115 protein-coding genes (2 of these 115 only partly in view) are annotated in these 109,146 nt (G+C 63.7%); 65 read left to right on the top strand and 50 right to left on the bottom strand.

What is annotated here, in order from left to right; translation table 11 throughout:
- The 9 genes from cysG to AC1Z3V_RS18815 form a co-directional block, all read right to left on the bottom strand.
- On the bottom strand, positions 1–1,243 hold the 5' portion of the coding sequence (cysG, locus tag AC1Z3V_RS18855) for a siroheme synthase CysG (protein ID WP_483501032.1). 257 nt of this gene lie to the left of the window's left edge; the window shows 1,243 of its 1,500 coding nt (coding positions 1–1,243); the start codon lies at positions 1,241–1,243; its stop codon lies beyond the left edge, outside the window.
- Positions 1,215–3,872 (bottom strand): nitrate reductase, encoded by a 2,658-nt coding sequence (locus AC1Z3V_RS18850; RefSeq protein ID WP_483501031.1) that lies wholly within the window; start codon positions 3,870–3,872, stop codon positions 1,215–1,217. The genes cysG and AC1Z3V_RS18850 overlap by 29 nt, the downstream gene beginning before the upstream one ends.
- Before the next feature lie 2 nt (positions 3,873–3,874).
- Positions 3,875–4,210, bottom strand: coding sequence for a nitrite reductase small subunit NirD (gene nirD, locus AC1Z3V_RS18845; protein WP_483501029.1), 336 nt, complete (start codon positions 4,208–4,210; stop codon positions 3,875–3,877).
- A 4-nt stretch (positions 4,211–4,214) separates the two neighbouring features.
- The gene (nirB, locus tag AC1Z3V_RS18840; protein ID WP_483501028.1) at positions 4,215–6,677 is read right to left on the bottom strand and encodes a nitrite reductase large subunit NirB; all 2,463 of its coding nucleotides are present in this window, start codon (positions 6,675–6,677) and stop codon (positions 4,215–4,217) included.
- Positions 6,678–6,681: 4 nt separating this feature from the next.
- Positions 6,682–7,482, bottom strand: a complete 801-nt coding sequence (locus tag AC1Z3V_RS18835; RefSeq protein ID WP_483501026.1) for an ABC transporter ATP-binding protein — start codon at positions 7,480–7,482, stop codon at positions 6,682–6,684.
- 14 nt (positions 7,483–7,496) lie between these two features.
- On the bottom strand, positions 7,497–8,390 hold the full coding sequence (gene ntrB / locus AC1Z3V_RS18830) for a nitrate ABC transporter permease (RefSeq protein ID WP_483501024.1): 894 nt from the start codon (positions 8,388–8,390) through the stop codon (positions 7,497–7,499).
- Between the two features lie 62 nt (positions 8,391–8,452).
- A complete protein-coding gene (locus AC1Z3V_RS18825; RefSeq protein WP_483501022.1) occupies positions 8,453–9,745 on the bottom strand; it encodes a CmpA/NrtA family ABC transporter substrate-binding protein in 1,293 nt (430 codons plus the stop codon).
- A 346-nt stretch (positions 9,746–10,091) separates the two neighbouring features.
- Complete coding sequence (locus AC1Z3V_RS18820; RefSeq protein WP_483501020.1) at positions 10,092–11,393, bottom strand: CmpA/NrtA family ABC transporter substrate-binding protein; 1,302 nt, start codon at positions 11,391–11,393, stop codon at positions 10,092–10,094.
- Between the two features lie 38 nt (positions 11,394–11,431).
- Positions 11,432–12,019, bottom strand: a complete 588-nt coding sequence (locus AC1Z3V_RS18815) for an ANTAR domain-containing response regulator (protein WP_429810912.1) — start codon at positions 12,017–12,019, stop codon at positions 11,432–11,434.
- A gap of 175 nt (positions 12,020–12,194) precedes the next feature.
- Here AC1Z3V_RS18815 and AC1Z3V_RS18810 point away from each other — a divergent pair, with 175 nt between their 5' ends.
- The 3 genes from AC1Z3V_RS18810 (at position 12,195) to AC1Z3V_RS18800 (ending at position 14,744) form a co-directional block, all read left to right on the top strand.
- Positions 12,195–13,001 (top strand): AraC family transcriptional regulator, encoded by an 807-nt coding sequence (locus AC1Z3V_RS18810; protein WP_483501019.1) that lies wholly within the window; start codon positions 12,195–12,197, stop codon positions 12,999–13,001.
- Between the two features lie 93 nt (positions 13,002–13,094).
- On the top strand, positions 13,095–14,012 hold the full coding sequence (locus AC1Z3V_RS18805; RefSeq protein WP_483501017.1) for a DMT family transporter: 918 nt from the start codon (positions 13,095–13,097) through the stop codon (positions 14,010–14,012).
- A gap of 33 nt (positions 14,013–14,045) precedes the next feature.
- On the top strand, positions 14,046–14,744 hold the full coding sequence (locus tag AC1Z3V_RS18800) for a B3/B4 domain-containing protein (RefSeq protein ID WP_483504112.1): 699 nt from the start codon (positions 14,046–14,048) through the stop codon (positions 14,742–14,744).
- A 71-nt stretch (positions 14,745–14,815) separates the two neighbouring features.
- Here AC1Z3V_RS18800 and AC1Z3V_RS18795 read toward each other — a convergent pair whose 3' ends face one another.
- Entirely contained in the window at positions 14,816–16,399 is a 1,584-nt protein-coding gene (locus AC1Z3V_RS18795; protein ID WP_483501015.1) for a peptide chain release factor 3, read from the bottom strand.
- A 91-nt stretch (positions 16,400–16,490) separates the two neighbouring features.
- Between AC1Z3V_RS18795 and dut the strand changes: the two genes are divergently transcribed.
- Positions 16,491–16,964 carry a dUTP diphosphatase gene (gene dut / locus AC1Z3V_RS18790; protein ID WP_483501013.1) on the top strand — a complete coding sequence of 158 codons (474 nt, stop codon included), beginning with the start codon at positions 16,491–16,493 and terminating at the stop codon, positions 16,962–16,964.
- Positions 16,965–16,976: 12 nt separating this feature from the next.
- Here dut and AC1Z3V_RS18785 read toward each other — a convergent pair whose 3' ends face one another.
- The gene (locus AC1Z3V_RS18785; RefSeq protein WP_483501011.1) at positions 16,977–17,414 is read right to left on the bottom strand and encodes an Lrp/AsnC family transcriptional regulator; all 438 of its coding nucleotides are present in this window, start codon (positions 17,412–17,414) and stop codon (positions 16,977–16,979) included.
- Between the two features lie 131 nt (positions 17,415–17,545).
- Here AC1Z3V_RS18785 and AC1Z3V_RS18780 point away from each other — a divergent pair, with 131 nt between their 5' ends.
- Together AC1Z3V_RS18780 and AC1Z3V_RS18775 are read left to right on the top strand one after the other, a co-directional pair.
- Positions 17,546–18,460, top strand: coding sequence for a DMT family transporter (locus AC1Z3V_RS18780; RefSeq protein WP_483501009.1), 915 nt, complete (start codon positions 17,546–17,548; stop codon positions 18,458–18,460).
- Positions 18,457–18,762: an NIPSNAP family protein gene (locus tag AC1Z3V_RS18775; protein ID WP_483501007.1), complete on the top strand. Its 306-nt coding sequence runs from the start codon at positions 18,457–18,459 to the stop codon at positions 18,760–18,762. The genes AC1Z3V_RS18780 and AC1Z3V_RS18775 overlap by 4 nt, the downstream gene beginning before the upstream one ends.
- A gap of 27 nt (positions 18,763–18,789) precedes the next feature.
- Here AC1Z3V_RS18775 and AC1Z3V_RS18770 read toward each other — a convergent pair whose 3' ends face one another.
- Positions 18,790–19,422 carry a LysE family translocator gene (locus AC1Z3V_RS18770; RefSeq protein ID WP_483501005.1) on the bottom strand — a complete coding sequence of 211 codons (633 nt, stop codon included), beginning with the start codon at positions 19,420–19,422 and terminating at the stop codon, positions 18,790–18,792.
- 177 nt (positions 19,423–19,599) lie between these two features.
- Here AC1Z3V_RS18770 and AC1Z3V_RS18765 point away from each other — a divergent pair, with 177 nt between their 5' ends.
- A complete protein-coding gene (locus tag AC1Z3V_RS18765; RefSeq protein ID WP_483501003.1) occupies positions 19,600–20,217 on the top strand; it encodes a LysE family translocator in 618 nt (205 codons plus the stop codon).
- A 137-nt stretch (positions 20,218–20,354) separates the two neighbouring features.
- Positions 20,355–21,323 (top strand): cysteine synthase A, encoded by a 969-nt coding sequence (cysK, locus tag AC1Z3V_RS18760; RefSeq protein WP_429810889.1) that lies wholly within the window; start codon positions 20,355–20,357, stop codon positions 21,321–21,323.
- Positions 21,324–21,497: 174 nt separating this feature from the next.
- Here the strand turns inward: cysK and AC1Z3V_RS18755 are convergent, their stop codons facing one another.
- The 5 genes from AC1Z3V_RS18755 to rsmI all read right to left on the bottom strand — a co-directional run bounded on the left by AC1Z3V_RS18755 (position 21,498) and on the right by rsmI (position 26,015).
- Positions 21,498–23,030, bottom strand: a complete 1,533-nt coding sequence (locus AC1Z3V_RS18755; RefSeq protein WP_483501001.1) for a YifB family Mg chelatase-like AAA ATPase — start codon at positions 23,028–23,030, stop codon at positions 21,498–21,500.
- A 284-nt stretch (positions 23,031–23,314) separates the two neighbouring features.
- Positions 23,315–24,262, bottom strand: a complete 948-nt coding sequence (gshB, locus tag AC1Z3V_RS18750; RefSeq protein ID WP_483500999.1) for a glutathione synthase — start codon at positions 24,260–24,262, stop codon at positions 23,315–23,317.
- A gap of 145 nt (positions 24,263–24,407) precedes the next feature.
- Positions 24,408–24,536, bottom strand: coding sequence for a hypothetical protein (locus AC1Z3V_RS18745; protein ID WP_483500997.1), 129 nt, complete (start codon positions 24,534–24,536; stop codon positions 24,408–24,410).
- A gap of 185 nt (positions 24,537–24,721) precedes the next feature.
- Complete coding sequence (locus AC1Z3V_RS18740; protein WP_429810881.1) at positions 24,722–25,090, bottom strand: YraN family protein; 369 nt, start codon at positions 25,088–25,090, stop codon at positions 24,722–24,724.
- Positions 25,080–26,015 carry a 16S rRNA (cytidine(1402)-2'-O)-methyltransferase gene (rsmI, locus tag AC1Z3V_RS18735; RefSeq protein ID WP_483500995.1) on the bottom strand — a complete coding sequence of 312 codons (936 nt, stop codon included), beginning with the start codon at positions 26,013–26,015 and terminating at the stop codon, positions 25,080–25,082. Before rsmI ends, AC1Z3V_RS18740 begins: the two co-directional genes overlap by 11 nt.
- 363 nt (positions 26,016–26,378) lie before the next feature.
- On the opposite strand from rsmI, the gene dnaN reads away from it, so the two are divergent.
- The 7 genes from dnaN to AC1Z3V_RS18700 all read left to right on the top strand — a co-directional run bounded on the left by dnaN (position 26,379) and on the right by AC1Z3V_RS18700 (position 31,536).
- Positions 26,379–27,497 (top strand): DNA polymerase III subunit beta, encoded by a 1,119-nt coding sequence (gene dnaN / locus AC1Z3V_RS18730; RefSeq protein WP_173515276.1) that lies wholly within the window; start codon positions 26,379–26,381, stop codon positions 27,495–27,497.
- A gap of 235 nt (positions 27,498–27,732) precedes the next feature.
- Positions 27,733–28,335, top strand: a complete 603-nt coding sequence (gene pmtA, locus AC1Z3V_RS18725) for a phospholipid N-methyltransferase PmtA (RefSeq protein WP_429810876.1) — start codon at positions 27,733–27,735, stop codon at positions 28,333–28,335.
- A gap of 4 nt (positions 28,336–28,339) precedes the next feature.
- Positions 28,340–28,927, top strand: a complete 588-nt coding sequence (locus AC1Z3V_RS18720; RefSeq protein WP_483500992.1) for a histidine phosphatase family protein — start codon at positions 28,340–28,342, stop codon at positions 28,925–28,927.
- 3 nt (positions 28,928–28,930) lie between these two features.
- Positions 28,931–29,653 carry an orotidine-5'-phosphate decarboxylase gene (gene pyrF / locus AC1Z3V_RS18715; protein ID WP_483500990.1) on the top strand — a complete coding sequence of 241 codons (723 nt, stop codon included), beginning with the start codon at positions 28,931–28,933 and terminating at the stop codon, positions 29,651–29,653.
- 96 nt (positions 29,654–29,749) lie between these two features.
- On the top strand, positions 29,750–30,037 hold the full coding sequence (locus AC1Z3V_RS18710; RefSeq protein WP_247960856.1) for a DUF1330 domain-containing protein: 288 nt from the start codon (positions 29,750–29,752) through the stop codon (positions 30,035–30,037).
- 121 nt (positions 30,038–30,158) lie between these two features.
- Complete coding sequence (locus AC1Z3V_RS18705; protein ID WP_483500988.1) at positions 30,159–31,139, top strand: complex I NDUFA9 subunit family protein; 981 nt, start codon at positions 30,159–30,161, stop codon at positions 31,137–31,139.
- Between the two features lie 235 nt (positions 31,140–31,374).
- Entirely contained in the window at positions 31,375–31,536 is a 162-nt protein-coding gene (locus tag AC1Z3V_RS18700) for a hypothetical protein (RefSeq protein ID WP_173515271.1), read from the top strand.
- Between the two features lie 235 nt (positions 31,537–31,771).
- Here AC1Z3V_RS18700 and AC1Z3V_RS18695 read toward each other — a convergent pair whose 3' ends face one another.
- Positions 31,772–32,578, bottom strand: a complete 807-nt coding sequence (locus tag AC1Z3V_RS18695) for an undecaprenyl-diphosphate phosphatase (RefSeq protein ID WP_429810867.1) — start codon at positions 32,576–32,578, stop codon at positions 31,772–31,774.
- A gap of 182 nt (positions 32,579–32,760) precedes the next feature.
- Here AC1Z3V_RS18695 and AC1Z3V_RS18690 point away from each other — a divergent pair, with 182 nt between their 5' ends.
- From AC1Z3V_RS18690 to AC1Z3V_RS18645, 10 genes are all read left to right on the top strand, one after another.
- Entirely contained in the window at positions 32,761–33,453 is a 693-nt protein-coding gene (locus AC1Z3V_RS18690; RefSeq protein WP_173515269.1) for a glutathione S-transferase family protein, read from the top strand.
- Positions 33,434–34,636, top strand: coding sequence for a tRNA epoxyqueuosine(34) reductase QueG (queG, locus tag AC1Z3V_RS18685; protein WP_483500985.1), 1,203 nt, complete (start codon positions 33,434–33,436; stop codon positions 34,634–34,636). The genes AC1Z3V_RS18690 and queG overlap by 20 nt, the downstream gene beginning before the upstream one ends.
- Positions 34,624–35,499, top strand: coding sequence for an SDR family oxidoreductase (locus AC1Z3V_RS18680; RefSeq protein WP_483500983.1), 876 nt, complete (start codon positions 34,624–34,626; stop codon positions 35,497–35,499). The genes queG and AC1Z3V_RS18680 overlap by 13 nt, the downstream gene beginning before the upstream one ends.
- Before the next feature lie 460 nt (positions 35,500–35,959).
- Positions 35,960–36,334, top strand: coding sequence for a septal ring lytic transglycosylase RlpA family protein (locus tag AC1Z3V_RS18675; RefSeq protein ID WP_429810861.1), 375 nt, complete (start codon positions 35,960–35,962; stop codon positions 36,332–36,334).
- Positions 36,335–36,470: 136 nt separating this feature from the next.
- Positions 36,471–37,760, top strand: coding sequence for an RsmB/NOP family class I SAM-dependent RNA methyltransferase (locus AC1Z3V_RS18670; protein ID WP_483500982.1), 1,290 nt, complete (start codon positions 36,471–36,473; stop codon positions 37,758–37,760).
- A gap of 189 nt (positions 37,761–37,949) precedes the next feature.
- The gene (locus tag AC1Z3V_RS18665) at positions 37,950–39,230 is read left to right on the top strand and encodes an imelysin family protein (protein ID WP_483500980.1); all 1,281 of its coding nucleotides are present in this window, start codon (positions 37,950–37,952) and stop codon (positions 39,228–39,230) included.
- 48 nt (positions 39,231–39,278) lie between these two features.
- Positions 39,279–40,808 carry a di-heme oxidoreductase family protein gene (locus AC1Z3V_RS18660; protein WP_483500978.1) on the top strand — a complete coding sequence of 510 codons (1,530 nt, stop codon included), beginning with the start codon at positions 39,279–39,281 and terminating at the stop codon, positions 40,806–40,808.
- Positions 40,805–41,923 (top strand): imelysin family protein, encoded by a 1,119-nt coding sequence (locus tag AC1Z3V_RS18655; RefSeq protein ID WP_483504111.1) that lies wholly within the window; start codon positions 40,805–40,807, stop codon positions 41,921–41,923. Before AC1Z3V_RS18660 ends, AC1Z3V_RS18655 begins: the two co-directional genes overlap by 4 nt.
- Positions 41,924–42,131: 208 nt before the next feature.
- Positions 42,132–43,121 (top strand): magnesium transporter CorA family protein, encoded by a 990-nt coding sequence (locus AC1Z3V_RS18650; protein ID WP_429810853.1) that lies wholly within the window; start codon positions 42,132–42,134, stop codon positions 43,119–43,121.
- A gap of 78 nt (positions 43,122–43,199) precedes the next feature.
- Complete coding sequence (locus tag AC1Z3V_RS18645; RefSeq protein WP_483500976.1) at positions 43,200–44,285, top strand: DUF1513 domain-containing protein; 1,086 nt, start codon at positions 43,200–43,202, stop codon at positions 44,283–44,285.
- A gap of 106 nt (positions 44,286–44,391) precedes the next feature.
- Here the strand turns inward: AC1Z3V_RS18645 and AC1Z3V_RS18640 are convergent, their stop codons facing one another.
- The gene (locus AC1Z3V_RS18640; RefSeq protein WP_483500974.1) at positions 44,392–44,946 is read right to left on the bottom strand and encodes an N-acetyltransferase family protein; all 555 of its coding nucleotides are present in this window, start codon (positions 44,944–44,946) and stop codon (positions 44,392–44,394) included.
- Positions 44,947–45,143: 197 nt separating this feature from the next.
- Here AC1Z3V_RS18640 and AC1Z3V_RS18635 point away from each other — a divergent pair, with 197 nt between their 5' ends.
- From AC1Z3V_RS18635 to guaA, 3 genes are all read left to right on the top strand, one after another.
- Entirely contained in the window at positions 45,144–45,596 is a 453-nt protein-coding gene (locus AC1Z3V_RS18635) for a PaaI family thioesterase (RefSeq protein ID WP_247960846.1), read from the top strand.
- Positions 45,593–46,231: a 5'-methylthioadenosine/S-adenosylhomocysteine nucleosidase gene (locus tag AC1Z3V_RS18630; RefSeq protein ID WP_483500972.1), complete on the top strand. Its 639-nt coding sequence runs from the start codon at positions 45,593–45,595 to the stop codon at positions 46,229–46,231. The genes AC1Z3V_RS18635 and AC1Z3V_RS18630 overlap by 4 nt, the downstream gene beginning before the upstream one ends.
- A 112-nt stretch (positions 46,232–46,343) precedes the next feature.
- Positions 46,344–47,906 (top strand): glutamine-hydrolyzing GMP synthase, encoded by a 1,563-nt coding sequence (gene guaA, locus AC1Z3V_RS18625; RefSeq protein ID WP_483500971.1) that lies wholly within the window; start codon positions 46,344–46,346, stop codon positions 47,904–47,906.
- Positions 47,907–47,993: 87 nt separating this feature from the next.
- Here the strand turns inward: guaA and AC1Z3V_RS18620 are convergent, their stop codons facing one another.
- Positions 47,994–48,980 carry an alpha/beta hydrolase fold domain-containing protein gene (locus tag AC1Z3V_RS18620; protein WP_483500969.1) on the bottom strand — a complete coding sequence of 329 codons (987 nt, stop codon included), beginning with the start codon at positions 48,978–48,980 and terminating at the stop codon, positions 47,994–47,996.
- Between AC1Z3V_RS18620 and AC1Z3V_RS18615 the strand changes: the two genes are divergently transcribed.
- From AC1Z3V_RS18615 to AC1Z3V_RS18595, 5 genes are all read left to right on the top strand, one after another.
- Complete coding sequence (locus AC1Z3V_RS18615; protein ID WP_483500967.1) at positions 48,979–49,734, top strand: TetR/AcrR family transcriptional regulator; 756 nt, start codon at positions 48,979–48,981, stop codon at positions 49,732–49,734. The two genes, AC1Z3V_RS18620 and AC1Z3V_RS18615, sit on opposite strands and share 2 nt — an antisense overlap.
- A gap of 250 nt (positions 49,735–49,984) precedes the next feature.
- Positions 49,985–50,314 (top strand): ArsR/SmtB family transcription factor, encoded by a 330-nt coding sequence (locus AC1Z3V_RS18610; protein ID WP_483504110.1) that lies wholly within the window; start codon positions 49,985–49,987, stop codon positions 50,312–50,314.
- A complete protein-coding gene (locus AC1Z3V_RS18605; RefSeq protein WP_483500965.1) occupies positions 50,311–50,778 on the top strand; it encodes an SRPBCC family protein in 468 nt (155 codons plus the stop codon). The genes AC1Z3V_RS18610 and AC1Z3V_RS18605 overlap by 4 nt, the downstream gene beginning before the upstream one ends.
- A gap of 127 nt (positions 50,779–50,905) precedes the next feature.
- Positions 50,906–51,316, top strand: a complete 411-nt coding sequence (locus tag AC1Z3V_RS18600; protein WP_483500963.1) for a GFA family protein — start codon at positions 50,906–50,908, stop codon at positions 51,314–51,316.
- A gap of 320 nt (positions 51,317–51,636) precedes the next feature.
- The gene (locus AC1Z3V_RS18595; protein ID WP_483500961.1) at positions 51,637–52,548 is read left to right on the top strand and encodes an alpha/beta fold hydrolase; all 912 of its coding nucleotides are present in this window, start codon (positions 51,637–51,639) and stop codon (positions 52,546–52,548) included.
- A 110-nt stretch (positions 52,549–52,658) separates the two neighbouring features.
- Here AC1Z3V_RS18595 and AC1Z3V_RS18590 read toward each other — a convergent pair whose 3' ends face one another.
- On the bottom strand, positions 52,659–53,123 hold the full coding sequence (locus AC1Z3V_RS18590; protein ID WP_483500959.1) for a hypothetical protein: 465 nt from the start codon (positions 53,121–53,123) through the stop codon (positions 52,659–52,661).
- A 346-nt stretch (positions 53,124–53,469) separates the two neighbouring features.
- Here AC1Z3V_RS18590 and AC1Z3V_RS18585 point away from each other — a divergent pair, with 346 nt between their 5' ends.
- Positions 53,470–54,528, top strand: a complete 1,059-nt coding sequence (locus AC1Z3V_RS18585) for a succinylglutamate desuccinylase/aspartoacylase family protein (protein WP_483500957.1) — start codon at positions 53,470–53,472, stop codon at positions 54,526–54,528.
- Positions 54,529–54,571: 43 nt separating this feature from the next.
- On the opposite strand, the gene AC1Z3V_RS18580 is transcribed toward AC1Z3V_RS18585, so the two are convergent.
- The gene (locus AC1Z3V_RS18580) at positions 54,572–55,069 is read right to left on the bottom strand and encodes an Lrp/AsnC family transcriptional regulator (protein ID WP_429810834.1); all 498 of its coding nucleotides are present in this window, start codon (positions 55,067–55,069) and stop codon (positions 54,572–54,574) included.
- 195 nt (positions 55,070–55,264) lie between these two features.
- On the opposite strand from AC1Z3V_RS18580, the gene tatA reads away from it, so the two are divergent.
- From tatA to AC1Z3V_RS18555, 5 genes are all read left to right on the top strand, one after another.
- Positions 55,265–56,434 carry a tyrosine aminotransferase gene (gene tatA, locus AC1Z3V_RS18575; RefSeq protein ID WP_483500956.1) on the top strand — a complete coding sequence of 390 codons (1,170 nt, stop codon included), beginning with the start codon at positions 55,265–55,267 and terminating at the stop codon, positions 56,432–56,434.
- Between the two features lie 7 nt (positions 56,435–56,441).
- Positions 56,442–57,074, top strand: a complete 633-nt coding sequence (locus tag AC1Z3V_RS18570; RefSeq protein WP_483500954.1) for a YitT family protein — start codon at positions 56,442–56,444, stop codon at positions 57,072–57,074.
- Positions 57,075–57,190: 116 nt separating this feature from the next.
- Entirely contained in the window at positions 57,191–57,535 is a 345-nt protein-coding gene (locus tag AC1Z3V_RS18565) for an ArsC family reductase (protein ID WP_483500952.1), read from the top strand.
- Between the two features lie 21 nt (positions 57,536–57,556).
- Positions 57,557–58,030: a Cys-tRNA(Pro) deacylase gene (ybaK, locus tag AC1Z3V_RS18560; protein ID WP_429810826.1), complete on the top strand. Its 474-nt coding sequence runs from the start codon at positions 57,557–57,559 to the stop codon at positions 58,028–58,030.
- A gap of 124 nt (positions 58,031–58,154) precedes the next feature.
- Positions 58,155–58,742 carry a dual specificity protein phosphatase family protein gene (locus AC1Z3V_RS18555; protein WP_483500950.1) on the top strand — a complete coding sequence of 196 codons (588 nt, stop codon included), beginning with the start codon at positions 58,155–58,157 and terminating at the stop codon, positions 58,740–58,742.
- Between the two features lie 247 nt (positions 58,743–58,989).
- On the opposite strand, the gene AC1Z3V_RS18550 is transcribed toward AC1Z3V_RS18555, so the two are convergent.
- Complete coding sequence (locus tag AC1Z3V_RS18550; RefSeq protein ID WP_483500948.1) at positions 58,990–59,445, bottom strand: MarR family winged helix-turn-helix transcriptional regulator; 456 nt, start codon at positions 59,443–59,445, stop codon at positions 58,990–58,992.
- 84 nt (positions 59,446–59,529) lie between these two features.
- Here AC1Z3V_RS18550 and AC1Z3V_RS18545 point away from each other — a divergent pair, with 84 nt between their 5' ends.
- The 3 genes from AC1Z3V_RS18545 to AC1Z3V_RS18535 all read left to right on the top strand — a co-directional run bounded on the left by AC1Z3V_RS18545 (position 59,530) and on the right by AC1Z3V_RS18535 (position 62,518).
- Positions 59,530–60,201 (top strand): glutathione S-transferase family protein, encoded by a 672-nt coding sequence (locus tag AC1Z3V_RS18545; RefSeq protein WP_483500947.1) that lies wholly within the window; start codon positions 59,530–59,532, stop codon positions 60,199–60,201.
- Between the two features lie 88 nt (positions 60,202–60,289).
- On the top strand, positions 60,290–61,177 hold the full coding sequence (locus AC1Z3V_RS18540) for an MBL fold metallo-hydrolase (RefSeq protein ID WP_483500945.1): 888 nt from the start codon (positions 60,290–60,292) through the stop codon (positions 61,175–61,177).
- Positions 61,178–61,264: 87 nt separating this feature from the next.
- Complete coding sequence (locus AC1Z3V_RS18535) at positions 61,265–62,518, top strand: aminopeptidase (RefSeq protein ID WP_483500943.1); 1,254 nt, start codon at positions 61,265–61,267, stop codon at positions 62,516–62,518.
- Positions 62,519–62,646: 128 nt separating this feature from the next.
- On the opposite strand, the gene AC1Z3V_RS18530 is transcribed toward AC1Z3V_RS18535, so the two are convergent.
- Positions 62,647–63,525 (bottom strand): EamA family transporter, encoded by an 879-nt coding sequence (locus tag AC1Z3V_RS18530; RefSeq protein ID WP_483500941.1) that lies wholly within the window; start codon positions 63,523–63,525, stop codon positions 62,647–62,649.
- A gap of 101 nt (positions 63,526–63,626) precedes the next feature.
- Here AC1Z3V_RS18530 and AC1Z3V_RS18525 point away from each other — a divergent pair, with 101 nt between their 5' ends.
- A complete protein-coding gene (locus AC1Z3V_RS18525; protein WP_483500940.1) occupies positions 63,627–64,109 on the top strand; it encodes a MarR family winged helix-turn-helix transcriptional regulator in 483 nt (160 codons plus the stop codon).
- 101 nt (positions 64,110–64,210) lie between these two features.
- On the opposite strand, the gene AC1Z3V_RS18520 is transcribed toward AC1Z3V_RS18525, so the two are convergent.
- The 3 genes from AC1Z3V_RS18520 to AC1Z3V_RS18510 form a co-directional block, all read right to left on the bottom strand.
- Complete coding sequence (locus AC1Z3V_RS18520) at positions 64,211–64,801, bottom strand: NAD(P)H-dependent oxidoreductase (RefSeq protein WP_483500938.1); 591 nt, start codon at positions 64,799–64,801, stop codon at positions 64,211–64,213.
- A gap of 70 nt (positions 64,802–64,871) precedes the next feature.
- Positions 64,872–66,476 (bottom strand): exodeoxyribonuclease VII large subunit, encoded by a 1,605-nt coding sequence (gene xseA / locus AC1Z3V_RS18515; protein WP_483500936.1) that lies wholly within the window; start codon positions 66,474–66,476, stop codon positions 64,872–64,874.
- Between the two features lie 74 nt (positions 66,477–66,550).
- Positions 66,551–68,374 carry a hypothetical protein gene (locus tag AC1Z3V_RS18510; RefSeq protein ID WP_483500935.1) on the bottom strand — a complete coding sequence of 608 codons (1,824 nt, stop codon included), beginning with the start codon at positions 68,372–68,374 and terminating at the stop codon, positions 66,551–66,553.
- A gap of 172 nt (positions 68,375–68,546) precedes the next feature.
- Between AC1Z3V_RS18510 and AC1Z3V_RS18505 the strand changes: the two genes are divergently transcribed.
- From AC1Z3V_RS18505 to AC1Z3V_RS18490, 4 genes are read left to right on the top strand one after another with little or no spacing between them, the layout of a single operon-like run.
- Positions 68,547–69,575: a glycosyltransferase family 2 protein gene (locus AC1Z3V_RS18505; protein WP_483500934.1), complete on the top strand. Its 1,029-nt coding sequence runs from the start codon at positions 68,547–68,549 to the stop codon at positions 69,573–69,575.
- Positions 69,572–70,276 (top strand): class I SAM-dependent methyltransferase, encoded by a 705-nt coding sequence (locus tag AC1Z3V_RS18500; RefSeq protein WP_483500932.1) that lies wholly within the window; start codon positions 69,572–69,574, stop codon positions 70,274–70,276. Before AC1Z3V_RS18505 ends, AC1Z3V_RS18500 begins: the two co-directional genes overlap by 4 nt.
- A gap of 9 nt (positions 70,277–70,285) precedes the next feature.
- Entirely contained in the window at positions 70,286–70,648 is a 363-nt protein-coding gene (locus AC1Z3V_RS18495; RefSeq protein ID WP_483500931.1) for a DMT family transporter, read from the top strand.
- A gap of 14 nt (positions 70,649–70,662) precedes the next feature.
- Positions 70,663–70,875, top strand: coding sequence for a hypothetical protein (locus AC1Z3V_RS18490; RefSeq protein ID WP_483500929.1), 213 nt, complete (start codon positions 70,663–70,665; stop codon positions 70,873–70,875).
- Positions 70,876–70,878: 3 nt separating this feature from the next.
- On the opposite strand, the gene AC1Z3V_RS18485 is transcribed toward AC1Z3V_RS18490, so the two are convergent.
- Entirely contained in the window at positions 70,879–71,658 is a 780-nt protein-coding gene (locus AC1Z3V_RS18485; RefSeq protein WP_429810803.1) for a helix-turn-helix domain-containing protein, read from the bottom strand.
- 129 nt (positions 71,659–71,787) lie between these two features.
- On the opposite strand from AC1Z3V_RS18485, the gene AC1Z3V_RS18480 reads away from it, so the two are divergent.
- A complete protein-coding gene (locus tag AC1Z3V_RS18480) occupies positions 71,788–72,192 on the top strand; it encodes a hypothetical protein (protein ID WP_483500927.1) in 405 nt (134 codons plus the stop codon).
- A gap of 71 nt (positions 72,193–72,263) precedes the next feature.
- Here the strand turns inward: AC1Z3V_RS18480 and AC1Z3V_RS18475 are convergent, their stop codons facing one another.
- Positions 72,264–73,250 (bottom strand): Gfo/Idh/MocA family protein, encoded by a 987-nt coding sequence (locus AC1Z3V_RS18475; RefSeq protein WP_483500925.1) that lies wholly within the window; start codon positions 73,248–73,250, stop codon positions 72,264–72,266.
- A gap of 302 nt (positions 73,251–73,552) precedes the next feature.
- Here AC1Z3V_RS18475 and AC1Z3V_RS18470 point away from each other — a divergent pair, with 302 nt between their 5' ends.
- Positions 73,553–74,503, top strand: a complete 951-nt coding sequence (locus AC1Z3V_RS18470; RefSeq protein WP_483500923.1) for an aldo/keto reductase — start codon at positions 73,553–73,555, stop codon at positions 74,501–74,503.
- Positions 74,504–74,605: 102 nt separating this feature from the next.
- On the opposite strand, the gene AC1Z3V_RS18465 is transcribed toward AC1Z3V_RS18470, so the two are convergent.
- Both AC1Z3V_RS18465 and AC1Z3V_RS18460 read right to left on the bottom strand, forming a co-directional pair.
- Positions 74,606–75,241, bottom strand: coding sequence for a hypothetical protein (locus tag AC1Z3V_RS18465; protein WP_483500921.1), 636 nt, complete (start codon positions 75,239–75,241; stop codon positions 74,606–74,608).
- A gap of 91 nt (positions 75,242–75,332) precedes the next feature.
- Positions 75,333–76,223 (bottom strand): LysR family transcriptional regulator, encoded by an 891-nt coding sequence (locus AC1Z3V_RS18460; protein ID WP_483500919.1) that lies wholly within the window; start codon positions 76,221–76,223, stop codon positions 75,333–75,335.
- Positions 76,224–76,467: 244 nt separating this feature from the next.
- Between AC1Z3V_RS18460 and AC1Z3V_RS18455 the strand changes: the two genes are divergently transcribed.
- From AC1Z3V_RS18455 to AC1Z3V_RS18445, 3 genes are all read left to right on the top strand, one after another.
- A complete protein-coding gene (locus AC1Z3V_RS18455) occupies positions 76,468–77,463 on the top strand; it encodes an aldo/keto reductase (protein WP_483500917.1) in 996 nt (331 codons plus the stop codon).
- A 206-nt stretch (positions 77,464–77,669) separates the two neighbouring features.
- A complete protein-coding gene (locus AC1Z3V_RS18450) occupies positions 77,670–78,032 on the top strand; it encodes a nuclear transport factor 2 family protein (protein ID WP_483500915.1) in 363 nt (120 codons plus the stop codon).
- Positions 78,032–78,427: a VOC family protein gene (locus AC1Z3V_RS18445; RefSeq protein ID WP_483500913.1), complete on the top strand. Its 396-nt coding sequence runs from the start codon at positions 78,032–78,034 to the stop codon at positions 78,425–78,427. Before AC1Z3V_RS18450 ends, AC1Z3V_RS18445 begins: the two co-directional genes overlap by 1 nt.
- Before the next feature lie 62 nt (positions 78,428–78,489).
- Here the strand turns inward: AC1Z3V_RS18445 and pheT are convergent, their stop codons facing one another.
- From pheT to AC1Z3V_RS18410, 7 genes are all read right to left on the bottom strand, one after another.
- A complete protein-coding gene (gene pheT, locus AC1Z3V_RS18440; protein ID WP_483500911.1) occupies positions 78,490–80,916 on the bottom strand; it encodes a phenylalanine--tRNA ligase subunit beta in 2,427 nt (808 codons plus the stop codon).
- A 129-nt stretch (positions 80,917–81,045) separates the two neighbouring features.
- The gene (pheS, locus tag AC1Z3V_RS18435) at positions 81,046–82,128 is read right to left on the bottom strand and encodes a phenylalanine--tRNA ligase subunit alpha (protein ID WP_429810792.1); all 1,083 of its coding nucleotides are present in this window, start codon (positions 82,126–82,128) and stop codon (positions 81,046–81,048) included.
- Between the two features lie 374 nt (positions 82,129–82,502).
- On the bottom strand, positions 82,503–82,907 hold the full coding sequence (gene rplT, locus AC1Z3V_RS18430; protein WP_012710091.1) for a 50S ribosomal protein L20: 405 nt from the start codon (positions 82,905–82,907) through the stop codon (positions 82,503–82,505).
- 39 nt (positions 82,908–82,946) lie between these two features.
- Entirely contained in the window at positions 82,947–83,150 is a 204-nt protein-coding gene (gene rpmI / locus AC1Z3V_RS18425) for a 50S ribosomal protein L35 (RefSeq protein WP_077962740.1), read from the bottom strand.
- A gap of 210 nt (positions 83,151–83,360) precedes the next feature.
- Positions 83,361–84,728: a sensor histidine kinase gene (locus AC1Z3V_RS18420; protein WP_483500908.1), complete on the bottom strand. Its 1,368-nt coding sequence runs from the start codon at positions 84,726–84,728 to the stop codon at positions 83,361–83,363.
- Positions 84,725–85,390, bottom strand: a complete 666-nt coding sequence (locus AC1Z3V_RS18415; RefSeq protein ID WP_429810790.1) for a response regulator transcription factor — start codon at positions 85,388–85,390, stop codon at positions 84,725–84,727. The genes AC1Z3V_RS18420 and AC1Z3V_RS18415 overlap by 4 nt, the downstream gene beginning before the upstream one ends.
- Positions 85,391–85,397: 7 nt before the next feature.
- Positions 85,398–85,907, bottom strand: coding sequence for a PepSY domain-containing protein (locus AC1Z3V_RS18410; RefSeq protein ID WP_483500906.1), 510 nt, complete (start codon positions 85,905–85,907; stop codon positions 85,398–85,400).
- Between the two features lie 358 nt (positions 85,908–86,265).
- Here AC1Z3V_RS18410 and AC1Z3V_RS18405 point away from each other — a divergent pair, with 358 nt between their 5' ends.
- Positions 86,266–86,625 (top strand): hypothetical protein, encoded by a 360-nt coding sequence (locus AC1Z3V_RS18405; RefSeq protein ID WP_483500904.1) that lies wholly within the window; start codon positions 86,266–86,268, stop codon positions 86,623–86,625.
- Positions 86,626–86,862: 237 nt separating this feature from the next.
- On the opposite strand, the gene infC is transcribed toward AC1Z3V_RS18405, so the two are convergent.
- On the bottom strand, positions 86,863–87,399 hold the full coding sequence (infC, locus tag AC1Z3V_RS18400) for a translation initiation factor IF-3 (RefSeq protein ID WP_173518054.1): 537 nt from the start codon (positions 87,397–87,399) through the stop codon (positions 86,863–86,865).
- Positions 87,400–87,616: 217 nt separating this feature from the next.
- Between infC and AC1Z3V_RS18395 the strand changes: the two genes are divergently transcribed.
- A complete protein-coding gene (locus tag AC1Z3V_RS18395) occupies positions 87,617–88,417 on the top strand; it encodes an alpha/beta hydrolase (protein ID WP_483500903.1) in 801 nt (266 codons plus the stop codon).
- 290 nt (positions 88,418–88,707) lie between these two features.
- On the top strand, positions 88,708–89,328 hold the full coding sequence (locus AC1Z3V_RS18390) for a transglutaminase-like cysteine peptidase (protein ID WP_429810786.1): 621 nt from the start codon (positions 88,708–88,710) through the stop codon (positions 89,326–89,328).
- 72 nt (positions 89,329–89,400) lie between these two features.
- On the opposite strand, the gene mbfA is transcribed toward AC1Z3V_RS18390, so the two are convergent.
- Positions 89,401–90,384, bottom strand: coding sequence for an iron exporter MbfA (mbfA, locus tag AC1Z3V_RS18385; RefSeq protein WP_429810785.1), 984 nt, complete (start codon positions 90,382–90,384; stop codon positions 89,401–89,403).
- A 166-nt stretch (positions 90,385–90,550) separates the two neighbouring features.
- On the opposite strand from mbfA, the gene AC1Z3V_RS18380 reads away from it, so the two are divergent.
- Positions 90,551–91,381 carry a C40 family peptidase gene (locus tag AC1Z3V_RS18380; protein WP_483500901.1) on the top strand — a complete coding sequence of 277 codons (831 nt, stop codon included), beginning with the start codon at positions 90,551–90,553 and terminating at the stop codon, positions 91,379–91,381.
- Here the strand turns inward: AC1Z3V_RS18380 and AC1Z3V_RS18375 are convergent.
- Both AC1Z3V_RS18375 and efp read right to left on the bottom strand, forming a co-directional pair.
- Entirely contained in the window at positions 91,371–92,612 is a 1,242-nt protein-coding gene (locus AC1Z3V_RS18375) for a class I SAM-dependent methyltransferase (protein ID WP_429810783.1), read from the bottom strand. The genes AC1Z3V_RS18380 and AC1Z3V_RS18375 overlap by 11 nt on opposite strands.
- A 165-nt stretch (positions 92,613–92,777) precedes the next feature.
- Positions 92,778–93,347: an elongation factor P gene (efp, locus tag AC1Z3V_RS18370; RefSeq protein ID WP_429810782.1), complete on the bottom strand. Its 570-nt coding sequence runs from the start codon at positions 93,345–93,347 to the stop codon at positions 92,778–92,780.
- Positions 93,348–93,507: 160 nt separating this feature from the next.
- Between efp and epmA the strand changes: the two genes are divergently transcribed.
- From epmA to AC1Z3V_RS18340, 6 genes are all read left to right on the top strand, one after another.
- Positions 93,508–94,560: an EF-P lysine aminoacylase EpmA gene (epmA, locus tag AC1Z3V_RS18365; protein ID WP_483500899.1), complete on the top strand. Its 1,053-nt coding sequence runs from the start codon at positions 93,508–93,510 to the stop codon at positions 94,558–94,560.
- Positions 94,557–95,609, top strand: a complete 1,053-nt coding sequence (locus AC1Z3V_RS18360) for a lysine-2,3-aminomutase-like protein (protein WP_483500897.1) — start codon at positions 94,557–94,559, stop codon at positions 95,607–95,609. Before epmA ends, AC1Z3V_RS18360 begins: the two co-directional genes overlap by 4 nt.
- 166 nt (positions 95,610–95,775) lie before the next feature.
- Positions 95,776–96,207: a carboxymuconolactone decarboxylase family protein gene (locus AC1Z3V_RS18355; protein ID WP_483500895.1), complete on the top strand. Its 432-nt coding sequence runs from the start codon at positions 95,776–95,778 to the stop codon at positions 96,205–96,207.
- Position 96,208: 1 nt separating this feature from the next.
- On the top strand, positions 96,209–97,102 hold the full coding sequence (gene sigJ / locus AC1Z3V_RS18350; protein ID WP_483500893.1) for an RNA polymerase sigma factor SigJ: 894 nt from the start codon (positions 96,209–96,211) through the stop codon (positions 97,100–97,102).
- Positions 97,103–97,189: 87 nt separating this feature from the next.
- Positions 97,190–98,617: an MFS transporter gene (locus AC1Z3V_RS18345; protein ID WP_483500891.1), complete on the top strand. Its 1,428-nt coding sequence runs from the start codon at positions 97,190–97,192 to the stop codon at positions 98,615–98,617.
- A gap of 98 nt (positions 98,618–98,715) precedes the next feature.
- The gene (locus AC1Z3V_RS18340; protein ID WP_483500890.1) at positions 98,716–99,540 is read left to right on the top strand and encodes a class I SAM-dependent methyltransferase; all 825 of its coding nucleotides are present in this window, start codon (positions 98,716–98,718) and stop codon (positions 99,538–99,540) included.
- Positions 99,541–99,596: 56 nt separating this feature from the next.
- Here the strand turns inward: AC1Z3V_RS18340 and AC1Z3V_RS18335 are convergent, their stop codons facing one another.
- Complete coding sequence (locus AC1Z3V_RS18335; protein WP_429810775.1) at positions 99,597–100,259, bottom strand: YiaD family glycine zipper/OmpA-like lipoprotein; 663 nt, start codon at positions 100,257–100,259, stop codon at positions 99,597–99,599.
- A gap of 248 nt (positions 100,260–100,507) precedes the next feature.
- Between AC1Z3V_RS18335 and AC1Z3V_RS18330 the strand changes: the two genes are divergently transcribed.
- Positions 100,508–101,146, top strand: coding sequence for an exopolysaccharide biosynthesis protein (locus AC1Z3V_RS18330; protein ID WP_483500888.1), 639 nt, complete (start codon positions 100,508–100,510; stop codon positions 101,144–101,146).
- A 57-nt stretch (positions 101,147–101,203) separates the two neighbouring features.
- On the opposite strand, the gene AC1Z3V_RS18325 is transcribed toward AC1Z3V_RS18330, so the two are convergent.
- The 4 genes from AC1Z3V_RS18325 to AC1Z3V_RS18310 all read right to left on the bottom strand — a co-directional run bounded on the left by AC1Z3V_RS18325 (position 101,204) and on the right by AC1Z3V_RS18310 (position 104,053).
- Positions 101,204–101,557 carry an antibiotic biosynthesis monooxygenase gene (locus tag AC1Z3V_RS18325; protein ID WP_483500886.1) on the bottom strand — a complete coding sequence of 118 codons (354 nt, stop codon included), beginning with the start codon at positions 101,555–101,557 and terminating at the stop codon, positions 101,204–101,206.
- Between the two features lie 99 nt (positions 101,558–101,656).
- Positions 101,657–102,682 (bottom strand): histone deacetylase family protein, encoded by a 1,026-nt coding sequence (locus tag AC1Z3V_RS18320; protein ID WP_483500885.1) that lies wholly within the window; start codon positions 102,680–102,682, stop codon positions 101,657–101,659.
- Between the two features lie 262 nt (positions 102,683–102,944).
- Entirely contained in the window at positions 102,945–103,472 is a 528-nt protein-coding gene (locus tag AC1Z3V_RS18315) for an N-acetyltransferase family protein (RefSeq protein ID WP_483500883.1), read from the bottom strand.
- A gap of 2 nt (positions 103,473–103,474) precedes the next feature.
- Positions 103,475–104,053 (bottom strand): helix-turn-helix domain-containing protein, encoded by a 579-nt coding sequence (locus AC1Z3V_RS18310; RefSeq protein WP_483500881.1) that lies wholly within the window; start codon positions 104,051–104,053, stop codon positions 103,475–103,477.
- 218 nt (positions 104,054–104,271) lie between these two features.
- Between AC1Z3V_RS18310 and AC1Z3V_RS18305 the strand changes: the two genes are divergently transcribed.
- Both AC1Z3V_RS18305 and lepA read left to right on the top strand, forming a co-directional pair.
- Positions 104,272–105,513: an MFS transporter gene (locus AC1Z3V_RS18305; protein ID WP_483500879.1), complete on the top strand. Its 1,242-nt coding sequence runs from the start codon at positions 104,272–104,274 to the stop codon at positions 105,511–105,513.
- 70 nt (positions 105,514–105,583) lie between these two features.
- Positions 105,584–107,410: a translation elongation factor 4 gene (gene lepA / locus AC1Z3V_RS18300; protein WP_483500877.1), complete on the top strand. Its 1,827-nt coding sequence runs from the start codon at positions 105,584–105,586 to the stop codon at positions 107,408–107,410.
- 228 nt (positions 107,411–107,638) lie between these two features.
- On the opposite strand, the gene AC1Z3V_RS18295 is transcribed toward lepA, so the two are convergent.
- The 3 genes from AC1Z3V_RS18295 to AC1Z3V_RS18285 form a co-directional block, all read right to left on the bottom strand.
- Positions 107,639–108,142: an N-acetyltransferase family protein gene (locus tag AC1Z3V_RS18295; RefSeq protein ID WP_483500875.1), complete on the bottom strand. Its 504-nt coding sequence runs from the start codon at positions 108,140–108,142 to the stop codon at positions 107,639–107,641.
- A 102-nt stretch (positions 108,143–108,244) separates the two neighbouring features.
- Entirely contained in the window at positions 108,245–108,820 is a 576-nt protein-coding gene (locus AC1Z3V_RS18290; RefSeq protein ID WP_483500873.1) for a sugar O-acetyltransferase, read from the bottom strand.
- On the bottom strand, positions 108,817–109,146 hold the 3' portion of the coding sequence (locus AC1Z3V_RS18285) for a GFA family protein (protein ID WP_483500871.1). The gene runs 150 nt beyond the window's last position; 330 of the gene's 480 nt are visible here — the last part of the coding sequence; its start codon lies off the right edge, out of view; its stop codon occupies positions 108,817–108,819. The genes AC1Z3V_RS18290 and AC1Z3V_RS18285 overlap by 4 nt, the downstream gene beginning before the upstream one ends.

The raw sequence follows: 109,146 nt of genomic DNA, 5'->3' as shown, positions 1-109,146 counted from the left end.
GTCCGCCCATGTAGAAGACCGTCGTGGTCCTCGGGTCGGCAATGGCGCGCCAATCCATATCGGCGGGCAGGCCGCCATGGCGGGAGTGGCCGGTGACGAAGCGCACCGCCTGGGCATGGTCGCGATGGGTGAGCGAAAGACCGAGACGCGCGGCCATGGCGCTCGCGGCGGTGATGCCGGGCACGACATCGACCGGGATGCCTTCCTCTTCCAGCCGCGCGATCTCCTCGCCGGCCCGGCCGAAGATCATGGGATCGCCAGCCTTCAGGCGAACGACGCGTTTGCCGGCGCGCGCCAGCGCCACCATCATGTCGTTGATGTCCTCCTGCCGGCAGCTTTCGCGCCCGCCGCGCTTGCCGACCAGCATACGCTTGGCCTCGCGGCGGGCGAGTTCCAGAACCTCGTTCGAAACGAGATCGTCGAACAGGATGACGTCGGCCGCCTGCAGCGCCCGCACGGCTTTCAACGTCAAATACTCGCTGTCGCCGGGGCCGGCGCCGACAAGCGTCACGCGGCCGGTGGCGGCATGGTTCGCCGACAGGCGCTCCATCTCCGCCACCAGCCGCGTATCGACACCCTCCTCCGGTGTCGCCTGAAAAGCGAGATCGACGAAGCGTTCCCAGAAGGCGCGGCGCGGCGCACCGGGCTTCAGCCGTGCGTTGACCTTGTCTCTCAGCGTCTGCGCCAGCGCTGCCCAATCCTTCAGCACCGGCGGCAGCAGCGTCTCGATACGGCGGCGGATCGCCTGGGCGAGGATGGGTGCTGCGCCATCGGTCGAAATCGACACGACGACCGGCGAGCGATTGACGATCGAGCCGAACTGAAACTGGCAGAAGGCGGGTTTGTCGATGACGTTGACCGGCACACCGGCCTGCTGGGCAGCCGCGAAGAAGGTCCGTGCCTCCTCGTCGCTCCCACAATCGGCGATCGCGAGCGCGGCACCGGCCAACGCATCCGCCTGCCAAGGCTCGCGGTGATGAATGAGGCGACCGGAGGGATGAGCAGCACCTTTCTCGATCAATGCGGTGCAGACCTCGCCGAGCTCTTCCGCCGGCGCATAGATATGTACTTCGGCACCACAGGCGGCCAGCAGCTCCGCCTTCCAGGCGGCGGCGCTGCCGCCTGACACCACGGCGCGCTTGCCTTCGAGCGACCAGAAGACCGGCAGCTTGGCGAGCGCGGCCATGCGCGCCGGTTCGGCGCGCGATCGCTCTTCATTCCGCCGCGGCAGCAAGGCATCCATCGATGATCCCCCTGATCTCGGCGCGGCAAGAGCCGCAGTTGGTTCCGGCACTCACGGCCTGTCCGACCGCTTCGACCGAGCGGCAGCCGCCGCGGACGGCGGCGACGATCTGGTTGACGCCGACGTTGAAGCAGGAGCAGACAGCCGCTCCCGGATCCGGCGTGTCGGCACCGGGCCGGCCAGCCACGAGCGCAAAGCGCATGCGCAAATCCGCGTGCGAGACGCTGAGCTGCTCGACCGCCCAATTGCGGGCAACCGCCACGGGCTCGGGCGCGAGAAAGAGCGCCAGCAGCAGACGATCGCCGTCAAAAAAGGCAAGGCGGCGCTGACCGGAGGGGCCGTCGGCGTAGCCGATCGGCTCGATATCCTGAGGCAAACCGAAGGTCCCGCGACACCAGCCGATCCAATCCTCCGGCGCCTCTGCCGTGGCGAACTCCAGGCGCCAACCGCCCTTCGCCTTGGCGACCGCCCAGTAGCCGAGATCAAGACCCGAGGGTTTCGCCGCGCTGACCGCGAAGCCATAGGTCGAGGCGGAAAAGCGGCTGATCGCGACGGCGACGTTCTTGGAGGCCGGCTGGCCGGAGACCGGATCGGTGACCGGCGGGACCAGGGCATCGACGCGCGCCTTCGCGGTGAACTGGTCGTTCCAGTGCATGGGCACGAAGAGATTGCCGCGCGCCTGCCGCTCGGTGATGAGCGCGCGGACGATCGCCGAACCGTGGGGGCTTTCGAGCGCGACGAGATCGGCCGGCGCAATTCCGAGGTCCATCGCGTCGCGCGGGTGGATCTCGGCGAAAGGTTCGGCGAGATGAGCCGAGAGCCGCGCGCTCTTTCCGGTGCGGGTCATCGTATGCCAGTGGTCACGCACGCGGCCGGTATTCAAGGTGAAGGGAAAGGCGTCGCTGACGCGGACCGGAACGCTGCTTGCGACCGCCACGAAGCGGGCGCGCGCATCCGCGTGGAAGAAACCGCCATCGGCAAAGAAGCGGGTCTCAGCCTTCGGTTTTCCCTGTGGCTGTGGCCATTGGAATGGCGCGAGCGCGTCATAGTCGGCAGCGTCGATCTCAGCATGGGCGCCGATATCGAAATCCCGCCGCCCGTCATTCTCAAAGCCCGAAAGGCCGGCATTCTCGGCAAAAATCTCGGCCGGCGAGGCAAAGGCAAAGGCGCCCTGGAAGCCCGTGCGGCGGGCTACCTCGGCAAGCTGCCACCAGTCGGCGCGGGCTTCGCCGGGAGCCGCAAGGAAACCGCGCTGGCGGGAGATGCGGCGCTCGGAGTTGGTGACGGTGCCGTCCTTCTCGCCCCACCCGAGCGAGGGCAGCAGTACGTGGGCGTGGCGGGTGGTGTCGGTCTCTCGGAGCACATCGGAGACGACCACGAAGGGACAGGCCCTGAGGGCGGCCTCGACGGCATCGGCATCCGGCATGGAGACCACAGGATTGGTCGCCATGATCCAGATCGCCTTGATGCGGCCGTCGGCGACGGCGCTGAACATGTCGACGGCCTTCAGCCCCGGCTTTGCGGCGATCGACGGCGCGCCCCAGAAACGGCGCACCCGATCGCGATGCTCGGCCTTCTCGATATCCATGTGGGCGGCGAGCATGTTGGCAAGGCCGCCGACCTCGCGACCGCCCATGGCATTGGGCTGGCCGGTGAGCGAAAACGGCCCCATGCCCGGCCGGCCGATGCGGCCGGTGGCGAGGTGACAGTTGATGATCGCGTTGACTTTGTCCGTGCCGGAGGAAGACTGGTTGACGCCCTGGCTATAGCAGGTGACGACCTTTTCCGTCGTTTCGAACAGGCGGAAGAAGGCGGCGATTTCCGAGACTTCCAGCCCTGTTGTCTGCATCAAAGCGGCCTGGTCGAGCGCATCTGCGGCGGCGAGGGCTTCAGCGAAACCGCTGGTGTGGGCGGCGACGTAGGACTGATCGACAGCAGGGCTTGCCGCCAGATGGGCGAAGAGCGCGTTGAACAGCGCCACGTCGCCATCGGGACGGATTGCCAGATGCAGGTCGGCGATATCGGCAGTCATCGTGCGGCGCGGATCGATCACCACCACCCGCATCTCGGGCCGTGCCGCCTTGGCGGCGGCGAGGCGCTGATAGAGCACCGGGTGGCACCAGGCGAGATTGGAGCCGGTGAGCACCACGAGATCGGCGAGTTCCAGGTCCTCATAGCAGCCAGGAACCGTGTCCGAGCCGAAGGCGCGGCGGTGGCCGGCAACGGACGAGGACATGCAGAGCCGCGAATTGGTGTCGATATTGGCCGAGCCGATGAAGCCCTTCATCAGCTTGTTGGCGACGTAATAATCTTCGGTCAGCAACTGCCCGGAGACATAGAAGGCGACCGAGTCCGGCCCATGCTCGGCGATCGTCTGGGCAATGCGCGCGGCGACGAGATCGAGCGCCTCGTCCCAGCCGGCCTGCTTGCCGCCGATCTCCGGATGCAGCAGCCGGCCGTCGAGGTCGAGGGTCTCGGCCAGCGCCGAGCCCTTGGAGCAGAGCCTGCCAAAGTTGGCGGGATGATCGGTGTCACCGCGAACAGAGACGGCGCCATCCTCGGTGACCGTTGCGATCACGCCGCAGCCGACGCCGCAATAGGGACAGGTGGTCTTGACCTCCCGCTCCATGGTTATTCCGCCGCAATCAGCAGGCTTTCGAGCGCGATGTAGAGCGCGCCGCCGTCGATGCGCACCGGGATGGTGCGCACTGCGCCCTCGTCCGCCCCAAGCGCCTTGCCGGTTTCGAGCGAGATCACCCAGTTATGCAGGGGGCAGGTCACGGCCGCGCCGTGGACGATGCCCTCCGACAGCGGCCCGCCCTTGTGCGGGCAATGGTCCTCGATGGCGAAGACCTCGTTTTCGGCGGTGCGGAACACGGCGATCTTGCCCTGGGGCGTCTTCACGCAGCGCGCGCCCCTCAGCGGAATGTCGGAGATGTCGCCGATTGGATGCCAGTTCATATCCATCACCTCACTCTGCAGCTTCAGAAAAACCGACCGTCGCCATCGGCCGGAACTCGTGCTTGTCCTTGCCGGAGACGCGCTCCGACCAGGGGTCGACCTGGGCGAATTTCTGACTGAAGACGAAGCGGTCGAAATAGGCCTTGCGCTTGTCGGCATCACCGATGATCTGGCGGCGGATTTCGTCGAGGCCGACGCGCTTCGCCCATTTGTAGATGCGCTCGAGGTAGCGCGCCTGCTCGCGATACATCTGCGTCAGCGCCACGATATGCTCCAGCGCCTCGTCCTCGGTCTTCACCAGGCCAAGAACTTCCGTGCCCTTGATGTCGAGCCCGGCCGCCCCGGCGAAATGGATCTCGAAACCACTGTCGACGCAGATGACGCCGATGTCCTTGCAGGTGGCTTCCGCGCAGTTGCGTGGACAGCCGGAGACCGCCATCTTCAGCTTGGCCGGCGTCCAGGAACCCCACATGAACTTCTCGATGCGGATGCCGAGGCCGGTCGAATCCTGGGTGCCGAAGCGGCACCAGTCGGAGCCGACGCAGGTCTTCACCGTGCGCAGCCCCTTGGCATAGGCCTGACCAGAAACGAAGCCCGCCTTGCCGAGATCGGCCCAAACCGCCGGCAGGTTTTCCTTCTCGATGCCGAGCAGGTCGATGCGCTGGCCGCCGGTCACCTTGACCAGCGGGATCTCGAACTTGTCGACGACGTCGGCAATGGCGCGCAATTCCTGCGCATTGGTGACGCCGCCCCACATGCGCGGCACGACCGAATAGGTGCCATCCTTCTGGATATTGGCGTGGACGCGCTCATTGATGAAACGCGACTGGTAGTCGTCGGCATATTCGTCCGGCCAGTCGCAGACGAGGTAGTAGTTGAGCGCCGGACGGCACTTGGCGCAGCCGCAGGAAGTCTTCCACTCCAGCTCCTGCATGACGGCGGGAATGGTCTTCAGGCCCTTGGCCTTGATTAGCCGGCGCACGTCGTCATGGCCGAGTTCGGTGCAGGTGCACATCGGCTGGACGGCGGCGGGATTGTAGCTGTCGCCGAGTGTCAGCGACATCAGTTGCTCGACAAGGCCGGTGCAGGAGCCGCAGGAGGCGGACGCCTTGGTATGAGCCCGCACGTCGTCGAGCGAGCTCAGGCCCTTGGTGCCAATGGTCTCGACGATCTTGCCCTTGCAGACGCCGTTGCAGCCGCAGATCTCCGCATCATCCGGCAAGGCTGCAACGGCCGCCATAGGGTCCAGGGGCGACCCTCCCTGATAGGCCTGGCCGAAGATCAGCGTGTCGCGCATTTCCGAGATGTCAGTGCCACGCTTCATCAGATCGTTGAACCAGGCGCCGTCGGCCGTCTCCCCGTAGAGTACCGTGCCGATGATGCGGTTCTCCTTGAGCACGAGGCGCTTGTAGACGCCGGCGGTCGCGTCGCGCAACACGATCTCCTCGCGCCCCTCGCCATCGGCGAAGTCGCCGACCGAATAGAGGTTGATGCCGGTCACCTTCAGTTTTGTCGGTGTATCGGAATGAACAAAAGCACCACTGCGATCGCCGGCCAGGTGGCGGGCGGCAACCCGCGCCATCTCATAGAGCGGCGCCACAAGGCCGTAGACCATGCCGCCGACCTCGGCACATTCGCCAAGCGCCATGATGTGCCCGTCGGAGGTCTGCATGCCGGCGTCGACGACGATGCCGCGGTTGGTGGCAAGTCCTGCCTCCCTGCCAAGGCCGACATTCGGTCGGATGCCGACAGCCATCACGACCAGTGTCGCCGGGATGATGCGGCCGTCATCGAGCTCGATGCCCTCGACTTTTTCTTCGCCGATGATCCGCTTGGTGTTCGCCTTGGTGATGACCTTGATGCCACGCTCTTCGACCGCCTTCTGCAGCAGGTAACCGGCGGCGGGGTCGAGCTGCCGCTCCATCAAGGTCGGCATGACGTGCAGCACGGTAACGTCCATGCCGCGTGCATTGAGGCCGGCCGCCGCTTCGAGGCCGAGAAGGCCGCCACCGATGACGACAGCCTTTTCGCGCGACTGGGCCGCAAGCAACATCGCCTGCACGTCGTCGAGGTCGCGATAGGTGATGACGCCGCGCAGATCCTTGCCCGGCACAGGAATGATGAAGGGCACCGAACCGGTCGCGATCACCAGCTTGTCGTAGCTCTCGGTGACGCCATGGTCGGATGTGACGGTCTTGGCGTCACGGTCGATGGCGATGATCTTGTGGCCCTTGTAGAGCGTGATGCCGTGCTTGATGTACCAACCATCGCCATGGATGATGATCTGCTCGTAATCCTTTTCCCCCGATAGCACCGGCGACAGCATGATGCGGTCGTAGTTGACGCGCGGCTCGGCGTTGAAGATTGTCACCGCATAGCGGCCCGGTGCCTTCTCGAAGAGTTCTTCCAGCATGCGGCCCGGCGCCATGCCGTTGCCGATGATCACGAGCTTTTCAGTGGTGTGTTCGGCCATGGGATCACTCCGCAGCTTCGACGAAGCGGTGGCGCTCATAGAGAAACTTGAGCACGGCTTCGCGGCATTTGAGGTAGGTTCGGTCGCCGGCAAGCTCGATGCGCCGGCGCGGACGGGCGAGCGGCACGTCGAGGATCTCGCCGATGCGGGCCGATGGTCCGTTGGTCATCATCACGATGCGATCGGAGAGCAGCACCGCCTCGTCGACATCGTGGGTGATCATCAGCACGGTATTGCCGAGTTCGGCATGGATCTGCATCACCTGGTCCTGCAGATGTGCCCGCGTCAGCGCATCGAGAGCGCCGAAGGGCTCGTCGAGCAGCAGCACCTTCGGCTCCATCGCAAGCGCGCGGGCGATGCCGACGCGCTGCTTCATGCCGCCGGAGATTTCGGAGGGTCGCTTGTCGGCCGCATGCGCCATCTGCACGAGTTCCAGGTTACGCATCGCCCAGTCGTGGCGCTCGGCCTTGCTCTTGCTGCCCGCGAAGACCTTGTCGACGCCGAGGCGGACGTTTTCGTAGACCGTCAGCCAGGGCAGCAGAGAATGGTTCTGGAAGACGACGGCGCGATCCGGTCCCGGCTCGTCGGCAACCCGGCCGTCGAGCAGGACGACGCCGGTCGTCGCCTGTGTCAGGCCGGCAACGATGTTGAGCAGGGTCGACTTGCCGCAGCCGGAATGGCCGATGATCGAGATGAACTCGCCCTTGTCGACCGACAGCGACACCTGCTTCAGCACCTCGGTGCGGGTACCGCCGCGCTCGAAGCTTTTGTCGATCAGTTCCAGCGAAAGATAACTCTTGGTCATGGCTTTCCCCTCTCTCACGCGGTTGCAGTGCCGCGAGTGACGACGCGGCCGACGAGGGCGATGAGGCGATCGAGCAGAAAGCCGACGATGCCGACATAGATGAGCGCAACGATGATGTCGCTGATCAGCGAGGAGTTCCAGGCATCCCAGATGAAGAAGCCGATACCGACGCCGCCGATCAGCATTTCGGCCGCGACGATCGCGAGCCAGGAAAGGCCGATGCCGATGCGGAGGCCGGTGAAGATGTAGGGGGCTGCGGCCGGCAGCATGATCTTGGCGAAATACTCAAGGGCGTTGAGGCGCAGCACCTTGGCGACGTTCTGGTAGTCCTGCGGAATATTGCGAATGCCGACAGCGGTGTTGATGATGATCGGCCAGATGGCGGTGATGAAGATCACGAAGATTGCCGACGGGTTGCCGTCCTGGAAAGCAGCCAGCGACAGCGGCAGCCAGGCCAACGGCGGCACGGTGCGCAGCACCTGGAAGATCGGATCGAGGCCGCGCATGGCAAGCTGGCTCTGGCCGACCAGCGCGCCGAGCGCGATGCCGACGACGGCGGCGAGCGCATAGCCGATTGCGACGCGCTGCAGGCTCGCCGCTATGTGCCAGAAGAGCCCCTGGTCGACGCCCTGGCCGGTATAGAAGGGATGGGCGATCAGGTCCCAGCTTTCCGCCAGCACCCGCGTTGGCGACGGCAGGCTGGAATCAGGCGCCGAACAGGCGACCTGCCAGGCGACGAGGATCAGCGCCAGCGTGACGAGAAGCGGCAAGACGTTCGTGGCCGCGGCAACGAGTCTCGCGGTAAGCGGCCGGCCGCTGCCGACGCTCGCCGAGCGGTTGAACGCGATGACGCGCGCGGCTGGTCGAGGCATAGCGTCCTGCTTGAGTTTGAGATTGGTGACGGTCATGCCGTTCTCCTTGGAATTCGGAACGGATGGTCGCGAAGCACTTGCCGCGACCATCGCAATGGTCAGGCGACGCGCGAGATCGAAAGGCTTTTGAGGTAGGCGGCAGGATCCGCGGGATCGAAGATCTTGCCGTCGAAGAAGTTTTCGACGCCGCGCGAGGTGGATGCCGGCATGTCGGTCACCCCCAGATCCTTGGCGGCCTCGCGCCAGATATCCTCACGGTTGACCTTGGCGACGAGTGCCTTGATGTCGGTATCGGGCGCGAACTTGCCCCAGCGGATATTCTCGGTGAGGAACCAGGCGTCGTGGCTCTGGAACGGATAGGAGGCGTGATCGCGCCAGAACTTCATGAAGTGCGGGCTCTGCTCGACGACCTTGCCGTTGCCGTAGTCGTATTCGCCCTTGAGGCGATCGACGATGTCCTTTGGCGGCACGTTGAACCAGCTGCGCTTGCCGACGATCTTCGCCAGCTCGTCCTTGTTGGCCATGTCGTCGCACCATTGCGCCGCTTCCTGGATCGCCATGGTGAGCGCCTTGGCCGCGCGCGGGTTTTTCTCCACCCAATCGGCGCGCATGGCGAAGGACTTTTCCGGATGCTCGTTCCAGATCTCGGCGGTGTTGGCGGCGGTGTAACCGATCTTCTGATTGACGAGCTGCTCGTTCCAGGGCTCGCCGACGCAGAAACAGTCCATGGTGCCGACTTTCATGTTGGCGACCATCTGCGGCGGCGGCACGACGATGGTTTCGACATCCGTGTCCGGATCGATGCCGCCGGCAGCGAGCCAATAGCGGATCCAGAGATCATGGGTGCCGCCGGGGAAGGTCATCGCCACCTTGGCGGCGGCACCTTCGGCCTTCTTTTTGGCGAACGCTTCCTTGAGCGCGGATGCATCGAGGCCGACCTTGAGATCGGCATAGGCCTGGCCGACCGAGATCGCCTGCGCATCGAGATTGAGGCGGGCAAGAATTGCCATCGGCAGCGGCTGGTTGTTCTGGGTAACCTTGCCGGTGGAGATCAGATAGGGCATCGGCGTCAGGATATGGGCGCCATCGATGCCGGAACCGGCGGAACCCAGCACCAGGTTGTCGCGTGTCGTACCCCAGGAGGCCTGCTTGACGACCTCGACTTCGGTCATCCCGTATTTGTCGAAGAGACCCTTTTCCTTGGCGATGATCAGCGGTGCCGAGTCTGTGAGCGCGATGAAGCCGAGCACGGCCTTGGTGGTTTCCGGACCGGAGCTTTGCGCGAAGGCACCGGATGGGAAGGCCGACTTGACCGCGCCAAACAGGGCGGCGGTTGCCGTGGTCTTCAGCAGGCTGCGGCGGGTCAGGCCGCCGGTCGAAAACTTGGTCATGCGCAGGTTCCTCTGCTGGCCGGATAACCGGACATAAAAAAACGCCGCTCGGTGATTGCGTCCGGGATCGGGAGGAATCCTCGGGAACAAAAACCTTGCGACGTCGGTGTCTTCGGCAAACGCGATCTGGCGTTTGATCTCGCTTCGATCGCCATTGACCGAAGCATTTCTAGAAAAGCAAAGGCCGTGCCAGTTCGCTGACTTGACCTTTAGATACTTGAATTCAAAACGTAATTTTCGGACTCAGGTGCAGCGCACATAAATTCGCCTATTGTAGAGTCTGCTGAATTATTGTGCGGCGCACATATTTCGCATCCGGACTCTGCACAAACATGGTGCGTCATCCTCAGCTCTCCTGCTCAACCGAAACGATCGCCATGGAAGCGCGAACGGGAAAAGAGTGGACATAAGCCTCGATATCCGCGGGATCGAAAACATGTCCGTCCATGAAGCGGTCGCCCGGCCTGTCACCCTCGATACGAATAGCGGCATCGGCGGGAATGGCGGCCTCGCCGAGCGCCTGGCGATAGAGGTCGGGGCGATAGGCGGCAGCGGCCAGCGCCTGCATCTCGGGCGACAATCGCGCCTGGCCCCAGCGCACCATCTGGCTGTAGAGCCAGAGCGCCTGGCCGGGACGGGGATAGTTGGCGTGCTCGCGATGGAAGGCGAAGTAGTCGTCAATCACGCGCCTGTTGCCCGCCGCATCGATGGTGAACTCGCCGGCGAGAACCCGGCGGATGATTTCGACCGGGGCGCCCACGTAGCGGGGGGCGGCGAGCAGTTCGGCAAGCGTGCCGCGATTGTCGGGCTCGTCGCACCAGCGCGCCGCCCGGTCGAGTGCCACGATCAGACGCGATACGGTCTCGGCGTTGGTCTCCGCCCATTCCGGCCGCATGCCGATCACCTTTTCCGGTGCCGAAGGCCAGATGTCCTGCTTGGCGGCGACGATGCGCCCGAGGCCGCGCTCGGAGGCCACCATGTTCCAGGGCGCGCCGACGCAGAAACCGTCGATGGCGCCGGCGGCGAGCGCATCGGAGGTCAAGGGTGGCGGCACGACCACGAGCTTCACATCGCGATCCGGATCGATACCGCCTGCAGCCAGCCAGTAGCGGACCTCGTAGTTGTGCGAGGAGAACGGATAGGTGACGCCGAGCCTTGGCGCCGGCTCGCCGCCGTTGCGCATCCGGCCGAGCACCGCAGCGAGTGCACGCGCATGGGCGAGCGCATCCTCCACCTCGCCAAGATCACCCACTTCCTGCATGCGGGCGAAGAGCCGGTTGGAAAGCGTGATCGCATTGCCGCCGCGCCCGAGGGAGAAAGGCGCGATCGTCGGCGAGGGATTGGAACCGAGGCCGAGCATGGCCGCGACCGGCATCGGCGAGAGCATGTGGGCGATATCAAACTGACGAAAAGCGAGCCGGTCGCGCACATTGGCCCAGGAGACATCCTTGACGAGATCGAGCGTCAGCCCCTCCTTGCGAGCGAAGCCGAGTTCCGCCGCTGCGATCAGCACAGCGGCATCGACCAGCGGAATGAAGCCGGCGCGGATCGTTCGTGCCCCCTCGCCACCCAGTCTCACCGGCGCGGGCAGACCCTCGCCCATCGCCGCGCCGGGTCGCGAATTGTCGATGGTCGTCATGATGTTCACTCCGGTATCTCCTTCCGACAGCATCGGAAACCGCGCCCTCACATCAGCAGGCCTGCGGCCGTCACCACGCTTTGCGCGATCTCCGACATCTTCTTCTTTTCGTTCATCGCCGTCTGGCGCAGCAGCGCGAAGGCCTCGTCCTCGGAGAGACCCCGCATCTTCATCAGGATGCCCTTGGCGCGCTCGATCACCTTGCGCTCTTCCAGCGCCGATTTCGCATCTGCAAGCTCACGCTGCAGCCGGCTGAAGGCGTTGAAGCGGCTGACGGCCATGTCGAGGATCGGCTTGACGCGCTCCTTCTTCAGTCCGTCAACCACATAGGCGGAGACGCCCGCCTCCACCGCGGCCTCGATCGAGGCCGTATCGGAGCGGTCGACGAACATGGCGATCGGCCGCCCGACGGTGCGGGTCAGCTGGAACAGATGCTCCATCATGTCGCGGTTGGGGTTTTCGATATCGATGACGATGACATCGGGCCTCAGCGTCTCGATGGTGCGGACCATGCCCTGGACTTCATGGATGACAGTGACCTTGCGATGGCCGGCCTCATGCAGCCCCTCCTCGATGATCGAGGCGCGGATGGCGTTCTCGTCGATCACGAGAATGGTGAGGTCCCGATGCGTCATGCGCCGATCATGATGCCGCGCAGCATTTTTCGCAACAGGATTTGCCTAATGTTTTGACAATCTTTCATTATGCATAAATTTTACTCAACTCGCCGATTGAATTGGCAAGGCCAGGACGATAGCGGGATGCACCTGGACGATGTAGAAGACTGGAAGCAAGGGGATCGGCGCGCAGATGGCAAAGGGTCAGTTCAGGATGCTGCATAGCGTGACCGCGGGCATAGACGCGGTCGAGGCGCAAACGCGCCATTCCTTCGCCCGCCACACCCATGAGCAGTTCGGCATCGGGCTGATCTACCAGGGCGCCCAGAAATCGCTCAGCGGCCGCGGCATGGTCGAGGCCGGCGCCGGCGATATGATCACCGTCAATCCCGGCGAGGTGCATGACGGCGTGCCGATTGGCGACGCCGGGCGCTCCTGGCGCATGCTTTACTTCGATCCTGCCGTCATCTCCGCCGCCGCCGAGGATATCGGCCAGGGCCGCTCGGATGCCGACGAGTTCGCCTCACCCGCTTTCAGGGACGCGGACACGGCAAACGAGTTCTGCGCCCTGTTTGCGGCAATCACAGACCCCACGGCACAGGACGAGGCGATCCGGCGCGAGGAACGGCTTCTTCTGCTGCTGGCGAGCGTTCTTGCCACCGGCAGGGCACGGCACCACGAAAGACCGGCAATGATCACCGCCGCCAAGACGATGATCGACGACGATCCGACGGCGGCGATCACCCTTGCCGACCTCGCCGCGGAGGCAGGGCTCAGCCGCTTTCAACTGATACGCAACTTCGCCAAATCGGTCGGCCTGACGCCGCATGCCTATATCGTACAGCGCCGCATCGATCTCGCCCGCCGCCTGATCGGCGAAGGCATGCCGTTGGCAGAGGCTGCATTCGCCGCCGGTTTCGCCGACCAGAGCCACATGACTCGCGTCTTCGTCAGCAAATACGGGCTGTCGCCGGGTGCTTACGCCGAGGCAAGGAAGTAGCACCCGCAATTCCGTTCAAGACCCGAAATCCTCTCCGGCGCATTGCTGCACCCGCCGCGCGTCGAAAGCGCGGCACTGCAACGGAGGACGGACATGTCGGAAAAATTTCGGGGCTATTTCTATCTGTCAGTGGCGATGATCCTCGTCGGCAGCACGGTGATCGCCAGCAAGATCATTGCTGCTGGTCTGGCCCCTTTCACCGCGACGGCTCTGCGCTTCGCCGTCGCCTTCCCGCTCTTCCTGCTGCTGATGAAGTTCACCGGGACGTCGTGGCCGAAACTCAGGTCGCGAGACTGGCTGATTCTCATCACCCAGGCCGGCGCCGGCAGCGTCGGCTACACCACCCTGCTGATCACCGGCCTGAGCCTGACGGCAGCAACCGACGCCGGCGTGGTGATTGGCACCCTTCCGGTCGTTTCCGCCGCCATCGCCGTCCTCATACTCGGCGAGCACCCCGACCGGCGGATGCTTGCAGCGATCGCGCTCGCCGCCGTCGGCGTGCTCACGATCGTCTTCAAGCCCGGCGAAGGCGCCGGCCATTCTCCGCTCGGTATCGCCCTCATCTTCGGCGCCGTCGTCTGCGAGGGCCTGTTCATCCTTCTCAACAAACGCGTCAGGGCCGAGATCTCGCCGCTGGCGCTTTCGACGCTGATGGCCGGCCTCGGCTTCGCCGTCGCTCTCATCCCCGCCCTCTTCGAACCACATGCGACAGTAGGGATCGACAAGAGCGCGATCTTTGCGGTTCTCTACTATGCGCTCGTTCCGACGGTGGCGGGCTTCGTGCTCTGGTACGCCGGCTCCGCACGGGTGAGCGGCACCGAGGCCTCCGTCTTTACGGCATTGGCGCCGGTTTCGGCTGTCCTCTTCGCCTTCCTGCTGCTCGGTGAACCGGTCGGCGTCCACCAGCTTCTCGGCATCGGCTGCGTGCTCGGCGCCGTTCTTGGACTGACCGTGCCTCAGATCCGCTCCAGCCGAAGGACAGCGGGCGCCTTTCCCGCAAAGGAGGCTTGAGCCAGAATGAACCCACAGGCTTCGAGGATCTCCATGCATTTCCAACACGCAGATGATATCTGGCGCGATTTCCCGGAGCTCAGCGCCGGCGCCGTCTTCATCAACGGCGTATGCAGCGATGTCTCGGTCGAGGACGATATTCGCCGCCTCCACGCGATCGCAAACGACCGCCTCGGCACCGAGGCCGAAAGCGACCTGCCGGAAATCCAGGCCTGGCGCCGGACCTTTGCGAAGATGGGGCTGAAGCCGACGCAATATCGTTCGGCCTCCGAGGCGCTGCTCAGGCGCTTCCGGAAGGAAGGCGGCCTGCCGGTGATCCACCCGCTGATCGATCTCTGCAACGCCGCCTCGCTCGCCTTCGCGATCCCGATTGCGGTCTTCGACCTGTCACACATCGCCGATTTTCTGCAGGTCCGCCGGGCGTTCGGTAATGAAACCTATCTGACCTTCTCGGGAGAAGTGGAAAGCCCGGAACCCGGCGAGGTGATCTTTGCCGATGGCGAAGGGCGGGCGCACGCCCGACGCTGGACCAACCGTCAGAGCGGCCATTCGGCGATCCGGCCGCAGACCACACGTGCACTGATCGTTGCCGAAGCCCTGCACGAGACGGCGCGCGACGATGTCGAGCGTTTGATGATCGCGCTTTCGGGGGTGATCGCGGCAGCGTGGGATGTTCGCCCGAGCATGGCCGTGCTCGATCGCTCGTCACCGCGTTTCGATTTTTCGATTTAGGGGATCAGCTACGGCGCATCAGCGCCGAATTGCCGGCCGGTGCCGTTGGGCACCGGCCGGACGGAAAACAATCAGGCCGCCTTGGCGACGTGATATTCCTTGATCGCGACCATTTTGATCGCCGGGTAGCGCTCCGCCTCGTAGCGCAGCGAGAAGCTGTCCTGCGCCAGGAAGACCGGGTCGCCGTCGAGATCGCGGGCGATGTCGCCGCGGCGCGCCGTGATGAACTTGTCGAGATCGGCGGCTTGATCGGCCGAAATCCAGCGGCAGACGGAGAAGCGTGACATTTCGAAGGAAACCGGCAGGCCGTATTCGGCGCTGAGGCGCTCCTTCAACACGTCGAGCTGCAGCGCGCCGACGACGCCGACGATCGCCGGCGAGCCGTCTTCGGGCGAGAAGAGCTGGACGACGCCCTCTTCCGCCATCTGCTGCAGCGCTTCCTTCAGCTTCTTCGCCTTCATCGCATCCTCCAGCCGCACGCGGCGCAGGATTTCCGGCGAGAAGTTCGGCACGCCCTGGAACACCAGCGGCTCACCCTCGGTCAGCGTATCGCCGATACGAAGCGTTCCGTGGTTCGGGATGCCGACGACATCGCCCGCATAGGCGGTGTCGGCAAGCTGGCGCTGCGAAGCGAAGAAGAACTGCGGGGCGCTGAGGCCCAGTTGCTTGCCGGTGCGCGACAGGCGCGCCTTCATGCCGCGCTCGAGCTTGCCGGAGCAGACGCGGGCAAAGGCGATGCGGTCTCGATGGTTCGGATCCATGTTGGCCTGGATCTTGAAGACGAAGGCCGTCATCTTGTCGTCGGTCGCATGCACGGTGCGGATATCGGCCACCTGGTCACGCGGCGGCGGCGCCATGTCGCCGAGTGCGTTGATGAGATCGCGCACACCGAAGTTGCGCAGCGCCGAGCCGAAGAAGACCGGCGTCAGGTGACCTTCGAGAAAGGCCTTCTTGTCGAAGGGCTTGCAGGCCTCGATCGCCAGCGTCAGCTCGTCGGTGAAGGCGTCGCGCTCGTTTTCCGGCAGGCGATGGGAGGCCATTTCCGGACCATTGACCTTGGTCGGAATTTCCTGCGTATCGGAACCGCGCACGGTGTTGTCGGCCAGATGATAGGAACCGCAGAAGGTCTTGGACCGGCCGATCGGCCAGGTCACCGGCGCGCAATCGAGCGCCAGCTTTTCCTCGACTTCATCCAGGATCTCGAACGGATCGCGGCTCTCGCGGTCCATCTTGTTGACGAAGGTGATGATCGGGATATCGCGCATGCGGCAGACTTCGAAGAGCTTCAGCGTGCGCGGCTCGATACCCTTGGCGGCGTCGATGACCATGACCGCGGCATCCACCGCCGTCAGCGTGCGATAGGTGTCGTCGGCGAAGTCTTCGTGGCCGGGCGTATCGAGAATGTTGAAGACGTTGCCGCCATATTCGAAGGTCATCACCGAGGTGACGACCGAGATGCCGCGTTCGCGCTCGATCTTCATCCAGTCCGAACGGGTCTGGATGCGATCCTTCTTCGCCTTGACCTCGCCGGCGAGCTGGATGGCGCCGCCGAACAGCAGCAGCTTTTCGGTGAGCGTGGTCTTACCGGCGTCCGGGTGCGCAATGATCGCAAATGTGCGGCGGCGGGAGACCGCCTCGGCGAGAGTTTCAGCCATGTCGTAGAATCCTGTGAGTTGCCGCGTCCTTTACAGGCTCGGCCCCGATTATGCAATTGACCGAGGCACCCACGCGCCGGCTTATGCGACCATGAGCACACATCCGTCCGAATCCCGCCCGACCCTCAACCTCGTTCGCCTGCCGCACGGCGAGGGCCTTGAGCTGCCCGCCTACGAGACATCCGGCGCCGCCGGCATGGATTTGCGCGCGGCCGTTCCCGCCGATCGCCCGCTGATGCTCACTCCGGGCAAGCGCGCGCTGGTGCCGACGGGCTTCGTCTTCGAGGTTCCGGCGGGCTATGAGGCACAGATCCGGCCGCGCTCGGGGCTCGCCTTCAAGCACGGCATCACCTGCCTCAACACGCCCGGCACGATCGACAGCGACTATCGCGGCGAGGTGAAGGTGCTGCTCGTCAATCTCGGCGACGAGGATTTCCTCATCGAGCGCGGCATGCGCATTGCCCAGATGGTGATCGCGCCGGTCACGCAGGTCACGGTCCGCGAGGCTGACGGTGCGAGCGAGACGGCCCGCGGCGCCGGCGGCTTCGGCTCCACCGGCGTTTAAACGAGATTTTTCCTAAATCAACGGCGGCAGGCGGCGCTTGACCGGCGACGACTTGACGATCGAGGTGTTGGTCTGCGCCTTCTCGGCGATCCGGTCGAGGATCGTGTCCAGTTGCGCCATGTCGCGCACGAAGAGCTTGGCGATGAAACAATCGTCGCCGGTGACCTTGTCGCATTCGACGATTTCGGGCGTGTCCTGGATCAGCCGCTCGACGATGTGGAGCATGCCCGGCATCGGCCGCACGCGTATGACCGCCTGCAGCGGATAGCCGACCTTCATCGGGTTCAGCGCGATGGTGAAACCATCGAGGATACCGCGTTCTTCCAACTTGCGGAGACGATCCGCAGCACTCGGAGAGGATAATCCCGCCTCCTGCGCCAGTTCCTTCAGCGAGACCCGGGCATTGGCTGCCAGAATGTCGAGGATTCGTCGGTCAATCTCGTCCAGCATCACGACACCATAAGCCACAGCAACAAACATAACTTCGATAATTAGGCAATCTAGCACGATTGCCTTTGTTCATCCATGGGAATGGCCGCAAGCACCGGCTATTCTCCGATCACCAAGATGGAGCAGTGATCATGAACATCGAACTCAAACGCGGCAGTATCGAGATGACGGCGGCCATGCTGATCTCCGGAACCATCGGCTGGTTCGTGCTGATGTCGGGGCAGCCGGTGACGAGCGTGGTGTTCTGGCGCTGCGTCTTTGGGGCCTTCACTCTCGTGGCCATCGCCTGGGCGCTCGGGCTTCTCGAGCGTCGTCACTTCAGCCGCCGGATGCTGTTGCTCTCGGTTGCCGGCGGCATCGCGATCGTCGTCAACTGGCTGTTGCTCTTCGCCGCCTATTCCCATGCGTCGATCTCGATCGCCACCATGGTCTACAACACGCAACCCTTCATGCTGCTGGGCCTCGGCGCGCTGTTCCTCGGCGAGAAGATCACCGCCACCAAGATCTTCTGGCTTACCGTCTCCTTCGCCGGCATGCTGGCGATCGTCGCGGCCAAGCCCGGCCATGGCTTCGCCCCGGAAAGCTATCTGACCGGCATTGCGCTCGCGGTCGGTGCCGCCTTCTTCTATGCGATCGCAGCGATCACAACAAAGCTGCTCAAGGGCACGCCGCCGCATCTGATCGCACTGGTGCAGGTGATCACCGGCACCGTGATGCTCGCGCCGATGGCGCTCGCCGCCCCCGCACCGTCAGGGGCCGCACAGTGGTCGATCCTCCTCACCCTCGGTGTCATCCACACCGGGCTGATGTATGTGCTGCTCTATGGCGCGATCCAGCGGCTGCCAACGCATATGACCGGCGCGCTCTCCTTCATCTACCCGATCGCCGCCATCCTGGTGGACCGCGTCGCCTTCGGCCATCAATTGCAGCCGGTCCAGATCCTCGGCTCCGTGGCGATCCTCGTTGCCGCCGCCGGCATGAATCTCGGCTGGAAACTTCGCCTTCCCTCTTCTATCAAGCGGCAACGCGAAGGGAGAGCCGCATGATCACCTGTTACCTGAAATACGTCATCGATCCCTACAAGGCCGCCGAGTTCGAGCACTACTCCAAGCTCTGGATTCCGCTCGTCAATCGGCTGGGCGGCACGCATCACGGCTATTTCATGCCGCACGAGGGCGCAAACAACATCGCACTGGCTCTCTTCAGCTTTCCGAGCCTTGCGGCCTATGAAAGCTACCGCAAGGAAATGGCCGCGGATGCGGAGTGTCGGGAAGCCTTCGCCTATGCCGAGAAGACGCGCTGCATCGTCAGCTATGAGCGCAGCTTCATGCGGCCGGTTTTCGAATAATCTTCTGCGGAGAGAGCAAGCGCTGGCTCAACGCCGCGCCTCCGACGCCATGCTGAGCGCAAAGCCGAAGAGCGCCGTGCCCATGGCCCAGCGCTGCGCCGCCATGAACAGCGGCCGCCCCGCGAGGAAGGCGGCGATGCCGCTGGCGGCAAGTGCGATCATCGCGTTGACGGAGACGCTGGTCACAATCTGGATCGAGCCGAACACCAGCGACTGGCCGAGCACGTTGCCAAGCTCCGGCCGGATGAACTGGGGCAGCAGCGAAAGATAGAGCACCGCCACCTTTGGATTGAGCAGGCTCGTCAGAAACCCCATGACGAAGAGCTTCTTCGGACCGTCCTCCGGCAGTTGGCGGACCTGAAAAGGCGACCGACCGCCCGGCCTGACCGCCTGCCAGGCGAGGTAAAGAAGGTAGCCGGCGCCTGCGAGGCGCAGCGCATCATAGGCGAAGGGCACGGCCAGAAGCAGCGCGGTGATGCCGAGCGCGGCAGAGACCATGTAGACGACGAAACCGAGTGCGACGCCGCCAAGCGAGATCAAGCCGGCGCCCGGCCCCTGGCTGATCGAGCGCGAGATCAGGTAGATCATGTTCGGCCCCGGCGTCAGCACCATGCCGAGTGCCAGCAGGGCAAAGCCGATGAGATCCTTCACTTCGGGCATGGAAGCGCGCCTTTCGCTCGTTTTTCAGCAAGCTCTACCGATCCGGCGTCGAGGGGCAATGGCGGACTTGTCACCCGGTCAATTTTGCCGACCGGCGGGCACATTGGCCGCCGTTCCGTGATTTCCTTTTTTAGCGGTTTGCGTTAAAAGCCCGCACCACCATTGGAAGGAACGTCCATGACGCTCGCGGCCCTCATCGCCTATAGCGGTGCCCTTTTCATCGCGGCGGCCATCCCCGGTCCTGGCGTGACCGCGCTGGTCGCGCGGGCGCTCGGCTCCGGCTTTCGCGAAACCTTCTTCATGGGCCTCGGCGTGATCCTCGGCGACATGATCTATCTCACGGCTGTCGTCCTCGGGCTGGCGCTGATCGCGCAGACCTTCACCGCCATCTTCCTCGTGGTGAAGTTCGCCGGCGTGCTCTATCTCGGCTATATCGCCTGGAAGCTCTGGACCGCGGGGCTGCTGCCGGAGGACATCAAGGCAAAGCCATCGACGAATGCGGCAATGTCGTTCCTCTCCGGCCTGCTCGTCACCCTCGGCAACCCGAAGACGATGCTGTTCTATGTGGCGCTGGTGCCGACACTGATCGACATTGCCGTGATCGGCCCACGCGACTATGGCCTGCTGCTGACGGCAACCTTCCTGGTGCTCTTGACGGTGCTGGTTCCCTACATGCTGCTCGCAGCACGGGCGCGCTTGCTGCTCAAGCAACCCAAGGCGCTGAAGGCGCTGAACCGTGTTGCAGCCAGCGTGCTTGCGGGAACGGCCGCCTATATCGCGGTTCGCGCGGGCTGAAAGAACTTTTCCCGAACAACGACTTCGCCGGTGATTTTTCCTTCGGCAGGTCATCCTGTCGCGTTCGCCGTTCTGGAATTGGACGGCCGTTGTTCCTATGCTCAGAGACGAACAATCTACGCCCAAGGGAGAGCCTCATGTCCGACACACGCAAGCCCGGCCGCGGCCGCGTCTATTCCTCGATCACGGAAACGATCGGCGATACGCCCATCGTACGGCTGGACAAGCTTGCCAAGGAGAAGGGCGTGAAGGCGAACCTGCTCGCCAAGCTCGAATTCTTCAATCCGATCGCCTCGGTCAAGGACCGCATCGGCGTGGCGATGATCGAGAGCCTGGAAGCCCAGGGCAAGATCGTTCCCGGCCGCACGACCCTGATCGAACCGACCTCGGGCAACACCGGCATCGCGCTCGCCTTCGTCGCCGCTGCCAAGGGCTACAAGCTGATCCTCACCATGCCGGAGACGATGTCGGTCGAGCGACGCAAGATGCTGGCGCTGCTCGGCGCCGAACTGGTGCTGACGGAAGGCGCAAAGGGCATGAAGGGCGCGATCGCCAAGGCACAGGAACTGGTCGAGACCCTGCCCGACGCGATCATCCCGCAGCAGTTCGAAAATCCGGCCAACCCGGAAATCCACCGCAAGACCACGGCCGAGGAGATCTGGAACGATACCGACGGCGCGGTCGACATCTTCGTGTCCGGTATCGGCACCGGCGGCACGATCACCGGCGCCGGCCAGGTGCTGAAGGCGCGCAAGCCGTCGATCAAGGTGATCGCCGTCGAGCCGGAGGAATCGCCGGTCCTGTCGGGAGGCAACCCCGGGCCGCACAAGATCCAGGGCATCGGCGCAGGCTTCGCCCCGGCAATCCTCGACACCACGGTTTATGACGAGATCGTCACGGTCAACAGCGCGGAGGCGATCGAGGCCGCTCGCCTCGTCGCCAGGCTCGAAGGCGTGCCGGTCGGCATCTCCGCCGGCGCGGCGCTCACCGCCGCGATCGAGGTTGGCCAGCGCGAGGAAAACGCCGGCAAGACCATCGTCGTCATCATCCCTTCCTTTGCCGAACGCTACCTCTCGACGGCACTGTTCGAGGGCCTCGGCGGCTGATCGGCCTGCCTCTCCGGTCAAAGGGCGCCGCGGGGCGCCCTTTCCTTTTTCCCCGATCGAACAGCGACGTCGCGTCAGGCTCCCTGCTCCGTAAAGCCCGCAAGGTTGGCGAGTGTCGAGCGCAGGCCAGCGTCGTGAAACACATGGATCGGGTACCGCAGAGCCGACCGTCCGCTATGCTGCCGCCTGCAGCCTTTCGCCGGCGATGCGATAGGAAATCGCTTCGGCGAGGTGAATGCGACCGACCGTTACCGCGCCGTCGAGATCAGCGAGCGTGCGCGCAACCTTCAGCACACGGTGGTAGCCGCGGGCGGAAAATTTCATCTTTTCGGCGGCGTCCCTGAGGAGCTGCAGGCCGGCCGCGTCGGGCTCGGCGATTTTCTCGATCATCGACGTCGATGAGCGGGCATTGCTCGTCAGTTCCGCATGGCCAAGGGCGGCGAAGCGGTCGATCTGCAGAGCACGAGCGCGGGCAACCCGACGGGCCACGACCTCGCTGCTTTCGGCGGCCGCCGGCCTCAGAAGATCGGCGGCGCTGACGGCCGGCACGTCGATGCGGATATCGATGCGATCCATCAGCGGACCGGAGATGCGCGCCTGGTAGTCGGCCATGCAGCGGGGGCCACGGGCGCAGGTGCGGCCGGGCTCACCGGCCATGCCACAGCGGCAGGGGTTCATGGCCGCAACGAGCTGGATCGCGGCGGGATAGCTGACGCGATGATTGGCGCGGGCGATGATGCATTCGGCCGTTTCGAGCGGCTGGCGGAGCGCATCCAACACCTGCGGCGAGAACTCCGGAAACTCGTCGAGGAACAGCACGCCATGGTGGGCGAGCGACGCCTCGCCGGGTTTGGCACGCAAGCCGCCGCCAACCATGGCGGCCATGGTGGCGGAGTGATGCGGCGTGCGGAACGGCCGCCGGTCCGAAAGTTTGCCGCCCGGCAATTGCCCGGCGATCGAATGGATCATCGATACTTCGAGAAGCTCCGCCGGATTGAGTGGCGGCAGGATCGAGGGCAGTCGTGCCGCGAGCATCGACTTGCCCGATCCGGGTGGGCCGACCATCAGCAGATTGTGGTTTCCGGCGGCCGCCACCTCGAGCGCCCGCTTGGCGCTTTCCTGGCCCTTGATGTCGGCGAGATCGGGCAGGTCGGCAGCACCGGAGCGGATCGCCGCTTGAGGCCGCGAAAGCACCTGCGTGCCGCGGAAATGGTTGGCGATCGCGATCAGACTGCGCGGCGCGAGAATATCGATGTCGGCCCCGGCCCAGGCGGCCTCCGCCCCGCTTTCGGCCGGACATATCAGCCCCTTGCCGAGCGCATTGGCGCCGATCGCTGCCGGCAACGCGCCGGCAACCGCGGCGATGGTGCCATCGAGATTGAGCTCACCGATCACGACATAAGGTGCCAGAGCATCGCCGGGAATGGCGCCGAGCGCCGCCATCAAGCCAAGCGCGATCGCCAGATCGAAGTGGCTGCCTTCCTTGGGTAGATCGGCAGGCGCGAGATTGACGGTGACGCGCTTGGCCGGCAGTGCCAGACCGGAAGCATGAAGCGCCGCCTGCACCCGCTCACGGCTTTCGGCGACCGCCTTGTCCGGCAGCCCGACGATCTGCATGCCGACCTTGCCCGGCGCTACCATCACCTGAACGTCGACCGGCAGACCCTCGATACCCTGAAATGCGACCGTGCTGACACGCGCGACCATGATTATCCCCTCGCCCGGGCAGCCCATACTCATGGGCGCCGCAACCGCCTTGGGTTGCAAGACGGAGCCTTGCACGGTTCACGCACAAAAACAAGAACAATTACGGAACATCTGACGACAGGAGGCCGCTCACTGTAGTCGACAAGGACGCACGAGCGAGCGGCCGCGGGCAGAGCCGCGGCAATCGCTATTGGCCGGAAATACCTCTACAGCGCCGCGCGTCTTAGCAGACGCGCAAAGATCGAGGTCGATTCAAGGAGACATGCAGTCGGAAGAGCGTCGGATCAGGCGCGCTTGCGCTCGATCGCGTCCCAGAGCAGGCTCGCTATGTCTGCACCGCCGAATTTCTTCACTTCGCGGATGCCGGTCGGCGAGGTCACGTTGATCTCGGTCATATAGTCGCCGATGACGTCGATGCCGACGAAAAGGAAGCCGCGGGCTTTGAGCGCAGGCGCGATGCGGGCGCAGATTTCCTTTTCGCGGGCCGTCAGTTCGGTCGGCTCGGGGCGGCCGCCGGCATGCATGTTGGAGCGGGCGTCGTGCTCGGCCGGAACGCGGTTGATGGCGCCGACCGGCTCGCCGTCGACGAGCAGGATGCGCTTGTCGCCCTTGCGCACCGCCGGCAGGTATTCCTGGGCAATGAAAGGCTCGCGGAACATCTGGCCGAACATTTCGAGCAGAGACGACAGGTTGCGGTCGTCACGGGTCGAGTGGAAAACGCCAGCACCGCCATTGCCGTAGAGCGGCTTCAGGATGATGTCGCCCATCTCCTGGCGGAAGGTTGCGATCTCGGCGGGGTCGCGGGTGATCAGCGTCTTCGGCATCAGGTCGGCGAATTCGGTGACGAAGATCTTCTCCGGCGAGTTGCGCACCCAGGCCGGATCGTTGACGACCAGCGTCTTCGGATGCAGGCGCTCCAGAAGGTGGGTCGAGGTGATGTAGGCCATGTCGAAGGGCGGGTCCTGACGGAGCAGGATGACGTCCATGGTCGAAAGGTCGACGCGTTCGGCTTCGCCAAGCGTGAAGTGATCGCCTTTGACGTCGCGCAGCGTCATCTGCTGCACGCTTGCATAGACCTTGCCATCACGCAGCGACAGCTTCTCGGGCGTGTAGTGGAAGAGGCGATAGCCGCGCGACTGTGCCTCGAGGCTCATCGCAAAGGTGGAATCACCGGCAATGTTGATGCCCGACACATGGTCCATCTGGACCCCGACATTGACGATTTTCGCCATCTTCCCGTCCCCATTGAATCACGGAAACCCGCGATCGATTTCAAACAGCCAGAACGGAGTGGCCGCGGAAATCGCGCACCATTCTACTCTGGAAAAGCCCGCAACATGTAGAATGCGGGCGGGCCTTAGGCAAGGCGAGGTGAGGTTATTCGAAGCCTTCGACGAGGTAGGTGATGCGATCGTGATCCGAGAGCGCCCGGCCGGACTGATCGAGCAAGGGAATGATCCCGGTTTCGCCGGTCTTCAGCCCCGCGAAGAACCAATCGAGCTTCATCGCGCACTCCGGCCAGCGGGTAATCAGGCTTCCTGTCCACCGGATTACGGATGGCTGTGGACCAGTGACCTTTCAACGACCGGCTGGTTACGCTCTTGTGTCGGAACGATTACAAATTCGAGAATATGTTCCAAGGCGGGGTTCGGGCGGAGCACCGCGATCATTTTCCCTGATCCCGCCCCGGTTCAGAAGGCATCCGGCAGATGCCGCGGCCAGCCCCACGGCGTCACCGTGACGATGTCGTAACGCACTGAAAGCCTGTTGTAATCCGGTTGTTTGGCCAGCCAGAGGTCGCTCGCTGCGCGAATGCGCCTTTGCGCCGTGGCCGTCACCGCGAAGACACCGGCTTCGGCCGAGCGGCGCGCCTTGACCTCGACGCAGGCAATCAGGTCGCCGCGCCGGGCGATGATGTCGATCTCGCCGAGTTTGGTGCGATGGCGCATGGCGACGATGCGGTAACCCTTGAGCAACAGGCAGAGCGCCGCGCGATACTCGGCGAGGTATCCGCGCCTCAGCGCCTTCAGTCTCCGCCGATCGCCCGCATCAGTCGCCATGGCGCTCCTTCAGTTGCAGCAGGCGGTCATAGAGTTCCCTGCGCGGCAGGCCTGTCTGGCGGGCAGCTTCGGTCGCCACCTTGCCGGCCGGCATGTCGGCGACGAGGCTTAGCAGCAGCGCGTCGACATCGGCCGGTTCCGGCTCGGGTGCCGTATCCGGCGGACCGATGACGAGAACGATCTCGCCTTTGACGGCACCTGCCTCCTGATAATGGGCGGCAAGCTCGCCGAGCGTACCGCGGCGAAACTCCTCGAAGGTCTTGGTGAGCTCGCGGCAGACGGCAGCCCGTCTCCCCTCGCCGAGCACCTCGGCCGCGGCCGCTACCGTCGCGGCAATCCGGTGCGGCGATTCAAAAAACATGATCGTCGCCGGCACCGTCGCGAATTCCTTGAGGCGATCGCGCTTCGCCTTGTCCTTGGTCGGCAGGAAACCGGCAAAGAGGAAGGCGTCGTTCGGCAGTCCGGAGCCGACGAGGGCGGCGAGCGGCGCCGAGGCACCGGGGATCGGCACGACGCGGTGTCCCGCCTCGATCGCAAGCTGGGCCAGGCGGTAGCCGGGATCGGAGACCAACGGCGTACCGGCATCGGAGACGAGTGCGACCGATCGCCCTTCGGCGAGCGCTGCCAGCAACCGTGGCCCGACCTCGTCGGCATTGTGTTCATGGTACGCGTAAGGCCGGCTCACGATGCCGTAGCGGTCGAGCAGCACGCGCGTGACCCGCGTGTCCTCGCAGGCGAGCACATCGGCGCCGGCGAGCGTTTCCAGCGCCCGCAGCGTGATGTCGCCGAGATTGCCGATCGGGGTCGCCACGAGGTAGAGCGCAGCATCGAGCGGACGGGCCGGGACGCTGACATTGTGCAGGCGATAGCTGCGCTCTCTCTGCCCGCCCGATGGTTCCGATGTCTTCTGTTTATCCACCTGCAACGTCCTGATCGTGCCCGCCGAAGCGCTGTACCCAAGTTTATGATTTCAGGCCGGGTCGGCCTGAAATCATAAACGTGATCGTTTCTCGTAAGTTAGAGCGGGATGCGGGCGGAAAGCCGCAAACACCGTTCCGCATCTCGCTCTGGTCTCGCCTTTATGAGCGAGCCGGCATGGCGGAGCAAGGGCAAGAGGGCGGGCCAGCGCGCCGCACCTGGGGACAGAAGCCCTCAAACCCCTTGCTTTCCGGGCGCTGTTTCTGCCATTTTGCCGGTCCACATCTTTCCGGTCGGTCGGCCGGGACACTCGCAGTTGACGCTCAGGCGGGCGCCTCGTCCGCCGAGCAATGGTTGAAAGCGGCATCCCATGCGCATTACTCTCGAGCGGTCCAACCTCCTGAAATCGCTGAACCACGTACACCGCGTGGTCGAGCGGCGAAACACGATCCCGATCCTCTCGAACGTGCTCCTGCGTTCCGACGGCGCGAGCCTGGAAATGAAGGCGACCGACCTCGACCTCGAAATCACCGAGGCGACGCCGGCGCAGGTGGAACAGTCGGGCGCGACCACGGTGCCGGCGCATCTGCTCTACGACATCGTGCGCAAGCTGCCCGACGGTTCGGAAGTGCTGCTCGCCACCAATGCCGAGGGCACGGCAATGACCGTTGCCTCGGGCCGTTCGAAATTCTCGCTGCAGTGCCTGCCGCAGTCCGATTTCCCGGACCTCACCGCCGGCAGCTTCTCGCACTCCTTCCGCCTCAAGGCGACCGACCTCAAGATGTTGATCGATCGCACCCAGTTTGCGATCTCGACCGAGGAAACCCGCTACTATCTCAACGGTATCTTCATGCACACCGTCGAGAGCAAGGGCGAACTGAAGCTGCGCGCGGTCGCCACCGACGGCCACCGTCTGGCCCGTGCCGACGTCGAAGCGCCGTCCGGCTCCGAGGGCATGCCGGGCATCATCATCCCGCGCAAGACCGTCAGCGAATTGCAGAAGCTGCTCGACAATCCGGACCTCGTCGTCACGGTCGAAGTGTCCGATGCCAAGATCCGCCTGACCATCGGCTCGATCGTCATGACCTCGAAGCTGATCGACGGCACCTTCCCGGACTACCAGCGCGTGATCCCGGCCAACAACGACAAGGAACTGCGCGTCGATTGCCAGTCCTTCGCCCAGGCCGTCGACCGCGTCTCGACGATCTCGTCCGAACGCGGCCGCGCCGTCAAGCTGGCGCTGAGCGAGGGCCAGATGACGCTGACGGTCAACAATCCGGATTCCGGCAGTGCTACCGAAGAACTGCCCGTCGGTTACGAACACGACCCACTCGAAATCGGCTTCAACGCCAAATACCTGCTCGACATCACCTCGCAACTGACCGGCACCGATGCGATCTTCATGCTGGCCGATCCAGGCTCGCCGACGCTCGTTCGCGATCTTGCTGCCGAAGACGCGCTTTACGTGCTCATGCCGATGCGCGTGTAACCGGGCCTGACGTGGTGCGAATGCCAACCCGTCACGCCTGCGCGTGACGGGTTTTTTATTGGTCGATCCATCCGGCGGCTGTTGATAAGCGGACGCTTTCAGGCGCAGATAGACTTGTTTTTGCCGCAGATGGGGACACATTATTGTTGCCGCCGCCGCGACCGGCTCGAATCAGCGAGCGAGGATCCATAGCGGGCGGCCGTATGAGGAGAGGACGACGGTTTTGAGGGGTTCAATGAATTTGCGCGTGAAGGTGAAGGAACGGCTCGGACGGAAGTTCGACGAGGAAATTCGCTTTTTCAAGGGATGGATGAGCAATGCCAAGGCTGTCGGCGCAATCCTGCCGACCTCTTCCGTTACCGCGCGCCGCATGGCGAGCGTCATCAATCCCGCTTCGGGCCTGCCGGTTCTGGAGCTGGGCCCGGGCACCGGCGTCATTACCAAGGCAATTCTGGAACGCGGCCTGCCCGCATCGAGCCTGGTCTCGGTCGAATATTCCACCGACTTCTATAACCAGCTCAAGGCCAACTTCGCCGGCGTCAACTTTGTCAATGGCGACGCCTTCGATCTGGAACATACGCTCGGCGAACTGAAGGGGCAGACGTTCGACAGCGTCGTCTCGGCGGTGCCGCTTCTGAACTTTCCGATGCACCGGCGCGTCGAACTGATCGAGGATCTGCTGTCACGCATCCCGGCCGGCCGGCCGGTCGTGCAGATTTCCTACGGGCCGCTGTCGCCCGTCGTCGCCATGCCGGACCGCTACAGCATCCAGCACCTCGACTTCGTCGTGCGCAACATCCCGCCGGCTCAGCTTTGGGTCTATCGTCGGGCACACTGACGGAATGTTCGGCGTCTACGTCACCCATCCGCAGGTCCAGATCGATCCAGACGTGCCCGTTCCGCAATGGGGACTTTCCTCGGTTGGCCGCGAGCGCGCGGCCAGGACCGCGACCTTGCCCTGGGTGCGTTCGCTCGGCAGGATCGTCTCGAGTGACGAGACCAAGGCGATCGAGACGGCGCAACGGCTTGCCGATGCGGCTGGGCTGACGGTCGAAATCCACCACGAGATGGGCGAGAACGACCGCTCCGCCACCGGCTTCCTGCCGCCGCCGGAATTCGAGGCGGCGGCCGACTGGTTCTTCGCCCATCCGACGGAAAGCTTTAAGGGCTGGGAGCGCGCGATCGACGCCCAGGCCCGCATATCGGATGCAGTCTTCCGTGTTCTCGACAATCACGATCCCAAGATTCCGATCGCCTTCGTCGGCCACGGCGGCGTCGGCACCCTCTTGAAGTGCCGGCTGCTCGGCGCACCGATTGCCCGCAGTTCCGACCAGAAGGGCGGTGGCGGCGGCAACGTCTTCGCTTTCCGCCTTGCGGATCGCGCCGTCGCATGCGACTGGACCGCCATGGAAAACTGGCAGGGGATCTAGACGATGACCGAAACCGCGCGCGACAGACTGATCGTAGGCCTCGACCTTCCGACGATCGCCGATGCCGAGAGGATCGTGTCGACGCTCGGGGACGAGGTCTCCTTCTACAAGATCGGTTATCAGTTGGTCTTTGCCGGCGGGCTCGAATTCGCGCGCGACCTTGCCAAGAGCGGCAAGAAGGTCTTCCTCGACATGAAGCTGCTCGACATCGACAACACGGTTGCCAAGGGCGTCGAGAACATCGTCAAGATGGGCATGTCGATGCTGACCCTGCACGCCTATCCGAAGGCGATGAAGGCGGCCGTCGAGGCTGCCAGGGGTTCCGACCTCTGCCTGCTCGGCGTCACCGTGCTCACCTCGATGGACGAGCAGGACGTGATCGATGCCGGTTATGAGTACGATCCGCATACGCTGGTGCTGCGCCGGGCCGAACAGGCGCGCGCGGCCGGCATGGGCGGCATCGTCTGCTCGGCCGAGGAATCCGCCGCGGTCCGCAAGATCATCGGGCCGGACATGGCGCTGGTCACCCCGGGGATCCGCCCGGCCGGCGCCGACAAGGGCGACCAGAAGCGGGTGATGACGCCCGCCGAAGCGCTGAAGGCCGGATCCAGCCATCTCGTCGTCGCGCGCCCAATCGTCGCAGCCGCCGAACCCCTTGCCGCCGCCCGCGCCATTCTGGCGGAGATGGACGGGGCTCTCCCGCGCTCAGACGCGCAGTCTTCCTGACGCCGAGGCGATCCCATGTGGAGCCGCTTGACCTCGACCAAAATTTGCCGGAAGTAACTGCCGTCGGCCCCGGCGCCGAAAGACGAGGAGCTCAACATGGCCAAGGGATACTGGATCGCACGGGTCGATGTCCGCGACCCCGAGCGCTACAAGGATTATGTGGCGGCAGCAAAGCCAGCCTTCGAGAAATACGGCGCGAATTTTCTCGCGCGCGGCGGCGAACATCATCGCCTCGAGGGCGGCGTTCGTGCGCGCAACGTCGTCATCGAATTTCCGTCGCTGCAGGCAGCGGTCGATTGTTACAACTCGCCCGAATATCAGATTGCCGCTGCGATCCGCCAGGAAGTCGCCGACGCGGAGATGGTCGTCGTCGAAGGCATCTGACGGCCTGGCATCCCCATCTTCCTATAGGTCCTGCAAGCCGCGTGGATTGGCCTTCACCTCGCGCGGCTGTTGGGCTATGTAGCAATCAATTCTTTCCTCTGCGATCAGGAGTGCGTTTCCCATGACCTTGTCCAACCTTCCGCCGCTGGTGACGATTTTCGGCGGATCCGGGTTCGTCGGCCGTCATGTCGTGCGCGCGCTTGCCAAGCGCGGCTACCGCATTCGTGTTGCCGTTCGCCGGCCGGACCTTGCCGGCCACCTGCAGCCGCTCGGCAATGTCGGCCAGATCTCCTTCGTCCAGGCGAACCTGCGTTATCGCAAATCCGTCGACCGCGCCGTCGAAGGCGCCGACCACGTCATCAACTGCGTCGGCGTGCTGTTTGAAAGCGGCCGCAACACCTTTGACGCCGTCCAGGATTTCGGCGCGCGCGCCGTGGCGGAAGCAGCGCGCAGCGTCGGCGCCACGCTGACACACATCTCGGCAATCGGCGCGGACGCTTCCTCGCCGTCGCAATATGCCCGCAGCAAGGGTCGTGCCGAGGCGGCGATCCTGGAAACGAAGCCTGACGCGATCATCCTGCGTCCTTCGATCATCTTCGGACCCGAGGACGGCTTCTTCAACAAGTTCGCCAGCATGGCCCGTACTTCGCCGATCCTGCCGCTGATCGGCGGTGGTCACACCAAATTCCAGCCAGTCTACGTGACCGACGTGGCCGAGGCCGTCGCTCGCGCCGTCGACGGCAAGATCGCCAAGGGCAAGATCTATGAGCTCGGCGGCCCGGATGTCTTAAGCTTCCGCGACTGTCTTGAGATCATGCTGAACACGATCGACCGCAAGCGTACGCTGGTGTCGCTGCCCTTCGGCGTTGCGTCCCTTGTCGGCAGCATCGCATCGATGGTCCCCTTCGTCACGCCGCCGCTCACGGCGGACCAGGTGGTGTTGCTGAAATCCGACAATGTCGTCTCGGCAAAGGCGGTTTCGGAGGGACGCACGCTCGCCGGCATCGGCATCGAGCCGACCATGCTGGAATCGATCCTGCCGACCTATCTGGTGCGCTATCGCCCGCAGGGCCAGTACACCCGCAGCGGCCGCGCCGCCTGAGCGCTGCGAAGCCATCTTCTTTTGAACGGCCGCCGGCACCCGCCGGCGGCCGTTTTCTGTGGTATCCGGGCAACAGCGTTGCAGTTCTGCCGCAGTTAATAAAGCGATTGGCATTTACCGCAAATTCAACATGTCCTGATATTGATCATGTCATATCCAGCGACTAAACACCGCCTCGCGCCCCGATCGCAAGGCACGGCGGGCGGCAGCAGCAATCTCGAAAGGCATAGCGTCCATGGGCAAGTCGATCGCAATCTTTTTTGCGTCTGCGGCACTGATCATTCTGGCTGGCTCATTCATCGCGCCGAACACGGTCGCGAGCAGCGGCAAGGATTGCGCGCCGGCCTATGGCGTCGATCCGTGCACAACGGCATCGATCGATCTTTCCGGCCACTAAGGCCGGCGCCCTTCAGATCAACCCAATTCCGGACGGAAGGCCGCTTCGCGCTTTTTCCCGGAATTGCTGCGAGGGGCATATTTAGAGTTATTGGCGGGGGCCAGCAGCCGCGTGCGTTTCACCTTGAGACGCACGCGGCTTTGTTTTTGAGGCCCGGTCAGAGATCAAGGAAAACTGAGCCAAAGAAAAAGGCGCGTCCGAGAACGCGCCTTCGTTTGGGAACAGCGATCCCGGTTCAGCCGAGCAGCCAGAGGCCGATCAGGCCGGCCGTGCCGACGAGGATGCGCCAGATGGCGAACGGTGTGAAGCCGCGCCGCGAGACGAAGTCCAAGAGCGAACGCACGACGAAGATACCGGCAACGAAAGCCGCGATGAAGCCGACGGCGATCAGCGTGAAATCATCGAAGGAAAGCGCGTCGCGGTTCTTGTAAAGATCCAGCGTGAAAGCGCCGACCATGGTCGGCATCGCCAGGAAGAACGAGAACTCCGCGGCCGAGCGCTTGTCCGTCCCCATCAGCAGGGCGCCGGCGATCGTGGCACCGGAGCGCGAAGTACCGGGGATCATCGCCAGGCACTGAAACAGGCCGATCTTCAGCGCCAGCGACGGCGGATAGTCCATCACGTCGGTATAGCGCGGCTTCAGCGGCAGATGGTCGATCGCATAGAGGATGACACCGCCGACGATCAGCACGACGCAGATCAGGGCAGGTGTCTCGAACAGCACCGCCTTGATGAAATCATGGGCGATTGCACCGATGACGGCCGCCGGCAGGAAGGCGATCAGAACCGACAGGACGAAGCGGCGCGCCTTGATGCTCGTCGGCAGCGCCAGCGCGATCGACAGAAGCTTCTGGAAATAGACGAGCAGGATCGCCAGAATGGCGCCGAGCTGGATGAGGACGGCGAAGGTGTTGCCCGGCGACTTGAAGCCGAGAAAGTGGCCGGCGAGAAGGACGTGCGCCGTCGACGAGACAGGGATGAACTCCGTCAAGCCCTCGATGAGCCCGAGGACGAGCGCGCTGATGATCGATTGATCCGCCATATATGAGATTTTCCTGACAAGTTTTGGAGTGGGAGGAAAAGGCTGATTCGCTTGTGTTTACCACCACAAATTTCTATAGCTCTATCACAGGAGCCGTGGCCAGACGCTTGCGCCGCCACGCTGACGCCCCCTGCAAAAAGCCGACGCCCCCTGCAAAAAGACTCTGAGAAGCAAGATCATCGATGCCGACACTGTATCATCACCCCATGTCCGCCGCTTCACGGTTCGTACGCCTTATCCTCTCGGAATATGGCTATCAGACGGAATTGTCCGAGGAGCAGCCCTGGGAGAACAGGCGCGACTTCCTGGCCTTGAATCCGGCCGGGACGTTACCGGTGTATGTTGACGACAGTATGAGAGCACTTTGTGGCGCCACGATCATCTCGGAATATCTCGACGAGACGAACGGCATCATGAAGCGGGATCGTCGGCTTCTCGCGGAAGACCCGTTCCAGCGCGCGGAAATCCGCCGGCTGGTCGAGTGGTTCCTGCAGAAGATGGAAGCGGACGTCACCCGGCCGCTGGTGCGCGAGCGGATCTTCAAGCTGCAGATGACGCCGGACCAGGGTGGCGGTGCGCCCGACAGCAAGATCCTGCGCACCTCGCGCGCGAATATCCGCCAGCATATGAAGTATCTCTCCTGGCTCGCGGGTTCGCGCACCTGGCTTGCCGGCGACCGCATCTCCTATGCAGACCTCGCGGCGGCTGCGACGGTGTCCGTGCTCGACTATCTCGGCGAGATCGACTGGTCGGATGCCCCGACCGCCAAGGAGTGGTACCAGCGGCTGAAGTCCCGCCCCTCCTTCCGCCCGCTGCTTTCCGAGCGCGTGCGCGGCGTAACCCCGGTTCCGCATTATGCGGACCTCGACTTCTGAGGCTGAAACCGTGCCCGGCATCGCTGCCAAGGCTGACAGTGGGGATAGACGGCGGCTGAAGCTGACCGAATTCCTGAAGGCCGAGGCGGCAGACAAGGGCTTCGATCTCTGTCGCATCACCCGGCCGGACGCCATTCCCGAGGCGCCGGCACGGCTGCAGGACTTCCTCGACGACGGCTTCCACGGAACGATGGACTGGCTCGCCGAAACTGCCGCGCGACGCTCCGACCCGCGAACGCTCTGGAGCGACGTGCGCTCGGTCGTGATGTTCGCGATGAATTACGGGCCGGAAGAGGATCCGCGCGGAATTCTCGAAAAGACCGATCGCGGCGCGATCTCGGTCTACGCCCAGAATCGCGACTATCACGACATCATCAAGGGCAAGCTCAAGGAAGTCGCGGCGCGGTTTGCCGCGCGCGCCGGCGAGGACGTCAAGGTCTTTGTCGACACCGCCCCGGTGATGGAGAAACCACTCTCGGAAAAGGCCGGCCTCGGCTGGCAGGGCAAGCACACCAATCTCGTCAGTCGCGAATTCGGCTCCTGGCTGTTTCTCGGCAGCCTGTTCACCACGGCGGAACTCATCATCGACGAGCCGGAGCGCGACCATTGCGGCTCCTGCCGCGCCTGCCTCGATGCCTGCCCGACCGGCGCTTTCCCCGCACCCTATCAGATCGACGCGCGGCGCTGCATTTCCTACCTGACGATCGAGCACAAGGGGCCGATCGACCCGGAACTGCGGCCGCTGATGGGCAACCGTATCTATGGCTGCGACGACTGTCTCGCCGTCTGTCCCTGGAACAAGTTCGCCCAGGCGGCTTCCGAAATGAAGCTGAAGGCGCGCGAGGATCTGAAGGCCCCGTCGCTGGAAACCTTGCTCGACCTCGACGACCCGACCTTCCGCAGCCTGTTCTCGGGCTCGCCGGTCAAGCGCATCGGCCGCGATCGTTTCGTGCGCAACGTGCTGATCGCGGCCGGCAACTCCGGCGATCCGGCGCTTGCCCTCGCGGTCAAGGCACGCATCGATGATCCCTCGCCTGTGGTACGGGCGATGGCGGTCTGGGCCCTGTCACGATTGGTCGCGCCGGCAGCGCTTGCAGAATTTGCCGAACAATGCGAGCCAGAGACGGACGAAGACGTCCTCAACGAATGGCAGATGGCGGGAGTGAGCCGATGCATGTCCTGATCCTTGGCGCCGGCTACTCCGGTACGGCAATCGCGCGGGCCATGGCTCCGACGGCGGCAAGCGTTGTCGGCACCACCCGCACCGGGGAGAAGGCGGCGAAGCTTGAAAGGGCCGGCATCCATCCGATCCTGTTCGACGGAGAAACGATCTCCGACGAACTCGCAGCCGCGCTTGGCCAGGCGACGCACCTGATCCAGTCGATCGCGCCCGGCCGCGACGGCGATCCGATGTTCCGCGCTTCCAGCCCGGATCTCGCGCAACTGGCTCCGAACCTCGCGTGGATCGGCTATCTGTCGACGGTCGGCGTCTATGGCGACCATGGCGGAGCATGGGTCACCGAGGACATGCTGCGCAAACCGGTTTCGGCGCGCTCGGTCGAGCGGGTGGAAGCGGAGGACCGCTGGATCGCCTTCGGCGCCAGGCAGAGCATCCCGGTCGCGGTGCTCAGACTTGCGGGCATATACGGCCCGGGACGCAATGCCTTCTGCAATCTCGCAAACGGCACGGCCCGACGCCTGATCAAGCCGGGGCAGGTGTTCAACCGCATCCGCGTCGAGGACATCGGCGCGGCTACCCTGTTCCTTGCCAGAAACGGTACGAGCGGCGTCTTCAACATTACCGACAACGAGCCGGCGCCGCCGCAGGACGTTGTGGCCGAGGCCGCGCGGCTGATGGGTGTGGAGCCGCCACCGGAGATCCCGTTTGAACAGGCGGAACTCTCGCCAATGGCCCGCTCCTTCTATGGCGAGAACAAGCGCGTTTCGAACGCCCGCATGCGCGCCACCGGCTTCGAGTTCGCGTATCCCGATTATCGCGTTTCGCTTGCGCAGCTTTGGCAATCCGGCGCGTGGCGCAACGCCTGAAACGCAACGCGGCGTTCAATCAACAACATAATCCCAAATGCTTATAGAAAGCCGATAGTCTGTTCATCAGTAATGGCGATGGAAACGCCGCCCGAATTGTGACATTCTCTGGATATTCCTTCGATACTTGATGAATTAAATACAACCTAGGCGCTAGTGTAGAATTTTCGACCATCCGGATTCCGGAATTTTCGTCCAATTCGAAATTTTTAATGAATTTTTTCGTTTACCACCGAGTTGCGCCTGCGTGCGGAAGGCCGACAGCGTTCAACCGCTGATTCCAAAGAACTTCCCGACTTCATTTAAACTATTTCAAACGATCTTCGTTTTTGAATTTTCGTCCTTTTTTAATAATTCCTGATAGAACGTAAATGGTTGAAGCACGGTTTTGCCATTTTTCGCCCCAATTAGCGTTTCTCAGAAGATTTTTACCAATCGTTTGACCAGGGGGATCGCCAGTTTGACGCCAGCGAAGATCAAGGCGGCTGCCGCTGCAGCGCTGTTCACGACCGCTATCGGTCTCGTTTCCGTTTCCGATAGCCATGCAGCCGGCGCCGGCTGCGGCGGCGCATCCTGGTATGCGCTGAGTTCCAGGACCGCCTCCGGCGAGCGCATGAATGCGGCACACCTGACCGCCGCCCACCGCAGCCTGAAATTCGGAACCAAGGTTCAGGTCACCAACAAACGCAACGGCAAGAGCGTGATCGTTCGCATCAACGATCGTGGGCCGTTCATTCGCGGACGCGTCATGGATCTTTCCAAGGCCGCGGCCTCGCAGATCGGCATGGTACGCTCCGGCACCGCCAGCGTCTGTTATCGCGTCGTCAATTCCTGATCTTGAAATACTGCCGTCCGACCAATCGTCGGGTGGGTTTACTTGAGAAAGACCGTTCTTAAGCGGTTAATCTTCTCCGCCGTCTTGCTCTTCGATGCCATCGCCGCTACCACGGCGAAAAAGGAGTTGATCGAAGATGCGTTTGGGCGGCAGGCTCGCTGGAGCCATTGAGGTTCTTGAGGATATCGAAAAGCGGAAGCGCCCGGTCGCCGACGCGCTCAAGGATTGGGGCCTTTCCCATCGCTTCGCCGGATCCGGCGATCGCTCCGCGATCGGCAACATCGTCTACGACGCCCTTCGCATGAAACTCTCGCACGCCTACCTGATGGACAGCGACAGCGCCGCAGCACTCGGTCATGCCGTCATGTACCGCCAATGGGGCTTCACCCCGGAAGCGCTCGCCGCCGAACTCGACGGCGACAGGTTCGCACCGGAAGCCCCTTCCGCCGAGCGCATGCAGGCCTTCACGACGCGACGTCTCGAAGACGCGCCGGCCTATGTCCAGGGCGATATCCCCGAGTGGGTTCAGGCCTCCTTCGAGGAAAACTTCTCCGACGACTGGCTCGCGGAAGCCAAGGCGCTCGCCGGCCGACCGACGCTCGACCTGCGCGCCAATACGCTGAAAGCCTCGCGCGCCAAGGTGCTGAAAGCGCTGGAGCGCAGCGGTGCGGAACCGGCGACGATCGCCCGCAACGGCATTCGCATTCCCGCCGGAGAAGGCGCCTCGCGCCTGCCGAACGTGACGGCGGAACTTTCCTTTCAGAAGGGTTGGTTCGAAGTCCAGGACGAGGGCTCGCAGATCGTTGCCGATCTCGCCTTTCCCCAGGAAGGCGAACAGGTGCTCGACTATTGCGCCGGCGGCGGCGGCAAGACGCTCGCCATGTCGGCGGCGATGAACAACAAGGGCCAGGTGCACGCCTACGACACCGACCGCAAGCGCCTCGCCCCGATCATCGAGCGGCTGAAGCGCGCTGGCACCCGCAATGTCCAGGTGCATGAATCGACCGAAAGCCTGGCGCCGCTCGCCGGCCGCTTCGACCGCGTGCTGGTCGATGCGCCCTGCACCGGCACCGGCACCTGGCGCCGGCGGCCGGACACCAAGTGGCGGCTCAACCAGAAGAACCTCGAAGAGCGCATCTCCCAGCAGGAGGAAGCGCTGGCAAGTGCTGCCCAGTTCGTCCGGCCGGGCGGCCACCTCATTTATGTCACCTGCTCGGTACTGCCTGAGGAAAACGAAGCCCAGGTCTACGGCTTCTGCGAAGACAATCCGGAATTCGAGATCCTCTCGGCCGCCGACATCTGGGCGACGCTCTTCGGGACCGACAAGCCGCAGCCCTGGTCGGCCGACATGAAGACGGTGACGCTGACGCCCGCTTCCACCGGCACGGACGGCTTCTTCTTCTGCCTGATGCAACGCAAGGGCTGAGCCCTTCGCCGGTCGCCGAACGCCCGGCATCAGATTGAAAAGTTCTAAACTATACACTTTGACACAAGTTTGCTTTTGGTTCATGAGAGGCGGGCCCGGCCGGGGCCCTTTCTCATGGCCCGACGCCTGAACGACACCCGCGTCTGCGGGCTCGCTCGGCTGCGCCGAAGGAAGCAACAGGAGAGGGTCATGACCAAGAAATTCATCCGTGGCGCCGCGCTGGCGTTGATGACGGCAACGTCGGCGCTGGCCCTGCAGCCGGCCCGCGCCGCCACCGATGCCGCCGCCGTGGTGAAGCATTACACCACTGTCGCCCATGCCAAGTTCGAAGATGCGCTGACGACGGCCGAGGCACTCGACAAGGCAGTCGACGCGCTGATCGCGACGCCGAGCGAAGAAACGCTGAAGGCAGCGCGCAACGCCTGGCTCAAGGCCCGCAATCCCTATCAGGAAACCGAAGTCTACCGTTTCGGCAACGCGATCGTCGACGAGTGGGAAGGCAAGATCAACGCCTGGCCGCTCGACGAGGGCCTGATCGACTATGTCGATCCGAGCTACGGCAGCGAGAGCGACGAGAACGCTCTCTTCACCGCCAACGTCATCGCCAACAAGACGATCAAGATCGACGGCAAGGACGTCGATGCCAGCAACATCACGCCGGAATTCCTGGCGGGCACGCTGCAGGAAGCCGGCGGCATCGAGGCTAACGTCGCGACCGGCTACCATGCGATCGAGTTCCTGCTGTGGGGCCAGGACCTGAACGGCACCAAGGCCGGCGCCGGAAACCGCCCCTATACGGACTACGACCCCAAGGCCTGCACCGGCGGCAATTGCGACCGCCGCGCCGCCTATCTGAAGGCCGCGACCGAGCTGCTCGTTTCCGACCTCAAGGAAATGGTCGCCAACTGGACACCGGACGGTGCTGCGACCAAGGCCGTCGAGGCCGATCCGAAGGCCGGCCTCGTCGCCATCCTCACCGGCATGGGCTCGCTCTCCTATGGCGAGCTTGCCGGCGAGCGCATGAAGCTCGGCCTGCTCTTGCATGATCCGGAAGAAGAGCACGACTGCTTCTCCGACAACACGCACAACTCCCACCTTCACGACGCGATCGGCATCCAGTCGGCCTATACGGGCGAATACACCCGCGTCGACGGTACGAAGATGACGGGCGCCTCGCTCTCCGAACTCGTCGCCGCCAAGGATGCGGCTCTCGACAAGGAAATGACGGCCAATCTCGCCACCACGGTCGAGAAGATGCAGGCGATGGCGAAGCGGGCGGAAACGACCGAGGCCTACGACCAGATGATCGGCGAAGGCAATGCCGAGGGCAACGCCACGGTTCAGGCGGCGATCGACGGTCTGATCGCCCAGGCGAAGACCGTGCAGCGCGTCATTGCGTCGCTGGATCTCGGCACGATCGAGCTTGAAGGTTCGGACAGCCTGGACAATCCTAACGCCGTCTTCCAATAAGCTGAAAAGGCGGGCCGCCCGGCATAGGTGCGGCCCGATCCTCCGTAGATGAAACCTGGCGTCCCCGGCCTCTTCGCGCTTCTTCTCGTTCAAGCGCTTTCTACGGCCCTGCCCGCTCTTGGCGGCGACGGTCTTCCGACCGAACGCACCGATCTCGACAGCAAGGACCGCGCCCGCGTCGAAGCGGTGACGCGGCCGACGACGGATTTCTCCAAGGCTGAGACCTTCGAGGCGATGTCCGGGGGTGCAGCGACCTCGCTCGCGCCCGTCAACGCCGACAGTTTCTCGCAGTTTTCGGCCAATCTTACCTTCCAGGAGGAAGAAGGCTTCAAGGTCGGCAATGCGCTCTTCCGCAAGCTCTGGGTTTCCTCACCCTCCTCGACCCAAGCATCCGACGGGCTCGGTCCGCTCTACAACGCCCGCGCCTGCCAGAGCTGTCACCTGAAGGATGGACGCGGACGCCCACCCGAAGGCTCCACCGATACGACTTCGATGTTCTTCCGCCTGGCGCGCCCGCCGCGCGACGACGAGGAACGTCGGCTGCTCGAAGCCCTTAAGGTCGTCAATTTTCCGGATCCGGCCTATGGCGCCCAGCTTCAGGATAGCGCCGTGCCCGGCCTTGCGGCCGAGGGCCGCCTGAAGGTCAGCTACACCGAGGAGCGCTTCACCTTTGCCGACGGCGAGACCGTGTCGCTACGCAAGCCGAGCTATTCCATTGCCGACCTCGCCTACGGGCCACTCGATCCGGCGACGACGCTTTCGCCACGCGTGGCCCAGCCGATGATCGGGCTCGGCCTGATCGAGGCGATCCACGAGGCCGATATCCTGGCGCTGGCCGATCCCGACGACGCCGATGACGACGGGATCAGCGGCCGCCCGGCGCTGACGCGCGATGCCAGGACCGGCAAGCCTATGCTCGGACGTTTCGGCTGGAAGGCGCAGAACACGACCGTGCGGCAACAGAGCGCCGACGCTTTCGCCACCGATATCGGCATCTCCTCCCCCGACGCCGACCGGCCGCATGGCGACTGCACCGCGGCGCAGGCAAAATGCCTTACCATGCCGACCGGCGAGCAGGCGCGTCTCGGACCAACAGAAGCGCCGGACCCGGTGCTCGATCTCGTTTCCTTCTACTCCAAGAACCTCGCCGTGCCGGCGCGACGCAAGGCGAGCTTCGCCGAGACGCTCCGCGGCAAGAAGGTCTTCTACGATCTCGGCTGCACGCGCTGCCACACGCCGAAATTCGTCACCCGCCGCGATGCGGACAACAAGGCGCAATCGTTCCAGCTCATCTGGCCCTATTCCGATTTCCTGCTGCACGACATGGGCGAGGAGCTTGCGGATGGTCAGCAGGTCGGTATCGCCAGCGGCCGCGAATGGCGCACGCCACCGCTTTGGGGCATCGGCTTGACGAAGACCGTCAGCGGGCACACCTTCCTGCTGCACGACGGACGCGCCCGCAATTTCACCGAAGCGATCCTCTGGCACGGCGGCGAAGGGCGAAAGGCCCGCGACGCTTTCGCCGCCCTTGCCGCGAGCGATCGCCGCGATCTCCTTGCCTTCCTGGAGTCACTCTGATGTCCCCTACGCATATGCTCACCCTCGCATTCTCCCTGGCGCTGACGACCGCATTGCCGGCAATGGCCCAGGAAGGGAGCGCGCTCTCGCCGCGCGTCGTCAACGAGGCCGCCATCCCGACCGTCATGGCCAAGGCCGTCGACGCGTTCATCGTTCCCGGCTATCGCAACCTCACGGAAAAGACCGCCGCCGCAAGGCAAGCGACAGCCAAGCTCTGCGCGGCGCCGTCGCAACCGGCACTCAAGAGCGCACAGAGTGCGTTCTCCGATCTGGTTGGCGCCTGGTCGGCGATCGAGGTCGTGAGGCTTGGCCCGGCTCTCGAACAAAACCGGTTCGAACGCTTCCTGTTCTACCCCGATCGCAAGAGCACCGGGCTGAAGCAAGTGCAGGCGATCCTTGCGAAAGAGGATGAAAGCGCAACGGACGAAGCCAAGCTCAAGGGCAAGAGCGTCGCAGCCCAGGGATTGGGCGCGCTCGAATACGTGCTCTATGGCACCGGCGCCGAGGCGCTTTCGAGCAAGGCGGGGAACTTCCGCTGCCGCTACGGCCTGGCGATCACCGCGAATCTCGACACGATCGCCGGCGAGTTCCTGGCGGCGTGGCAGAAGCCGGACGGCATCCAGGCGGCCTGGAAACATCCGGGCCCGGACAATCCCGAGTTCCGCGACAGCCGCGAGGCGGCCACCGAGCTGCTCGGCATTCTCGTCCACGGAGTCGAGACGGTGAAGGACCAGCGGCTGAAACCGTTCTACGAAGGCAAGGACGACAAGGGCCACCCGAAGCTTGCGATCTACTGGCGCTCCGGCAACACCATGGCCTCGATCGCCGGGAATGTCCGTGGCCTCAAGACACTGTTCGACGTTGCCGACATGCAAAGTCTGCTGCCGGAAGACAGCCGCTCCGTCGCAGGCTCGGCCGACTTCGTGTTCAAGTCGGTGATCGGCGCGGCCGGGAACATCGATGGACCGATCGACGCGGCCCTTGCCGATGACGACAAGCGCGCCAAGCTCGCCTTCCTGTCGCTCAACACCAACGACCTTCTCGACCGTCTGAACAAGGATTTCGGCGGCGCGATCGGGCTTGGCGCCGGCTTCTCCTTTGCCGACGGCGACTGACCAAAACCCCGCTCGGACAGGGTGTTGACAATTCCGGCTTTTAGGCGCAAAGCGCTTTTCGTGTCCGCTTTCGCGGGCACGTTTCACCACAAGGACCAACTCACAATGAACCCCGACAGTCGAAGTCGAGCCTTCACGCTCACGACCGTCCGGTCCTGATTGATCAGGGCTTCATGGCGGTCGGATGACTCGCCCTATGGAGCCCAAAATGCTGCGCATCTACAAAAGCCAGAACAGCCACCTCGTGCTCGTCGACATGCTCGACGGCATCGCCTCCCAGACGCCGGCGATCTGGTTCGATCTCTTCAATCCGTCCGTCGAGGAAACGCGCCTTGTCGAGGGTCAACTCGGCATCGCGATCCCGACCCGCGACGAGATGCAGGAGATCGAGCTTTCCGACCGGCTCTACCAGGAGGATGGCGCCGAATTCATGACGATGACGGCAACCGCGAAGCTCGACAGCGACTACCCGGTCAAGGTGCCGGTGACCTTCATTCTCAAGGGCACGACGCTGGTCACGGTCCGCCATGCCGACCCGAAGCCGTTTCAGACCTTTTCCAATCGCATCCAGAAGGCGAATGGCCAGATCTGTGAGAGCGGCGAACTGGTGATGCTCGGCCTTCTCGAAGCGATCATCGACCGCACGGCGGACGCGCTCGAGCGCGCTGGCAGCGAGGTCGACGCGATTTCACGGGAAGTGTTCCGCAAGACCAATGCCAGCGCCACCAAGAAGACGCGCGACCTGCAGTCGCTGATCGAGCAAATCGGCCAGAAGGGCGATCTCTTGACGGTGATCCGGGAAAGCCTCGTCAGCATCGGCCGGCTTGTCGCCTATCATGTGGCGCTCGAAGGCATGGGACCGCGCAAGGCTGGAAAGGAAAGCCGGCAGCGGATCAAGCTGATCCAGCGCGACGCGACCTCGCTTGGCGATCACGCGCTGTTCCTGTCGAACAAGATCAACTTCCTGCTCGACGCGACACTCGGTCTCATCAATCTCGAGCAGAACCAGATCATCAAGATCTTCTCGGTTGCCGCAGTCGTCTTCCTGCCGCCGACGCTGGTCGCCTCGATCTATGGCATGAACTTCGGCGTGATGCCGGAGTTGCAATGGGAGTTCGGCTATCCTGCGGCACTTATGCTGATGGTGATCTCGGCAATCGTGCCGTATTTCTACTTCAAGCGCCGGGGCTGGCTCTGAGCGCGCAACCCGCTATATCGCAGCCCTGAACGGCGCCTCCGTTCAGGGCTGCGGATTTCCACGACGAGCGAGGATGGCATGAGAGCCGCCACGGGCCTGATCGACCGGCGCAGTTTCATGAAAATGGCGGGTGCGGCCTGGGTAGCAAGCCTTGCGCCCGAGCGGGCGTTCGCCCTGAGACGAGCGGATGCCGTCTTCGCGTCCGCCTTCATGGCGCCCGATGGAAGCTACGGCGTCGCGACGCTGACGGAAACGGGCGAGATCATCGAGCGCACGGCGCTGCCGGCCCGCGCCCATGGCATGGCCTATTCGCCGGTCAGCCGCCGGGCAGTCGCCTTTGCCCGCCGACCGGGCACCTATGCGATGATCCTTGCGACGGATGGCACGGCGGAACCGGTGGTCATCGCCGCGGCGGAGGGCCGGCATTTCTACGGCCACGGCTGCTTCTCCGCAGATGGCAGGCTGCTCTATGCCACCGAGAACGACTTTGCCGCCAACCGCGGCATGGTCGGCATCTATGACGGCACCGACAACTTCGCCCGTATCGGCGAAGTCCCGACCTATGGTATCGGCCCGCACGACATGACGCTTGCCGCTGATGGACGCCTGCTGGCGATTGCCAATGGCGGCATCGAGACGCACCCGGATTTCGGCCGCACCAAGCTCAATCTCGATCATATGGAGCCGAGCCTGACGCTGGTCGACACGCAGAGCGGTGCGCTCGTGCAGAAACACGGACTACCTGATGACCTCAGCCGGCTATCGACCCGCCATGTCGATATCGGCCCGAAAGGCGAGATCTGGTTTGCCTGCCAGTACGAAGGCGCGCGCAACGACCTGCCGCCGCTCGTCGGGCATTTTTCCAGGGGGGAGGACCTCCAGTTCCTGTCATTACCCGAGCGCACGACGGAAGCGCTGGCAAATTATGTCGGCGCGATCGCGGTCAACCGGCACGAGGGGTTGATCGGCCTGACCTCGCCCAAGGGCAACGTGGCCGTAACACTCGATGCCCGGACCGGAGCGGTGCTGAAGGAGGAGCGCGTTGTTGATGCAGCAGGGGTTGCCGCTGCCGATCACGGCTTTGCCGTCTCCTCCTATGATGGCCACTTCAAGCGGCAGCAAAGCCGCGTCGCCTGGGACCAACACATCGTGCGATTGAAGTAGTCCGAAAGAGACGAGACGCCGCGCGTCTAGACGCGCAAAGGTCGCTCTGACACCTGTTTCCAGGCCATCTTTCCGATTCCAGCGATTCCACCTGAAAGCGGGATCTCTAGGCGGCGAGATCCGCGGCACCAGAGAGCCGCGCCAGGTCATTCCAGCGATAGGCGACCTGCTCATGCGTCTCGTCGCCGAGCGCGACCTGTCCCTGGGCGACCGGCACTGCGCCCAGGCGCTCGTAGAAGGATCGGTTCGGATTGGTCGACAGAACCCAGGCGAACAGCGAAGAGCCCCCCATCTCGCGGCTGTGCGCCGCGACGCTTCGCACCAGCGCCGAACCGATGCCGGCACGCTGGAACTCTTCGAGAATGTAGAGCGCGTAGAGCTCCCGGTCGAAGCGCGGCGGCATGGAGCGCGCCTTGCCATAGTTCGCAAAGCCGATCACCTTGTTCGCGTTCATATCGACCGCCACCAGATGAAAGACCCCGGCAACGCGCATTCGCCTGGCGTGGCGCAGCGCCTGCTGCTCGATCGTCATGGCGTCGAGAAACTGATCGGCGATCAGGCCGCGAAACGTAGTTCGCCAGGTTTCGACGATGACAGAAGCGATCATCATGATGTCATCCGGAACGGCCGGGCGAATTTCGATGCGGCGGAAGCTGTTCATGAAGGAGATATAGGTGGGACAAGCGGGCTTAAAAACGGCACGAACGGGAGTGGCGAGGATTTTTCACGAGCGGGCGCAAACACCGTCCAGGGCCGGGCTCTTCCGTCTTTCCGTCTTGTCGTCCTCGGAAGGCCGTGCGACTGTCCGCCGACCGGGGCCGGTAGGCCCGTAGACATTATGCAGGGCCTTTCTCATTGATAGACGACCGTGATCCCCCCGATTTCCGAAAGCGCATCCGCGAGAGTTTCGCACGGCAGGCGGCGATGCGCACGATCGGCGCAGAACTGACCCTCGTGGAACAGGGCACCGTCGAGATCGAGCTACCATTTGACGAGAAGCTGACACAGCAGCATGGCTTCCTGCATGCGGGCGTGATCTCGGCGGCGCTGGATTCGGCCGGCACCTATGCGGCCTATTCGGTGATCGACCCCGATGCCTCGATCCTGACGATCGAGTTCAAGGTCAACCTGCTTTCACCGGGGCGCGGCGAGCGCTTTCTGTTCCGCGGCGAAGTGACCAAGCCCGGATCGACGATCATCGTTTCCGACGGGCGCGGCTATGCGATCCGCGCGGACGGGCCGGCAAAGCTGATCGCGTCGATGACGGGAACGATGATGGTGGTGCGGGGACGCGAGGGGATCGAAGGATGAGTTTTGCCGTAAAGGACGTCGCCGGGCGCAGGATCCTCTACGTCATGGCCGTGGATGCCGAATACGGGCCACACCTCAAGGAGCGGATCAAGCCGCTGATGACCGGCGTCGGCCCGGTCGAAGCGGCCGTCGTGCTGACGCGGACGCTTGCCGAACTCGCCGCGGAGCGTGCGCTGCCCGATCTCGTCGTTTCGCTCGGCTCGGCCGGCGCCCCCAAGCTCGAACAGACCGAAGTCTACCAGGCGGTCTCGGTCGGCTACCGCGACATGGATGCCTCGCCGCTCGGTTTCGAGAAGGGCAGGACGCCGTTTCTCGACCTGCCGGCGATAGTGCCACTACCGCTCAGGATTCCCGGCGTGCCGGAAGCCCGGCTTTCGACCGGCGCCAACATCGTCTCGGGTGCTGCCTATGAGGCTGTTGACGCCGACATGGTCGAGATGGAGACCTTTGCGGTCCTGCGCGCCTGTCAGTCCTTCGGGATTCCGCTGATTGCGCTTCGCGGTATTTCCGACGGCAAGGCCGAGCTCAAGCACGTCAGCGACTGGACGGAATATCTTCACATCATCGACGAGAAGCTTGCTGATGCGATCGACCGGCTGGAGAATGGGGTTTCGACCGGCGAGATCCGGCTCTAGACGCTCATCCCGCCCTGAAACCCAGGAATTGTCGGGGTGCAATTGAATCGTTGCGCTGATGGCGGGCTTTCATTAAAGGCTCGCCATGATCAAGCTTGTTTGAAGGCCCCAAATGACCCAGACAGCCCATCCCGACACCGTCCTCATCGTCGACTTCGGCAGCCAGGTGACGCAGCTCATCGCCCGGCGCGTGCGTGAATCCGGTGTCTATTGCGAAATCGTGCCGTTCCAGTCGGCGGAAGAAGGCTTCCGCCAGCTTAAGCCGAAGGCCGTCATCCTCTCCGGCAGCCCGGCCTCGACGCTCGAGATCGGCTCCCCGCGCGCGCCCCAGGTGATCTTCGATTCCGGCCTGCCGGTCTTCGGCATCTGCTATGGCCAGCAGACCATGTGCGCCCAACTCGGCGGCAAGGTCGAGAGCGGCCATCACCGCGAATTCGGCCGCGCCTTCCTGGAAGTCGAAAAGGACTGCCCGCTGTTCGAAGGCCTCTGGTCGGTCGGCTCACGCCACCAGGTCTGGATGTCGCATGGCGACCGCGTCACCGCGATTCCCGAAGGCTTCGAGGTCGTGGCAACCTCGGCCAACGCGCCCTTCGCCTTCATCGCCGACGAAAAGCGCAAGTATTACGCCGTGCAGTTCCACCCGGAAGTGGTGCACACCCCCGATGGCGCCAAGCTGATTTCCAACTTCGTGCACAAGATTGCCGGCATCAAGGGCGACTGGTCGATGTCGGCCTACCGCGCCAAGGCGGTCGAGGCGATCCGCAAGCAGGTCGGTGACAAGAAGGTCATCTGTGCGCTCTCGGGCGGCGTCGACAGCTCGGTCGCGGCCCTGCTCATCCACGAGGCCGTCGGCGACCAGCTCACCTGCATCCTCGTCGACCACGGCCTGATGCGCAAGGACGAGGCGAAGAACGTCGTTGCGATGTTCCAGGAGCACTACAACCTCCACCTCCTGCACATCGACGCGTCCGACCGCTTCATCGGCGAGCTCGAAGGCGTCAGCGACCCCGAAACCAAGCGCAAGATCATCGGCCGCCTGTTCATCGAAGTGTTCGAGGAAGAGGCGAAGAAGCTCGGCGGCGCCGACTTCCTCGCCCAGGGCACGCTCTACCCCGATGTGATCGAAAGCGTCTCCTTCACCGGCGGCCCGTCGGTGACGATCAAGTCGCACCATAATGTCGGCGGCCTGCCGGAGCGCATGAACATGCAGCTCGTTGAGCCACTGCGCGAACTGTTCAAGGACGAAGTGCGCGTGCTCGGCCGCGAACTCGGCCTGCCCGACAGCTTCATCGGCCGCCACCCCTTCCCGGGGCCGGGCCTTGCCATCCGCTGCCCGGGCGGCATCAGCCGCGAGAAGCTCGAGATTCTGCGCGAAGCGGACGCGATCTATCTCGATGAGATCCGCAAGGCCGGCCTCTACGACGCCATCTGGCAGGCCTTCGCCGTGCTGCTGCCGGTGCAGACCGTCGGCGTCATGGGCGACGGACGCACCTACGAGTTCGTCTGTGCGCTGCGCGCCGTCACCTCGGTCGACGGCATGACGGCGGACTTCTACCACTACGACATGGAATTCCTCGGCCGCGCGGCAACGCGCATCATCAACGAGGTCCGCGGCATCAACCGCGTCGTCTACGACGTGACCTCGAAGCCGCCGGGCACGATCGAGTGGGAGTGAGAGGGACCGTCGGCGCAGGGCATCCGCGCAGTTTTCGAGATTTGCGGAGTCCCTGGCGCGTAGGGGAGCACTCCCTTGCGCTGTCGATCACGTCAGTCCCTGGGCAGCGGCGCGCAGGATGATCGCGCGCGCCTGCCGGCCTTCCGGCGTCGGCAGTCCCGGATAATTGTGCGGCTGACCCCGTCGCAGATGAAGCTCGACCGGCACACCCGCCGCCCGCGCCTTTGCCGCCAGATCGACGCTGTCGGGATAGAGGAGGTCGTGCGTACCGGAAAAGACGAGCATTGGCGCCAGCCCGCGCATATCGCCATTGAGCGGGCTGACATAGGGATGGGAGACGTCGAGGTCGCCGGCATAGAGATGCATGGCTTCGACGGTCCCCGGAATATCCTGCAGCGGGTCGCGCGCGGCGATCTCCACCTGCCCCGGGCGGCTCACCGAGCCGTCCAGCCCAGGCGAAATCAGCACCAGCCCGTCCGGTTGCCGATGTCCGTGGCTTCGCAGCCATTGGGCAGCCGCCAGCCCAAGTCCGGCGCCGGCCGAATTTCCGATCACGGTGACCCTCGCAGGTCCGGCTTCCTCCAGAAGCTTCCGCAACAACTCGCCCGTGCCCGGCACGACCTCCTTCGCGCAGGCACGGGGCGCCAGTGGATAGATCGGTACGACGCAGCGGACGCCGGCATGGCGAGTGAGGTAAGCCACGAAGCGCCAATGGGCGCGGACGATCTCGTTGAAATATCCGCCGCCGTGCAGGAACATCACGTAGTTGCCGGTGTCGGGACTGGCTGACGGCGCCAGGTGATAGACGGGCCAACCCGCCACATTCTCCAAAGTCACCTCGATCCCACGGCCCACCCCCATTGGTTCATAAGACGCGGGCCGTAGGGTCCGCTCGCGCACATGCTCCCGCACGGCAGCGGCAGAGGCCAGCAGCTTCTTGGCGGGGAGAAGGCGCAGCAGCGCGTTGACGCAGCGGCTCTGCCAACTCGGCGGCCTATCGTCCGGCAGAAGCGCCTGCCAGCAATTGCCGCCGTCTTGAAGTTGCGGTTCCGCTGGTGCCCTTAGAACGTTCATGGTTCGCCATGCCCTGTGTGTGAATTCGCGACTTGAGCAGAGCAACGATGCCTGTTCATCCGTCGCCGCCCGAACGTATAATGCGAGTGATAGCTCGTATTTTCTACTCGCATTCGGAACGAGGGACAGGATGGCGCGAAAGCCGTTGACAAAACCCAGGAAGCAGGCCTCCCAGGAGAGATCGCGCGCAACGGTCGACGCGCTTGTCGAAGCGACCGCTCGCATTCTGGTGAGGGACGGCTTCGACAAAGCCAGCACCAACCGAATCGCCGAGGAGGCGGGTGTGAGCGTCGGCTCGCTTTACCAGTATTATCCAGGCAAAGAGGCGCTCGTTCTCGCCGTTATCGACCGGCACAATCACGAAATCATGAAGGTCGTCCGTGCCGCGCTGGCAGAGATCGCGTCGCAGCCGGTCGAGAAAGCGGTGCGAAGGCTTGTTGTCGCGGCGATTGACGCGCATCGCATCAATCCCAAACTGCATCGCGTGCTCGCGGAACAGATTCCGCGCACGGGTCGCCTTGAGAATGTGGAAGCCTTCAACCGCGAAGCCTATGACCTGTTCAAGGCCTATCTCGAGGATCACCGCGACGAACTTCGCCCGGTCGACCTGGGGCTTGCGGCCTTCGTGTGCGCGACGTCGATAGAGGCGCTGGCCCATACGGCAGTTCTGCACCGCTCCGAAGTGCTCACGGATCAGGCGTTTGCGGCGCTCGTCGACGAGAGCACACATCTGGTGGTCGGATACTTGCGGTAGTTTTTGGATGGCTATCGTGAGCGAAATCTCGACCGGTGCGACGGTACTTTTTGCTGCTTCAAGCGCATTCGAGGGATTGCTGAGCGAACCTCGTTCGGTCACTCCCGATAGCCCTGAAGCCCAATTCTCCGCCGCCAACACGATAGCGGTCGCTTGCAAAACACGGGGCGGATCAGACGATCCGCCTTTTTCGCACGCGAATTAAATAGCATTGACTAATCAATCAGCATACACTAATGATTTTTGCATGATGATCGAAACCGCTCCCATCACCGCCGTCATGCGCGCCCTTGCCGACCCCACCCGGCGGGCCGTCTTCGAGCGCATCGCCAATGCCGACGAGATCACCGTGGTGGAACTGACGCGCGGCAGCGGGGTGACGCAGGGCGCAATCTCGCAGCACCTCAAGTCGCTGAAACAGGCGGGTCTGGTCGTCGAGCGACCCGAAGGCCGTAACGTCTACTACCGCGCCGAGCCCGAGGGGCTGGCGCCGCTCGTCGACTGGATGAGCCACTACGGCGCCTTCTGGCGCGACCGCTTTGCCAACCTGCGCAATCTTCTCAAGGAGATCGACCCATGAACGATGCAGCAGCCCTGAAATTCGAGACGCAAGACATCGTCGTCGACGAGATCTTTCCCCATGCACCGGAGACGATCTGGAAAACGCTCACGAACGGCGAATTGATGGGCCGCTGGATCATGCCGCCTTCAGGTTTTGAAGCCGTGGAGGGCACCCGCTTCACCTTCCAGACGACGCCGGCCGGCGCCTGGGACGGAACGATCCATTGCCAGGTGCTGGAGGTGCGCCCGCATGAGCGCTTCGTCTACTCGTGGCAGGGCGGAGACGAAGGCAATGTCGGCTACGGCTCCCGCCTCGATACGATCGTCACCTGGACACTGACGAAGGTCGACAACGGTACGCGCCTTCGCCTCGTTCATTCCGGCTTCGTCACCCCCAAGAACGACACGGCGTTCAGCAACATGAGCAACGGCTGGCCGAAGGTCCTGTCGCGCCTCGGCTCCGTCACCGACGAGCAGAACTAGCATCGACGCCGGATCGATCGTCGCGATGATCCGGCACCTCACAAACCCGAAACGAGCAAGGAGAAGGGTCGGCGCCACGCTTGTGGTCGCACACCAGGCTTTGCCGTGCCCTTAACAGGAGAAATCTATGAGCAAGTCCTATATCGGCGGATGCGCCTGCGGTGCGCTTCGCTATCAGATTTCCGGAGAACCGGTTTTTTCGAACGACTGCCAGTGCCGCGACTGCCAACACGAGAGCGGGACCGGGCATGGATCGCATATGACGTTCCGGCGCGACGGGGTGAAGCTCGAAGGCGAAGCCAAGCACTGGGACATGGTCGCCGACAGCGGCAACGTGAAGACGCGCGGCTTCTGCCCCACCTGCGGCTCGCCCGTCTACATGACCTTTGCCGCCATGCCGGAGTTCTTTACCATTCGCGCCGCAAGCCTCGATGATCCAGGCCGCTACAAGCCCCAGGTCGTGACCTACACTGTTCGCGGGTACGACTGGGACCAACTCGATCCGGCTCTGCCGAAATTCGAGAAAATGCCGATCTAGGACGGCTATGAAGGTTGCGCAGGACTTGCCTTGGCATGCCCTGCACGCGCCCACCTTTTCCCAGACGCCCCACAATCCGCCGTGTCGCGATCATCGACTTGGAGTTGGTCAAGATGCTTGCCAGCTCGCGCGTTTTGCCCGAACGTGGTGCCACCGCCGGGCCGCATCTGCCGCCATCCCGGCGACGATGAACACGGCTGCAGCGTTCGACAACGGCGAACAATAGCTTCGCTTTTCGACCACTAGTTCGAACACCGACCCAATGTCATCTTCTGCCCATCGAAACGCCTTTCGGCACGCCCGACAAACAGGAGAGACAGATGCTTCGTTCCCTCATGACCAGCGCAGCCATTGCTTTTGTCGCCCCGGCGCTCGCCGATGTTCAACCCTATCCGTCGTCCTTCACGACGCAGGAGATCGCCACCAACGGCACGACCCTTCACGTCCGCATCGGCGGATCCGGACCGACCGTCGTGCTGCTGCACGGCTATGGAGAGACGGGCGACATGTGGGCGCCGCTTGCCGCCGAACTGGCGCGCGACCATCGCGTCATCGTGCCCGATCTCAGGGGCATGGGGCTCTCGGCAAAGCCTGAAGCCGGCTACGGCAAGAAGAATGAAGCCAGGGATATCGCCGGCGTGCTGGACGCCCTGCAGGCGGACAAGGTCGACGTCGTCGCGCATGACATCGGCAACATGGTCGGCTATTCGTTCGCCGCGCAGTATCCGTCGAGGACGACAAAGCTCGTGCTGATGGACGCACCTTTGCCCGGCATCGGCCCGTGGGACGAAATCCTCAAGAATCCGCTGCTCTGGCACTTCCGTTTCGGCGGACCCGACATGGAGCGGCTGGTCGCGGGCCGCGAACGCATCTACCTCGACCGCTTCTGGAACGAATTCTCCGCCGACCCGAAGAAATGGGATGAAGCATCGCGCGAGCACTACGCGAAGCTCTATGCCCAGCCCGGGGCGATGCGCGCCGGTTTCGCGCAATTCGCAGCCTTCGACCAGGATGCGATCGATGACCAGGCGCTTCTGAAGAAGGGAAAGCTCACCATGCCGGTTCTGGCTGTTGGCGGCGAAAAATCCTTCGGGCCGACAATGGCCGTCGTTGCCCGCGCCGCCGCCGACAACGTCACGGAGGTGGTCATTCCTGCCTCAGGCCACTGGCTGATGGAAGAACAACCTGAAGCCACGGTGAATGCGATCCGCAGCTTTCTCGATGCGGAGTAGTCAAAGCACCTGACGCCCAAGTCGGGCTCAGCGCCTCGTTGCCGTTCGCAATCGCCGCGCGTCCTGTCGGACGCGCGGCGGGGCCACGCGCCGATGCCGGCCACGCGAGCTCAGGAATGTTTCAACTGCGTGTTGCAGATGCTGTAGTAACCGCCACCCTTCTTGATCCAAGTAAGGTCACCCAAGGTGTTGTTCGCCTTGTCGGCCTTGTACTGGTCGAGGCAGGTATGCATGCGTGCTTTTCCTGCGGTTTCATTTGAATATTTCGGGTCGACCTTCTTCGGGAAAACCACGCCTTTCGGCGCATTTGCAGTCGTCGCCGCCGGCTCTGGCGCATTGTCGGTGTTGGCGGCCGTCGGTTCTTCATTTGTCATGGTCGCCGGTTTGGCAGCAGTGCTGGTTCCGCATTGCGATTTGCGGAAGTCGTTCCATTTCATGCCATTGAGCGAGCCGGCAGCTTGCGCGGCCTTATATTTCGCACTGCATTCCGTCATGCTTAAAGCGTGTGCGGGAGATATGAAAATGAAGGGGGAAAATGCGAGGGCAGCAATGGCTGCAATTCGGGTGATCTTCATGGGGATTCCCCTTATTCAAGAGGCATCAAACGCCCAAGAGGCTCTTGAACGCCAGCCTCGCCCCAAGAATCCGCCGCGTTTGTGACCCGATGATGGAGTTGCGCGCAGCCGGCGCCGCGAAGCCATCACGCCTCGGTGAAGTGTCGGCCTCGCTCACGCAAATCGGCAAAAGTCTCTGGCCGGCGCAACGAAGGGCTGGCTGATTGCCTGGAGCGCGGGGCGCTTCCAGCTTCTCCGCTTGGGCCTGCTGCGGCGCAATCCGTGCCGCCCCCCAGTTCTTAGCGACTTGCGGAGCGCCGTCGGAATGCCGATAAGCGCCACCAGCATAGCGATACGGGAGGAGCCCATGGACATTTCCGAAATCATCATCGCCGGCGATACGCCCGGCATCGAATGGCGCCTGCCCGTCTTCCGCTTCAAGGGCCGGAGCGCTGCGGCACCCAAGACCTATATCCAGGCGGCATTGCACGCCAACGAGCTGCCGGGCACGGCGCTGGTACATTTCCTTCTGCAAAGGCTGCAGCAGGCGGACAAGGACGGCGCCATCCTCGGCGACATCACCATCGTGCCGCAGGCGAATCCGATCGGCACCGCGCAGTCGCATTTCGGCGAGTTGCAGGGCCGCTTCGATCTGGGATCGCGCACCAATTTCAACCGCGATTTTCCGCTGATCTCGCTTACCGACCGCGACACCCTCATCGATGATCTCGACCGCCATTCGGCCACCGATCGGCTGAAGCGCCAGTTGCTGCACATGGCGCTTGGCGCCGACTTGATGCTCGACCTTCACTGCGACGACGAGGCGCTGCAATACGCCTATATTGACGACGCCTTCTGGCCGGAGGCGGGAGACCTCGCCTCCGCGCTCGACATGGAGGCAGTCTTCCTCTCGGATGGCGAAAGCTCCGCCTTCGAGGAGGCTGTCGCCTACGCCTGGAAATATGAGACCGGGCAGAAGAAGGCGCGCCTCCCCGGACGCCTCTCGGTCACCGTCGAGCTTCGCGGCACGCGCGACGTCTATCCGGAGCTTGCCCGCAAGGATGCTGAGGGCGTCTTCCGCTTCCTCGTCGCCCGTGGCGTCGTGACCGGTGACGAAGAGGCGATCGCACCCTTCGCCGGCATCGTCGCGCCGCTCGACAATATCGAGATGATCCGCGCACCGGAGGCAGGCGCCATCCTGTTCCATCGCGACATCGGCGAAACCGTGAAGGCCGGAGACCTGCTCGCGACCATTCTCACCCGCCCGGGCCGAGCCGACGGCGCGCTGGAGGTGCGCGCGCCGCAGGACGGGCTGATCGTCACCCGCGTCTCGACCCGCCTTGCACGCCGACGCTCGGACCTGATGAAGATCGCCTGCGCCGCGCCCTCCGGCGCCGGGCGCAAGCCGGGCCCGCTCGAGGCCTAGCAGACATTCCGGGAAAGCGTAAATCCGTCCCGGCTCACCTGACTCAGCGGCCGTCACCCAAGGTGGCGGCCGTCATCTTCGGGCTGTCGAGAAGTATGGTCGAGCGCAGCGTCTTGATCTCGGCAATCTGCTCGAACTCGCTCCAGAGCAGGCGCTTGTAGTCCGCGACGTCGCGCACGGCGATCTTCAGGAGAAAGTCGAAATCGCCGGCGACGGTGTGGCATTCGACCACCTCCGGCATACGTGAGATCAACTCGATGAAGCGGTGGCCGACCTTGCTGGCGGTGCGCTCCAATGTCACCTCGACAAAGGCCTGGAAGCCGATGCCAGCGGCCTTCGGATCGACCACGACCGTCTGGCGGATGACGCCGGCCGCATAGAGCCTGGTGAGCCGGCGCGACAGCGGCGCCGGCGATAGACCGACGCGGGCTGCGAGCTCGTTGTTGCTCAACGACGCATCCTCGACCAGCAAGCGGATGATCCGCCGGTCGACCTGATCCAGCTCCAGCGATACCTTCTCGACCACGTTTGAACCCCGCATGCGCAAATCAGCAAATGATATGCAGGATTTTGCGCAAATCCTACGACGTCAACATTGTCCCCATGGCAAAAATCGCATCGATTTTGCGCTGATCCTGACCTAAGAAGGAAGCCGCAGGGCAGCCGGAGGAACGGCGGCCGGCTGGCTTTTCGACAGACAAACGCAATCACTGCCACGCCAAGGGGAAATTCCGGCATGTTCGACGCACTGACCCGCCAACCCGACGATCCGCTGCTCGCCCTGATCGGGCTTTATCGCAAGGACGAACGCCCCGGAAAGGTCGATCTCGGCGTCGGCGTCTACCGCGACGAGACCGGTCACACGCCGATCTTCCGCGCCGTCAAGGCAGCGGAAAAGCGGCTGCTCGAAACCCAGGACAGCAAGGCCTATGTCGGCCCCGAGGGCGACCTCGTCTTCATCGATCATCTGTGGACGCTGGTCGGCGGCGACACCATCGATCGCAGCCACATTGCCGGCGTGCAGACGCCGGGCGGTTCCGGGGCGCTGAGACTTGCAGCCGACCTCATCCACCAGATGGGCGGCAGGCGCATCTGGATCGGCCTGCCTAGCTGGCCCAACCATGCGAGCATTTTCAAGACGGCCGGCCTCGAGCCCGCCGGCTACCCATTCTTCGACGTGCCGTCGCAGACGGTGCTCTTCGACAACATGATGACCGCGCTGCAGGGCGCTGCCGCCGGCGATGCCGTTCTCCTGCATGCGAGCTGCCACAACCCGACGGGCGGCGTGATCACCGAAGCGCAGTGGATGGAGCTTGCCGCCATCATCGCCGAGCGCGGGCTGCTGCCGCTCGTCGACCTCGCCTATCAGGGCTTCGGCCGCGGTCTCGACGAGGATGTCGCCGGTCTTCGCCACCTGATCGGCGTCGTGCCCGAAGCGCTGGTCGCCGTTTCCTGCTCCAAGTCCTTCGGCCTTTATCGCGAACGCGCCGGCGCGATCTTCGCGGTGACGACCTCGCCCTCCTCGGCCGATACGGTCCGCTCCAATCTCGCCGGCCTCGCGCGCACCAGCTACTCGATGCCGCCGGATCATGGCGCGGCGATCGTGCGCATGATCCTTTCCGACGCTGATCTCGCACGCGATTGGAAGGAAGAACTCGAAACCATGCGGCTGCGCATCACCAACATCCGCCGGGCGCTTGCCGAAGGCCTGCGCGACCGCTGGCAGGCGCTCGGCGCCGTCGCCAGCCAGGAGGGCATGTTCTCGCTGCTGCCGCTCACCGAGGCCGACGTCATGCGGCTCCGAAACGAGCACGGCATCTACATGCCCGGCTCCGGCCGCATCAACATCGCCGGCCTGAAGACGGCGGAAGTCGAAGGCGTCATCGCCAAGTTCAGGAATCTCTGAGGATCAGATGGCCGAGCGCAGCATCGACGTGTCCGAAGCCCCGGTAGAACGCCACCGCCTCTACGAGGATGCGCTGGCGATCTTGACGGGCACGCTGATCATGTCGCTCGGCGTCATCATCTACAGCAAGGCGATGCTCTTGACGGGCAGCACCTCTGGCCTGGCGCTGCTCTTGCAATATGCGACCGGGGCGGAGTTCTGGCTGGTCTTCTCCCTCGTCAACCTGCCCTTCTACGTCCTGGCGGTCAAACGGCTCGGCTGGATGTTTGCGCTGCGCACCTTCCTCGCCGTCAGCCTGGTGTCGCTGTTTTCGCGGCTGACGGCCGGCTGGGTGGAAATTGGCCGGCTCGACCCCATTTACGCGGCGGTCGTCGGCGGCGGACTGATGGGCACGGGTCTGCTGATCCTCTTCCGCCACCGAACCGGGCTTGGCGGCATCAATATCGTGGCGATCTATCTCCAGGAAAAATTCGGCGTCCGCGCCGGCTACTTTCAGCTCGCGGTCGATCTCGCCATCCTCGCCGCCGCCTACTTCGTGCTGCCGCCGGCAAACCTCGTGCTTTCGGTCGTGGGTGCTGCCGTCGTCAACATGACGCTGGCGATCAACCACAGGCCCGGCCGCTACGCCGGCGTGACCTGAAACAAGGTCAGCGCCTTCCCTCGGGCTCGCCGGGACGCTATCACTGCCGTCACGCTTTGAAGTTGCGCGATTCCGGACGGCCGCCGGAGTTGCTCACGACGATATTGGGGCATGGAATGACGGTTACGATCTACGGCATCAAGAACTGCGACACGATGAAGAAGGCGCGCACCTGGCTCGACGGCCGGGGCATTGCCTACCGCTTCCACGACTACAAGGCCGAGGGCATCGACCGCGCGCACCTCGAACGCTGGTGCAAGGAAGCCGGGTGGGAAACGGTGCTGAACCGTGCCGGCACGACCTTCCGCAAGCTCGACGAGGCTGACAAGCAGGGTCTCGATGAAGAAAAGGCAATCGCGCTGATGCTGGCCCAGCCTTCGATGATCAAGCGCCCGGTGCTCGAAGCCGACAGCAACCTGCTGATCGGGTTCAAGCCCGAGCTCTACGAGGCGACGTTATAACGCTTGATGCGGAGCTAGACGATGTCGAAGACCACGCGTGCCACGCAAACGCTTTCGAAGGCCGGCGTTACCTTCACGGTGCACAGCTATGACTACGATCCCGATGCCGAGCGCGTCGGCCTACAGGCGGCGGAAGCGCTCGGCGAGGATCCGAGCCGGGTGCTGAAGACGCTGATGGCCGAGGTCGACGGCAAGCCGGTCTGCTGCATCGTGCCCTCCGACCGCGAGGTCAGCATGAAGAAGCTCGCCGCCGCTTTCGGCGGCAAGTCGGCGGCCATGATGAAGCCGGCCGACGCCGAGCGGCTGACCGGCTACCACGTCGGCGGCATCAGCCCGTTCGGTCAGAAGAAGCTGGTGCCGACGGCAATCGAGGAAGCGGCGCTTGCCGAAACCGCGGTCTACATCAATGGCGGCCAGCGCGGGCTGCAGGTGCGGCTCGCACCGCGCGACGCCCAGGCCGCACTGAGGGCGATCGCGGCACCGCTGATCGCCTGATCTCTGCCATCAAAATATCATGGATGGCCTATAGGAGCAGCCAGGCGGGAAGGGGAAATCTCCGATGATTTCCGCCCGCAGCGCGCTCACGACCGGGAGCGTGGGGTCGCTTCGGAGTCGTTTCATGGCATCTGCAAGGTTTCTGCGCGCGAAGCGTCTTCTCAAACGCCTCGCCGTCGGCATGGTTGCGCTCGTTGCAGCCCTGGTCCTCTATCTCGTTGGTCTGCAATGGACCGGCAACTTTCACACGCTCGTCGCCGGTGAGGTCTACCGTTCGGCGCAGCCGACCGCGGAAGCAATCGCCGCCTATTCTAAGGCCTACGGCATCCGCACCATACTCAACCTGCGCGGCGAGAAACCGCACGAACGCTGGTATCGCGACGAGGTCGCCGCCGCCGAGCGTAACGGTATCCGGCTCATCAACTTCCCCATGTCCGCTTCGGCGGAGATCGACCGCGCGGAAACCGACGCGTTGATGGCGATCCTCAGGGAAGCGCCGAAGCCGCTGCTGATCCATTGCAAGGCCGGCGCCGACCGCACCGGTCTCGTCTCGACGATCTACCTGCAGCAGATCGCCGGCGTCGACGAGGAGACGGCCGAGTGGCAGCTTTCGCTGCTCTACGGCCATGTGGCGCTGCCCTATCTGTCCGGCACCTTCGCGATGGACGAGACCTGGGAAGCCCTGGAAAAATCCTTCGGCCTGAGTAGCTGAGACAAGTCGAGCACAGATTGGGCGCCGCTGAACTGCCCCTCATCCCGCTGCCGCGACCTTCTCCCCGCGCGCGGGGAGAAGCGACGTTGCTGCACTCGCTCTCCTAGCCACGACCACCAAGGGCTGGCGTAGTGCGCCTCGCCTCTCCCCGCTTACGTGGACAGGGCCAGGTGAGGCGCAAACTTCCGTGGAATCCCATCGCCTCACTGCTACGCCGCTCCAATAGCTGTATCGCGCTTGAAATGCCTTACCGCAGCTTCGCCAGTAGCGCCGCCAACTGCCTCGCCTCGGCCGCGGTCAATCGGGCGCCGACATGGGCTTCGATCGATGGGCCATAGGTCTGCCACATGCGGTCACGCATCGTCCGGCCGGCCTCGGTGATCACCACCCACTGGCCGCGACCATCGGCGTCGAAAGCTTCGCGGCGGACCAGGCCCTCCTTCACCAGCCGATCGATCAGGCGCGAGAGATTGTATTGTGCAAGCAGCGTGCGCGCTTCGATCTCGAAGGGACGCAGACGGCCGTCTTCCGCCTGGACCAGCTCCCACAACACGTCGTACCAGCCAAGCGGCGGCAAGCCCGCAGCCTTGAAATCGGTTTCGATCCGCGCAAGCACGCGCTCACGGGCGCGCATCAGCCCAATCCAGGCCTCGGTCGTTTCCGCGCTCGGGCGTTCTGCTTCGTCTTTTTCCTCGTCGATCATAAATGCAATTACATCCATCTTGAAAGTCGAAGCAAGCTTACATACATGCAATTGCATCTATATTGCTTCAACCGGGAGACTGCCATGCTTACCCTCGTCAGCCACCATCTCTGCCCCTATGTGCAACGCGCCTCGATCGCGCTCGACGAAAAAGGCGTTCGTTTCGAGCGGACCTATATCGACCTCAAGTCCAAGCCCGACTGGTTCCTGAAGATCTCGCCTCTCGGCAAGGTGCCGCTGCTCCAGGTGCCGCAGCAAGACGGCGAAGCCGTGCTGTTCGAAAGCTCCGTGATCGCCGAATATGTCGAGGAAACTCAAGCCGGTCCGAGGCTTCACCCCGAAAATGCGCTGGAGCGCGCCCGGCACCGCGGCTGGATGGAATTCGGCTCATCGATCCTTTCGGAGCTCTGGGGCTTTGAGACGGCCAAGGACCAGGCAACCTACGAGCAGAAGCGCAAGGCGATCGCCGGCAAGTTCGCGACCGTGGAAGCGGCACTCGGCGACGGTCCCTACTTTGCTGGGGCCGGCTTTTCCCTCGTCGATGCGGTCTTCGCACCGATCTTCCGCTACTTCGACCTCTTCGACACACTCGCCGATCACGGCATCTTCAACGGGCTCGATCGAGTCCGTACCTGGCGAAGGGCGCTCTCCGAGCGGCCGAGCGTCAAGGCGGCAGTGACCGCCGATTACGGCGAGCGGCTGATGGCCTTCCTCAGGGATCACGACGCTTATCTGCTGCGTGCGCGAGAGGCATAGGCAGATAGGATCGCAGCCAGCATCCCGTCCTTCAGTTTCGTTCCGCACTGGCCTATGACAGCACCAAGCCATGCGGGAGGAGCTGCACATGACGGACCTGACCTCGACCTTGACGATCCTGGAGCCCTACCCCGGCCTCTTCGCCTATTATGACGGGCGTAACGCCGGGGTGCGGCTTCACGCGGAAGCGCCGAACTGGCTCGATGACGGCGCCTATGAACTGGGCATCGCCTCCTATGCCATCGTCGATGGCCGCGAGGCGCTGGTCTATGACACCCACATCTCGCTTGCCCATGCCCAGGCGATCCGCGATCATCTTGAAAGCCTCGGTGTCACCTCGATCCGCGTCGTGCTCAGCCATTGGCACAAGGACCATGTCGCCGGAAACGCCGTCTTTGCCGATTGCGAGATCATCGCACTCCAGCTGACGGCGGAGAAGCTTGAGGAAAATCGCGAACGGATCGAGATGGCGACGCCGCCCATCCGCCCCCTCGTCATGCCGAACCGGCTGTTTACTGAGACGCTCACGCTCACCGTCGGCGAACGTCCGGTCGAGCTACATCACTTTGCGATCCACAGCGCCGACGGCAATGTCATCTGGCTGCCTGAGGAGAAGCTGCTGCTGGCCGGCGATACGCTCGAGGATACGACGACCTATATCAGCGAGGCCGGCCAGACGGCGACGCATGTCGCGGAGCTTGTGCGTCTGCGGCAATGGCCGATCGAAAGGATCCTGCCTGCCCATGGCGACCGCGAGCGCATCGCCGCCGGCGGCTATGGACCGGAACTGATCGATGCCAACCGCCGCTATATCGAGCGGCTGACGCATGCGATTGAGACCGGTGCAACGATCGGCACGCTCGCGGAATTCGCCGCCGAAGAGATCGGCTCCGGCGCGCTCGTCTATTTCGCGCCTTACGAGACCGTGCACCGGAGCAATGTCGAACGGATGAGGGCTGCCCTCGCGGCACGCTAACCGCGGAACGATGCCGGGCAATCAGCCTTCATTTTCGCCGCAAAGCGCTCTAAGTCTTCTTCTTCCGATTCAAAAGACAGGCAGATCATGACCTATCCCGCCAATACGCCCAATCCCATCGATCCTGCAAAACTCGATAAGCTTGCAGAAGTCGCGATCCAGGTCGGCCTGCAGCTCCAGCGCGGCCAGGACCTGGTGATGACCGCGCCGGTCGCGGCAATGCCGCTGGTGCGCCTGATCACCAAGCACGCCTACAAGGCGGGTGCAGGTCTGGTGACGACGCTCTACTCCGACGAAGACACGACACTGGCACGCTACGCCTACGCTCCGGACGAGAGCTTCGACCGCGCGAGCGACTGGCTGTTCGAAGGCATGGCCAAGGCCTTTGCCGGCGGTGCTGCGCGCCTGGCGATCTCCGGCGACAACCCGATGATGCTCTCGGCGCAGGACCCGGTAAAGGTCGCGCGTGCCAACAAGGCGAATTCGATCGCCTACAAGCCGGCCCTCGAAAAGATCTCCAACTTCGACATCAACTGGAACATCGTCTCCTACCCGAACCCGTCCTGGGCGAAGCTGGTCTTCCCTAACGATCCGGATGCGGTTGCCGTCGAAAAGCTCGCCAACGCCATCTTCGCCGCCTCGCGCGTCGACGTCGCCGATCCGGTGGCCGCCTGGAAGGAGCACAATGCCAACCTCGCCCGGCGCTCGGCGTGGCTGAACGGCGAGCGCTTTGCGGCGCTGCACTTCACCGGCCCCGGCACCGACCTGACGGTGGGCTTGGCCGATGGGCATCTGTGGTGCGGTGGCGCGTCGGAAGCCAAGAACGGCATTACCTGCAATCCGAACATCCCGACCGAAGAAGTCTTCACGACGCCGCACGCGCTGCGCGTCGAGGGCCATGTCTCCTCGACCAAGCCGCTCTCGCACCAGGGCACGCTGATCGACAACATCCAGGTGCGTTTCGAGGGTGGCCGGATCGTCGAGGCGAAGGCCTCGCGTGGCGAAGAGGTTCTCAACAAGGTGCTCGACACCGACGAAGGGGCGCGCCGGCTTGGCGAAGTGGCGCTGGTGCCGCATTCCTCTCCGATCTCGGCCAGCGGCATCCTGTTCTACAACACGCTGTTCGACGAAAACGCCTCCTGCCACATCGCGCTCGGTCAGTGCTATTCGGGCTGCTTCGTCGACGATGCCAAGCTGACGCCGGAACAGATCCGCGGCCAGGGTGGCAATTCGAGCCTGATCCATATCGACTGGATGATCGGCTCCGGCCAGGTCGACATCGACGGCGTGCGCGCTGACGGCAGCCTCGTGCCGGTCATGCGCCAGGGCGAGTGGGCCTGATCGCGCGATCAAGGGCCGACTCATTTCTCAGCACCATCGAGGCCGCCGCAGGAATGCCGCGGCCTCTTCGTTAACAAACCGGCTGGCCGGCAACGCGAGACGCTTGCTCAATGGTTGCAAGCCCGCGCTTAGGCGCGGGCCGGTCGCACCTTGGGCAGCAATTGTGCGCGCTGGCTGAACCAGACACTGGCGAAGACGACGAGGATGCCGAGGGCCTGGACCGGCGTCAGTTGCTCGCCAAGCACACCCCAGCCGAGCAGGATGGCAACGACCGGGCTCAGGAAGCCGAGTGGCGAGACGGCCGACGGCTCGAGGCGTGAGAGACCGCGGAACCAGAGAAGGTAGGTAAATGCGGCGCCGATCAGGCCGAGATAGGCCAGGCCGAGAACGTTTGCCGTCGTCAATGAAGGCAGGGACGGTTCGAAGAACAGCGCTACCGGCACGAGAAGCAGGCCGCCGGCCGCCAGTTGCCACGCGGTGAAGGTGAGCGGCGGCACCGGCGGCGCCCAATGGCGGCTGAGGACCGTACCGAAAGCCATGGAGACCGCGCCGGCGAGACCGGCGATCACTCCGAGCGGATCGAGCGTGGCGCCCGGCGTCAGAACCAGAAGGCCGACCCCGACGATACCTGCAAGGCCGGCCGCGACGCTGAGTGTCCGGATCGGCGAACCGAGGAAGACGCGCGACAGCAAGATGACGATCAGCGGCTGAACGGCGCCGACCGTGGCGGCAACGCCGCCTGGCAGTCGGTAAGCCGAGACGAACAGCATGGCCCAGAAGAAGGAGAAATTGAGCGCGCCGAGGATGAAGGTTCGCGGCCACCAGATACCCTTAGGAAGACGCCGCACGATGAGCAGCAGCAGGAGCCCTGCAGGCAGGGCCCGCAGCATCGCGACCGTCAGCGGATAGCCGGACGGCAGGAACTCCGTCGTGACGAGGTAGGTGCTGCCCCAGATGGCGGGCGCAAGCGCAGTCAAGGCAAGGTCGGCAGTGCGGTTCGTGCTCATATCTCTACCTAAAGAATCTCTATATCAAGATAAATTGAGAATAGCACAGTTTATCTCTACGTCAAGATATCCTATAGCTGTTGGAACAATGGAGGCTCCGGATGGATCGCGTCGACAGGATATTGGCTCAATGGCACCGGGAACGGCCGGATCTTGACGTGTCCGCCATGGGCCTGCTCGGCCGCCTCTCGCGGCTTTCGACTCACATCGGCCGGGAGATCGAAAAGACCTTCGCCGAACGCGGCCTCTCCGCTTCGAGCTTCGACGTGCTGGCGACGCTGCGCCGCTCCGGACCGCCGTACCGGCTTTCGCCCGGCGAACTGCTGGATACGACCATGGTCAGTTCCGGCACCATGACCAATCGCATCGACCAGTTGGAGAAAGCCGGTCTCGTCGAGCGGATCGCCAATCCCGAGGACCGGCGCAGCGTCATCATCGCCCTGACTGACGAAGGGCTGCGCCGGGTCGACGAGGCGGCGACCGCGCATGTGGCAAACCAGCATCGGGTCGTTTCCGAGCTTTCGCCCGAGGAGCGCACGACCCTCGACCGGCTGCTGCGCAAGTATCTGGCGGCGTTCGAATAGCCGCGGCTAGAGCATCCCGCCTTCAAGTGAAATCGCTGGAAGCGGAAAGATGCTCCAGAAGCAAATGCTAGCGAACTTAGTGCGTTCATATGAACGGCGGTCTAGATGCTGGCGACCAGCCGACGGACACGCGCGAGATGCGCCTTGCGCTTGGCGTCGGTCGCTCGATCCATGTCGTGCAGCGCGAGCATGCGGAAATTCAGGCCCTTGGCGCAGAAGGCGGCGATGCCGCGCTTCAAAAGCCGCTTCACCGGATTGCCCATATAGAGTTGCACCACCCACCACGGCGACCCGGTCGTCGTCAGCGCCCAGAAGAGCTTGATGTTGTGAAGGCGCGGGATGATGCGGCCGCCGGCCGGATCGTTGTCGAAGGCGATGCCCGGCGCAAAGACGCGATCGAAGAAACCCTTGAGGATCGCCGGAAAATTGAACCACCATTGCGGAAAGACCAGCACAAGGCCATCGGCTGCCTGCAGTCGCGCAATCCAATCGGTGGCAGCCGTTCGATCATAGGCCTCGGTAAAGTAGCTGGCGCGCTCGGCAACGCTCAGGCGCGGATCGAAATCCTCGCGATAGAGATCGAGCAGGTCGACGATGTGGCCGTTCGCCTCCAGCGCCGCTCGCGCCTCACGCGCAACGCTTGCGGCAAAACTGTCTTCGAGCGGGTGCGCAAGCACGAGCAGAATACGCATGTTTCTCTCATCCCGCCCAACCGGGGACTTAAACGCTTTGCCGGATTCCGACCGGAGATCGTGCGGCTGCCTAGAACAGGCTGCCCTGCTTCGGCGGGTCGCCCGTCGGCTCCGAGGGCTTCATCTGCTTTTTGCGCGGCGCCGGCGTCTGCGGGGCGGGCTCGTCACCGCCTTCGCCGGCAATTGCCGAAACTCGACCATCGGCAAATTCCAGGCTGAGCGCCATGCCGGGGGTCACAGCCGCGGCCTGGCGCACCGGACCGCCTTCGGCATCGCGGATCAGCGCGAAGCCCCGCTGCAGGACGTTGCGGTAGGAAAGCGACTGCAGAACGCGATCCTGAGCGACGATGATGCCGCGCAAGCGGCGAACGTCGGCGCGAACCGCGGCATCGGACCGGGCGGCAAGCCCGGCGACACGATCCGAAGCACGGTGGATCTGACCGATGAGGCGCGACGGCAGGGCGCGCAGCGCGGCATCCGCCGCCTGGACCCGCGCCTCGCCGCGATGCACCTGCCGCTCGACGATACGTTCCGCGCGGTTGATGAAGTCGGCGATGCGCTGGCGGCGTTCGGAGAGCTTGCCCTTGAGAAGATCGGCACGCAGCTCGGCCGAGACGCGCTCGAACTGGCGCCGCTTGTTGGCCGTGTTCAACTGCAGGCCGCGCCCGAGCCCAAGGGCTGCCTCGTCGAAGCGGCGGCGCGGTAGCGCCAGCAACTGATCGAGCGACGGCAGGGCGCGCGCCAATGAACGCACGGCCTGACGGCGATTGTCCATCTGCCGCCCGACGGCGGCCTTGAGACGGGCCGAGAGGCCGGAAACCGCGGCTTCGAGATCAGCCTTCACCGGCACCGCCATTTCCGCAGCACCGGTCGGCGTCGGCGCCCGCTGGTCGGCGGCATAGTCGATCAATGTCCAGTCGGTCTCATGCCCGACGGCGGAAATCAGCGGGATCTCGGAGGCGGCCGCGGCGCGGACGACGGCTTCGTCGTTGAAACCCCAGAGGTCCTCGAGGCTGCCGCCGCCGCGGGCGACGATCAGCACGTCTGGCCGGGCCATCGCGCCGCCGGGCTCGATCGCGTTGAAGCCGCGGATCGCTGCCGCCACCTCGTCGCCCGAACCATCGCCCTGCACCCGGACCGGCCAGACGACGACGTGCACGGGAAAGCGGTCGGCAATGCGGTGCAGGATATCCCGGATGACCGCACCCGTGGGCGACGTCACGACACCGATCACCTTGGGCATGTAGGGTAGCGGCCGCTTGCGGCCGGCATCAAAGAGGCCTTCGGCGGCGAGCTTGCGCTTGCGCTCTTCCAGCAGCGCCATCAGCGCGCCGGCACCGGCCGGCTCCATCGATTCGATGACGATCTGGTACTTCGACGAGCCCGGGAAGGTCGTGACCTTGCCGGTCGCTATCACTTCCATGCCTTCCTCGGGCCGGAAGCGCAGGCGCGAGAACGTGCCCTTCCAGATCACCGCATCGATGCGCGCCCGATCGTCCTTGAGCGCGAAATAGGCGTGGCCGGACGAATGCGGGCCGCGATAGCCGGAGATCTCGCCGCGGACGCGCACCTGGTCGAAAGCCTGCTCGACCGTTCGCTTGATCGAGCCGGAAAGCTCGGACACCGAATATTCGGTGAGATTGCTCGGAGAATCGCTGTCGAAGAAAGAAGCCATGGCTTCTTTTACCGCACCCTCGGCCGAAGGCCAGCACATCCGTTGCGCTTTCCACCCGCCGACGGCAGGCGCGCTCAAGGTTTCAGGGCATAGAGCCGAATGGGCGCGCCTGCCGAAACCGGCAGCGGCGAAAGGAACGCCGGCACGCGCCCGGCGGCAAGCTCCGCATAGAAGCCTTGCGGCGCCCTCTCGGCGATCATTTGCGCCTGAGCGTCCGCGGCGCAGAAGGCAAGCACCGGATGCCCGAGTTGGCGTAGCATGGCCTCCGCTTCTTCCGGCCGCGCCAGGCCGATCTTCAATTCCGCGAGCATGCCGGCGGCATTGCGATGATACGGCGCGCTCAGCACGCGGTGCTGCGTGTGGCGAAGGAGGGCCGCACCAATATCCGATGGCCCGACAACGAACGACAGCGGCAAGCCTTCCAGATCTGTCAGCGACGCCGCTGTCACGCACGCCTCACCATTCGAGGTTACGGTTTCGCCTGCCACGAGTCCTCCGATCCCCTTGTCGACGAGCGTTCCGGCCATGGCCCATAACGCCGGAACCGAAATGAGCAGCGTGCCGACGTAAAGCAGAGAGGCGCCCATGCCTGCCGTTCCGCCGTTTGAGCGGGCGCGAAGGTCGGTGAGCAGCAACGCGATCGGCACAATCGCCAGAAGATTGGAAAAGACCATCCCGCGCACCTGGACGAGCGCAATCATCAGGCTCGAAAACACAAGCGCGAAGAGGATGAGGTTGAGATCGATCCTGTCACGACGCCAGATGCGCCAGACGCAAAGCAGCGCGGCAAATGCACCGGTGAAGTAGTAGTAGCCCACGATGCCCGCTGATTCCGTCCTTGCAACGGCGACGAAGGAACGTGCCTCGGTGACGTTGTCGAGCCACAGCTCGCGAAGCAGCGGATCGAGCCCTGCCAAAGGATTGCCCAGGCATTGCGGCGCCACCAACAGTGCCACGGCAATGACTCCCAGGCCGCAAGCGCCAAGGGCGAAAAACCGCACGACGGTCGGTCGATTGCTGACCATTGCCGCGGCAAGGCCAAGCAGCCCGCCTCCCGCCAGCGCCAGCGAATAGAAGGCGATCGAGAGATTGTCGCAGGTCGCAGCCAGATAGAGGCGCGGCGGCACGGTCACGAAGAAGAAGAGGCTCAAGCTTGCAGCGAGCGAAAGGCCAAAGGCAACGGTGGCCGGCGCAGCCTGCCGGCCGACGGCGGCCCACTGGCAGGCAACGACGGCGCAGACCATGGCCACAAACGGCGTCGTTTCCGCGCCAATCGCGATCGCCAGCGCCGCCGCCAATCCTGCCATTGCGTAGCTGGACGCGCGATACTGCCGATCGACGAGCATCGCCAGCATGACCGCGACCAGGACCAACTGCACGTTATGATGATCGATCGATCCCCCGAGGAACCGATTCGAGGTGGCGATGAACAGCGCCGTCAGCCCCAGACAGAAATGCATGGCCGGCGTGCCGCCGACACGGCGCCCGGCCAGGCCCATTGCCGCGAGCAACGGGATCGCCAGGCAGATCGGCCATATCGCCAGGGCCAGGACTTCCGCCTGCATTGCACCGACAAAGGGCCTGAGGAGAGCCATGAGCCCGGCTATGGGCAGATCAATCAGGCGCGACCAGTGCATCAACGTTCCGCCCTCGAGGCCGAGACGGACCTGCGTCAGATCGAACCAGCTTTGGCCGGCCAGCAGATCGCGCACCTCAACCAATCGCATGACATCGTCATTGTCGCGGCCGACATAGTCGGGCGCCCTCAGGAACTGGGCGACGAGGAAGAGGATGATGGGCGCGCCGTAGACGAGCACCGCCCAGGGCAGGCTCGACCAGAACCGCCTCGGTGCATGCGCCGTCGCCATGTCTGATAGTGCCGCAGTGCCGCTCGGCATGGTTTCCCGCCCCTTTTGCTCTCGCGCCATCATAAAGAGGCGCGATCAAGAAAGCGTAAAACCCGGAGGGCGGGAGCGACCTTGTCAAGCGCTCCGCGCGACGCACTTTGGCGTCTTGTTAACACCCTGATGCCTATGATGACGCCGATCCAACAGGAACCGAGCCGCCTGGATGTTCGAACGTTTCAACATCGCCGTTCTCTTGCCGTGCTATAACGAAGCCTCGACCATCGGGCAGGTCGTTCAGGGTTTCCAAGCGGCGCTGCCGACGGCCCGCATCTACGTCTACGACAACAACTCGACGGACGGCACGGCGCTGAAAGCCATGCTTGCCGGCGCAACCGTCGTGCGCGAACGCCGGCAGGGCAAGGGGCACGTGGTGCGCCGGATGCTCGCCGATATCGATGCCGACATCTATGTCATGGCCGACGGCGACAGCACCTACTGCCCGACGGATGCGGAAGATCTCGTACGCACCCTGATCACCGAGCGCGCCGACATGGTCGTCGGGACGCGACGCGGCGTTCATGACGATGCCGGCAGACAGGGGCACGCCCTTGGGAACCGCCTCTTCAACCTTCTCTACCGATCGATGTTCGGCACGGACTTCAACGACATTTTCTCCGGCTATCGCGTCTTCTCGCGGCGGTTCGCCAAAAGCTTCCCGGCCGTTTCCAACGGCTTCGAGATCGAGACGGAGATGTCGGTCCATGCCTCGCGGCTGAAACTGCCGGTCGCTGAACTCGAACTCGATTACGGCCGGCGGCCCGAAGGCTCCCATTCCAAACTCTCGACCTTCAAGGACGGCGGCAAGATCCTCTGGACCTTCGTGATGCTGATGAAGGAAACGCGGCCGTTCACCTTCTTCGGCCTCATCAGTCTCGCTTTCCTGGTGGCCAGTTCAATTTTCATGACGCCGGTCCTGCTCGAATATTTCGCGACCGGGCTCGTGCCCCGCATGCCCACCTGGGTCTTCTCGCTGGCCCTGCTCCTGGTCTCGATCATGATGTTCACGGCCGGTCTGATCCTCGATTCGGTCTCGCGCGCCCGCACCGAGCAGCTTCGTCTGCACTATATTGCGACGCCCGCAGGGGCTGCGCCGGCTGAGAGCTTGAATGCGGGCATCGCTCCCTCCCCGTTCGACGGCCAGGAAACCGGCCCACAGCCAACACCACGGATTGTTCGGGAACGCCGCGGATGAACCGGGAAACAACCAACCGCATACGCTTCATCATCGAAGACGTCATCCCGCCGATCCTCCGGGATTCGCGGCTTTTCAAGGGCATGGCCAGCCTCGCCTGGGGCAAACATATCGCGCATCTTGCCGAGTTTCGCGCGCGTGCGCCGTTCCTGTCGGCGCGCGAATACGAAGATCTCTACCGGCTGCATCCGAGGGTGCACGAGGGAACGGACAATTCCGAAGCCTGCGTCCGCAAGATCGCGGCAAGCGTCGTCGGCGACAGCGTCTGCGACGTCGGTTGCGGAACCGGCGTTCTGTTGAAGCGTATCCGAGAGGCCAATCCGGGCCGTCGGCGCCTCACGGGCGTCGACTTTGCCATCGACGATGCGGCCCGGATCGAGGGCGTAGAGTATCACGCGGCGATGATCGAGGAGCTGCCGTTTGCCGATGGCGAGTTCGATACCGTCGTCTGCACGCATGTCATCGAGCATATCCTCGACTATCGCAAGGCGATCTCCGAGCTTCGCCGGATCACCCGCCGGCGCCTGATCATCGTCGTGCCGCGCGAGCGCGAGTATCGCTACACGTTCAACCCGCACTTCAATTTCTTTCCCTACACCCACTCCTTCCTTCGCGCGATGCATCCGGTTCCAGCCGAACACGAGTGCATCGATATCGGCCGCGACATCTTCTATCGCGAAGACAAAGCTCTGGCAGTGTGAGGCGTGGCGATGAATCTCAATCTGGCGCCCACCGTCTGGTTCGGACTGTTTTTCACACCGGTGCTGATTTCGGCCGGACAGATCCTCTTCAAGCTGACGAGCGCCAAGACCGGCGACGCCAACGCTCACGGGCTGCTGGCGCTCGCCCTCAGCCCAACATTGCTCATGGCATTGGCCGTCTATGGCGTCGGCACGATCATCTGGATCTTCACGATCAAGTCCGTGCCGCTGACGATCGCCTATTCGTTCATGGCGCTGACATTCTGCCTCGTACCGCTGCTTGCCGCCGTCTTCCTCGGCGAGGCCGTGACGTTGCGCTACGCCCTCGGTGCCGCGCTGATCATCAGCGGCATGATCATCATCAATTCGTAAGGGTGCCCGGGACCATGATCGTCACCGCTTCCTTTCTCCTCGGCATCATCACATGCGGACTGTGCTCGCCGCGTCTCTGCCTTTTGGTCGGTGCGGTCCTGCTGGGCTTGGCTGGCGTCAGCGGCAACTGGATCGAAGCGGCAGCGGCAATCGGCGGCTACAATATGGGTCTCGCGCTTACGCTCTGCGGCGCCATCGCCATCGGCCTGCAGCGCGACAGCCAGTAACGCTCACCCCTTCCGCTCGAAAAACGCCTTGGTCTCCTCGTCCGCGGGGAAGAAGGATTCGATCAGCACGCCTTCCACCAAGGCATCCTGGGTCGAGCCGAAGGTCTGCAGCGTGGTGATGAAGCTCAAGCGCAGACCGCCGACATCGAGCTCGATCGGCAGCACGGGCAGGCGGTCGGTGTCGGGGTGGTTTTCGATCGCCCGCTCGACCATCGGGTTCGAGGCGGCCTTCTCCAGGCGTTTACCGAGGCGGCTGCGCGGCCCCTGCAGCCAGGCCTCGGTGCGCACGCGCTGTACGAGGTCAGCCGCCGCGGCCTCCCAGTTGACGACTAGCTTGCGAGTGTTTTCGTGACCGAGAAAGGTGTCGAGGAAGTTTTCTCCAGGCTGGAACGGAATGTCGGCAGCCACGGCCAGGCTCGCCAGCGCCGGGTTGACGACGAGCAGCGTGTATTCATGGTCGAGTACCAGGCCGGGATAGGGATCGTGGCGGGCCAATATGAGCCTGATGGCATTGGCGACGGCTGGCGGCATGGCGTCCAGCCCTGCGGCCGGACGCGTCGCCATGCGCGGCCGATAGCCGGCTGCCGAAAACAGCGTTCCCTGGTCGCGCGCCGGAATATCCAGCACCGAGGCCAGCCGCAGAATCATGCCTTCCGACGGTTTCGAGCGACCGGTTTCGAGGAACGACAAGTGGCGCGCCGAGATGCCGGCAGCGCCCGCGAGATCGAGCTGGCTCATGCGGCGATGGCCACGCCATTCCTTCAGATGTTCGCCAAATTGCATATGCCTGTTTTCTCCATTTGCCCGACAGAGTGACGTGCATGCCAAGTAAAATCCATTACCTCAGAGGTAATTGGTTCGATGACGTCATCAGAGCAATATCCGGCCATCGACAAACGGATGGAGCCGAAAATGAACCTCTCGAACCGCAGCCTGCTCAACAAGACCTTCCTCGCCGACGGCGCATTCTCGCTGGTCGCCGGCGCCGTCCTGATCCTCGACGCGGCACCCTTGGCTGCGCTGATCAGCCCCGCCGCAACACCTGCCATGATGAAGGCGCTCGGCGCCGGACTGCTGGTCTGGGGGATCTTTCACCTCTCGGCGGCGCGCAATGGCGGCCCCGTAACGGCAGCGGCGCGCATCAGCATTGCCGGTGACGTGCTCTGGCAAGTGGCGAGCCTGGCGCTGCTGCTCACGGCCTATGCCGATCTTTCTGCCGCAGGCATCGCGCTCGTCGTGATCGGCATGATCGGTGTCGCCGACTTCCTGTTCTTCAAGCGGCGGGGACTGGCGCGGGCGCGCGCCGCGATCGCCTGACGATAGTCTCAAGAGATCGGGAAGAGGTCCACCGGCCATGCCGGCGGGCCTCCTCGCATTCTACGACCGGCTCAGATGGTCTCCCAGCCGTCCTTGGCGCTGGCGCGGTAGATCGCGTCGATGAATTTCTGGTTGAGGCGCGAATTCTCGAGCGTCACCACTTCCTCAGGTTCGCCCTTGGCGGCGCGCGCGAAGGCTTCCGCCTGGAGCTTGTACTGGCGCGCATCCTGGAAGCGGAAGAGCTGCGACTGGGCGTGGTTCTGATTGGTGAGTTCCACCTCCTCACGGCCGTAGCGGTCGGCGTTGAAGGGCGATTTCACTTCGATGAAGCCCTTGTCGCCGTGGAAGACCATGATCTGGCGGGCGGCGAGCTGGGTGGAGATATAGAAGCTCAGCTCGAAATCGCCGAAGTCTGCCCGCACGCTCGAATAGATGTCGGTGCCGAATTCCGGATCGCGGTCGGTGTTTGCCTGAACCCGCACCGGCTCCTGGCCAGTGACGAAGCGGGTGGTGATCGTCGGATAGACGCCGATATCCGGCAGGCCGCCGCCACCGAGCGCGGGAATGTTGCGCATGTTGTTGGGGTCGCGGTTGAAATAGGTGAAGGCACCCTGGACGTGGCGCAGACGGCCGATCGCGCCTTCGGCCAGCAGCGCGCGCACCTTGCGCCAGACCGGGCTGTAGGTGACCATGAAGGCTTCGGCGACCAGAACCCCATTGCGATCACGCGCGGCGATCAAGGCGTCTATCTCGGAGGCGCGCAGCGCGATCGGCTTTTCGCAGAGCACATGCTTGCCGGCATTGGCGGCCTTCACCGACCATTCGACGTGCTGTGCCGTCGGCAGCGGAATATAGACCGCATCGATGACGTCGGAGGCCAGCATGTCCTCATAGGAGCCGAAGGCATGCGGCGCGGAGAAGCGATCGGCCATGGCCCGGGCTTTTGCGAAGTCGCGGCTGGCAACGGCGGAGACGACGCAGTTTTCCGCATCCTGAATGGCTGGCACAACGAGGTCGCGGCCGATCTTGGCCGTGGACAGAATTCCAAAACGTAACATGGCGGCGCTCCCTGATTTTTGTGGCCGAGACTACTGCATGTTTCCTTAAATTTCCTGCAATTTAAGGATAAAAACATGCAGCAACTCAAAGTGCTACAGCGACCTTAGCGCGTCTAAAGACGCGCGGCGCTGTAGCGCCGAGGTACGTACCTATCAAGCGGTTGATATCGTCCCGACCGAGATTCCCGTTTCGCAGAAAAAAGCCGGCAACCGGGTGACAATATCAGCTTTTCCGCCCTATCTTTCCCTTCGCAATCCTCCCGATCGCGATATGCTTCCATCCCTTCCAATGGAGCGAACCCATGGAAAAACTGAGACTTGGCCGCACTGACCTGGAAATCGCGCCACTTGTCTTCGGCGGCAATGTCTTTGGTTGGACCGCCGACGAAAAAACGTCTTTCGCCCTGCTCGATGCCTTCTTCGACGCCGGCTTCAACGCCATCGATACCGCAGACGTCTATTCCTCCTGGGCGCCCGGCAACCAGGGCGGAGAATCCGAAACGATCATCGGCAAATGGCTGAAACAATCGAAGCGATCGCGCGACAAGGCAGTCATCGTCACCAAAGTCGGTTCCGAACTCGGGCCCGACCGCAAGGGACTTTCGCGCCGCTGGATCCTGCAAGCGGTCGAAGATTCGCTGAGGCGGCTGCAGACCGACCATATCGATCTTTATCTCTCTCACTGGCCGGACCCGGATACGCCCTATGAGGAGACGCTTGCGGTCTATGACCAATTGCTGTCCGAAGGCAAGATCCGCAACATCGGTGCCTCCAACCTGAATTCGCTGCAACTGCGCGAGGCGCTCGACATATCCGCGACCCACGGCCTGCCACGTTATGCGGTTCTGCAGCCGGAATACAATCTCTACGACCGCGACGCCTTCGAGGGACCGCTGCGCGATCTCTGCATTTCGGAAGAGATCGGCGTGATCACCTATTTCGGACTGGCGCGTGGTTTCCTGTCGGGCAAGTACCGAACACACAAGGACCTCGAGGGCTCAGCGCGCGGCAGCGGCGTCGAGAAATACCTCGACGGACGCGGCATGCGTATCCTTGGCGTGCTCGACGATATTGCCGCCGAAACCGGTGCGACCCAGGCAGAAATTGCGCTCGCCTGGGTCCGGACGCGCAAGGGCGTCACGGCACCGATCGCCAGCGCCACGAACCTCGCGCAATTGCAGAGCCTCATTCGCTCCGCCGATCTCAAGCTGTCGGATGAAGCGATCCAGCAACTCAACGATGTCGGCGAATAACGGGAGAAAACCCAGCACGATGGCATTTGACGGTACGCGCTGCGGCCGGTGGCGCCGAGGCGACCGGCGTCGGCTCTACTGCCGTACCGACGAGCATGTGCGCTACCAGGTCAGTTTCGGCGCATTCCGCAAATCCGGAAATCCGGCATAGGCCTCGGCATGGCTGCCGCCCTGGTTGGCCATGCCGGCCTTCGTCAGGACGCCGCGCGGCTGCACGAAGCTCATGATCCGGCGCGCCGGCCGCTCGTGCCACTGGATGTTGAAAGCCCAGAGCTTCGGGAAGAAGCAGAGCGAGGCATAGGGCAGGTGGTCGTGGATCCACCAGGCGATCGACTGCCAGCCGCCGATCTCGCCGCGCCGGTCCCAGACCCAGGGGATGACGATGCAGGCGGTGGCGTCGATACATCCGTCGGCGTCGCGCATGTCCCAGATATGGTCGGCGGCCGAAGCGGCATTGGTCGAACAATTGAGACCATTGACGTTGCCGAAACCGTTGACGGCGCGATTGCGGTAGCCCGAGCGAATGACGATGCGGCCGAAGGTCGCTTCCAGCGGCTCCAGCAATTCTTCGCAGAGGCGTCGCCCCGCCTCGATCGCGAGATCCGGATCATCAGGGATGTTCGGGATGCGGTAGAAATCCGCGATCTCCGAATGCAGGAACTCCCGGAAGAAGAAGTTCCGGGAGAGCCGCACGCGGCCGAGATCTTCAAGACCTTTCATCGATCCGGGCTTCTTCATCGTCTTCCTTTCTCATCCGAACAAGCGGAATGCGCGAACCAATGGCATTCCAGATCCGGCCCAACCGCGCCACCCGATTCCAGAGCGTCTGCTATCCGCTATGCCGGAAGAAATCGATGAAGGCGCGTAATGCCGGTCGCATCTGCCTGCGGCTCGGATAATAGAGATAGGGACCGGCATAGGGTGCGCACCAGTCTTCCATGACACGCTCCAGCTGTCCTTCGGCGATCGCGGTCTCGACCCGGGAGAGAAAGAGATAGGCAAGGCCGGCGCCGCCGATCGCCGCCTTGATGATCGGCCTGTCCTCGCCGAGGATCAACGGGCCTTCGACCGATACCGTCAGCTCCTCGCCGTCCTTCTCGAACTCCCAGCGATAGACCGTGCCATTGGAGAAGCGCCGGCGGATGCAGCGATGCTGAGCGAGATCGCGCGGATGCTGCGGCCGGCCGTAGCGCTCGAAATAGTCGGGCGACGCGACAACGGCACTTTCGAGCTCCGGCCCGACTTTCACCGCGATCATATCGGCTTCCAGGCTTTCGCCGAGCCTGATGCCGGCGTCGTAGCCCTCTTCGACGATGTCGGTGAAGCCGTCCTCGTTGGCGATTTCCAGGACGATCTCGGGATAGAAGTTCAGGAAGGCCCCGAGCCGGGGCGCGAGGATGAGATCGGCGGCAAACCGCGGCGCCGTGATGCGCAGGTTGCCGGCGGGACGCTCGCGGGCATCGGCGGCGGCTTCCAATGCATGGGCGATCTCCTCCAGTGCCGGCGCCAGCCGTTCGAGCAGCTGGCGCCCCTCCTCCGTCGGCGCGACGCTGCGCGTGGTGCGCGCCAGAAGGCGGATGCCGAGGCTCGCCTCGAGGCTGCTGACGGCATGGCTTACCGCTGATGGCGCCACGCCCAGTTCTCGGGCGGCCCCGCGAAAGCTGCCATGGGCGGCAACGGCGGCCAATACCGCGAGTTGGGAAAGCTGCGTTCTGTTCATTGATCGAAATAATAGAACAGCCTGTGAGAATTGACAGTGATTTTCAGCCGCCGCGCACAGCCCTATTCTTCAGTCGTCGCCAACATCGGAACGAAGCGAGGAGTTCGCCGCATTGGCACGGAGGAGCCGTCGCTCGCCTATACGGAGCGCATCGGCGGCACCCATCACAATTCACGCCTCGGACGATAGACGTGCCCTCCCCGCGCGCTGGTTCCGATGCGTGGCAGCCAGACAAGGAAACGACATGAAGACCCGCAAACTCGGGAATGACCTCACCGTCTCCACCATCGGCCTCGGATGCATGGGCATGAGCTTCGCCTATGGCGCCACGGACGAGGCGGAATCGATCCGCACGCTCCACCGCGCGGTCGATCTCGGCATCACCTTCTTCGACACGGCCGAAGTCTACGGCCCGTTCGAGAACGAGAAACTGCTCGGCAAGGCGCTCGGTCCGCTCCGCGACAAGGTGACGATCGCCACGAAGTTCGGCTTCCGCATCGAAGCCGGCGCGCCGGCAGCGCAGGCGATCAGGGGCGTCGACGGACGGCCGGAGCATGCGAAGGCGGTGGCGGAGGCCTCGCTCAAGCGGCTCGGCACCAATGTCATCGACCTCTACTACCAGCATCGTGTCGATCCGGAGGTGCCGATCGAGGACACCGTCGGCGCCATGGCCGAGCTGGTACGCGAGGGCAAGGTGCGGACGATCGGCCTCTCGGAAGCAAGTGCCGCCACCATCCGCCGGGCCCACAAGGTTCATCCGATCGCCGCCGTTCAAAGCGAATACTCGCTGTGGTCGCGTGACCCGGAAGAAGACGTGCTTGCCACCTGCCGCGAACTCGGCATCGGCTTCGTGCCCTATAGTCCGCTCGGACGTGGCATGCTGACCGGTGCCTTGCGCAAGGCCGAGGATCTCGAAGCCGACGATTTCCGACGCTCGCTGCCGCGTTTCCAGGCGGAGAATTTCGACGCCAATATGCGGCTCGTCGAGACACTCCAGGCGCTGGCCGAGGAAAAGGGCGTCACCGCCGCTCAACTCGCGCTCGCCTGGGTCGTCAACCAGGGCGATTTCATCGTGCCGATCCCCGGCGCCCGCAAGCTCGACCATCTGGAGCAGAATGCTGCGGCCGCAGACATCACCCTCACGGCCGGGGAATCCCGCCGTCTCGCCGACGCTCTCTCTCCGGCATTGGTCGCCGGCAAGCGCTACACGGACGCCTCGCTGGCGCTCACCAACCGTTGAGCCAGAGCGTTTCCCGGTGAAGCGGAGTCGTGGAAACGCTCTATCTCTTTGTATCCACCGCATTTCCTGACAGAAGACCGCTTCGCACTTTTCCTGGAAATGCTCTATTCCTCCCCGCCTTCCATGAAGGGCGGGGAGCTCCCCATCGAAATTCCCACCGGACGCACTACCTCTCAACCAACGGCAACAAATCTGGAGGAGCGGGAATGTCCGACGAGCAGGCGATCAGCGCGGTGGTGCACCTCTATGTCGACGGCATGGCCTTTGCCAACGAGGGCGCTCTGCGCAAGGCGTTTCACCCCGATGCGGCGATTATCGGCAACTACAACGGCGCGCTCGAATGGACGACGCGCGAAGGCTTTATCAAGACGATCGTCGAGGCGGGGGCTGCGCCACCCGGAACCCAGCCGGAGATGGACGTGCAGAGGATCGATATCACCGGTGATGCCGCAACCGTGAGAGTGATCGACAGTTTCGCCGGCGAACGCTATTCCGACCATCTGGCGCTGGTGAAGATCGACGGGCGCTGGGTGATCGTCAACAAGGTCTTCCATCAGCACGCGTCATGATGGCAATCCCGCAGAAAACCAAGCCGACGGGTAGGCTCATCAGCATCGACCATATCCAGCTTGCCATGCCGGCGGGCGCCGAGCCGGCGGCACGCGGCTTCTACGGCGGTCTCCTCGGCCTCATGGAGGTAACGAAGCCGGCCAATCTTCTCGCGCGCGGCGGCTGCTGGTTCGAGCAGGGCGATATCCGCGTGCATCTCGGCATCGACCGAGACTTCAGGCCGGCGCGCAAGGCGCATCCGGCTTTCCTCGTCGACGATCTCGACCGCCTGACGCTGCGGCTCGAAGCGGCCGGCGTGACGATCGCCGAGGACGAACCGCTTGCCGACTACCGCAGATGTTATGTCCACGATCCCTTCGGCAACCGCATCGAACTGATGCAGCGCCTGGACTGAGTTCGAACGAAAAAGGGCCGCTGCAATCCAGCGGCCCTTTCGATTGAATGCTTTGTCCAGGATCACGCCCGGAGCACACCGCCCGTCGATTTCGTCACATTGGCGACAATCTTGGCGGTGAGCGCCTCGAAGTCCTCGTCGGTCAGGGTGCGCTCGACCGGCTGAATGGTGACTTCGATGGCGATCGACTTCTTGCCTTCGCCGAGCGAGGCGCCTTCGAAGACGTCGAAGACGCTGACGCCCGTCACCAGCTTGCGGTCGGCGCCCGAAGCCGCGCGCAGGATGGCGCCGGCTTCCACCGTCTTGTCGACGACGAAGGCGAAGTCGCGCTTCACCGCCTGGAACGGCGAGAGATCGAGCGCCGGCTTGGTGCGTGTCGCCTTCTTCTTCGGTTCCGGCATGGCGTCGACATAGATCTCGAAGCCGCACAACGCGCCCGAAACGTCAAGCGCTTCCAGCGTCTTCGGGTGGAATTCGCCGAAGGTGCCGAGAACGATCTTCGGCCCGAGCTTGATCGTGCCGGAACGGCCCGGATGATACCAGGCGGGACCGCCCGGCTCGAACTGGACATTGCCCATCGGCACGCCGCAGGCTTCGAGTACGGCAATCGCGTCGGCCTTGGCATCAAAGACGTCGACCGGCTTGCCGCCACCCTTGGCCGCATTCGACCAGAGACGGCCGGCGCCGTTCAGCGAGGCCGTGCCGCGGCGGATGCCGCCGGCAACGCGGCGCTGGGTCTCAGGCGTATCGCCCTCATAAGTGCCGGAGACTTCGAAGATCGCGACGTCGCCGAAGCCCTTGTCGGCATTGCGCTGGGCAGCGGTCAAGAGGCCCGGCAGCAGCGACGGGCGCATGTCCGACATGTCGGAGGCGATCGGATTGGCGAGCTTCAGCGCCGGCGCACCGCCGCCGAAGAGCTTCGCCTGTTCCTCGGAGATGAACGACCATGTGACCGCTTCCAGCATGCCGCGGCTTGCAAGTGCGCGCTTGGCAAGGCGGGTGCGGATCTGCAGCGTCGTCAGGATCGTGCCGTTGACGGTGCCGTGGCTCGGCAGCGGAGCGGCGACGATGTTGTCGACGCCGTGGATGCGCATGACCTCTTCGACGAGGTCGGCCTTGCCGTCGACGTCCGGTCGCCAGGACGGAACCGAGACCTTGAACCGGTCACCGGAACCTTCGACGCCGAAGCCGAGCTTCTTCAGGATCGAGATGCTCTCTTCCGAGGAAACCTCGAGGCCGGTCAGGCGCTTCACTTCGGAAACCGGGAAGTCGACGATCTTCGGCGTGTGGCCGGCATAACCGACCACTTCCGCCTTGGCCGCCTTGCCGCCGCAGAGTTCAAGAACCAGCTCCGTGGTACGCTCGAGGCCCGGCACCATGTATTCCGGATCGACGCCGCGCTCGAAGCGGTAGCGGGCATCGGTGATGATGCCGAGCGTACGCCCGGTCTTGGCGATGTTCATCGGATCCCAGAGCGCCGACTCGATCAAGACGTCGGTGGTGTTCTCGTCGCAGCCGGAGTGCTCGCCGCCCATGACGCCGCCGATCGATTCGATCGCCTTTTCATCGGCGATGACGACGTTGTTGGGGCCGAGCTTGTATTCGCGCTGGTCGAGCGCAAGCACGGTCTCGCCTTCCTTGGCGCGGCGGACCGTCAGGTTGCCCTTGACCTTGGCGGCGTCGAACACGTGCATCGGCCGGCCCTGATCGAAGGTCATGTAGTTGGTGATGTCGACCAGTGCGTTGATCGGGCGCAGGCCGATCGCCAGCAGGCGCTGCTGCATCCACTTCGGCGACGGGCCGTTCTTGACGCCGCGCACCAGGCGCAGCGAGAAGCCCGGGCAGAGATGCTTGTCTTCGCCGAGGTCGAGCGTGAGCTTCACCGGTGTTTCGCCTTCGACGGCGAAGGACGGCGCCTTACGCGCCTTGAGCGTGCCGAGGCCGGAGGCGGCGAGGTCGCGCGCAATGCCGTAGACGCTGGTGCAGTCCGGCCGGTTCGGCGTGAGGTTGATCTCGATCATCGGATCGTCGAGGCCGGCATAGGCGGCATAACTCGTACCGACGGGCGCATCGGCAGGCAGGTCGATGATGCCGTTGTGATCGTCGGAGATCTGCAGCTCCTTTTCCGAGCACATCATGCCGCGGCTTTCGACGCCGCGGATGGTGCCGACGGCAAGCGTCACGTCGATGCCGGGCACGTAGGTGCCGGGTGCGGCAAAGGCGCCGACGAGGCCGGCGCGCGCATTCGGCGCACCGCAGACGACCTGGATCGGAGCGCCCGAGCCGGTGTCGACCATCAGCACGCGAAGCTTGTCGGCATTCGGATGCTGCTCGGCCGAGACGACCTTGGCGATGACGAAGGGCTTGAAGGCGGCCTTGTCGTCGACGTCTTCCACTTCGAGCCCGATCATCGTCAGGCGGGCGCAGATTTCCTCGAGCGTAGCGTCGGTTTCAAGGTGGTCCTTGAGCCAGGAAAGCGTGAATTTCATGATTTCACCTGTATCCTCGAGCATTTCCGGCTTAAATCGAAGCGCAGAAACGCTCTATCCCTTTGTTTTTCGCATTTCCGGATGGAAAACCGCTTCGCACTTTTCCTGGAAATGCTCCTTTCTGCGCGATCAGGCCGAAAGACCGCCGAACAGCGTCGGCATGTCGAGCGGGCGGAAGCCGTAATGGGTCATCCAGCGAACGTCGGCGTTGAAGAAGTCGCGCAGGTCCGGCATGCCGTATTTCAGCATGGCGATGCGGTCGAGGCCCATGCCCCAGGCGAAGCCCTGGTACTCGTCCGGATCGAGCCCGCCCGCGCGCAGGACGTTCGGATGCACCATGCCGCAGCCGAGGATCTCCATCCAGTCGGTACCTTCGCCGAACTTCACGATCGGGCCGGAGCGGTCGCACTGGATGTCGACCTCGAAAGACGGCTCGGTGAAGGGGAAGAAGGACGGACGGAAGCGCATCGTCACCTGATCCACCTCGAAGAAGGCCTTGCAAAATTCTTCCAGCACCCAGCGCATGTTGGCGACATTCGCCGCCTTGTCGATCACCAGGCCTTCGACCTGATGGAACATCGGCGAGTGAGTCGCGTCGGAATCCTGGCGATAGGTCTTGCCGGGGATGATGATGCGGATCGGCGGCTGCTCAGCTTCCATGGTGCGGATCTGTACCGGCGAGGTATGCGTGCGCAGCACCTTGCGCTCACCCTTCTCATCGGGATTGAAGAAGAAGGTGTCGTGCATCTCGCGGGCCGGATGGCCCTCGGGGAAGTTCAGCGCGGTGAAATTGTAGTAGTCGGTCTCGATATCCGGGCCTTCGGCGATCGAGAAGCCCATGTCGCCGAAGATCGCAGTGATCTCGTCGACGATCTGGCTGATCGGGTGAATGCGGCCGCGTTCGGCCGGCGACGAGCGGACAGGAAGGCTGATGTCGACGGTCTCGCGTGCCAGGCGCTCGGCGATCGCCTGGTCCTTCAGTGCCGCCTTGCGGGCGGCAATCGCCTCGGCGACCGTGTTCTTCAGCGCGTTGATCTGGGCGCCGCGGGTCTGGCGCTCCTCGGGCGTCATGGTACCGAGCGTCTTCAGGAGCTCGGAGATCGAGCCCTTCTTGCCAAGCGCATTGACACGCACCGCCTCGATCGATCCTTCATCGTCGGCGGCATGGATATCCGCCAGCAGTGTCCGTTCCAGTGTTTCCAATTCGCTCATTCTGTCCTGCCTCGATGCGGGAATGGGTTCGGTTCTATATCGGCTCTACTGCATGTTTCCTTCAATCGCACCGATTAAAGGTCAAAAACATGCATCACTTCAAAGTGCTACAGCGACCTTTGCGCGTCTGATAAGACGCGCGGCGCTGTAGTCTTCAGGAATGTGATCGCGCCGCGGTCGCGAAGAATGCCTGTGCAAAGACGCAAGCACGACCAAGCCGGAGGCCCGCCCGAAGCATCGTCGGATGAGGGAACCGGGGCAGTTCCTTTCGAAGGTCTCGCATGTTCATCTCGCGAAATAAGAAAAACCCGCGCCAGCCCTGCCAGCGCGGGTTTCCCAACGAATTTTAAGTACGGTTTTGGGAAAACGCTGGCTTAACGGACAGCGCTTTCAAACTCGTTTGCCGTGCCGGCTTCCTTGAGATAGGCAAGCGCCTTCTTGGAAGCTTCGACGAGGGCGCCGAATGCTGCCGGCTCATGGATCGCCATGTCGGACAGAACCTTGCGGTCGACTTCGATGCCAGCCTTGTTCAGGCCGTCGATGAAGCGGCCGTAGGTCAGGCCGAATTCGCGGACGGCAGCGTTGATGCGCTGGATCCAGAGAGCGCGGAAGTTGCGCTTGTTGACCTTGCGGTCGCGGTAAGCGTACTGCTTCGAACGATCAACCGCTGCCTTGGCGGCGCGGATGGTGTTCTTGCGGCGGCCGTAGAAACCCTTGGCTGCCTTGAGCGTCTTCTTGTGCTTGGCGTGGGCGGTAACGCCGCGTTTTACACGTGCCATGTCATGATCTCCTTAACGTATCCGATGTGCCTGAAAGTCTTAGAGACCGTTCGGCAGGTAGTTCTTGACGACCTTCTTGCCGTCGGGCTCGGCGAGAACCATGGTTCCACGCGCGTCGCGGATGAACTTGTTGGTACGCTTGATCATGCCATGGCGCTTGCCAGCAGCCGCTGCACGAACCTTGCCGGTCGCGGTGATCTTGAACCGCTTCTTGGCAGACGATTTCGTCTTCATCTTGGGCATTTTGCTACTCCATTGTTTTTTAAAATGCGAAACGAACAGACGAGGCTCGTTTCCAGCGTTAAGAACGGCCACGGCATGCCCTGCCGGACCGTTCGGACGGGGGCTTATAACCGCACATCCGGAAAAGCGCAACTGCGGAATCGAAGATGGGCCGCAAGCCGTGGCTGAATACGCCCCACCATTGTCCGACGTATCGCGAACACGTTGTCCCTAGGCGGGACCGCGCGGCCGCCGATGGCCACCACCGGTGTCGAATATCAACACGGCCTCGAGGCCGCCCAGCGACGACTGCCCGAGCGACAGCACCGCGCCATAGGCGTCGGCGATATCGGCACTGATCGCAAGTCCGAGGCCGGTGCTGGCGGCGTGATTGCCCTCAGTATCCTCGCCATGGGCGCCGCGGCGCAGGACCTGTTCCCGGTCCCCTTCGGCAACGCCGGGGCCGTCGTCGCCAACGGCAATGCGCACACGACCGTCAGCCGCCTCCGCCGAGAGCCGGATGCGGGTCCGCGCCCATTTCGCGGCATTGTCGAGCAAATTGCCGAGGCATTCCGCCAGGTCGGCCGGATCGAGGTCAAGCGAGATCGACGGATCGATCTCGACTTCCCAGACGACATCGCGCTCGGCCGTTATCGGGCGCAGGACGTTGACCAGCTTGCCGCCGAGGCTGGCGATCGACGTGGTTGCCATGCGCTCGACGCCCATGCGGGCCGCCTGAAGCTGGCGATCGGCGCGCTGGCGCACCAGATCGACCTGCTCGAGTGCGATCCGCCGCTCTTCCCGCGGCAGGCTCTCGGCAAGCTGGGCAATCACGGTCAACGGCGTCTTCAGACCGTGGGCAAGATCGCTGGCACGGGCGCGCGCTTGCGCCAGAGCTGCCTCGCGCTCGGAAAGCAGCAAATTGATCTCGGCGATCAGCGGCTGTACCTCGGTGGGGCCGGCCGAGCCAAAATCCTTCTCTTCGCCGGAACGAACGCGGGCGGCCTGCTCACGCAAGCGGACCAGCGGCGAAAGCCCGACCGCACCCTGTAGAAACGCAGCACCGGCGAGCACGAAGGCGGTTGCCACCAGCATCAGCCGGATCTGGCTGTGAAAGGCGGCCAGCGCATCATCGAGTTCGCCGCGCGCAAAGCCGGCGGCAACGGAGAACCGTCGCGCATCCGGCCCCTCACCGAAAGTCAGCGTCTGCTGGTGGACCAGCACAGATGCCCCGTCCGGACCTTCTACCTCCAGGAAGCCGAGGTGGTGGGGCGCCGACGGCCGATCGCGGTCGATCACCGTGTCCCATAAAGAGCGCGAACGGATGGGAGCGCCGTTGTCGCGCGTAATCTGCCAGTAGCGTCCGCCGGCAGGCAGGTTCAGCCGCGGATCAGCAGGCTCGCGCGGCAGGACGATTTCGCCGCCACGCACCGCCACCTGGGCGGCAATCGTATCGACCAGCGTCGCCATTTCCGCGCGATAGCGGCCGACGACGTAATCGGTAAAAAGCCTGCTCAGGGAGAGCCAGACCACCAGCAGCACGAGGCCTATGGCGATCGATGCGCCGATAGCAAGCCTCAGCCGCAGCGAACGGATCATGCCGGGCCGTCCGGCAGAACGTAACCGAAGCCGCGCCGAGTCTCGATCGCGCCGCTTTCCGTCTTCTTGCGCAGGCGGGCGATCATCGCTTCGACGGCGTTCTTGGCCGCATCGTCATCGCGTCCCTGAACATGGCTCGCCAGTTCAAGCGGTGTGACGACCTGGCCCTTGCGCTCCACGAAGAGCGCGACCATCCGGTATTCGAGCGGGCTGAGTTCGAGCGGCTCTCCATCGAAGGTCACACGGCGCGTCGCCTCATCGAGCGTGAAGCGCCCGGCTGCGCGTACCGAGGTGACGCGAGGGCCGGCACGCCGCAACAGAGCTCTCAGCCGCGCCAGCAGTTCCTCCGCTCGAAAAGGCTTCGGCAAATAGTCGTCCGCACCGGCATCGAAGCCATCGACGCGCTCCATCCAGGAGCCCCGCGCCGTCAGGACCAGCACCGGCGTCTCCAGCCCGGCCTGGCGCCAGCGCTTGAGGATCGACAGCCCGTCCATGCCCGGCAGGCCGAGGTCGAGGATGATCGCGGTATAGTTTCCGCTTTCCCCTCGCTCCCAAATGTCCGGCCCGAGGGCGAGCGTATCGACGCCATAGCCCTCCGCCTGCAGCCTGCCTGTCACGTGGGCTGCGATGTTGGGATCGTCCTCCGCCAGAAGAATGCGCATGCCGCCCTCAGAAACCGAAGATATTCATAAATTTTCCGGTGCGCGCGTTGATGCGCAGGTTGCGGATCGTCCCCTGCCGGTCACGCGTGCGCAGCCGGTAAACCTCGCTGCTGCCGGAGCCTCTGAGATCAACGCCGATGACCCTGCCATACTTGTCCTCGTCGACGAGCCGGAGAACATCCTTCAACGGCAGAATGTCGCCTTTCTCGACCGCGGCGCGCGCGCGCTCCTGGTCGCTGCGGCGATTGCCGCCGGCCGCGGCGCCAGCGCTTTCGCCGTCATCGTCGTCATCATCGCCGTTGCCACCGCCCTTGTTGCCGCGATCGTCATCGTGGTCATCGTCGCCGCCCTGGTCACCACCGCCGCTGCCACCGCCGCCACCGCCGCCATGCGAACCACCGCCGTTACCGGAATCGCCATCCTCGGCCAGAGCGCCCAAGCGGCCGGGCTGCGGCGCAAGCGAAAGCAGGAGCGAGCAGCAGAAGAGCGCAATCAGGTCTCGTCGTGTCATCGCCATGGCGCCATCCGGTCGCGATCGCCTCTTCGATTTGGGTTCAGGGTCATTTTCCTAAGCTTAGCGCATCTCCAGGCCGGCCCGCGAGGGAGCGGGGTGTCAGCCTACGCCAGCCGTCGCCACAACGCCAGTTGCGCGCATACCCCCAGCGCCACGTTGGCACGGGGGCATGCGCTGGCCGGGTCGAGCCGCCGGGCGGGCTGGTGGCGGTCGACCTTCGCTCCGGCGCATGGTGCGGGGCTAATGCGCCGGGCAAATTCCAAACAGATCAGGGCGCCGGCCTGATGGAAACGCTGGTGATCGGTCCTGGGTTACGGCGGAAATCACCGCGGTGCGGCTCCACCGTCACGACGCGAACACCATGTTCGAATTCCACTTCGACCTCGAGCACACGGCCGAGATCGTCGACGGCGATCAGCGACCCGTCGCGCAGGCCGCGAAGGCTTTCCTCGGAAACGCGCAGTTCGACCTCGGGACGATCGCCGGCATCCCGGAAGTCGTCGTCGTTGAAATCATCGCCCTCGCCGTCGTCATCCCGATCAACGTCATGCCGATCGTTGTCGTCGCGATCATCGTCATCGCGATCTTCCGACCCGTCGTGACCGCGGCCACCGTGATCATCACCGCCATGATCGTCGCCTTCATCGTCATCGGCCAGGGCTGCCGTCGAGAACGGATGCGCAGGACCACTTGCGATTACCGACAGGCCGATGGGCGCTGAAACGAGGCTGCAGAGACCGACCGAGGAAACAAGCAGGGCTTTTCGCAGCGCTGAACTCATCATCTCCAGTCCTTGTCCCGTTGCCTTTGCACGAAGAATGGCATCCGTTTGCTGACAGATCGCTGAGGATGGCTGTCAGCATTCTGTCAGAAAGCGCCGGCACGACGCCGCAACGAAAAAAGCCGCCCGGAAGGCGGCTTTCATCGGATCGGTCTTGCTATCGACGGCAGCGACGGCTCAGCGCGGCGCCAGAACCATCATCATCTGACGGCCTTCCAGCTTCGGCTCGGCCTCCACCTTGGCGATCGCCTGGGTATCGTCCTTGACCTGAAGCAGGAGCTTCATGCCCAGTTCCTGGTGGGCCATTTCGCGGCCGCGGAACTTCAGCGTGACCTTGACCTTGTCGCCGTCCTCGAAGAACCGGTTCATCGCCTTCATCTTCACGTCGTAGTCGTGCGTGTCGATGTTCGGGCGCATCTTGATTTCTTTGATTTCGACGATCTTCTGCTTCTTGCGCGCTTCGGCCGCCTTCTTCTGGTTGGCGTATTTCAGCTTGCCAAGATCCAGAATCTTGCACACCGGCGGTTCGGAGTTCGGTGCGATTTCTACCAGATCAAGACCGGCCTCTTCCGCCATGCGGAGCGCCTGGTCGATCGGCACGACGCCGATATTCTGGCCTTCGGCATCGATAAGCTGAACCCGGGGAACCCGGATTTCCTTGTTTGAGCGCGGCCCCTCCTTGACTGGGGCGTCCGCTTTGAACGGTCTGCGAATGGTCGTACTCTCCTCGAGCTATTTCCGAAATGTAGTTAATTCGATCATCGGCGCGATCACAAACGAAGCGCCTGAATCTGTCACCGACGGCAATGTGTGAATTGCGGCGCCAGAGTCAATAGCACGGCTTGCAAGGAAAATCACCACCTGTCGATACCAAGGCGAATCTGTTTTAGAAAGAAAATCGCCAGCGAAACCGGCCTTTGGAGAGAAACGCATGCAGGATACGCCAGCCGAGACGGAAATCAGCTTCATCGACGTCGGCGTGTCTGCGGCCGGGCGCAGGATCGCGATGCGCGTGCGCCACCCGGCGAAGCCATCGGGACAGCCGACGCTCGTCTGGCTCGGTGGTTACCGCTCGGACATGACCGGCACCAAGGCGGTCGAGGTCGAGCGCTACGCCATCGAACGGGGTGCGGCCTGCGTTCGGTTCGACTATTCCGGCCACGGCTCCTCCGGCGGCGCCTTCACCGACGGCACGATCTCGCGCTGGCTCGAGGAGAGCCTTGCGGTCATCGATCAGGCGGCGCCGGGCCGCGTCGTACTGATCGGCTCGTCGATGGGCTGCTGGATCGCGCTGCGCGCCATCCAGGAGCTCAGGCGGCGTGGCGACGGATCGCGCGTCGCCGGCCTCGTGCTGATCGCGCCGGCACCGGATTTCACCGCGGAACTGATCGAACCCAACCTGACGGAAGCGGAGAGGACCTCGCTTGCCGAACGCGGCTATTTCGAGGAACCCTCCGAATATAGCCCGGAGCCGAACATCTTCACCCGCGCCCTCATCGAAGACGGGCGCGCCAACCGGGTGCTCGACGGCACGATCACCACCGGCTGCCCGGTGCACATCCTGCAGGGCATGCGCGATCCCGACGTGCCCTATACCCATGCGCTGCGGCTGATGGAGCACCTGCCCTCCGACGATGTCGTCATGACGCTCATCCGCGACGGCGACCATCGCCTTTCGCGTGAAGAAGACATCGCTAAAATGAAGCAGGCCATCGGCACGATGCTCGCCTGAGCCTCGGGCGGAAAAACCGCCCGCCCCTTCCGCCACGACTTTCCCAAAAGCCTGTCCAGCGCCGCAGATCTCCTGCGGCGCAACGGTTTGCGCGCGCACAGCCCCGCCTTTAACCATAAAACCCGATGCGCCGATTCCGGCGATTGACTCTGCAGCGCCGACGTTATTAACTCTTTATTAACGATTAGAGCAGCAGCGGGGACGATCCTAAAGAAGCTGCCTTCAACTCAGGATTGCGCGAATACGTCCGGACAGGAAGAGCCCGGCATACCGCGTTGCAGGGGATATGTATGGCGTCTTGGACTGGGGTTAAGGGAAGTATCGCGGCGTTTTGCGCACTTTTCATTTCAGCAAACACGGCAATTCCTGCACAGGCAGGTTCCTCTCCATGGATGCAGACCGGCTCCGCCACGTCACAGCCGATCGGTCACTATGAGTTCTGCCAGAAATACAAGAGCGAATGCAACGTGCGCTCCAAGGGAACGGTTGCTCCGCGCGTGACCGAACGCGGCTGGGCCGCCATCCGGCAGGTGAATGCTGCGGTCAATCGCGAGATCATGCCGGTCACCGACCTGGAACTGTACGGCCGGGACGAGGTCTGGTCCTATCCTGACAACGCCGGTGACTGCGAGGACTTCGTGCTCGAAAAGCGCAAGCGTTTGATGAACAAGGGCTTCTCGGCGAGCGATCTCCTGATCACCGTCGTCCGCAAGCCCGATGGCGAAGGCCATGCGGTGCTGACGGTGCGCACGTCGCAGGGCGACTTCGTGCTCGACAATCTCGAGAACGGCGTCAAGCTCTGGACGCAGACACCCTATCGCTATCTGAAGCGTCAGGCCTCGAACCACAGCGGCCGCTGGGTCACCATCGAAAACGGCGCGGAAGTCGTCGTCGGTTCGGTCGGCAACTGATCCGGAGCAAAGTACAGGGTTTCAAAAAAGGGCCGGTCAGACCGGCCCTTTTTCACATCCATCGCTCGCCCGTCACGCGTTGCCGATCAGAATGCCGGCCGCGAGCACCAGACCACCGCCGAGCACCACCTGGAATGCCGCCCGCAGGAACGGTGTCTCCATGTAGCGGTTCTGGATGAAGGCTATCGCCCAGAGCTCGAAGAAGACGATCACGGCCGCGGTAACGGTCGCCGTCCAGAAATGCGGGATCAGATAGGGCAATGCGTGGCCGAGACCGCCCAATGCCGTCATGATGCCGGAAGCGAGGCCGCGCTTGATCGGCGAACCGCGGCCGGAGAGCTTGCCATCGTCGTGGGCGGCCTCGGTAAAACCCATGGAAATGCCGGCACCGACGGAGGCCGAAAGACCCACCAGGAAGGTCTGCCAGGTATCCTGCGTCGCGAAGGCGGCGGCAAAGATCGGCGCAAGCGTCGAGACCGAGCCGTCCATCAGGCCGGCGAGACCGGGTTGAACGAAAGTCAGGATGAACTGACGGCGCGAGGTCTGGTCCTCCTCGGCGCGCACAGCTTCGGGCGTATGCTCCTCACCAAGCCGGCGTGCCAGCGACTCATGCGACTTCTCGGCAATGGCGAGATCGCCGAGCAGCTTGCGTGTGGCGGCATCCTGGGTTCGCGCCGCCGCCTCGACATAGAAGCGGTGCGCCGTCTCCTCCATCGCTTCGGCTTCCTCGCGCGCCTTTTCGATCGGCATCTCGGCAATCAGCCAATCGGGCTTGCGCTCCGGAAAGTCGCGCACGTGTTCGCGCCGGATGAGCGGAATGCGGCTGCCGAAGCGCTGCACATGCAGATCGATCAACCACTGCCTGTGGTGGCTTTCCTCCTCCGCCATCTCCTCGAACACTTTTGCCGAGTGCGGATATTGCCGCCGGAGCGCGTCGGCATAGGCGAGATAGATGCGCCCGTCGTCCTCTTCGGACGAGATTGCGAGCGCCAGGATTTCCTGCTCGCTCAAGGAAAGAAAAGGGCGCTTGGACCGGGAGAAGAGACTCGAAAACATTGAGAGAAAACCTTCTTTAGAATAATTCTAAAAATAGAAAGCCAAGTCGGCACCGTCAAGGTCAAAGCCATGCAAACATGCGACAATCTCTCGACAGAGCGTCGCGGCTCAGCCACCATGCGGGGTCACGACGTCAGTCCCCTCCCTTCCCGGAGCGATCGCCTCGATGAGGACCATCTATCCGCTTTCAGAAAGCAAGGACACGTTGCTGGATCGTCTCGGCGCCAGGCTTGCCGCGCGCCTGCAGGCGCAGACGTCCGGCTATGAGCCCTATACCCCTTCCGATCAGGAAACCCTGGCGCGCACGCTCCGCCCGGGCGACGTTCTCTTGATCGAGGGCAACCAGAAGGTTTCGGCCGCGATCAAATATCTGACGCAATCGACCTGGTCGCATGCCGCCTTCTTTGCCGGCGACCAGATGCCGCTGACGCTCGATCAGGCAACGCTGCCGGTCATCGAGCGGCCGCAACTCATCGAGGTCAATATCGGCGAGGGCTGCGTTGCGGTGCCGCTGAAGAAATATGCCTCGTTCAACACGCGCGTCTGCCGGCCGATCGCATTGACGCCGGATGATCGCACGGCGCTTGTCGGCTTCATGATCTCGCGGCTCGGGATGAAATACGACCTGAAGAACATCCTCGACATGCTGCGCTATTTCATGCCGACGCCACCGGTGCCCGTGCGCTGGCGCCGGCGCCTGCTGGCCTTCGGCTCCGGCGATCCGACGCGGGCGATCTGCTCGACGCTGATTGCGGCCGCCTTCGAGCAGATCCGCTACCCGATCCTGCCCGAGGTCACCCGGGCGCCCGGGCGGGCCGCGGCGACCTCGACCTATTCGCGCGAGGAGATCCTGCACATCCGGCACCACTCGCTCTATACGCCGCGCGATTTCGATCTCTCGCCCTTCTTCGCGATCGTGAAGCCGACGCTCGAGTTCGGCTTCGACTACAAGCGGCTGCGCTGGCATGGCGACAGCGATCGCCCGTTCAAAGGTTGAGGGTAAGCGCCTGTTCGCGGGCCATGAAATCGCGCTGACGATCGGTGATGTAGTCGCGCACGATCGGCGCCGCATCGCGCGAGCGCGAGAGCTGCATGTGGAAGACGAGCTGGCTGCCGGTGCGGAACATCATCTCGGCGCTGATCAGGTAGAACTCCCACATGCGGGCGAAGCGCTCGTCGTAGAGGGCGATCACCTTGTCGCGGTTCGCCTCGAAGCGCGCGCCCCAATGGGCGAGCGTCGTCGCGTAATGCACCCGCAGGAATTCGAGATCCGTGACCCAGAGGCTGTTGCGCTCGACGACCTCGAAGACCTCCGAAAGCGCCGGCGAATAGGCACCGGGGAAGATGTATTTCCGAAGCCAGGGGCTCGCCATGCCGGGCGGGCTCATATGGCCGATCGAATGCAGCACCGCGAGGCCGTCGTCCGGCATCAGCGCGTTCAGCTTCTTGAAGAATTCGTCATAGTGATGCACGCCGACATGCTCGAACATGCCGACCGAAACGATACGGTCGAACGGCCCCTGGACATCGCGATAGTCCCTAAGCTCGAAGCGCACCCGGTCCGACAGCCCGGCCGCGCGCGCCCGTTCCGTGGCCAGCGCCTGCTGTTCCTTGGAAAGGGTCACGCCGAGCACCTGCACATCCGCAAGCTCGGCAAGGTACATCGCGAGATCGCCCCAGCCGCAGCCGATATCGAGCACCTTCATGCCGGGTTCGAGGCAGAGCTTGGCGGCGAGCAGCCTCAACTTGTTGCGTTGCGCCTTCTCGAGCGTCTCGTTGGGTTCGCGGAAATAGGCGCAGGAGTAGAGCATGTTCTCGTCGAGGAACAGCTTGTAGAATTCGTTGCCGAGATCGTAGTGATGCGCGACGTTCTGCTGCGCCTTACCCTTGGGGTTTGCCTGCTGGCGCTTGCGGAAGCGCATCTTCACCGCGCGCAGGAGCTTCTGGATCGGGTAGGAGCCGAGTGAAAGGCGGTTGATCGAGAACAGCGTCAGGAAGTCCCTGAGCGTCGAGCCCTCCTCGAAGCGCATGGTGCCGTCCATATAGGCTTCGCCGGCGGCGAGTTCGGCATTGAAGACGAGGCTGCGGTAGAGCTTCCTGTCGGTGAGCCGCATCGTCACTTCGGGCCCGGGCGTGCCGGAAAAGACGTGCCTTTTGCCATCGGCGTCGATCACCGTCAGGCGACCCTTGCGAATGAACGACTTCATCATATGCGACAATGGAAACATGCAGGCCCTCTCGTGACAAACCGTCGTATTGGCAGCGGCCGCATCCTAGCACCCGTTTTTCGAAATGCGCTCCTTAAATTTCTGGTTGCCGATCGCGGCTCCCGAAACGAAAACGGGGACGGCCGCTTTCGCTGCCGTCCCCATCCAATACGACTGGCTTAGGCCTCAGTCCTTGGCACGCTCGACGTAGGAGCCGTCTTCCGTCGCGATGACGACGCGGGTGCCGGCCTGGATGTGCGGCGGAACGAGCGTGCGAACGCCGTTCGACAGAACCGCCGGCTTATAGGACGACGACGCCGTCTGGCCCTTGACGACCGGTTCGGTCTCGGTGATTTCGAGGATCACGTGGCGCGGCAGGTCGATGGCGATCGCCAGGCCTTCGTGAATCGAAAGCATGACCGCCATGCCTTCCTGCAGGTAAGCCTTGAGATCGCCGATGTCTTCGGCGGTCATGACCAGCTGGTCATAGCTTTCCGGGTTCATGAAGTGGAAGCCTTCTGCGTCTTCATAGAGGAAGGTGTGCTCGCGGTCTTCGACGAAGGCGCGCTCGACCTGCTCGGTCGTACGGTAACGCTCGGAGACCTTAACACCATCGGAAATGCGGCGCATGTCGACCTGGGTAACCGGCGTACCCTTGCCCGGGTGAAAGTTCTGCGCGGTAAGTACGACATAGAGCTTGCCGTCGACGTCGAGAACGTTGCCCTTACGGACAGATGAAGCGATGACCTTGACCATTAGTCTTCCTTGTAACAGAGGTATGCGCGACACGACGGGCCGGAAACACTGGCCCTGAAGGAGGCGGAAAGAAGGATTTCGCGCCGCCACTACCCTAATTTCGTGCAAATAGCCAGCCTGAGCCGGCATCTGCGCGAAGAAAGCCTGGACTGAACCGATCATGTCGCATGCCTCACCCTGGTGGACACCCGATGTCCATGCCGACCGGCGCCCGTTTCTTCTCGGCCGCAACCGGATCCAATCGGCATTGCGCCGGTTCTTCGAGACACGCGATTTCATCGAGGTCGACACAGCGACGCTGCAGGTCTCGCCCGGCAACGAAGCGCATCTGCACGCCTTCGCGACAGAGGCGCTCAACCACGACGGCTCCAGCCATCCTCTCTACCTGCACACCTCGCCGGAATTCGCCTGCAAGAAGCTGCTTTCCGCCGGCGAACGGCGCATCGCCTGCTTTGCCCATGTCTACCGCAACCGCGAGCGCGGGCCGCTGCATCACCCCGAGTTCACCATGCTCGAATGGTACCGCGCCGGCGAAAGCTACGAGGCGCTGATGCGCGATTGCGCCGAGATCCTGGCGCTCGCGGCGGAGACTACCGGCACCAGGCAGTTCACCTTCCAGGGACATGCCTGCGATCCCTTCGCCACGCCCGAGCGCCTCAGCGTCGCCGAAGCCTTCGAGCGTTTCGCCGGCATCGACCTATTGGCCTCGATCGCCGCCGACGGCGAAACCGACCGCGATCGCCTCGCCTCGGCCATGATGACGGTCGGCCTGCGGGTCGCGTCCGATGACACCTGGGCGGATCTCTTCAGCCGCGTGCTCGTGGAAAAGGTCGAGCCGCATCTCGGCTTCGGCCGTGCGACGATCCTCGACGAATATCCGACAGCAGAAGCGGCGCTGGCGCGGCCGGCCGGGCGCGACCGGCGGGTCGCAGAACGTTTCGAGCTCTATGCCTGCGGCGTCGAGCTCGCCAATGCCTTTGGCGAGCTGACCGACGCAGCGGAGCAACGCCGGCGCTTCGAGATGGAGATGGCCGAAAAGGCACGCGTCTACGGCGAAACCTATCCGCTCGACGAGGATTTTCTGGCGGCGCTCGCCATCATGCCGCAAGCGAGCGGCATTGCGCTCGGCTTCGACCGGCTGGTGATGCTGGCAACCGGTGCGTCTCGCATCGACCAGGTGCTCTGGGCACCGGTGGCGGAGACGCAGCCGTGAACGTCCACCGCCCGATCAAGACCGCGCGCGAGCTGGTGGAAGCCGGTCTCGTCGACAGCTCCCGGGAGACCGCCATTGCCGCGGTCGCCGAGCGCTATGCCGTCGCGATCAGCCCTGTCATCGCCGACCTCATCGACCCGAACGATCCTTCGGACCCGATTGCCCGGCAGTTCGTGCCGGATGCGGCCGAACTGACGCTGCTTCCCGAGGAGCGCGAAGACCCGATCGGCGACAAGCCGCATAGCCCCGTCACGGGCATCGTGCACCGCTATCCGGACCGCGTGCTCTTAAAGGCCGTGCATGTCTGTCCGGTCTATTGCCGCTTCTGCTTCCGTCGCGAGATGGTCGGGCCGCAGGGGCTTGGCACGCTGACGCCGGCCGAACTCGACGCGGCGATCGCCTACATTGCTGATCATGAGGAAATATGGGAAGTGATCCTCACCGGCGGCGATCCGCTGGTGCTTTCGCCGCGACGGCTAACCGAGCTCATGGAGCGGCTGAAGCCGATCCCGCATGTGAAGATCGTCCGCCTCCACACGCGGGTGCCGGTGGTCGAACCATCGCGCATCGACGCCGACCTGATCGAGGCGCTGAAATCCAGCGGCAAGGCGACATATGTGGCCCTGCATGCCAACCACCCGCGCGAGCTGACGCAAGAGGCGCGCGCCGCCGCGGCGCGCCTGATCGATGCCGGCATCGTCATGATCAGCCAGTCGGTGCTCTTGAAGGGCGTCAATGACGATGCGGAGGTATTGGCCGCGCTGATGCGCGCCTTCGTCGAAGCCCGGATCAAGCCCTATTATCTGCACCATCCGGACCTGGCACCGGGCACCAGCCATTTCCGCCTGACGATCGAGGAAGGCCAGGCGCTGGTCGCCGCCTTGCGCGGCCGGGTCTCCGGCCTCTGCCAGCCGACCTATATCCTCGACATTCCCGGCGGCCACGGCAAGGCGGTGATCAGTGCGGCGGCGATCGCCGCCGACGGCGGCGGCTGCTACACGGTCACCGACTTTCGCGGCGGCGAGCACAGCTACCCGCCGAAAGGCTGATACGCGAGAAATCGCGTCTCGCCAACCTATTGAAACTTCATCAAAATATCTGGAAGCCACATTTTTCTTGGTGCCTTGCGCGGAAAAATCGCGAAGGCGCGTCACAGGTATCCTGCGTCAATCGTCACATGGTCATAAGCAACACGACAACGATGGAGTTGAGACCATGACCGATACGAAAGCCGTCCGCTACGAACAGGAAATCCCCGATGTGCTCGGGGCGCTCGCCGATGTGCACAAGACCATGGACCTGCACGGGCTCGACCGGACGATCCACAATCTCGTGCAGCTTCGCGCCTCGCAGATCAACCGCTGCGGCTTCTGCGTGAAGATGCACACCAAGGAATCCCGTGCCGAAGGCGAAAGCAGCGAGCGGCTCGACCGCATTATCGTCTGGGACCAAGTCAATGATTTCACGCCGCGCGAGAAGGCAGCACTTGCCTGGACCGAAGCGCTGACGGAACTCGAACCGCGCACCGATTTCGCACCGCTCCGCGCCGAGCTGCGCCGGCATTTCAGCGAAAAGGAGATCAGCGTCATCACCTCGACGGTGGCAATGATCAACCTTTGGAACCGCATCCAGATTTCGAGACACTGACATGAACGACAGGCAGCACATGCAGATCTTCGAGGAAGCGCGCCCGCGCCTTCTCGGCCTCGCCTATCGCATCCTCGGTTCGCGCGCGGATGCGGAGGATGCGGTGCAGGACACCTTCCTGAAATGGCAGGAGATCGATCGCGCGGCGATCGAAACCCCTGCGGCCTGGCTGACGACCGCGTGTACGCGCCGCTGCCTCGATCTCTTGAAGGCCGCGCATCGCAAGCGCGTCGACTATGTCGGTGCGTGGCTGCCCGAACCGATCCACACGGCGAGCGAGGACAACGCCGAAGAGAAGCTGGCGCTGACCTCTTCGCTGACGACGGCGTTCCTGCTGATGCTCGAACGGCTGACGCCGAAGGAGCGCGCCGCCTATCTGTTGCACGAGATTTTTGGCCAGCCCTATGACGAGGTGGCCGAAACCTTGGAAATGCAGGAGGCGGCCGCCCGGAAACTGGTGTCGCGTGCCAAGACGAATATCGGCCTGGAGAAAGCCCGGCACCAGACGCCGCGCGAGCGGCAGGACGCGTTGCTGTCGGCCTTCCACCAGGCAATCCACGGCGGCAGTGTCGCTGGGCTTTCAGCCCTTCTTTCGGCCGACGTGAAGCTGACGGCCGACGGCGGCGGCAAGGTGGCAACCATGCTTGGCGTGCTCTCCGGCAAGGAGACGGTGCTCGCCTTCATCATCGATCGGCTCACCGAATACTGGGCGCACTACGCCTGGGAAATCGGCGACATCAATGGCGGCCGCGGCATCGTGCTTCGGGACGAAGCGAAAAACGAGATCGCCGCGACGGTCGCCTTCGGCTATGACGGTGAAGGAAACGTCGACGACATCTTCATCATGCGCAACCCGGACAAGCTCACGCATTTTGGCGAGGCTGCGCTCCACTGACATAGCGGCACCGCCGAAGCGAACGCGATCTCCCGATACCGGATGAGCCGGTGCGCGTCCGCCGCGATGCCCGCGTGAGGTACTGACATGCTTGAAAAAACACCCGCTCCGCAACAGAAAACCGGCTGGCGCGCGCTGCTGACAGGCGAAAACGCCGTGCACTCGCTCGTGCTCAGCGGCGGCGTCGCGCTGCATGCGCTCAACGTCTATGTGGTGACGACGATCATGCCGTCGATCGTGCGCGAGGTCGGCGGGCTCGAATATTACGCCTGGAGCACCACCGTCTTCGTTGCCGCTTCCATTCTCGGCGCCGCATTGTCGGCGCGGCTGCTCGGTGCCGTTGGCGCCGGTGGTGCCTATGCGATCGGCGCGCTCGTGTTCGGCTTGGGGACGCTGTTCTGCGCCACGACCCCTTCGATGGCGATGCTGCTTGCCGGCCGCGCGATCCAGGGCTTCGGCGGCGGCCTGCTCTATGCGCTCGCCTATGGCGTGATCCGGCAGGTGTTCCGGCCCGAACTCTGGACCCGCGCCATCGGCCTGATTTCGGCAACCTGGGGAACGGCGACCTTGATCGGACCGGCAATCGGCGGCATGTTTGCCGAGTTCGCCACCTGGCGCATGGCTTTCTGGTCGCTGCTGCCGCTGACGGCGCTGCTTGCCGCCCTCGCCTTCTCGACGCTGCCGCGCAAGGCCACCGCCGAAGACGGGCGCACGCCGCTTCCGCTGCTGCAACTCCTGCTTCTGGTCGGCATCGTACTGGCGCTTTCGGTTGCGAGCACGCGCACCATGGCGCTCGAACAAATTGGCTGCGTCGGAGCCGCGATCTTCCTGTTCCTGAGCCTGTTGTTCGTCGAGCGTCGTGCGGCGGGCAAGCTTTTGCCCTCCGGCAGCTTCACCCTCACCTCCCCGCTGGCCGCCCTTTATGGTACGATCACGCTGCTGATGGTCGGCCTGCAGCCGGAAATCTATGTGCCGTACCTGCTGCAGGAACTGCATGAGCTGTCGCCGCTGGTGGCCGGCTATATCGCAGCGCTGATGTCGATCGGCTGGACGGCAGGATCGATGACGAGCGCCCACTGGCACGGAGAGCGGGCGAAGAAGACGATTTTTGCCGGTCCGGCCTTCGGTTTCATCGGCCTGACCCTAATCGCCCTGTTCATGCCGATTGCAGGCGCAGAGTTCCTTGTCATCGCCGCACCGCTCTGCATCGGCATCATCGCGGTCGGCTTCGGCATGGGTTTCGCCTGGCCGCATATCGTCACGGCGGTTTACGAGTTCGCGCCAGTGGGCGAAGCGGAGAAGGCATCGAGCTCGATCACCACGGTCCAGCTCTTTGCCGCAGCACTCGGCGCGGCGCTTGCCGGGCTGACCGCCAACCTCGCCGGCATTGAGTCGTCGTCGCAGGGCGGCGTGGCACTGGCGACGGCCTGGCTCTTCGGTCTGTTCGCGCTGCTGCCGGCACTGGCGGTGCTGACGGCGAGGCGCGTATGGCGCGCAAGACGAGCGGCGGGCTAGGCCTTGTCGGGTATTGCGGCCCGCCGAAACGACAGTGGGCCGCGACGCAAGGACTGCGGCACCGCTGACCCGTTCGACGGCGCCGTGGGGAGGAGACGATGGAAGCCGAGAGCATCGGCCTTCATGGCGTGCGCGAAACGTTGCTGATCACGCTCCGGGCGAAGGCTGCGGAGAGCGCGTTTTCCGATTCCCTTCTGCGCGATCGCTTTGCGGCCGAGCTGATGCGACGCCTCGACGGCAAGGCGAAAGCGCCTGATGTCGGGCACGACATGACGATCGGCATTGCGGTTCGCGCCTATCTGCTCGACCGATGGACTCGAGCCTTCATCCAAAGCCACCCCGATGCGGCCGTGCTCAATCTCGGCTGCGGCCTCGATACACGGATTCTCCGGCTCGATCCGCCTTCTTCCGTCGCCTGGTTCGAGGTCGACTTTCCGGATGTGATCGCCTTGCGGCAGCAGCTCTTCCCCGAGCGCATCGGCTGCAGCGCGATCGCCTCGTCCATTACCGAGCGGGATTGGATCGACCGCATCCCCGATGACCGGCCGACGATCGTCGTCGCCGAAGGCGTGCTGCCCTATCTTCACGACCAGGAGGTGCGCGACCTCATGCGACGGCTTGTCACCTGCCTTGCCGGCGGTGAGATCGTCTTCGACGCCTATAGCCATCTCGGCATCGAGCTTCTGCGCTTCAATCCGTCCTTGCGCGCAACGGGCGCGGAGCTTCGCTGGGGGATCGAAGACGCACGGGCGCTGGAACGGGAGGTGCCCGGGCTGACGCTGCTCGAAGACATTCACGATTACGATGCTGCGCAGATTGCGCGCATGTCGCCGATGGCGCGGATCGCGATTCAGTTCGTCAGCGCGATCCCCATGCTGCGCCGTATGGGGCGCCTGCTGCGCTACCGTTTCAAACAAAGATGAAAGGGGCCGCGCCTCGCGGCGCAGCCCCTCGATAACAAGCAGTCGATGTCTGCCGATCAGGCCTTGATCGGAGCGATCGAGATTTCGACGCGGCGGTTCTGCGCACGGCCGGCTTCCGTTGCGTTGGAAGCGATCGGACGCTCCTTGCCGTAGCCCATGGCCGACATGCGGCGCTGATCGACGCCCTGGCCTGCCAGATAGTTGGCTACCGAGGCGGCGCGGCGCTCGGAAAGACCCTGGTTGTAGGAGGCGCTGCCGGTCGAATCGGTATGGCCGTCGACGTCGATCAACGTCTTGTTGAACTTGCGCAGCACGATCGCCACCGAGTTCAGCGTATCGTAGAAGGCCGGGATCACCTGGTCGCGGTCGGTCGCAAAGGTGATGTTCGACGGCATGTTGAGGATGATGCGGTCGCCGGCGCGGGTCACGGAGACACCGGTGCCCTGAAGCTGGGCGCGCAGCTCCGCTTCCTGCTGGTCCATGTAGTTGCCGATCAGGCCGCCGCCGAGACCACCGATCGCGGCGCCGACGAGGGCTGCGTCGCGCCGGCCTGCGGCACTGCCGCCGACGAGCAGACCGGTCGCGGCACCGAGGCCTGCGCCGATCAGCGCGCCACCGGCCGTGTTCGACATCTTCTGTTCACCCGTATAGGGATCGGTGGTGGTGCATCCCGAAAGATAGATGGCCGCAACAGCCAGAATGGCGCATTTCTTGATCATGGAATCAGTTGTCCCCATTGGTGCTCGAAAGTGCTTCATACTAGCGATTGCGGCAGGAAGATGAAGAGGCGTCCCAATCACGCCATGGTTTAACGGCAAATGCCGTTTCGCCCCATTATGGTGTGCCGGTCGGGCCACACCATAACCGATCCTTCACATGCCCTTGGTAGGACGGGCATCCAGGCGACCAGGATGAAATGTGCGCGGCTTCGCGCCGCCACCTATTGATAAAGACGAGGCAAGGTTTGATGGCAATCGAGTTCGGCGACACGCAACGCAGTCTCAGCGACACGCTCAACGGCATGATTGCCTCCATCCGTGGTGAGACGATCACGCTGCGCGAGCTGATGACGGAGATCGGCGAACAGGGCTTCCTGCTGCTTTGTGCATTGCTCACGCTGCCGTTCCTGTTGCCGGTATCGATCCCCGGCGTCAGCACCGTTTTCGGCGCGGCGATCATCCTGATCTCCGTGTCGGTCACGCTCAACCGCCTGCCCTGGGTGCCGCAGCGCATTCTCGACCGCAAGATCGAGACCGAGAAGTTGGTACCGACCCTGCAGAAGGGGGCGAGCATCGTTTCCAAGCTCGACCGCTACGTGCGGCCGCGCCTCGGCTTCCTGACGCAGGGCGCGGTGATGAATCGCTTCAACGGCCTGATGATCATGGCCGGCGGCATTCTCTTGATGTTCCCGCTCGGGCTCATCCCACTGTCGAACACGCTGCCGGGGATCGCGATCCTCTTACTCTCGCTCGGCATTATCCAGCGCGACGGACTGATGGTGGCCGGCGGTTATCTCTTCCTGATCGCGACGACCGTTTATTTCACCGTGCTCGCCTATATGGCCTTTGCCGCCGGGCAGGGACTTTCGTCCTTCTTCGTCTCCTGACGCGCCCGCGCGCCTCAAAGGCGAATCCGCCCCGGCATGCTGCCGGGCGCGGTCGTGCTACGCGGCCAGCCCGCCGAAAGCCCTGTAACTGGCGAAGTCGGTGCGGATGCCGAGCGTCTTCATCAGGGCTTCGCGATCGAGGCCAAGGTTGCGGTCGAACTCACCCAGAGCAGCCGCGACCTTCGGCGCGACATCGGCACTGGCGAACTCGATCATGGTGATGAAATCGAACTGGCCGGGACCGGCGTGCTGCTCCAGGAACAGGTCCTTCACATAGCCATCCTGCTTGCGGATGACCGCAAGCGTCTTGTCGACCAGCTCGACGAACTGCTGCCGCGCCGCGACCGGCACGGTGTATTTGTTGATGCGGTACAGCGGCGCTACGACTGCCGTTTCGGGTGCGGTGCTCATTGCTCTTTTCCTCTGATCTCTTTTGAACAAGAGCAGGGCGTACGACCTCAAGCATAGTTGAGGTCAATAGAGAGCATCGCTCTTTTCGGAAAAGGTTCTTCAGCCGGAAATGCCCTTCAGCACATTGGCAACGTTGAGGCCGATTTCCGGCACGCCGTAGCCGCCCTCCATGCAGACGACGACCGGCAGGCCGGTGCGCTTCAGCGCCTCTCCCATGCGGATATAGTCCTCAGACGTCAGCCGGAAGAACGAGATCGGATCGCGCTCGAAGGTGTCGACGCCGAGCGAGACGACCAGAGCTTCGGCACCGAAAGCCTCGATGCGCGAAAGCGCATCGGCCATGGCCTCCGACCAGGCGTCGAAGAGCGTGCCGCGCGGCAGCGGATAGTTCCTCGTCGTACCGAGGCCTTCGCCTGCACCCTCCTCGTCGGCAAAGCCGAGAAAATACGGGAAGGCATCGACCGGATCGCCATGGAGCGAGGCGAAGAAGACGTCGCCGCGCTCGTAGAAGATATCCTGGGTGCCGTTGCCGTGATGGAAGTCGACGTCGAGCACGGCAAGCTTTGCGGCACCGTGGTCCCGCAGGCGCTGCACGGCGCAGGCGGCATTGTTGATGAAGGAATAGCCGCCGTAGAGATCGATCGCCGCATGATGGCCGGGCGGCCGGCAGAGCGCGAAGGCGGCACGGCTGCCGGCGTGAATATGATCGGCGGCCGAGATGGCGCAGTCCATCGCCGCACGGGCAGCGGCATAGGTGCCTTCGGTGATCGCCGTTTCCGCCGCGAAGGAATAATAGCCGAGCGCGCCGTCGATATCCTTCGGCGGGCGCTGGCGCATGCGCCGGGCCGGGAAGCAGGCCGGGATCGCTTCGCCGCGATAGCCGTCGGCGACCCAGCGCGACCAGGCGGTTTCGAGAAAATCGAGATAGTCGGCCGCATGCAGCTTGAGCGCGAGCTCAAGACCGTGACGCTCGGGGGCGACGACATCACGGAAGCCCGCTTCCTTTACTGCCGCCAGAATCCACTCGGCGCGAAACGGCGCCTCGAAGGGCGGCACGAGTTCGCCGCCGAAGAGCTCGGTCTTGGCGTCGCGGAGCTTGTGGTCCTCGGTGTAGAAGATGCGCATGGGGGTATCCTGAGAGGCAACAGACGGGCGCCGGTACCCTACCCCAGGCTATTGACTTCGCAAACTGAGTGAAGCCCCCTCATTCGGCCTGCCGGCCACCTTCCCCCCCGCAAGCGGGGCGGAGGACACGCCCGGCCCCGCTCGCCCGCATTCACTACTCTCAGCATATCCTGTGACGACAGGTGAGGCCTCAGCGGCTCTTCCACGTCCCCTCTCCCCGCAGGCGGGGAGAGGGTGAGGGGCAAGACGCAAATAAATGCCGCTAATCCGCAATCCGTTTGTAGAAGAAGGTCGTGGCGCAAAGGCCGCCTTCCGGCCACATCGCGTAATCCGGAATGACACCGACGCGCTCCCAGCCAAGGCGGGGATAGATCGCCTCCGCCTCGCTGCCGGTCGCCGTATCGAGCACCAGCAACGTCTTGCCACGGGCGGCGGCTTCGCGCTCGACCGCCTCCATCAGCCGCCGCGCCAAGCCCTTGCCGCGGGCGGCGCGATGGACGAGCAATTTCTTGAGATCGCCGCGGTGCGGCTGGTTCGGCATCTGAGCGACGCCGACCTGGACGGTGCCGAGGATGCGGCCTGCTTCCTCCGCCACCACCAGCAGCGTTTCGTTCGCCGCGACCGCTTCGACGACGCCCCGCCAATAGGCAAGTGCGCTTTCCGGCGGATAGGGCTGCATGAAACCGACCGAGCCGCCACCCTCGACGCAATCGGACAGTACCTCGGCAAGCGCCGGCATGGCAGCGCGCGCTTGCACTTCATCGAGTAAGCGGATCTGGAAATCGGGCATGGTCAAACCTTGGTGCGGCAAAGGATGACGGCATAGCGAGCCGGCTCATCATGCGGATTGTGGAAGATGTGGCCCGCGCCCAAGCCCATGAACAGGCAGTCGCCTGGCTCGAGCGAATGGGAGCCGGATTCGGTTGTGAGTTCCAGCCGGCCGGAAAACAGCCAGAGATGCTGGGTGATGCCCCGGTCGGACGGTTGGCGCTCGAACACGACACGGGCGCCCGGCGGAAACTCGACCTCGACGATATCGACCGGCGAGCCGAGACCATCGGGCGAAACCGAGCGGCGCAGATAGCCGGATTCAGGATCGCGCCAGAGCCGCTGGTCGGCCCGTTTTGCGAGCGGCGATGCCTCCTTGGTCTCGAAGGCAAAAAGGGCAGAGAGCGTGGTCGAGAGCGCGCTGCAGAGCTTGGCGAGAAGCTGGGCGGTCGGGCTCGCCTCGCTGCGCTCGATGCGCGAGATCATCGCGCGGCTGACGCCGGAACTGCCGGCAAGGTCGTCGAGTGTCAGGTTCTGTTCCGTGCGCAGCGTGCGGATCCGCTCGCCGATGGCATATTCCAGAGGGTCGGTGACATTTTCCATTATTTGAGAATGCATTTCTCATATAGTGGAGTCAAGGCTGAGAAAGTTTAAAATACGGGCATGCGATGCCGCTTTGACGACAGCACGACAAGGCCTTTTCGGCTATGGTGACAGTTTCGCGAGCAGAAACGAGAAAAGCTTACACTTCAATACTTTAGACAGTTCTCATCGATCACGCCCGTGCGCCCTTCAGGTGCGCCTTCATCGACAGGTTGGACATGACACAGCAGCCCTCCTCGCTGACCTCGATCGCCAGCATCGTCATCTCGATGACGGCGGTTGCGATCGGCAACGGCATGATGCTCGCCTATGTGCCCTTCGCGCTGACGCGCTCAGACGCGCCGGACTGGGTGCCGGGCGCGGCCGTCACCATGATCGCCTTCGGCGGGCTGATCGGCTGCGTCATCGCCGGGCCGATGATCCGCCGCGTCGGCCATGCCCGCGCCTTCTCCTGTTCGATGGCGCTCGTCATCCTCTCGGCGCTGACGATCGCGCTCGGCATGCATCCGCTCCTGTGGGTGCTTGCCCGCGGCCTTTACGGCGCATCCGGCAACACCAATTTCATCATCGCCCAGAGCTGGCTCAACCATGCCAGCCAGAACCACTGGCGCGGCAAGGCGATGGCACTGTTCTACATGGCCTATGTCATCGGGCTCGGCACCGGCGCCTGGCTGTTCGGGCAGATCCCGGCCGACGGCAACCTGCCGCCGCTCGTCACCATCTTCTTCACGGCGCTTGCTCTCCTGCCGATCGGGCTGACGCGACTGCCGACGCCGCCGGCGCCCGCCAAGGTCAGCATCGATATCCCGATGGTCTGGCGCAATTCCCCCGTCGCCTTCATCGGCGTGCTTGCCGCCGGCGGCTTGTCGATGGTGGTGCAGGGCTTCACGCCGATCTATGCGGCCGCCAACGACGTCAGCCAGAGCGATGTCGCCAACCTGATGTTCGTGATGCAGTTCGGACTTATCGCCATCCAGTATCCGATGGGAACGCTGTCCGACCGGATCGACCGGCGCCTCGTGCTGATCGGCACCTGCCTGTTGATCCTCGCCGCCGGCTTCTTCGCACTGTCTGCCTCCTTCGGCAATCTGATCCTGCTGATGCTGGTCTTCGCGCTCTTTGCCGGCGCGGTCGAGACCGTCTATTCGATCGCCAATGCCCATGCCAACGACCGCACCGATCCCGCCGATTTCGTGCCGCTTGCCAGCACCATGCTGGTCGCCTGGTCGATCGCCGCGACCGTCGTGCCGATGCTGGTGACGCTCACGACGCCCATCTTCGGGCAGCGCACCTTCATCTATGCGGCGATGGCCGTGGCCGCCCTCTACGCCCTCTTCGTGCTCATGCGGCTGAGGAAACGCGACGAGGTTCCGGTGGCCGAGCGCGAGAGCTTCGAGATCAGGAGCGCACAGGTGCCGAATGCCGGCGCGCTCGTCGATGCCGAGGCGGGCGCCGAATAGGCCGATTTATAGTGAACGAAGCCTTCATTTCCCGCTTTGCGGCGGTTGAAGGCGCTGCTATATGCGGCCCATGAGCACAACATCTTCGAAGACGCCCCTTTCGCATATCCGCAACTTCTCGATCGTGGCCCACATCGACCACGGCAAGTCGACGCTTGCCGACCGGCTGATCCAATCCACCGGCGGCCTCGCCGAGCGCGAGATGTCCGAGCAGGTGCTCGACAGCATGGATATCGAACGCGAGCGCGGCATCACCATCAAGGCCCAGACGGTGCGCCTGCACTACAAGGCCAATGATGGCGAAACCTATGTGCTGAACCTGATCGACACCCCCGGCCACGTCGACTTCGCCTACGAAGTCTCGCGTTCGCTGTCGGCCTGCGAAGGCTCGCTGCTCGTCGTCGACGCATCCCAGGGCGTCGAAGCCCAGACGCTCGCCAACGTCTACCAGGCGATCGACAACAACCACGAGCTCGTCACCGTGCTCAACAAGATCGACCTGCCGGCGGCCGAACCCGACCGCATCAAGGAGCAGATCGAGGAAGTGATCGGCATCGACGCTTCCGACGCCGTGCTGATTTCGGCCAAGACCGGCCTCGGCATCCCTGATGTGCTCGAGGCGATCGTCACCAAGCTGCCGGCGCCGAAGAGCGAAGGCGGCGATGCGGCCCCCTTGAAGGCGCTGCTGGTCGATAGCTGGTACGACACCTATCTCGGCGTCATGGTTCTCGTGCGCATCATCGACGGCACGCTCAAGAAGGGCATGACCATCCGCATGATGGGCACCGACGCCAAGTACACGATCGAACGCGTCGGCGTGCTGACGCCGAAGATGGTCAATATGGAAGCGCTTGGGCCCGGCGAAATCGGCTTCATCACCGCTTCGATCAAGGAAGTGGCCGATACCCGCGTCGGCGATACCATCACCGAAGATAAGCGCCCGACCGACAAGGCCCTGCCGGGCTTCAAGCCGGCGCAGCCGGTGGTTTTCTGCGGCCTCTTCCCGGTCGATGCCGCCGACTTCGAGGACCTGCGCTCGGCGATGGGCAAGCTGCGCCTCAACGACGCGTCGTTCTCCTTCGAAATGGAATCGTCGGCAGCGCTCGGCTTCGGCTTCCGCTGCGGCTTCCTCGGCCTGCTGCATCTCGAAATCATCCAGGAACGCCTGGAGCGCGAGTTCGATCTCGACCTGATCGCCACCGCTCCTTCGGTCGTCTACAAGCTGTTCATGACCGACGGCACGGAACGCGAGCTGCATAACCCGGCCGACATGCCCGACGTCGTCAAGATCGCCGAGATCCACGAGCCGTGGATCCGCGCGACGATCCTGACCCCCGACGACTATCTCGGCGGCATCCTCAAGCTCTGCCAGGACCGTCGCGGCATCCAGATCGAGCTGACCTATGTCGGCACCCGCGCGATGCTGACCTACGACCTGCCGCTCAACGAAGTCGTCTTCGACTTCTACGACCGCCTGAAGTCGATCTCCAAGGGCTATGCCTCCTTCGACTACCAGATCACCGAGCACAAAGAGGGCAACCTTGTGAAGATGTCGATCCTCGTCAACGGCGAGCCGGTCGACGCGCTGTCGATGATGGTGCACCGGATGGCAGCGGAGAAGCGCGGCCGCGAAATGTGCGAAAAGCTCAAGGAGCTGATCCCGAAGCACATGTTCAAGATCCCGATCCAGGCGGCGATCGGCGGCAACGTCATCGCCCGCGAAACCATCTCGGCGCTGCGCAAGGACGTGACGGCCAAGTGCTACGGCGGCGACGCCACCCGCAAGCGCAAGCTCTTGGAAAAGCAGAAGGCCGGCAAGAAGCGCATGCGCCAGTTCGGCAAGGTGGAAATCCCGCAGGAAGCCTTCATCGCCGCGCTCAAGATGGGCGACGAGTAGGCGAGCATGCCTCTAAGGTTGAAAGGGCGGCCCTCGGGTCGCCCTTTTTAGTTCGGGCTTGAGCTGTGCAAGCCGAGTTGTGGGTGGCATTCAAGAGCGCCGTGCCGGCGATATGGGTGCGTGAATGGATCCTGGGGTCAAGCCCGAGGATGACGCAGGAGCAAGCCGGAGGATGACGACCTATTGAGGAGTCGGCGACTCAGGCAGCGAAGCGAAGCGCTGCACCCCTCAAAGCAAATACCGCTTCGAAATCCGATCCACCAACTGCCCGTCCTTCAGCGGCACGGCCTTGTCGACCTTGTAGTCGACGAAGCCCATCTTGCCGTAATAGGCGAGGCCGCCCAGGTTGTCGGCGCGGATGGTGGCGTTGAGCGCCTTGAGGCCGATCGAGCGGGCGTGATCGCAAGTGGCCTTGAAGAGCGCGGTGCCGGCGCCGGGCACCTTGTTGCCGGGACGGGAGAAGGTGCCGATGTCGGCCCAGTCCTCGGGTATTCCGTCCCAGCGGTCCAGCGCCTGGAAAGCGCAAGGTTCACCATTCTCGTCCTCGGCGACGAAGCAGCTCACAAAACCGGGGCCGGCGAGATAGTGCGCCACGAAGCTTTCGGGCGTGAACGGCGCCTGGTGGGCGGTGGTGCCGCCGATCCGGATGATCTCGTTCAGGAAGGCACAGAGTGCCGGTGCGTCGTCAGGTCGCGCCGGGCGCACATGGATCGTCTTCATCTCATTCGTCATCGAAAATTGTCCTTCTGAAATCGTCCGGATCATTTCATCCGTCCGCTGGAACGATGCGGATGATCCGGCCCTTGTAATCACACAGTTCCGGACAGAGCCGGTTCACGCGTCCCCCGATATAGGGGCGCCGGGCAGCGGGCGCGCCGGGTTGCCGACGACGATCGCGCCGGCCGCCACGTCCTTCGTCACCACCGAACCCGCGCCGACGATCGCGGCGTCGCCGATCGTGACCCCGCCAAGAATGATGGCGCCGCCGCCGATCCAGACATCCGAGCCGATCGCCACCGGGCGAGCGATTTCGAGGCCTCGCCCCCGAAGCACGGCATCCTTGTGGTGTTCGGCGCAATAGATCTGCACGCTTGGCCCGAGCATCGTCCCCTCGCCGATCGTCACCCGGCCGCTATCGAGGATGGTGCAGCCGGCGTTGAGATAGACGCGGGCGCCGAGATGGATGTTGATGCCGTAGGAGCAATGGAACGGCGCCTCGATGAAGACGTCATCGGCGACCGCACCGAACAGCGCGCGCAGAGCGGGCGCCATGTTTCCGCGTTCGATCGGCGGCATGGTGCTGTGCTGGTGGACCGCTTCACGCGCCGTGAGGCGAAGTGCGTCGAGTTCGTCGTCGAGGCACGAGTACCACTCGCCGGCGGCCATCTTGTCGCGTTCGCTGGCGGTCACGCTTTTGCCTTTGCTTCCGCCGCCTCGCGCCGTGCCAGGCTTTGGGCCGGCCACATGGTCTTCATGTCGTAATAGACCTCGAAGGTCGGGGCGCCGCCTTCGAGCGACAGCCACTTCACCTTGGAGCGGGTGAAAATGTGCGCGTCCGGCGGGAAGTCCGAGGGCCGATCGAGGCTGGCAATGCGGAGGAAGGAGAGCCAGCCGCGCCGGCCGTAGTCGCTCCAGAGCGCCGTCTGGCATTCGGCGCAGCGATAGACGTCGTGCGGGCGGCCGCTGTCGGTGGGGAGCGTGACGACGACGGGCTCGCCCTCGGTGAGTTCGATGTT

It is taken from the genome of Ensifer sp. 38_S197 (assembly GCF_056924495.1).
The sequence above is the reverse complement of the archived record's forward strand: the minus strand, read 5'-3'. Positions and strand labels throughout refer to the sequence as shown.

What these genes read in the sequence shown, in the direction of transcription:
- AC1Z3V_RS18850 (WP_483501031.1), bottom strand. Translation starts at nt 3,872, where the DNA reads ATGGAGCGGGAGGTCAAGACCACCTGTCCCTATTGCGGCGTCGGCTGC.
- nirD (WP_483501029.1), bottom strand. Translation starts at nt 4,210, where the DNA reads ATGGATATGAACTGGCATCCAATCGGCGACATCTCCGACATTCCGCTG.
- nirB (WP_483501028.1), bottom strand. Translation starts at nt 6,677, where the DNA reads ATGGCCGAACACACCACTGAAAAGCTCGTGATCATCGGCAACGGCATG.
- AC1Z3V_RS18835 (WP_483501026.1), bottom strand. Translation starts at nt 7,482, where the DNA reads ATGACCAAGAGTTATCTTTCGCTGGAACTGATCGACAAAAGCTTCGAG.
- ntrB (WP_483501024.1), bottom strand. Translation starts at nt 8,390, where the DNA reads ATGACCGTCACCAATCTCAAACTCAAGCAGGACGCTATGCCTCGACCA.
- AC1Z3V_RS18825 (WP_483501022.1), bottom strand. Translation starts at nt 9,745, where the DNA reads ATGACCAAGTTTTCGACCGGCGGCCTGACCCGCCGCAGCCTGCTGAAG.
- AC1Z3V_RS18815 (WP_429810912.1), bottom strand. Translation starts at nt 12,019, where the DNA reads ATGACGCATCGGGACCTCACCATTCTCGTGATCGACGAGAACGCCATC.
- AC1Z3V_RS18810 (WP_483501019.1), top strand. Translation starts at nt 12,195, where the DNA reads ATGGCAAAGGGTCAGTTCAGGATGCTGCATAGCGTGACCGCGGGCATA.
- AC1Z3V_RS18805 (WP_483501017.1), top strand. Translation starts at nt 13,095, where the DNA reads ATGTCGGAAAAATTTCGGGGCTATTTCTATCTGTCAGTGGCGATGATC.
- AC1Z3V_RS18800 (WP_483504112.1), top strand. Translation starts at nt 14,046, where the DNA reads ATGCATTTCCAACACGCAGATGATATCTGGCGCGATTTCCCGGAGCTC.
- AC1Z3V_RS18795 (WP_483501015.1), bottom strand. Translation starts at nt 16,399, where the DNA reads ATGGCTGAAACTCTCGCCGAGGCGGTCTCCCGCCGCCGCACATTTGCG.
- dut (WP_483501013.1), top strand. Translation starts at nt 16,491, where the DNA reads ATGAGCACACATCCGTCCGAATCCCGCCCGACCCTCAACCTCGTTCGC.
- AC1Z3V_RS18785 (WP_483501011.1), bottom strand. Translation starts at nt 17,414, where the DNA reads ATGCTGGACGAGATTGACCGACGAATCCTCGACATTCTGGCAGCCAAT.
- AC1Z3V_RS18780 (WP_483501009.1), top strand. Translation starts at nt 17,546, where the DNA reads ATGAACATCGAACTCAAACGCGGCAGTATCGAGATGACGGCGGCCATG.
- AC1Z3V_RS18775 (WP_483501007.1), top strand. Translation starts at nt 18,457, where the DNA reads ATGATCACCTGTTACCTGAAATACGTCATCGATCCCTACAAGGCCGCC.
- AC1Z3V_RS18770 (WP_483501005.1), bottom strand. Translation starts at nt 19,422, where the DNA reads ATGCCCGAAGTGAAGGATCTCATCGGCTTTGCCCTGCTGGCACTCGGC.
- AC1Z3V_RS18765 (WP_483501003.1), top strand. Translation starts at nt 19,600, where the DNA reads ATGACGCTCGCGGCCCTCATCGCCTATAGCGGTGCCCTTTTCATCGCG.
- cysK (WP_429810889.1), top strand. Translation starts at nt 20,355, where the DNA reads ATGTCCGACACACGCAAGCCCGGCCGCGGCCGCGTCTATTCCTCGATC.
- AC1Z3V_RS18755 (WP_483501001.1), bottom strand. Translation starts at nt 23,030, where the DNA reads ATGGTCGCGCGTGTCAGCACGGTCGCATTTCAGGGTATCGAGGGTCTG.
- gshB (WP_483500999.1), bottom strand. Translation starts at nt 24,262, where the DNA reads ATGGCGAAAATCGTCAATGTCGGGGTCCAGATGGACCATGTGTCGGGC.
- AC1Z3V_RS18745 (WP_483500997.1), bottom strand. Translation starts at nt 24,536, where the DNA reads ATGAAGCTCGATTGGTTCTTCGCGGGGCTGAAGACCGGCGAAACCGGG.
- AC1Z3V_RS18740 (WP_429810881.1), bottom strand. Translation starts at nt 25,090, where the DNA reads ATGGCGACTGATGCGGGCGATCGGCGGAGACTGAAGGCGCTGAGGCGC.
- dnaN (WP_173515276.1), top strand. Translation starts at nt 26,379, where the DNA reads ATGCGCATTACTCTCGAGCGGTCCAACCTCCTGAAATCGCTGAACCAC.
- pmtA (WP_429810876.1), top strand. Translation starts at nt 27,733, where the DNA reads ATGAATTTGCGCGTGAAGGTGAAGGAACGGCTCGGACGGAAGTTCGAC.
- AC1Z3V_RS18720 (WP_483500992.1), top strand. Translation starts at nt 28,340, where the DNA reads ATGTTCGGCGTCTACGTCACCCATCCGCAGGTCCAGATCGATCCAGAC.
- pyrF (WP_483500990.1), top strand. Translation starts at nt 28,931, where the DNA reads ATGACCGAAACCGCGCGCGACAGACTGATCGTAGGCCTCGACCTTCCG.
- AC1Z3V_RS18710 (WP_247960856.1), top strand. Translation starts at nt 29,750, where the DNA reads ATGGCCAAGGGATACTGGATCGCACGGGTCGATGTCCGCGACCCCGAG.
- AC1Z3V_RS18705 (WP_483500988.1), top strand. Translation starts at nt 30,159, where the DNA reads ATGACCTTGTCCAACCTTCCGCCGCTGGTGACGATTTTCGGCGGATCC.
- AC1Z3V_RS18700 (WP_173515271.1), top strand. Translation starts at nt 31,375, where the DNA reads ATGGGCAAGTCGATCGCAATCTTTTTTGCGTCTGCGGCACTGATCATT.
- AC1Z3V_RS18695 (WP_429810867.1), bottom strand. Translation starts at nt 32,578, where the DNA reads ATGGCGGATCAATCGATCATCAGCGCGCTCGTCCTCGGGCTCATCGAG.
- AC1Z3V_RS18690 (WP_173515269.1), top strand. Translation starts at nt 32,761, where the DNA reads ATGCCGACACTGTATCATCACCCCATGTCCGCCGCTTCACGGTTCGTA.
- queG (WP_483500985.1), top strand. Translation starts at nt 33,434, where the DNA reads ATGCGGACCTCGACTTCTGAGGCTGAAACCGTGCCCGGCATCGCTGCC.
- AC1Z3V_RS18680 (WP_483500983.1), top strand. Translation starts at nt 34,624, where the DNA reads ATGCATGTCCTGATCCTTGGCGCCGGCTACTCCGGTACGGCAATCGCG.
- AC1Z3V_RS18670 (WP_483500982.1), top strand. Translation starts at nt 36,471, where the DNA reads ATGCGTTTGGGCGGCAGGCTCGCTGGAGCCATTGAGGTTCTTGAGGAT.
- AC1Z3V_RS18665 (WP_483500980.1), top strand. Translation starts at nt 37,950, where the DNA reads ATGACCAAGAAATTCATCCGTGGCGCCGCGCTGGCGTTGATGACGGCA.
- AC1Z3V_RS18660 (WP_483500978.1), top strand. Translation starts at nt 39,279, where the DNA reads ATGAAACCTGGCGTCCCCGGCCTCTTCGCGCTTCTTCTCGTTCAAGCG.
- AC1Z3V_RS18650 (WP_429810853.1), top strand. Translation starts at nt 42,132, where the DNA reads ATGCTGCGCATCTACAAAAGCCAGAACAGCCACCTCGTGCTCGTCGAC.
- AC1Z3V_RS18645 (WP_483500976.1), top strand. Translation starts at nt 43,200, where the DNA reads ATGAGAGCCGCCACGGGCCTGATCGACCGGCGCAGTTTCATGAAAATG.
- AC1Z3V_RS18640 (WP_483500974.1), bottom strand. Translation starts at nt 44,946, where the DNA reads ATGAACAGCTTCCGCCGCATCGAAATTCGCCCGGCCGTTCCGGATGAC.
- AC1Z3V_RS18630 (WP_483500972.1), top strand. Translation starts at nt 45,593, where the DNA reads ATGAGTTTTGCCGTAAAGGACGTCGCCGGGCGCAGGATCCTCTACGTC.
- guaA (WP_483500971.1), top strand. Translation starts at nt 46,344, where the DNA reads ATGACCCAGACAGCCCATCCCGACACCGTCCTCATCGTCGACTTCGGC.
- AC1Z3V_RS18615 (WP_483500967.1), top strand. Translation starts at nt 48,979, where the DNA reads ATGGTTCGCCATGCCCTGTGTGTGAATTCGCGACTTGAGCAGAGCAAC.
- AC1Z3V_RS18620 (WP_483500969.1), bottom strand. Translation starts at nt 48,980, where the DNA reads ATGAACGTTCTAAGGGCACCAGCGGAACCGCAACTTCAAGACGGCGGC.
- AC1Z3V_RS18610 (WP_483504110.1), top strand. Translation starts at nt 49,985, where the DNA reads ATGATCGAAACCGCTCCCATCACCGCCGTCATGCGCGCCCTTGCCGAC.
- AC1Z3V_RS18605 (WP_483500965.1), top strand. Translation starts at nt 50,311, where the DNA reads ATGAACGATGCAGCAGCCCTGAAATTCGAGACGCAAGACATCGTCGTC.
- AC1Z3V_RS18600 (WP_483500963.1), top strand. Translation starts at nt 50,906, where the DNA reads ATGAGCAAGTCCTATATCGGCGGATGCGCCTGCGGTGCGCTTCGCTAT.
- AC1Z3V_RS18595 (WP_483500961.1), top strand. Translation starts at nt 51,637, where the DNA reads ATGCTTCGTTCCCTCATGACCAGCGCAGCCATTGCTTTTGTCGCCCCG.
- AC1Z3V_RS18590 (WP_483500959.1), bottom strand. Translation starts at nt 53,123, where the DNA reads ATGAAGATCACCCGAATTGCAGCCATTGCTGCCCTCGCATTTTCCCCC.
- AC1Z3V_RS18585 (WP_483500957.1), top strand. Translation starts at nt 53,470, where the DNA reads ATGGACATTTCCGAAATCATCATCGCCGGCGATACGCCCGGCATCGAA.
- AC1Z3V_RS18580 (WP_429810834.1), bottom strand. Translation starts at nt 55,069, where the DNA reads ATGCGGGGTTCAAACGTGGTCGAGAAGGTATCGCTGGAGCTGGATCAG.
- tatA (WP_483500956.1), top strand. Translation starts at nt 55,265, where the DNA reads ATGTTCGACGCACTGACCCGCCAACCCGACGATCCGCTGCTCGCCCTG.
- AC1Z3V_RS18570 (WP_483500954.1), top strand. Translation starts at nt 56,442, where the DNA reads ATGGCCGAGCGCAGCATCGACGTGTCCGAAGCCCCGGTAGAACGCCAC.
- AC1Z3V_RS18565 (WP_483500952.1), top strand. Translation starts at nt 57,191, where the DNA reads ATGACGGTTACGATCTACGGCATCAAGAACTGCGACACGATGAAGAAG.
- ybaK (WP_429810826.1), top strand. Translation starts at nt 57,557, where the DNA reads ATGTCGAAGACCACGCGTGCCACGCAAACGCTTTCGAAGGCCGGCGTT.
- AC1Z3V_RS18555 (WP_483500950.1), top strand. Translation starts at nt 58,155, where the DNA reads ATGGCATCTGCAAGGTTTCTGCGCGCGAAGCGTCTTCTCAAACGCCTC.
- AC1Z3V_RS18550 (WP_483500948.1), bottom strand. Translation starts at nt 59,445, where the DNA reads ATGATCGACGAGGAAAAAGACGAAGCAGAACGCCCGAGCGCGGAAACG.
- AC1Z3V_RS18545 (WP_483500947.1), top strand. Translation starts at nt 59,530, where the DNA reads ATGCTTACCCTCGTCAGCCACCATCTCTGCCCCTATGTGCAACGCGCC.
- AC1Z3V_RS18540 (WP_483500945.1), top strand. Translation starts at nt 60,290, where the DNA reads ATGACGGACCTGACCTCGACCTTGACGATCCTGGAGCCCTACCCCGGC.
- AC1Z3V_RS18535 (WP_483500943.1), top strand. Translation starts at nt 61,265, where the DNA reads ATGACCTATCCCGCCAATACGCCCAATCCCATCGATCCTGCAAAACTC.
- AC1Z3V_RS18530 (WP_483500941.1), bottom strand. Translation starts at nt 63,525, where the DNA reads ATGAGCACGAACCGCACTGCCGACCTTGCCTTGACTGCGCTTGCGCCC.
- AC1Z3V_RS18525 (WP_483500940.1), top strand. Translation starts at nt 63,627, where the DNA reads ATGGATCGCGTCGACAGGATATTGGCTCAATGGCACCGGGAACGGCCG.
- AC1Z3V_RS18520 (WP_483500938.1), bottom strand. Translation starts at nt 64,801, where the DNA reads ATGCGTATTCTGCTCGTGCTTGCGCACCCGCTCGAAGACAGTTTTGCC.
- xseA (WP_483500936.1), bottom strand. Translation starts at nt 66,476, where the DNA reads ATGGCTTCTTTCTTCGACAGCGATTCTCCGAGCAATCTCACCGAATAT.
- AC1Z3V_RS18510 (WP_483500935.1), bottom strand. Translation starts at nt 68,374, where the DNA reads ATGCCGAGCGGCACTGCGGCACTATCAGACATGGCGACGGCGCATGCA.
- AC1Z3V_RS18505 (WP_483500934.1), top strand. Translation starts at nt 68,547, where the DNA reads ATGTTCGAACGTTTCAACATCGCCGTTCTCTTGCCGTGCTATAACGAA.
- AC1Z3V_RS18500 (WP_483500932.1), top strand. Translation starts at nt 69,572, where the DNA reads ATGAACCGGGAAACAACCAACCGCATACGCTTCATCATCGAAGACGTC.
- AC1Z3V_RS18495 (WP_483500931.1), top strand. Translation starts at nt 70,286, where the DNA reads ATGAATCTCAATCTGGCGCCCACCGTCTGGTTCGGACTGTTTTTCACA.
- AC1Z3V_RS18490 (WP_483500929.1), top strand. Translation starts at nt 70,663, where the DNA reads ATGATCGTCACCGCTTCCTTTCTCCTCGGCATCATCACATGCGGACTG.
- AC1Z3V_RS18485 (WP_429810803.1), bottom strand. Translation starts at nt 71,658, where the DNA reads ATGCAATTTGGCGAACATCTGAAGGAATGGCGTGGCCATCGCCGCATG.
- AC1Z3V_RS18480 (WP_483500927.1), top strand. Translation starts at nt 71,788, where the DNA reads ATGAACCTCTCGAACCGCAGCCTGCTCAACAAGACCTTCCTCGCCGAC.
- AC1Z3V_RS18475 (WP_483500925.1), bottom strand. Translation starts at nt 73,250, where the DNA reads ATGTTACGTTTTGGAATTCTGTCCACGGCCAAGATCGGCCGCGACCTC.
- AC1Z3V_RS18470 (WP_483500923.1), top strand. Translation starts at nt 73,553, where the DNA reads ATGGAAAAACTGAGACTTGGCCGCACTGACCTGGAAATCGCGCCACTT.
- AC1Z3V_RS18465 (WP_483500921.1), bottom strand. Translation starts at nt 75,241, where the DNA reads ATGAAGAAGCCCGGATCGATGAAAGGTCTTGAAGATCTCGGCCGCGTG.
- AC1Z3V_RS18460 (WP_483500919.1), bottom strand. Translation starts at nt 76,223, where the DNA reads ATGAACAGAACGCAGCTTTCCCAACTCGCGGTATTGGCCGCCGTTGCC.
- AC1Z3V_RS18455 (WP_483500917.1), top strand. Translation starts at nt 76,468, where the DNA reads ATGAAGACCCGCAAACTCGGGAATGACCTCACCGTCTCCACCATCGGC.
- AC1Z3V_RS18450 (WP_483500915.1), top strand. Translation starts at nt 77,670, where the DNA reads ATGTCCGACGAGCAGGCGATCAGCGCGGTGGTGCACCTCTATGTCGAC.
- AC1Z3V_RS18445 (WP_483500913.1), top strand. Translation starts at nt 78,032, where the DNA reads ATGGCAATCCCGCAGAAAACCAAGCCGACGGGTAGGCTCATCAGCATC.
- pheT (WP_483500911.1), bottom strand. Translation starts at nt 80,916, where the DNA reads ATGAAATTCACGCTTTCCTGGCTCAAGGACCACCTTGAAACCGACGCT.
- pheS (WP_429810792.1), bottom strand. Translation starts at nt 82,128, where the DNA reads ATGAGCGAATTGGAAACACTGGAACGGACACTGCTGGCGGATATCCAT.
- rplT (WP_012710091.1), bottom strand. Translation starts at nt 82,907, where the DNA reads ATGGCACGTGTAAAACGCGGCGTTACCGCCCACGCCAAGCACAAGAAG.
- rpmI (WP_077962740.1), bottom strand. Translation starts at nt 83,150, where the DNA reads ATGCCCAAGATGAAGACGAAATCGTCTGCCAAGAAGCGGTTCAAGATC.
- AC1Z3V_RS18420 (WP_483500908.1), bottom strand. Translation starts at nt 84,728, where the DNA reads ATGATCCGTTCGCTGCGGCTGAGGCTTGCTATCGGCGCATCGATCGCC.
- AC1Z3V_RS18415 (WP_429810790.1), bottom strand. Translation starts at nt 85,390, where the DNA reads ATGCGCATTCTTCTGGCGGAGGACGATCCCAACATCGCAGCCCACGTG.
- AC1Z3V_RS18410 (WP_483500906.1), bottom strand. Translation starts at nt 85,907, where the DNA reads ATGGCGATGACACGACGAGACCTGATTGCGCTCTTCTGCTGCTCGCTC.
- AC1Z3V_RS18405 (WP_483500904.1), top strand. Translation starts at nt 86,266, where the DNA reads ATGTTCGAATTCCACTTCGACCTCGAGCACACGGCCGAGATCGTCGAC.
- AC1Z3V_RS18395 (WP_483500903.1), top strand. Translation starts at nt 87,617, where the DNA reads ATGCAGGATACGCCAGCCGAGACGGAAATCAGCTTCATCGACGTCGGC.
- AC1Z3V_RS18390 (WP_429810786.1), top strand. Translation starts at nt 88,708, where the DNA reads ATGGCGTCTTGGACTGGGGTTAAGGGAAGTATCGCGGCGTTTTGCGCA.
- mbfA (WP_429810785.1), bottom strand. Translation starts at nt 90,384, where the DNA reads ATGTTTTCGAGTCTCTTCTCCCGGTCCAAGCGCCCTTTTCTTTCCTTG.
- AC1Z3V_RS18380 (WP_483500901.1), top strand. Translation starts at nt 90,551, where the DNA reads ATGAGGACCATCTATCCGCTTTCAGAAAGCAAGGACACGTTGCTGGAT.
- AC1Z3V_RS18375 (WP_429810783.1), bottom strand. Translation starts at nt 92,612, where the DNA reads ATGTTTCCATTGTCGCATATGATGAAGTCGTTCATTCGCAAGGGTCGC.
- efp (WP_429810782.1), bottom strand. Translation starts at nt 93,347, where the DNA reads ATGGTCAAGGTCATCGCTTCATCTGTCCGTAAGGGCAACGTTCTCGAC.
- epmA (WP_483500899.1), top strand. Translation starts at nt 93,508, where the DNA reads ATGTCGCATGCCTCACCCTGGTGGACACCCGATGTCCATGCCGACCGG.
- AC1Z3V_RS18355 (WP_483500895.1), top strand. Translation starts at nt 95,776, where the DNA reads ATGACCGATACGAAAGCCGTCCGCTACGAACAGGAAATCCCCGATGTG.
- sigJ (WP_483500893.1), top strand. Translation starts at nt 96,209, where the DNA reads ATGAACGACAGGCAGCACATGCAGATCTTCGAGGAAGCGCGCCCGCGC.
- AC1Z3V_RS18345 (WP_483500891.1), top strand. Translation starts at nt 97,190, where the DNA reads ATGCTTGAAAAAACACCCGCTCCGCAACAGAAAACCGGCTGGCGCGCG.
- AC1Z3V_RS18340 (WP_483500890.1), top strand. Translation starts at nt 98,716, where the DNA reads ATGGAAGCCGAGAGCATCGGCCTTCATGGCGTGCGCGAAACGTTGCTG.
- AC1Z3V_RS18335 (WP_429810775.1), bottom strand. Translation starts at nt 100,259, where the DNA reads ATGATCAAGAAATGCGCCATTCTGGCTGTTGCGGCCATCTATCTTTCG.
- AC1Z3V_RS18330 (WP_483500888.1), top strand. Translation starts at nt 100,508, where the DNA reads ATGGCAATCGAGTTCGGCGACACGCAACGCAGTCTCAGCGACACGCTC.
- AC1Z3V_RS18325 (WP_483500886.1), bottom strand. Translation starts at nt 101,557, where the DNA reads ATGAGCACCGCACCCGAAACGGCAGTCGTAGCGCCGCTGTACCGCATC.
- AC1Z3V_RS18320 (WP_483500885.1), bottom strand. Translation starts at nt 102,682, where the DNA reads ATGCGCATCTTCTACACCGAGGACCACAAGCTCCGCGACGCCAAGACC.
- AC1Z3V_RS18315 (WP_483500883.1), bottom strand. Translation starts at nt 103,472, where the DNA reads ATGCCCGATTTCCAGATCCGCTTACTCGATGAAGTGCAAGCGCGCGCT.
- AC1Z3V_RS18310 (WP_483500881.1), bottom strand. Translation starts at nt 104,053, where the DNA reads ATGGAAAATGTCACCGACCCTCTGGAATATGCCATCGGCGAGCGGATC.
- AC1Z3V_RS18305 (WP_483500879.1), top strand. Translation starts at nt 104,272, where the DNA reads ATGACACAGCAGCCCTCCTCGCTGACCTCGATCGCCAGCATCGTCATC.
- lepA (WP_483500877.1), top strand. Translation starts at nt 105,584, where the DNA reads ATGAGCACAACATCTTCGAAGACGCCCCTTTCGCATATCCGCAACTTC.
- AC1Z3V_RS18295 (WP_483500875.1), bottom strand. Translation starts at nt 108,142, where the DNA reads ATGACGAATGAGATGAAGACGATCCATGTGCGCCCGGCGCGACCTGAC.